Here is a 112,332-nt window from a genome sequence, read left to right as displayed (position 1 = left end):
TGCCGGTCTGGCGAATCAGACGCTGATTCTGGCCGTGCCGGGTTCGACCAGCGCCTGCCGTACCGCCTGGGAGCGCATCATTGCCGATCAGATCGATGCGCGCACCGCGCCCTGTAATTTTGTCTCACATCTGAAGAAACAATAAGCATGTCTCAACTTACACACATTAACGCCGCGGGCGAAGCGCACATGGTGGATGTCTCCGCCAAGGCTGAAACCGTGCGCGAAGCGCGGGCAGAAGTGCTGGTGCTGATGCAGCCGGAAACGCTGCAGATGATTATCGAGGGCAGCCACCATAAAGGGGATGTCTTTGCCACCGCCCGCATCGCCGGTATCCAGGCGGCGAAACGCACCTGGGAGCTGATTCCGCTCTGCCATCCACTGATGCTGAGCAAAGTGGAAGTGAGCCTCGAAGCAGAACCGGCACACAGCCGGGTCCGCATCACCTCGCTCTGCCGCCTGAGTGGCAAAACCGGCGTGGAGATGGAGGCGCTGACCGCGGCTTCGGTGGCCGCGCTGACTATCTACGACATGTGCAAAGCGGTGCAGAAAGATATCGTCATCGATCAGCTGCGTTTAATCAGCAAGAGCGGTGGCAAAAGCGGCGATTTTCAGGCGGTGGCCCATGATTAAGGTGCTGTTTTTTGCCCAGGTGCGCGAGCTGACCGGCACGGCCGCACTGGAGGTCAGCGCGGACTATCCGGACGTGGCGGCACTGCGCGCATCCCTCGCTGCACGGGACGACCGCTGGGCGCTGGCGCTGACGTCGGGTAAGCTGCTGGCGGCGGTCAATCAGACGCTGGTGCCGATGACGCATCCCCTGCGCGCCGGGGATGAAGTGGCCTTTTTCCCGCCCGTGACCGGAGGCTGAGATGGATACGCAGATTCGCGTCGGCCCCGCGCCGTTTGACATGGCGGAAGCGTATCGCTGGCTGGCCGCCTGTGATGAAGATGGCGCGGTTGTGACCTTTACCGGTAAAGTCCGCAACCACAATCTGGGGAGTGATGTGGCGGCGCTGACGCTGGAGCACTATCCCGGTATGACCGAGAAAGCGCTGCAGGAGATCGTGGCGGCGGCGCGTGAACGCTGGCCGCTGCAGCGCGTCACGGTGATCCATCGCGTCGGCGAGCTGTTTCCCGGCGATGAAATCGTGCTGGTCGGCGTGACCAGCGCCCATCGCGGCAGCGCCTTTTCCGCCGCCGAATTCATCATGGATTACCTGAAAACGCGCGCGCCCTTCTGGAAACGCGAAGCGACAGAGCAGGGTGACCGCTGGGTGGATGCCCGCGACAGCGATCACCAGGCCGCTCAGCGCTGGGAGTAGCGCGGAACTACGGCTGCTTCAGCTGCTCCGCCGGGCCAAAGCGGGTCTGGCCGTGACTGTGCTCACCACCGCCCGTCGTCCGCTTCAGCTGGATCACCTGGCCCTGCTGCCACGCGTTCGCACCCGCCGCCGCCGGGTGCGCCACGATATCGGCGCGCCGGGCGCGAATCGCTTTGCTGTCGACGTCGAAGCGGCGATCGCGGTCGGCCAGCAGCCGGGAATCCATCTGACCATCCGCCGTAAAGCCCATCATCAGTGCCGGAATGCCGAGCGGCAGCGTTTTATCGCGGTCGGTATGCCAGGTGTGCCAGGTTTTCCCGTAGGTATTCACGATGCGTTTCATCAGGGCCTGATCGGCGCTGGCGGGCAAGCCCGGCGCAATCAGCGTGCCCGACTTCACCTCATACTGGTGGCTGTGCCACAGCTTCTTCTCCTCCGGGGGCAGGGTGTTGAACAGCCGTTCGCTGATGATGTACTCCACCCCCATCAGCCGCGCGTCGCGGGTATTGCCGTCATAGATCACCGCCTGCATCACATCCTCGTTCAGCACGGTGACGTAGTGGTGTGCCTCCATCTGACCGTTCTGGTCACCATTGTAAAAATGGAAGCCATCCAGATAGGTGTTGATCGCCTCAATCGGCGGTCGTGACTGTATCACGCTGGCGCCGGTCTCCAGCAGCTTCAGCGAGGAGGAGGTGGGCGCGCCCGGTGACTGCACCTGAGCAGGCGTATTATTGGCGCCGCAGCCGGTTAAGAACAGGCTGAACGCCGCAACAGGCCAGAGTTTAAACATCGTAAGTTCCTTTAACTTTAAAAAAGGTAACCTTAGTTCAGTTCCCGCCTGCCTGTGAAACGCTGGCGATGATAGAGTAGGGTTTTGGTTCATTCTGAGGACAGGCATGTCATCCACCCCGATTCTGCAACGTCTGACACTGGTCGCCGCGCTGGTGCTGGCGGGCTGTAGCAGCAAGAAAACCCCCGAGGCGCCGGTCCGGCAGCCTGAGGATGTGAAAGCGCAAATCCAGCGGCTGCTGCCGTCGCATGTCAGCAACAAAGCGGCATGGAGCGACGATATCTACACCTCTTTCCGCACCCAGCAGATCGATCCCAGCGCCAGCAACCTCTGCGCGGTGATCGCCGTGGCGGATCAGGAGAGCAACTTCAGCGCCGAGGCGGCCGTGCCCGGCCTGCCTAAAATCGCCTGGGGTGAGATCAATCGCCGGGCGGCCAAAGTCCATGTGCCGGCTTTTCTGGTGCGCACGGCGCTGCTGATTAAATCTCCGACCGGCGAAAGTTACGCGGCGCGGCTCGACAAAGTGCGCAGTGAAAAAGAGCTGAGCGCCATCTTTGATGACCTGATCGACATGGTGCCGATGGGCCAGACGCTGTTTGGCAATCTCAATCCGATCCACACGGGCGGGCCGATGCAGGTCAGCATTGCCTTTGCCGAGGCGCATGCCAAAGGCTACCCGTGGCCGGTTGATGGCACGATCCGGCGTGAAGTCTTTACCCGTCACGGCGGGATCTACTTCGGCACGATGCACCTGCTCGGCTACCCGGCTGACTACAGCCAGCCGCTCTACCGCTTCGCGGACTTCAATGCGGGCTGGTACGCCAGTCGCAACGCGGCGTTCCAGGCGGCGGTGGCGAAGGCGACCGGGATGAAGCTGGCGCTGGATGGCGATCTGATCCTCTATGGCTCAGACGCGGCGGGCGGCACCGAACTGGCGGTGCGCACTTTGTCGAAGCAGATCGACATGAGCAACAGCGCCATCCGGCGCGATCTGGAGAAGGGGGAGAAAGCGTCGTTCAGCGACAGCGAACTCTGGAAGCAGGTCTTTACCCTGGCGGATAAAATGGCGGGCCGTAAGCTGCCGCGTGAAATGCTGCCGGGCATTAAGCTGGAGAGCCCGAAAATTACCCGCAATCTCACGACGGCGTGGTTTGCGCAGCGCGTCGACAGCCGTTATCAGCAGTGCCTGTCGCGGCGTTAAACGGCATGTTGTGGCACAGTTGAGCTGAGCTGTGCCACACTTAAATCTGACAGGGCTCCCTGTGGAGCGTCTTACTACTCATCCCTTTACCAAGAGGTGCATCATGGATCGATATCCACGACATGATTCTATCGTTCAACCCGCCTCGCGCGGGCTTCAGGCTTACATGGCCCAGGTGTATGGCTGGATGACCTGTGGTCTGCTGCTGACGGCGTTTGTCTCCTGGTTCGCTGCACGTACGCCTGCGGTCATGGAGCTGGTCTTCGCCAACCGGATCACCTTCTTCGGGCTGATTATCGCGCAGCTGGCGCTGGTGTTCTTCCTGTCAGGCATGGTGCATCGCCTGAGCGGGGCGGTGGCGACCGGGCTGTTTATGCTCTATTCGGCGCTGACCGGCGTCACGATGGCCAGCATCTTCCTGGTTTACACCTACTCTTCCATCGCCAGCACCTTCTTTGTCGCCGCCGGGATGTTTGGCGCGATGAGCTTCTACGGCTACACCACCAAACGCGATCTGAGCCGGTTTGGCAGTCTGCTCTTTATGGCGCTGATCGGCATCCTGCTGGCGTCGCTGGTGAACTTCTGGCTGAAGAGCCCGGCGCTGATGTGGGCGATTACCTACATCGGAGTGGTGGTGTTTGTCGGCCTGACCGCCTATGACACCCAGAAGCTGAAAAATATCGGTGAGCAGATTGATGCGCGCGATACGGAAAACCTGCGTCGCTACTCAATCATGGGGGCGTTAACGCTCTATCTGGACTTCATCAACCTCTTCCTGATGCTGCTGCGGATTATGGGCAACCGTCGCTGAGTCAGGCTACCCGTTTCGCGGCCAGCGCCGCGCTGAACGGCTGAGATGTAAAGGGGGAGGCGCACCGGTTGCGCCTCCCCCGTTTTATGATGACTTCTGAAGCTTCTGCTCGTTCTTCTGGCGCAGATGCTTTGCCCGGCTCTCCAGAACCAGATAGAGCACCAGCGCCAGCAGCAGCGGCAGGATGAAATAGAGGACGCGATAGGCGAGCAGCGCCGCGATAATGGTGCCATGCGACGCGTGCTGACCGCTGAGCAGTGCCAGGAAGACCGCCTCCAGCACGCCAATCCCCGCCGGAATATGAATGATCACTCCGGCAATACTGCTGATCAGCAGCACGCCCAGCACCATCGGATAGCCGACATCGCGCCCCAGCAGCAGCCAGATAATCGCCCCCATCACCATCCAGTTAGCGCAGGAGACGCCAAACTGCAGCAGCGCCATACGCAGCGAGGGGAGCTGCAGCGTCTGCCCTTTGACCGTCCAGCGTCGCTGTTTCGAGAAGGCACAGGCCCAGAGGTAGATCGCCACCAGCACCAGCAGCACCACGCCGATCAGCCGCAGGGTAGTCTCGCCGATAAACCAGCCGCTGGGGATGGAGACCATGCCTGCACTGAACACCACGCCAGCCAGCAGAATGTAGCCCAGCCAGTTGGTGGCGATGCTCAGGGAGAAGATGCGGGTGATGGTGGCGCTGTCGAGTCCCAGGCGGGAGTAGAGCCGGTAGCGCATCGCCACGCCGCCGACCCAGGTACTCAGCGTCAGGTTAAAGGCGTAACAGATAAATGACACCAGCATCACCTGCCGCTTCGCCAGCTTATGTCCGCAGTAGGCGCGCCCGATGAGGTCATAGCAGCCGTAGACCAGGTAACTCAGCACCACCAGTCCGGCGGCGGTCAGTACCACAAAGCGGTTATAGTTAACGATGACGTCATAAACATCTTCCCAGTTCACTTTGCGGGCATAAACCACCAGCAGCACCACCACTGCGATAAAGAACAGCACGGTGAGGATCTTTTTTGCCAGTTGCCAGCGTGGATGTTTTTTTGCCATCAGGATTTTGCTCCCGGGTTGTCGGCTTCTACGCGATCCTGTGTCTCCATCTCGGGCTGCACCGGGGCAGCCACCTGGGCCAGCCGCGGTGTGTGCGCCGGTAACCAGCCCGCAATAGCCGGGAAATGGCGCAGGAAGTGGAAGACCACCACGCTTTTGCTGAGCTGCCACCAGTTGCGCGGGGGCAGACGATCCTCCTGCACCCGCTGACAATCATTTGCCAGCAGCGCTTCAAGGTTGTCACGCAGCGTCTGGTTAAACGGCCGGTCGTGAATGATCAGGTTGGCTTCCAGGTTGAGTGACAGGCTGAGCGGGTCGAGATTGCTGGAGCCGACGGTGGCCCACTGATCGTCCTTCACCGCGATCTTGCCGTGTAGCGGACGACGGATATATTCATAGACTTCAACCCCGCCATCGACCAGATAGTTGTAGAGCAACTCCGCGCCCACTTTCACAATCGGCATATCCGGCTCGCCCTGCACAATCAGTCGCACCCTGACGCCGCGCTGCGCCGCGTTGCGCATCTCACGCAACAGCCGGTAGCCGGGAAAGAAGTAGGCGTTAGCGATAATCACATCCCGCTTCGCCTCGCGCAGCATCTCAAGGTAGTGCATTTCGATATCGTCGCGATGTTCGTCATTGTCGCGATAGACATAGAGCACCTGGGCATCGCCGGGCCTGGCATTGACCGCCGGACGGTGAGACCGCGACCCCCACCAGCGGCGGGTAGGCTGTTCACTGCCAATCGCCTGCTGCAGATAGCGGGCGATGTCGCCCACCACCGGCCCTTTGACCTGCACCGCATAATCCTGCTTGGCCTCGGGGCCGTAGTCGGTGTTGTGCTCGGCAGAGAAGTTGATGCCGCCCACAAAGGCCACCACATCATCTACCACCACGGTTTTGCGGTGCAGGCGGCGGAACACGTTAGTGCGCATGCCCATCACCAGCGGGCGCGGATCGTAGTAGATGAAGCGCACGCCTGCGCTGGTCAGGCTGTTCACAAAGTTGTCGGAGAGTTCGGCGGAGCCGTAGCCATCCACCATGATTTCAACCCGCACCCCGCGCTGGGCCGCCGCCAGCAGTTCGCGATGCAGGGCATTGCCGACCTCATCCTCAAACAGAATAAAGGTTTCAATCAGCACCGTGCGCTCGGCCCGCTGTATCGCACCAAAGACGCGCGGGAAAAACGCCTCACCATTTTCCAGCAACAGCAGCCGGTTGCCTTCCTGCCAGCTGAAATTCATAGGTGAATCTCCACGGCCAGCGGCGCATGGTCGGAGAGATGGGACCACGGCTTACGCGGCAGCGCCCACGGATGAGTGACGGTGGCATTGCGCACATAGATGCGGTCGAGCCGCAGAATCGGGAAGCGCGCCGGGAAGGTGCGCGCCGGGCGTCCGGTTTTCATGCTGAATACCTCTTTCAGGCCTGCGCCCTGTTTTAAGATCGCGTTAGCGCGTCGTTGCCAGTCGTTAAAATCACCCGCCACCACAACCGGCGCGTCGGGCGGCAGCGAGGTGACCATTTCACATATCATCTTCATCTGCGCGCGGCGGTGCGAGGCCTTCAGGCCAAGGTGCACGCAGATAACGTGCAGCGTGCCATGCGGCTCGGGCAGGGCGATCTGACAGTGCAGCATGCCACGATTTTCACTGCCCGCCACCGAGATATCCCGGTTCTCATACTCTGCAATCGGAAAGCGCGACAGCACGGCATTGCCGTGATGTCCTTCCGGGTAGACCGCATTGCGCCCGTAGGCGAAATCGTTCCACATGGTGTCGGCCAGAAACTCATAGTGTGGCGCCTCGGGCCACGCGTCATGGTTAAGCGGATGGATGGCATGCGTGCCCATCACCTCCTGCAGAAGGACCACATCCGCCGACGTTGCGCGAACGGCTTCGCGTAATTCCGGCAGGATGAAGCGGCGATTAAACGGGGCAAAACCCTTGTGTGTATTGATCGTCAGGACTTTTATTGAAAATCCTTGCGTGTTTTGTGGCATACTCGCGACGCACTCCTTTTCATCATCACCAGAATCAAAGTGTAGTCTTTGTCACAAATGGGTGGTGAGAGAGGGCGATAATTAAGGCGTTATCCGAAAATTGTTTTACATTGAGGAAACCGTTTCCGGCTTGTGCCGGTAGCACTTGGGCGACCTGTTGGGTCTGCCAGGAGAACTGAATGAAATGGTCTAATCGTATTCAAATCATCACGGGTCAGACGTACATGCATATCGCTATGCATCTGCTGGTGATCGCTGCGCTGATCTGGGGCTGGAAGCACAAGGCCCTGGTCGATGTCTGCAGCACGCTGGTGGCCGTCTACGCACTGGTTTTTGTTGCCATGCTGGCAACACAGCGCATCGCCCGTTTACGGACCCTTGGCGATTATCTTGAAGAAGCGACCACCACTTACTACTTTGGCGCTGCCATGATGACACTGTTCCTGGTGTCGCGGATCTACCACAACAACCTGCTGCTGGCGTGCCTCGGCGTGGTGATGTTGCTGGGTCCGGCGCTGGTGTCGCTGCTGGCGAAAGAACCGCCACGGCGCATCGAAAAAAAACGTAGCTAAGTTGAAGGCCACCGAAAGGTGGCCTTCCTGTTTATGGGGCGGGGAAGATGTGTGTGTAAATGTGAGCTATCTCGCACACTTGCTCTAAAGCTGCTACACTCGCCCGCTTACGCATCGTAGTTTGTGCCCTTTTCACGCGTCAGCCCCAGCTGCCGTCACTATCCCTCTGAAAACTACACCGTGAATCACGGACAGAGCGGACCGGAGTAAATCACGTAATGTCTTTTGACTCTCTCGGCCTGAGTGCCGATATTTTGCGCGCGGTCGCCGAACAAGGCTACAGCGAACCTACACCTATCCAGCGCCAGGCGATTCCTGTGGTGCTGGCAGGCCGCGATCTGCTGGCGAGTGCCCAGACCGGCACCGGCAAGACGGCCGGCTTTACCTTACCTCTGCTTGAAAAACTCTCTGCGACCACCACGCCGGTGCGCGGCCGTCGCCCGGTACGCGCCCTGATCCTGACCCCGACCCGTGAACTCGCGGCGCAGGTCGGCGAAAACGTCAGTGACTACAGCAAATATCTCCCGCTGCGGTCGATGGTGGTGTTTGGTGGCGTCAGCATCAATCCGCAGATGGTTAAACTGCGTGGCGGCGTCGACGTGCTGGTGGCGACACCGGGTCGTCTGCTGGATCTGGCGCATCAGAATGCGGTTGACCTCTCTAAGGTCGAAATTCTGGTGCTGGATGAAGCGGACCGGATGCTCGATATGGGCTTTATCCACGACATCCGTCGCGTGCTGGCGCGCCTGCCGGCTAAGCGTCAGAACCTGCTCTTCTCGGCCACCTTCTCTGATGAGATCAAAGGCCTGGCTGAAAAACTGCTGACCAACCCGGAAATGGTGGAAGTGGCGCGCCGCAACACCGCCTCTGAACAGGTTGCTCAGCAGGTGCATTTCGTGGATAAGAAGCGCAAGCGGGAACTGCTGTCGCAGCTGATTGGCGAAGGAAACTGGCAGCAGGTGCTGGTCTTTACCCGAACCAAGCATGGCGCTAACCACCTTGCCGAGCAGCTGGGCAAAGATGGCATCACCGCCGCCGCGATCCACGGCAACAAGAGCCAGGGTGCCCGTACCCGTGCGCTGGCTGACTTTAAATCCGGCGGGATCCGCGTGCTGGTAGCGACCGATATCGCGGCGCGTGGCCTGGATATCGAAGAGCTGCCACACGTGGTCAACTATGAGCTGCCCAACGTCGCCGAAGATTATGTTCACCGTATTGGCCGTACCGGCCGTGCGGCGGCCACCGGTGCGGCACTGTCACTGGTCTGCGTCGATGAGCATAAACTGCTGCGTGATATCGAACGCCTGCTGAAGCGTGAAATCCCGCGCCTGGCGATTCCGGGTTATGAACCCGATCCGAGCATCAAAGCAGAGCCTATCATCAACGGTCGCCAGCAGCAGTCGCGCGGCGGTGCAGGCGGCGGGCGCGGTCGTGGTCAGGGCGGACAGGGTGCAGGTGCACCACGTTCATCCGGTGACAAGCGTTCTCAGCCTCGTCGTCAGGGACAGCCTGCGCCTCAGGGCGACAAGCCCGCTTCCCGTCCGCGTCGTCCGGCACCGAAGCGCACCGGGAACGTCTGAGTATGAGGGTTTTACTGGCGCCGATGGAGGGCGTGCTTGATTCGCTGGTGCGCCAGCTGTTATCGGAAGTGAACGATTACGATCTCTGCATCACCGAGTTTTTGCGCGTGGTCGATCAGCTGCTGCCGGTAAAATCCTTTTATCGTCTCTGCCCCGAGCTGCATAACAACAGCCGCACGCCTTCCGGCACGCGGGTGCGGATGCAGCTGCTGGGGCAGCATCCCGAATGGTTAGCCGAGAACGCCGCCCGTGCGGTGGCGCTGGGCTCCTGGGGCGTGGATCTCAACTGCGGTTGTCCCTCTAAGCTGGTCAACGGCAGCGGGGGCGGGGCGACCCTGCTTAAAGATCCCGATCTGATCTATCGCGGCGCGAAAGCGATGCGTGAAGCGGTGCCAGCTGACTTACCGGTCACGGTGAAAGTGCGGCTCGGCTGGGATTCCAGCGCCCGCAGTCTGGAGATCGCCGATGCTGTACAGCAGGCGGGAGCCAGTGAGCTGGTGGTGCATGGACGAACCAAGGAAGAGGGCTATCGTGCCGAGGCGATCAACTGGCAGGCGATTGGCGAGATTCGTCAGCGGCTGCGCATTCCGGTGATTGCTAACGGTGAAATCTGGGACTGGCAGAGCGCGCAGAACTGTATGGCGGTCACCGGCTGCGATGCGGTGATGATTGGCCGCGGTGCGCTGAACATCCCTAACCTGAGCCGGGTGGTCAAATACAACGAGCCGCCAATGGCCTGGCCTGAGGTGGTGCGCCTGTTGCAGAAATATAGCCGGCTGGAAAAGCAGGGCGACACCGGACTCTATCACGTTGCGCGCATCAAACAGTGGCTTGGCTATCTGCGCAAAGCGTATGCAGAAGCGGATGGCCTGTTCAGCGAAGTCCGGGCGTTAAAATCGTCGGGCGACATTGCACAGGCGATCGATCGTCACGCGACGGTTCATGGTTTGTGATAAAAAATCAGGCGACCCCTTAGCGGCCTGACGGTATAGTGAGCCAAATTTCCTTCACCGCAACTCTGCTATGTCTGACACCGCCGTGTTGAGCAACAGCCAGCTCAACAAACGTATCCTTTCCGTTATCGTTTTCACCTTCTTCTGCTATCTCTCCGTCGGCTTGCCGCTGGCTGTGCTGCCTGGCTTTGTCAAAAATCACCTCGGCTTCAGCTCATTTATCGCCGGGCTGATTATCAGTATTCAGTATTTCGCGACGCTGCTCAGCCGTCCTCAGTCGGGCCGTCTGGCCGACCGGCTTGGCCCTAAACGCGTGGTGATGCTGGGGCTGCTCTGCTGCGGCATGAGCGGGGTGCTGACCATCGTCGCCGCCCTGCTGAGCAGTTGGCCGTGGCTGAGCCTGACGCTGCTGGCTGTCGGACGGCTGTTTCTTGGGGTGGGCGAAAGCTTCAGCAGCACCGGCTCTACCCTGTGGGGCATGAACATCGTCGGGCCGCTGCAGACCGCCCGCGTGATTTCCTGGAACGGCGTCGCCACCTATCTGGCGATGGCGGTGGGCGCACCGCTGGGCGTGATGCTCAACGGGCAGTTCGGCATGAGCGGCTTTGCTGGCCTGATTGCGGTGATGGGGATAGCAGGCTATCTGATGGCGAGCCGCAAACCCGCCGTCACCGTCAGCCTGGGCGAGCGCATTCCGTTTCATCGCGTCTTTTCCCGCGTCTGGCTCTACGGTCTGGCGCTGGGCTTCGGCACTATCGGCTTTGGCGTGATTGCCACCTTCATTACCCTCTACTTTGCCAGCCGCAACTGGCAGGGCGCGGCCTATGCGCTGACGCTGTTCAGCCTGGGCTTTGTGCTGGTGCGTCTCGGCTTCGGGCGCTTTATCACCCGCTTTGGCGGACTGCGCGTCTCGCTGTTCTCCTTTCTGCTGGAGTGTGTGGGACTGCTGCTGATCTGGCAGGCGGACAGCGCGTGGCTGGTGGGGGCGGGGGCGTTTCTGACCGGCAGCGGTTTTTCGCTGGTCTTTCCGGCCCTGGGGGTGGAAGCCGTTAAGCGGGTTGAGCGCCAGGATCAGGGATCGGCTCTCGGCACCTACTCCGCCTTTCTCGATCTGGGACTGGGCTTAACCGGCCCGGTGGCGGGACTCTTTATCGGACACTGGGGCATGCAGTCGGTCTACCTCGCGGCGGCGATCATGGTCCTGGGTGCGCTGCTGATTACCCTGCGGCTCTGCGCTCAGCAGCGGCTCACCAGCGGGTGAGCCGCCGGGTCATCAGAAACGGGTAAACAGCCAGTAGAGCAGGGCGGAGAGCAGAACGGAGACCGGCAGGGTTAAGACCCAGGCGACCGCCAGGTTGCGCAGCGTGGCAAGCTGCAGGCCGGAGCGATTGGCCGCCATGGTGCCCGCCACGCCCGAGGAGAGCACATGGGTGGTGGAAACCGGCAAACCGAAACCGTCTGCCGCGCCAATGGTCGCCATCGCCACCAGCTCGGCACTGGCGCCCTGCGCATAGCTGAGATGGGTTTTACCGATGCGTTCTCCCACCGTGACCACAATCCGGCGCCAGCCCACCATCGTGCCAAGCCCCAGCGCAATCGCCACCACCACTTTTACCCACATCGGAATAAAGCGGGTGGCGCTGTCGAGTTCGCTTTTCACGGCTTTCAGATTGCGTTCCGTCTCCTGCGGCAGCGTGACCTTTGCGGTCTGCAGATGCTTAATCGACTCTGATGCCAGATACATCTGGTTGCGGGTGTTGGTCACCGCCTGGGCGGGGATGTTATCCATCGAGCCATAGCGGCGAATCTCATCACCCACTTCATTGAGCGTCATCGCCAGCGCCGGTAACACCTCGCTGTTCATCCGGTTGCTGCCGACAAAGCCGGTCAGCACGTCGCGGGCCGCCGGAGGGTGTGCCGCCGCCGGTTGCAGCTGGCGCAGCTGATGCGCGGTGACTTCGGTCAGCGCCGCCACGCGCGGGATCTGGTCGGCGGGCAGCGATCGGTTCAGGGCGTAAGCGATCGGCATGGTGCCGACCAGGATCAGCATAATCAGTCCCATCCCTTTCTGCCCGTCGTTAGAGCCGTGTGCAAAGGAGACGCCGGTACAGGTCAGGATCAGCAGGCCGCGGATCCAGACCGGCGGCGGCTGATCGCTCTGTGGCGCACGGTAAAGCTGGCGATTGCGGATAAAGCGTTTCATGACCCACAGCAGCAGCCCGGCACAGACGAAACCCACCACCGGCGAGAGCAGCAGCGCATAGCCCACCTTCAGCGCCTGATCCCAGTCCACGCCGCTCAGGCCGTTGCGCCCGTGCAGCATCGCGTTGGCGACGCCAACGCCGATGATGGAGCCAATCAGGGTATGTGATGACGAGGAGGGCAGGCCAAAATACCAGGTGCCGAGATTCCAGATAATGGCGGAAAAAAGCAGTGCATAGACCATCGCGAAGCCGTTGCCGCTGCTGGCCTGCAGGATCAGCTCCACCGGCAGCAGCGAGATAATGCCAAACGCCACCACGCCGCTGGAGAGCAGCACGCCCATAAAATTACAGAAACCGGACCAGACTACGGCGGCACCGGGCGTCAGCGAATGGGTATAGATCACCGTGGCGACGGCATTGGCGGTGTCGTGAAAGCCATTGACGAACTCAAAGCCGAGCGCAATCAGCAGCGCCAGGCCCAGCAGAAAGAAGGGCAGGAGGCTGGTGACCGGCATGTTGGTCTCTTCAACGTCACTGACCAGATTGAGGCCGGCGAACGCGAGACCCGCGACCAGCAGAATAAAAAACAGCGGTTTACTGAAACGACTGCCTTTGCCACTGAAATCGGGGCGGCCCCGGACGGATGAGGGGAGACTGTTTTCGCTCATGGTGTACCTCATGTGGCGGATAGCGGATGCTGATTTGCACCGGGTTATCGCTGTGTGATACGCGCTTTCTATGACAGATTAATGATAGGCAGGCAGGAAAATTAGCCGGAGAGGGCGGTATAGCGCGGGCAATAAAAAAGCCAGCGACAGGCGCTGGCTTCTGAGAACAGGCGGTCCGTTACGAATTGTTATTCGTCGCGGCTGCCGGGGCGGCCGGGGTCACCGGGGCCGCTTCTGTCGCGGGCTGCTGAGGCTGCGCAGCATCACTGCTGGCACCCTGAGGCGTCACCGGAGTCATTGGCTGTTCCTGAGGGGCGGCCTGTGAGTTTTCCGGCACCTGAACAGGCGCAGTCTGAACGTTGTTCTCCACACCGTTCACTTTTACCGGCATACCGGTACGGCCCTGAATCGCGGCGTTAACCTGATCCTGATTGATGCTGCCATCAGCCAGCACTTTGGTCACGGCCTGAGTCAGCGTGATCGGCACCAGCTCACGGGAGTTGAACTGCTCTTCGGTGGTCGACAGCGGGTTGTGCACTTCCAGGTAACGTGAACCGTCTGGCTCAACCGAGGCTTTCACCGGCTGGTCAACGAACTGAACGCGGGTGCCGACCGGCACATTCTGATAGAGCCACTTGATGTCATCCGCACGCAGACGCACACAGCCGTGGCTCACGCGCAGGCCGATACCGAAGTTGGCGTTGGTGCCGTGAATCGCATAGAGACGACCGATGTAGAGCGCATAGAGGCCCATCGGGTTGTCCGGGCCAGCCGGGAAGACGGCAGGCAGCGTTTCACCGCGAGCGGCGTAGTCGGCGTGCATCCCTTTGGTTGGCGTCCAGGTCGGGCCATCTTTTTTGCGTTCAACCGCCGTGGTCCAGTTGATCGGGGTATCTTTACCCAGCTCACCGATACCAATCGGCAGGACAACCACGGTTTTGCTGCCTTTCGGATAGTAGTAAAGACGCATCTCGGCGCTGTTGATCACAATGCCTTCGCGCGGGGCGTCAGGCAGGATCAGCTGCTGTGGGATAATCATTTTGCTGCCGGCTTTCGGCAGATAAACGTCAACGCCCGGATTGGCTTCCAGCATGTTGCTGAGGCCCATCTGATACTGCGCCGCAAAAGCTTCCAGCGGCAATTTGCTGTCTTCAGGAACGGTAATTTCAATATTTTCCCCGATCAGACGGCTGTTAGCCGGCGGTAACGGGTAAACCACAGCAAAGGCTGACTGGCTGAACGCCGCCAGAGCCAGTGCGATTGAAGCGAAAGCGCGAATCATTTTCATATTTTACAAGTCTTTATCGCCCTGTTTCAGGCTGGTCAAAGTATCGAATTCATGCCGGCCAATGTGACCTGCTGCGCATTATATGTTCATTGATCTGATGTTGTGAATCAGGATTTTAACCTGACAGTAATACTTTACCTAAAACCGTGCAGAGATGAGCGCCTTTCGGGAAAAGAGGGCGCTGAAAACCGCGATGACTAAGGCTGCCACTGGGTCTGTTCGCCGCTGAGTTTCCGGTTCAGGAAAAAGGCGGCGCTGATTAACGCCAGGTGCGTCAGCGCCTGCGGCGTATTGCCCAGCGCATGGCCGTGGCTGTCAAACTCCTCGGCGTAAAGGCCCAGCGGATTGGCGTAGCTCAGCAGCTTCTCAAACTCAAAATGCGCCTCCTGTATCCGGCCTGCGCGCGCCAGGCACTCTACATACCAGAAGGAACAGGCACCGAAAGAGCCTTCCCCTCCCTGCAGGCCATCGGCCGGGGTTTCATGAATATTGTAACGCCGCACCATGCCATCGCTGACCAGGTCCTTTTTGATCGCGTCCAGCGTAGAGAGCCAGTCCGGATCCGTGGCACCGACAAAGCGCACCAGCGGCATCAGCAGCATGGAGGCGTCGAGATAGTCGCCGTGACGTGTGGAGGTGAAGTGCCCGCGCTCCTCGTTCCAGAAATTGGCCCAGATATCTTCGCGGATCTTACGCCGCGCCTCATCCCAGCGCTGATAGGGCATCGGCAGCGATCGCTTCATGCCCAGACGCAGCGCGCGATCCATCGCCACCCAGCACATCAGACGGGAATGCAGAAAATGTTCCGGTTCGCCGCGCATCTCCCAGATCCCGGCATCGGGCTGATCCCAGTTGTCGCACAGCCAGTCGATCATCTTCACTACGTGCTCCCAGCCGCGCTGAGAGATCGCCTCGCCATATTTATTGGCCAGATAGATCGCATCCATCAGCTCGCCATAGATGTCGAGCTGGGTCTGCTGCCAGGCATCATTGCCGATGCGCACCGGCCGGGAATCGCCGTAGCCGGAGAGGTTGAGCAGTTCCATCTCATGCAGTTCGGTGCCGCTGTCCAGCCGGTACATCACCTGCAGGCGCATCTCGTCGTGATGGCTGTTCTCGACGCAGCGACCCACCCACTCCGTAAAGTGTTTGGCTTCATCGGTATAGCCCAGCCGCATCAGGGCATACATGCTGAATGAGGCGTCGCGGATCCAGGAGGCGCGGTAGTCCCAGTTTCGTTCACCGCCCAGCTCTTCGGGCAGGCCAAAGGTTGCCGCCGCCGCAATGGAGCCATACTGATGTGAGGTGAGCAGCTTCAGCACCAGCGCGGAGCGCTGCACCATTTCACGCCAGCGTCCCTGATAGGTGCTCTTTGCGCTCCAGCGGCGCCAGTAGTTGAGGGTATCTTCAAAGCAGTGTTCGGTCGCCAGCGCTTCGATATGCGCATCGTCGACGCTGCCAAATTCAAACTGCGCATGTTCGCCCGGCTGCAGGGTAAAGACGGCGGTCGCGCTCTCATCCTCCAGCGTCATGACGACGCTGGCGGCGAGGCGCAGCGAGGGCTGACCTTCGGCATGAAAATCGATACAGCCGTGATGGGCCTCGGCGCGCGTCTGCGCCCGGGCGTAGTCGTGACGTGGTGAACAGCGCAGGGTAAAGGTCGCGCTGCCGCGTACCATTTTGACCCGCCGGATCAGGCGCGGCAGCTTCTCCCTGTCATCGCAAATCGGCATATAGTCGGTAATTTCTGCGACCCCCTGCTCATCCAGCCAGCGGGTCTGCAGAATATTGGTGTCGGGCAGGTAGAGCTGCTGACGGCGCGCATCGGGCCAGTCCGGCGAGAGGGAGAAGAGGCCGGCATCGTCGCTGTCGAGTAGGGCAGAGAAGACCGACGGGCTGTCGAGTTCAGGCCAGCAGAGATAATCAATCGTCCCGTCATTCGCCACCAGTGCACAGGTGCGGAGATCGCCAATGACGCCATGCTCTTCAATCTTACGTTTTACCTTACTCATGCTCATCTCCCTGTCAGTGTGCTGTTAACTATAGCTGAGCATGCCGATGCGGCTTCGTTTGGGCAGCTGTCAGCGCTTATTGATCGGCCCGACGGTTATGCCAGCGCCGGATCACCCAGCGCAGGACAAAGGCGAACACCACCGCACCCACCAGCCAGAGCAGATGTTTCAGATGCTGATCGAGTTTATGCAGCCACGGCGCGATAATGCCGCCCGCAAAATAGCCCAGCGTGACAAAGATCAGCGCCCAGATGGCCGCACCGATGATATTGAGGATAAAAAATTTCATCGGATTGAGGCGGCTGGCCCCGATGATGATGGGACCAATCAGGCGAAAGCCATACATAAAGCGCACGCCGATCACAAACAGGCTGGGACGGCGTTTGATCAGGCGGTTCGCCTTCACCACCTTATCCTGATGCTTTTTAAAGCGGCGCAGGATGCGCGTCCCCCAGCGGCGGCCAACCCAGTAGAGCAGCTGGTCGCCGATGATCCCGCCGCCCATCGCAGCCAGCACCACGCCCGCATAGTGCAGCAGTCCTTCATGGGCAGCCACGCCGCCCAGTAAGGTAAATGTCTCCCCCTCGGCAATACAGCCAATCAACAGTGCCAGATAACCGTACTGCGTAATTAATGCGTTGATATCCAGATGCAAAGTGACACTCCCTGTTCGGTGGCTGTTTCTTCAAGTCTATACGCGAATTGGCTTCGCTTCCGCCCGGGCCGCGCGGGTGCGTTTATTTCTGCTGTTTTTTTGTCCGGTCGCCACGAAAGTTTTGCTGCCGTTTATACTTGAGAAGACGCTGCCCCCAAAGACGCATGCTCATCGGGCGGCCCACTGCATCAGAGGAGTGACTGTATGAACCATGTCTGGGGACTTCTGGCGCATCCGAATCAGGAAATGCGTGATATTAAGCAAGAGAATGAGAGTGTATCGCACCACTATACCCACCATGTTCTGCTGATGGCGGCGATCCCGGTGATCTGCGCCTTCATCGGGACCACTCAGCTGGGGTGGAACCTGGGCGAGGGGCGATATGTGCAACTTAACTTGGCGACCGGGCTTGGGCTCGGCATCCTGTTCTATCTGATTATTCTCGGTGGCGTCGCGGTGATGGGGCGGGTGATCCACTGGATGGCACGTGATTATCCGCAGCGGCCCGGCGTGCAGCGCTGTACCGTCTTCGCGGGTTATGTGGCGACACCGCTGTTTCTCAGCGGGCTGGTGGCGCTCTATCCGCTGGTCTGGCTCTGCGTGCTGGCGGGTGCGCTGGCGCTGCTCTACACCGGCTATTTGCTCTATATCGGCATTCCGCTGTTTCTGAACATCGACCGTGAAGAGAGCCTGCGCTTCTCCGGCTCCACCCTGGCGATCGGCGTGCTGGTGTTTGAAGTGTTACTGGCCCTGACCGTGGTGCTGTGGGGATATGGTCCCCGCCTGTTCTAGACAACCGCTGCCGCCGGCCTGGCGGCAGTTTTCTTTTTACGCCCGGATACACTCTCCCCAGGAAATTTCTTAACCTTCCGCGTATGATGCTGCTGCCAGCCCGCGCGCCGACGTGACTGAGGCGGGCGGCCTGTGTCTCTCTGGCACAGTACATAACACCAACCGGGTTTTTCTACGATGTCTGCAAAAATTCGTTCCAGCCTGCTTTCGCTGGCACTGCTCGTTTCCGGGCAGATTGTTTCACTTCCGGCTCAGGCGACCACCTCCCTGTCGCAGCTTACGCCTATTGCTCAGCCGCAGATTGCCTCTGGCAGTGCGATGATTGTCGACCTCACCAATAATAAAGTGTTCTTCTCCAGTCACCCGGATCGGGTCAGGCCGATTGCCTCTATCACCAAGCTGATGACGGCGATGGTGGTACTGGATGCGCACCTGCCGATGAACGAGATGTTAACCGTCGATATCAGCCAGACGCCGGAAATGCGTGGCGTTTTCTCACGCGTGAAGCTCAACAGCCAGATTAGCCGCCGCAACATGCTGCTGCTGGCGCTGATGTCCTCAGAGAACCGCGCTGCCGCCAGCCTGGCTCATGCCTATCCGGGCGGATACAACGCCTTTATCCGGGCGATGAATGCCAAAGCGCGGTCGCTGGGTATGAAACAGACCCGCTACGTGGAGCCGACCGGCCTGTCGACGCAAAACGTCTCCAGCGCCCAGGATCTGGTCAAATTACTCAAGGCGACGCGCGAATATCCGCTGCTCGGCGCCCTCAGCACCACCAAAGAAGAGACGGCCGTGTTTGCCCATCCGAGCTATGCACTGCCGTTCCGCAACACCAACCATCTGGTCTACAAAAATGACTGGCATATCCAGCTGACCAAGACCGGTTACACGGACGAGGCGGGGCACTGCCTGGTGATGCGCACCATGATCAACAATCGTCCGGTGGCGCTGGTGGTGCTGGATGCCTTCGGCAAATATACCCATTTCGCGGATGCCAACCGTCTGCGTAGCTGGATCGAGACCGGCAAAGCCGCGCCGGTGCCTGCGGCTGCGCTGGCGTACAAAAAGCAGAAGTCGGGCCAGGTCGCCAGCAACGGGGACAGCAGTGCCGGCGTGGAGTAAAGAGAGCAGAGAACGTCTGCTGTGTTACCCGGCGTTGTCTGCTGTCTGAGCAGACGCGCCGGGCGAGCCGGGCAGCGGCGTAACGCGCGCGGTCTGCCCGGAATTAGCCCGAAAAATACCCGTTATTCCTATATTGCCATCCCTTGCAAAGTCCTACACTACGCGCGACTGGCGAGGGACGATCGCCTGATATAAGCTGCCGGAATTTTACTCATATGTTTATAAGATCCTTTTTTGCATGGTTAATGCTGACGCTGGTGGTGTTTGCCCCGGCGGTGACGCAGGCGGCGGATGATATCACCGCGGCGGCACAGGAACAGGAACAGGATACCCAGCCGAAGCTGAATGCTTCGGTTGAACTGCCGAAAATGCAGAAGATCCTCGATAAGATTAAGAGCCAGGTGTCAGGCGACGCGGGCGAAAACAAACTGAATCAGCTGAATGAGATGGCGCTGGAGCTTTCCGGCAATGCCGACACGCTGGGTCAGGCGCTGATCCCCGATCGCCAGCAGCTGGAAGCGCAGTTGCAGGTGCTGGGTCCGGCCCCCAAAGCTGACAGCGGGGTAAAAGAGACGCCGGAGGTGACGCGCAAGCGAAACGCGCTGGAGAGTCAGAAAAGCAAACTCGACGACCAGATCAAGCAGGCAGAGGGCATTAAAAATGGTGCCTTAACGCTGTCGTCGCAGATTGTTAACCTGCGCCGTGACCAGCTGAAAAGTCAGCTGGCGCTCAACTCCGGTACCATTCTCGGTGCGCGTTTCTGGTCTCCCCTGACCAACAGCCAGGACCTGGACGGTGAGAAGATCGGCGAGTTTCTGCAGGAGCTGCAGGACACCGCGGCGCTCTCCTGGGAGCCGGGCTGGCGGATAGGCAGTACGCTCTGGCTGCTGGCGGCGCTGCTGGTGATGACGGTAGGTCGTCGCTACAGCGAGGAGTTTCTCGCCTGGGTCAGCATTCATAAAATGCCGGAAGGCAAACTGCGCCGCAGCTTCCTGGCGGCCGCGATTGCCCTGACCACGCTGGTGGCGGTGGTGCTCACCTTTAACTTTATCGCTCTGGCGTTTACCCGCCGCGATGAGGTCTCGGAAAATGTGCAGGACTTTGTCGATCGGCTGGTTCAGCTCAGCGTCTTTTGTGGCCTGATAGCCGGACTGGGGCGTGCGTTTCTCTCTACGCGGCGGCCGAGCTGGCGTTTGCCCACCATCTCCAATGAAGTGGCGCTGGCGCTCAAACCGTTCCCGCCCATTACCGCGGTGCTGGTGTTTATCTTCCAGACGGTGGAGGCCTTTAACTACAGCGTCGGCACCAGTCTGAATACCACCATTTTCGCCAACGGCCTGACGGCGCTGCTGATAGGCAGTACCGCGCTGGCCATCAGCATGCGAACCAACCGCGTTCGTCGTCGCATGACGCTGGCAGGCACGCCGCCGGAAGCCCGCTCTACGCTGGTCGGGCTGATCCAGCTGGGGCTGACCCTGACCGCGCTCGCGATCCTGATCTCGCTGCTGGTCGGTTATGTCACGCTGGCACGCTTCCTGAGTTATGAGGTGATCTGGTGTGGCCTGCTGTTTGGCTCCTTCTACTTCCTGAGCCATCTGCTCAACGATGGCTGTGAGAGTCTCTTTTCGACCAGCAACGCAACCGGCCGCCGCATTCAGAGTTCGCTCAACATCAATGAGCGTCATCTGCAGCAAACCGCCACGCTGCTGACGGCGATTGGTAAGACCATCCTGGTGCTGTTTGTGGCGCTGGCGCTGGTCAACGGGACGTTTGCCTCATCAACGCCGATTGAGCTGCTGCAGAAGGTGATTGAGTTCTGGGGCGGGAAAGGGCTGGAGTCCCTGAATATCGTTCCGGCACACATGGTTAATGCGCTGATCTGCCTGATTGTCGGCATCTATGTGCTGCGCTCGGTGCGCCGCTGGCTCGACACCGACTTCCTGCCAAAAACCACCATGGACGTGGGGATGCGGGTGTCGCTGGTGACGCTGTTCAGCAACATCGGTTATGTGCTGATCATCCTGCTGACCCTGTCGATCATGGGGCTGCAGTGGAACAAGCTGGCCTGGATCGTCAGTGCGCTGTCGGTCGGTATCGGTTTCGGCCTGCAGGAGATCGTGAAGAACTTTATTTCGGGCCTGATTCTGCTAACCGAGCGGCCGGTGAAGGTGGGCGATCTGGTGACCATCAGCGGCATCGAAGGGGATATCCGCCGGATTAACGTGCGTGCCACCGAGATCCAGCTGGGTGACAAATCCACGGTCATCGTGCCGAACTCGCAATTTATCTCGCAGAACGTGCGCAACGCCACGATGGGCAATGCGCAGGGTGTGGTGACGATTACGCTGACCTTCCCGCTCAATATCGATCCGGTGAAAGTGCGCGATATTCTGCTCGATGTTTACAACGAAAACGAACGCATTCTGGAGACGCCAGAGCCGTCTGTTTCGTTTAAAGATCTGACCCAGCAGGGCATTGTGCTGAGCGTGACCGGTAACGTGGCCGGGCAGCGCCAGATTTCCGGCGCCAAAAGCGATCTGCTGTTCGATATTCTGACGCGCCTGCGTAAAGAGGGCATCCTGCTTTCCACGCCGCAGACCATGATTATCGAACGCCGTCAGCAGCCGGATGCGGAACCCGAAGAGAAGCTGGTTTAAGGCAAAAGGGCCGGGTTCTGCCGGCCCTGATCGTCGTTCCGCGAGCGCAGCGAGGCGAGGAGGCGATCCTCTGCTCTGTCCGGGCGTTTGTGCGCGAACGGCTGCCAGTATTCACGGACGACGGGAACCTGCACCGATTCGCCTGCGCCAAGGCCGGTGAACTTCTCTGTCGGCTCCAGCCGGGTTAAACCGCCGACAAGGTGGGTCATTCTGAACTGGTCATGTTCGACCCGCAGCCTCTGGTGGACGTTGCTCAGGTAGAGGGCCCAGTGCCGGTCCGTCAGGGCCGGGCCGTTGTTAGTCAGGGTAAGGGTGGCGCGATTGCAGGCGGCGAAGTCGCCACCCACTGCGGCACAGTCGGTGCCATGAAGGGCAGCCTGATTATCGTTGACCTGACAGGTGAGCCTGAAGTGACGGATTGGATTCACTCCCCGCTGAACTGAGACGCTGCCGTAAGCTGAGGCTGTAAGGCTCAGCAGCGTGAGCGCCATAAGGTATCGCTTTAACATCATGATTCATCCCTGCTGAAACGGATAGTGCGCTACCCGTGAGGGTTAGCGCTGCCTGAACAAGGCATTCTCTCTTTTTCTGTTATTTTTCAACGGCACTCTATTTTCCGGCTGACGGATGATCAATTGGCAGGGCAATCTTTTGTGAGATATTACGCAGAACAGAATCGCTTTATAAATAATCAGGGAGAATATCAGAAAGGAGGTTAACTGTTTTTAATGCGGATGTTATCTGAATAGCCTTAATCAGCCCGCCGCTTTGATGAGCAGGCGGGCCGGTGAGCCGATTACGGCTGCTTTACTGCCCAGCCTTTTTGCTTGCTGGTTTTGCCGATGCCGGGATTAAAGCTGTTGGTGGGATCGAGCTGGCGATAGAAGGCCACCAGCTGCGGTTTCGCCTGATAGAGATGGCCCACATTGTGCTCGGCGGGGTATTCCGCGCCGCGCGCCTGCAGAATCTCCAGCATCTGCGCTTTCAGGGCGTGCACGTCGACACCTTTTCTGACGATGTAATCCTGATGGAAGACGTGACAGAAGAAGTGACCATAGTAGAGGCGATGGCTCAGCGAAGCGCGGATCGCTTCAGGCAGCGTTTCAAACCAGTCAGCATCGTTGCGACGCAGGGCGATATCCAGCGCCAGGATATCCTCGACCTCGTCAGCGTGCACCGCGTGATAGCGCACGGCCGCCCCTGCAGCCGCGAACCGATGCAGAAAAGCGTGCGCCCCCTCTTTGCCTTCGCACTCAAAGAATTCGCCTCCGCCTTCACGGAAGTAGTCGCGCAGGTAGTTACGCGCTTCCGCAACGCCTTCACCAGACATCTTCAGCATCAGATGATGTTCATATCTGTCGCGATACTGCTTCATGCGTTTGGGCAGATGCGCCGGGAACAGCCGGCTCAGGCGCTGCATCAGGCGGTCGGTGAAGTGCGGTTTAACGAAGGCGAGTTTGTTCAGCCAGGCATCGACCCGCCCCTTCAGCGTGAAGAACAGCGGCATTTTGTCGGTGCCCAGCCTGTCGATCATCAGGAAGGTATCTTTGCCGTAGACCTCCGCAATGTCATAGATGTCGCGGTGCATATATTCACCCGCCACCGGCAGATGGGTGAAGTGCGCCAGAATGTGACGGCGGATATCGGTGAGGACGCCAGGCTCGTTGGTGCCGATATAGAACACCTGCTGCTGGGGTTCGCTGGCAAAGGTGTCCAGTCGCACGGCAAACACCGCCAGCTTGCCGGCACAGCCCGAGGCTTCGAACAGACGGCGCGCATCGGCGTTATAGCGGGCGGGCGTATCGGCATTCACGTCACGCACCCGGTCAGCATATTCGTGGTCAGAGGCGTGGCGGCCATCGTGCTGCACATCACCGGGCTGCCAGCGATCGTCATCCAGCCGGCCCAGAATCTCTTCCGGCGTGCTGCCTAACTCAATGCCCAGATGGTTCACCAGCCGCAGTTTGCCCTCCGCATCGATTCGGGCGAACAGGGCCATTTCACTGTAGGCCGGACCGCGTTTGATCAGCGATCCGCCGGAGTTATTGCAGATGCCGCCCAGGACCGACGCGCCGATGCAGGAGGAGCCGATCACCGAGTGCGGTTCGCGTCCCAGTGGCTTCAGCGCTTTTTCCAGCTGATAAAGGGTGCTGCCGGGGAAAGCCAGCACCTGCTGGCCGTTGTCGATCAGCTGCAGCTTATCCAGCCGCAGGGTGCTGACAATCACCAGCGGGCGGTCGTAGTCGTCGCCATGCGGCGTCGAGCCTTCTGTCAGGCCGGTATTCGCCGCCTGCATCAGAATGATGACATCCGCCCTGACCAGCGTTTGCAGAACCCGCCAGAGCTCCAGCAGCGTTCCGGGAAACGCCACGGCCAGCGCATCCCCTTCGCCGGAGCGAAAGCCTTTGCGATAGCGGGCGGTCTGTTCAGGTTCAGTCAGCAGATGAGAGGGGCCGACGAGGCGGCGCAGGTCAGAAAGCAGGGCAGAGGTTGGTATCATGAGCAATTCCCTTGTCTTATCAGTGCGCCTTAACTGTAGCACGTCCGCTCATCTCCTCGCAGTGTGACAGCGGCAGGCTACCTGCTATTCTCATCTTGTGGCACACTGCCGCCTGTTAATACGATATTGCGCAGTTACTTAAGAGAACCCAACCTGATGAAATGGATTTACTCTGTTAGTCTCGCTGTTTCCCTCGCGATGCAACCGGCACTGGCTGAGACCGTGCCAGGTCACCACCCGATGACCGAACAGGCGCGGGATGCCTTCGTTAACCAGCTGCTGAAAAAAATGACGCTGGACGAAAAGATCGGTCAGCTGCGTTTAATCAGCGTCGGACCGGATAATCCCAAAGAAGCGATTCGCGACATGATTCAGAAGAGTCAGGTTGGTGCGATCTTTAACACGGTGACCCGCCCGGATATCCGCGCCATGCAGGATCAGGCGATGCAGCTCAGCCGGCTGAAGATCCCGCTCTTTTTCGCGTTCGACGTCATCCACGGCCAGCGCACCATTTTTCCTATTCCCCTTGCGCTGGCGTCGAGCTGGGATCTGGATGCGGTGAAAGAGGTCGGGCGCGTGTCCGCCTATGAGGCAGCCGACGATGGCCTGAATATGACCTGGGCACCGATGGTGGATGTCACCCGTGAACCGCGCTGGGGGCGTGGCTCGGAAGGGTTTGGTGAAGATACTTATCTCACCAGCGAGATGGGCCGCAGCATGGTGCAGGCGATGCAGGGTAAAAGCGCCGCCGATCGCTACAGCGTGATGACCAGCGTCAAGCACTTCGCGCTCTATGGCGCGGTCGAAGGCGGCCGGGATTACAACACGGTGGATATGAGTCCGCAGCGCATGTTCCAGGACTATCTGCCGCCTTATAAAGCCTCTCTGGATGCGGGCAGCGGCGGCGTTATGGTAGCGCTGAACTCCATTAATGGCGTACCGGCGACGGCGGACAGCTGGCTGCTCAAGGATCTGCTGCGCGGTCAGTGGAAATTCAAAGGCATTACCATCAGCGACCACGGCGCCATTAAAGAGCTGATTAAGCATGGCGTCGCCAGCGATCCGCAGGACGCGGTGCGCATCGCCCTGAAGTCGGGCGTCGACATGAGCATGAGCGACGAGTATTACAGCAAATATCTGCCGGATCTGGTGAAGCGCGGCGAAGTCAGCATGGCCGAAATTGATGATGCGGCGCGTCATGTGCTTAACGTCAAATATGATATGGGGCTGTTCAACGATCCCTACAGCCATTTAGGGCCGAAAGAGAGCGACCCGCAGGACACCAACGCGGAGAGCCGTCTGCATCGCGCCGAAGCGCGCGACGTAGCGCGCAAGAGTATCGTGCTGCTGAAGAACCGGCTGGAGACGCTGCCACTGAAGAAATCGGGCACCATTGCGCTGATCGGGCCGCTGGCCGACAGCCAGCGCGACATTATGGGCAGCTGGTCCGCGGCGGGCGTGGCGAAACAATCCGTCTCGCTGCTGCAAGGGATGCGCAACGCCACCGAAGGCAAAGCGACGCTGCTCTATGAGAAGGGCGCCAACGTTTCCGATAATAAAGGCATTCAGGACTTCCTGAACCTCTATGAACCGGCGGTTTCCATCGACACGCGTTCACCGCAGCAGATGATCGACGACGCGGTCGCCAAAGCGAAGCAGGCGGATGTCATCGTTGCCGCCGTAGGTGAAGCGCAGGGTATGGCCCACGAAGCCTCCAGCCGCAGCGACCTGGTGATCCCGCCGAGCCAGCAGAAGCTGTTGGCCGCGCTGAAAGCCACCGGCAAACCGCTGGTGATTGTGCTGATGAACGGACGCGCACTATCGGTGGTGAATGAAGATCGTATGGCCGATGCGATGCTGGAGACCTGGTTCAGCGGGACGGAAGGCGGTAACGCCATCGCCGATGTCCTGTTTGGCGACTATAACCCGTCGGGCAAGCTGCCGGTCTCCTTCCCGCGTTCCGTGGGGCAGATTCCGATCTACTACAACCATCTGCCCACCGGCCGGCCTTACAACTTTGCTAAGCCGAACAAATATACGTCGCACTACTATGATGCGGTTAACGGCCCGCTCTATCCGTTTGGTTACGGCCTGAGCTACACCCGCTTTACCGTGTCTCCGGTGAAAATGTCGTCGCCGACCATGCCGCGTAACGGCAGCATCGAAGCCAGCGTGACGGTGACCAACAGCGGTCAGCGCGACGGTGCGACGGTGGTGCAGATGTATCTCAACGATCCGGTCGCCTCCATCAGCCGTCCGGTGCAGGAGCTGCGTGGTTTCAAACGCATCATGCTGAAAGCGGGCGAGTCTCAGACCGTGACCTTTAAGATCGACGTCGATGCGCTGAAGTTCTGGAACCAGCAGATGCAGCATGTGGCGGAGCCCGGCAAATTCAACGTGATGATTGGACTCGATTCCGTTCGTACTCAGGATGCGCAGTTCAACTATCTGTAACCGCCCGCCTTTCTCCTGAGAAAGGGGGTGCGGCGCGTCGTTAGCGTCCTGCTACGGCGCGCCGCGTCATTTCACTATCAGAGCCACCATGATAAATCTGCGAGACCGTATTCAGCAGCAGGTCTTTCGCCTTAACGGCCTGTCGATGAATGAGTTTGACCTCTCCCAACCGCCTGGCGATCCCGGCCTGTTTGGCCCGGACAGCGTGATCTGGCGCGTCCACGGCGACTTTACCTCCATGATGTGCGGCGGGATCAGCGCGCTGCTATTGCAGATGCTGCATCCGGCGGCGCTGGCGGGCGTCTGGGATCACTCCAATTTCCGCGAAGATATGATGGGCAGGCTGCGGCGTACCAGTCAGTTCATCGCCGTAACCACCTACGGTAATCAGCAGGATGCGCAGACGCTGATCGACCGGGTGAAACGCATTCACCTTAAAGTCAGCGGCGTCGACAGCGAAGGCAAACCCTATGCCGCCAGCGATCCGCATCTGCTGACCTGGGTACATGTGGCAGAGACCAGCCGTTTCCTGGCGGCCCATCTGCGCTACAAAAATCCTCACCTCACGCGTGCCGAACAGGATCGGTACTATCAGGAAGCGGCGCTGATTGCTGAGTCGCTGGGCGCGGAGCGGGTGCCGAAAAGCGTCGTGGATGTGGCGGATTATCTGCAGCAGATGCGTCCGGAATTACGCTTTGATGCGCGCACCGCTGAAGTGACGCGTCTGCTGATGAATGCGCCAGCCCCGAGCTGGCAGGCGAAACCGGTGATGAAAGTGATGCTGGCGTCGGGGTTCGGGCTGATGCCAGCATGGGCGCAGGCGATGTCCGGCCGTGAGACAGGGCGCTTTCAGCAGGCGATGATTGATCGGAAGATTAATGCGATTGCGGTCGGGTTGCGCTGGTCGATTCAGAGAGGAGCCTGGTATCGGGCGATGGTGAGGATGGGGAGGGAGGTAAGGTGAGAGGTTCACCAGAAAAAAGTGGGATATTGCCGTTTATAATAAGATCATCTAACCGTAGTCGTTAATAAAAGGTTTTAAGTAAAGGCTTTCGTTCAGACAGTCAATTAAATGGCGTTAGCCACCTCAGACTGATAGGGAAGATAGTAATGTCCGTTTGTGCCAACAGAGCAAGTTGCCGCATGAGAAGCAAACAAGTATATAATTGCGTTAGAATGACTGCACGTTTTAAAGATGAAAGGTAGTGCACTATGATAGTTAGTGAATCAGAGCTTTTGAAGTCGGGCTTTACTGATGCTGATTTGAAAAAAATCAAAAATAATCTTGAAAGCTACGGTGGTACGCTGGATGAGGCTGTAGTGGATTTAAAAAACAGATTCAGAGTGCTATTGTGGATTGTTTCCGCCTGCACGCTCGTATTTATATTTCTTCTCAGTTTCTCAACTAAGCCATACATCTTAGGCGGTGGCCTGTCACTGCTTATCGGGATAGTCTTAGTGACATTTATTCAACCGCCAGTCCTGGCCTGGAAGTCATGGCGCTACTGGCGGTTGAAAAAGGCTTAGCGTTATTGGTTACTTACGCTGAGTAAATCGAATGTCACCTTAGCTGTTACACCCCAGCCGATTATTTTCATGGTCAGCTTTGGGCGACTTATGGTGTCAATTTCACGAGTGTAATCACGGGCCATCCATCTGTATAGTCGCCATGCGCCGGGCTTTCTCGCCAGCCCCCAGACGCTGTAAATACTGGCTGAAAGCGTTGCCATATTGTAAAAAGCCAGTCCTGACTCTGCTTTAAATCCCATGAATTTCGCAGCCTGCATTACACCATCGGCAAACATACCTTCTGTTTGCACGTCAGACAGGCTGGTAATAAGTTCTTTGGACAGGCCATTAAGCCCGTCCACAACGAGAACGGCACCAGCCAGTACGCCGACAGGTGTCATTGTTGAGATCATCAAACCACCGCCGACAACAGCAAAACCTGAAATCACGACACGAACAGCGGAAATCATGTAACCCACAATTTTGTTGTTTTCACGCACAAATTCTACTTTGGCGTAGAGTTCTGCTGTCCTGGAACGCAATAATCGCCCCTGCTCTTCAAGGTTCTCTGTTTCAGATCTGAGGTTCCTGACGCACTCCAGGCATTCTTCATCAGACTTAGCCTGACGGGCAGCAGTGAACTGCTTGTCGATAACCGATTTTATTTCCTGAACAAATTGTATACGGGTAAGCCCATCCTTGAGATGGAAAGCAGACAGCCTATTAGCTGTGTTGATTAGCTTTCTGGCTTCAAGGTTGACCATTGTTTCAGCCCAGGCTTTATTCCTCCCACCCGAGCGCATCATTTCAAGCAAGACTGCGTCCATTTTTATCTCCCTATGCATCGCATCTTCGATAATACTCTTTGATTATTAGCTGTAAACAGCGGCAGGTTGCTCCGTCGGTCATCAGCAGGGGTAATAATAAGCAGCGTACCCTGACCGTCATTATTGAACAGGATGCGCGCAACGCCTGTTTTTACATCTGGCTCACCGACCTGTTCCTTAGTCAGTATGCGGTGTGTGTCTGCTGGCTACGAAATTAAAGGGTTACTGATAATGCGCTTTATTTTACCTGTTTTTACTTTTGTTTTTTGTGTCATCGCCATATCAAAAGCTATTGTTCTCATCGTGCCTGTAGAGTTCTTTTATGACATTGCAGATGTTTTTCCTATCAATGGCGATGAGGCAATCCCCGACTTTGTACTCACAGCCAATATCGTTGTTTCTGTCCTGATGTCTGTTGCGCTTTTATGGATGCTGAAACGTATTTTCAGAAAGCCTTGAGCAGGGTTGTACACGTACCTGCACGCGTTTTCATTGTGCTGATTCTATCACCCGACAGAATGTGGTTGAGTAAACAGCAGAAGCTCCCTCTCTGTTTCCCCCCGTTTTATCCTTAATAAAGGAGTCAAAAAAATGGAACATCACTACACATCGCGCATCTTCTGGACCGGCAATCTGGGTACGGGGACGTCGGGTTATAAAGCGTATGCAAGGACGTGGGATATCGCCATCAGCGGGAAAGAGGTCATCCATTGCTCCAATGATCCCCTGCTGGGTGGCAACGCCAGTAAAATGAATCCTGAAGACCTCCTGATATCCTCTCTTTCGGCATGCCATATGCTCTGGTATCTGCATCTGGCTTCCGATGCCGGGATTACGGTTCTCGGCTATGAAGATTCTCCCTTAGCGACAGGTGAAATATCAAAAGGCGGGGCGGGGCGCTTTATTTCGGCGGTGCTGAGACCGACGATCACGGTAGCAGAGGGGACAAATCTTGATGCAGCCACGGCTATTCACCATGAGATCCATAAAGTCTGTTTTATCGCCAGATCGGTGAATTTTCCTGTCTCCTGTGAACCAGAATTTATCATCCGTCAGGCGTAGAACACGCATCTGTGCCTGTTCTGAAACGTCGCGGTTTTTACTGATTTCACACCGCGACTTTTCTTCGTCGCTCTCTTTCCCGTCTCCCGAAACGGGGCGTCCCTGAACCGCATCCTCTCTCCCGTTCCCGGTCATCAGTGCACCGCCGCTGAGCAGCAGCTGGCTCTGAAGCGCGGCGTGTCCTTAAAGTAAAATATTTGTGATTAACATCGTATTTACATTAAGCGCCTCCTTTTTTTGCTGGCTGAATTTTATCCGCTGAGCCTATAGTGAATTTATTCAGTAAAACTGAGTTTTATCAGATAAAACAATGCGGTTCGGGTCTGTTCACCTGTCCGCCACGCGAAAAATGTCGGGATCTGATTTTAATCAGAAGGTTAAGAGGACGTTATGGAGATTGTTAATGCACCGCATCTGCCCGTTCGGGAAGCGTGGCTCGCGCGTCATCATGAAGAGGCGCTGATGCCCGAACTTCCGGTCGTGGATGCGCATCATCATTTGTGGGATCGCCAGTCAGGCCGCTACCTGGTACCGGAGCTCAGCCAGGATATCGAACAGTCCGGACACCGGATTCTCTCGACGGTGTATGTTCAGTGCCGCTCCATGCTGCGCCGTCACGGGCCTGAAGCGTTCAGACCCGTCGGAGAGGTCGAGTTTGCAGGCGGTTGTGCCGCGATGTTTGAAAGCGGTCACTATGGCGAAGCCGCAGGTTGTGAAGCCATCGTTGGCGGTGCCAGCCTGCTGGCTGGGGACGACCTGCTGCCCGTCGTGGAACTCATGCTGGCGCGATCGGGAGGACGACTGCGCGGGATGCGGAATCCGCTGGCCTGGCATCCTGATCCCCGCGTCAGCTCCAGTCCCGTCACGCCGCCCGCCGGTCTGGCGGCCAGTGACGCATTCCGGCGCGGGGCAGCCTGCCTTGCCCGCAACGGACTTTCGCTGGATGTCTGGGTTTATCACACTCAGCTCGATGAAATTGCCGGACTGGCCCGCGCGCAGCCCGATCTGCTGGTGATTGTGGATCACTGCGGCGGACCGATTGGAACGGGGCCTTATGCCGGTAAACAGGATGCCGTTTTTCAGGCGTGGAAAAAGGGGATTATCGCCCTGGCGGCGCTGCCCAACGTGCGCATCAAAATCAGCGGTTTTGGCATGACGGTCATGGGCTATCCCTTTGCACAATACGACACACCACCTGACTCCCTGACGCTCTCCCGGGCCTGGCAACCGCTGTTTGAAACGCTGGTTGAGGCATTTGGCGTGCAGCGCTGCATGTTTGCCAGCAACTTCCCGGTCGACAAAGGCATGTTCAATTACGGTGTGTTCTGGAATGCCTGCAAAAGGCTGGCGGAGCAGGCTTCTGCGGCCGAACAGGCGCATCTCTTCTGGCGCACCGCGGCATCAACCTATCGCTTATCCTCCCTGGAGAATATGGATGAATATGAAATCAAAAGTGCATGAGGCGCATCCTCTCGATGCGGACGCCTCCGGTTCAGTGCTCTCCTATTCATCGGCTGAAAAAAGGACCCTGGCGCTGGGCGGGTTAGGCTGGACATTTGAAAGCTACGACTCTTTTTTGCTCTCTCTGCTCTTACCCGTGCTGGGCGTGGTATTTGGCCTCGGCAAAACGGAACTTGGCGTGTTTATCAGCGCCACGGCTGGCGGGCAGATTATTGGCGGCATTCTCTTCGGGCTGGTGGCCGATAAAATCGGACGCGTAAGAACGGCCCTGATCTGCATCGCCATCTATTCGCTTTTCTCCGGTCTGCTGGCGTTTTCCCACAATCAGCAGGTCTTTACCTTGCTGCGATTCTGCGGTGCGCTCGGTATGGGCGGGATGTGGACATCAGGCGCGGCGCTCATCGCTGAAACCTGGCGTCCGGAGCGCCGTGCGCGCGGCGGCGCGCTGATGCAGATGGGGCTACCGGTGGGCGCAATCCTGGCGATTGGCCTGACGGCACTGGTCACGGCAATGACCGGTGGGCTGGAACACGGGGGATGGCGCTACCTGTTCATGATTGGCGCCTTGCCGGTTTTTATCATGATGGTTATTGCGTACATTACGCCCGAATCGCCGGTATGGCTGGCGCGCCAGCAGGAACGCGCACAGCGGCAGACTAAAAAGGCCAGCGCCGGCAAAACGAACATCAAAGGGTTGCTGCTGGCGTTTACCTTTATCTTCTTCATTCAGTATCTGTTCTGGGGCGTCTTCACCTGGACGCCCACTTACCTTCGTGAAGTGAAGCATCTCGATTTTCTTCACAGCCTGAAGTTTGTGCTGGCCCTGCAGACCGGTGCGATTGCTGGCTTCCTGGTGTTCTCACTCATGGCCGATAAATGGGGACGCCGGCCGATGTTTCTGCTCTATCTCCTGATCGGTGCGGTCGCGGTCGGATTATATCTGGTGACGACGCAGCCGCTGATTCTCATGGTGGCCATCTTTATGGCCGGTTTCGGGGTTAACGGTATTTTCGCCGGTTCCGGACCCTTCCTGGCCGAGATTATTGGCGACACCCAGTCACGCGGCTTTCTGATGGGCCTGGCTTACAACGGGGGGCGTCTGGGCGGCTTTATCGCGCCGCTGCTCATCGGCTATGTGGCCAGCATTGGCGGCTTCACCGCCGGGCTGGCCACCACCGTGCTGGCCTTCGTCGCCGCGATGATTGTGGTCTGGATGGCACCAGAAACAAAAGGCGTTAAGCTGAAGTAAATCAACGGGCAGAGTCGTTCCGGAAGCGACCTTTGACGGGGAGAACAGATGTTCAGCATTTCAGAAGTCGATAAAGGGGATAGCGACCTGGTGCGCCTGGTCGGCGAACTCGACGCTTTTCAGCGCGAACTCTATCCGGCAGAAAGCAATCACTGTCTGGATCTCTCAACCGTCGGTGATGAGCAGCTGAAGTGCATTATCGTTCGTGATGAGCAGGGCTTGCCGGCAGGGTGTGGGGCCTTACTCTTCCAGGAGGCGGGCTTTGCGGAGATCAAGCGGGTTTATATCCGGCCGGCCTACCGGGGCAGGAAGCTCGGCGAGCAGATCATCGCCGCCATCGAGACGATAGCTTCAGAAAACCGTTTACGCGAACTGCGGCTTGAAACCGGGATTCATCAGCAACCGGCTATCGCACTCTATCGCCGATGCGGGTACGCACTATGCGAGGCGTTCCCACCCTATATGCCCGACCCGTTAAGTCTGTTTATGCGCAAACGGCTTTCATAAGGCCATCGGTTTACTCTTTTTCGCTGAACCAGTTCTGAAAACCAGACAGGGCATCGGGCATCATGACGTGCGCGCGTTCCATAATCTTTTTTTCCGCACTGCGTAATCCGTCGAACGGTTCTGATGACGCGCAAATGGCCAGGGCGACATCAGTGGCATCAAGCATGGCAAGATTGACACCGACGCCGACCGGTGGCATCAGATGAGCAGCATCCCCAATGAGCGTGATGCCCGGACGCGGCGTCCAGCTAAAATCCGCAGGCAGGCTGTAGATGGGACGTCTGACATATTCAGCAGGGGCATTAACAACGGCCTGAAGGGCATCAGCCCACTCCCGGTAAGCGTCTCGCACATATGAAGTGATATCGCTGCACGCACTATCCCGCTCAATGCGTTCAATATCTCTTTTCATCGCCGCATAAACGCAGATCCTTCCGCCCCCGTTGCGCTGTGTGACCAAAGCCTCAGCCCCGCCAAAGCTGAAAGCGGTTCCTTTTCCAGCGATACCATCGATTCGTCGGGAGGGGCGATCTATCCAGCCTTCAAAAAAAGTGATGCCCGTGTATTCGGGACGCGTCTGCGTCAGGTAGTCTCTTACCCGTGACCAGGCCCCATCCGCACCGATGATAATATCTGCCTCAGAATCTCTTCCGTTTCCGAAAGTCAGCCTGTACCTGCCATTCAGGCCAGTATCGACGTGATGAAGTTTATGTCCCCACTGGAGGGACTCTGGCGCAAGGGCACTCAGCAGCAAATTGATTAACTCACCGCGGTCAATTTCGGGTTTATCGATTTCACCTTCCGGCATCAGGCTGTCATCCACCGCCTCTCCGGTGCGGTGATCCAGCATCCGGCTTTCCTGATCCTCATGTCTGGCTATTTTTATGAAGGGTTCCAGCAGGCCCGCTCTGCGTAAAGCTTCCTGACCGCTGTCAGGATGCAAATCCAGCGATCCTCCCTGGTTTCGTTCAGCATCCCCTGACTTATATTCAAACACCTGGACGTCAAAACCATTGCGCTGAAGTATGACGGCCGCAGTGAGTCCGGCTGGACCACCACCAACAATCGCGATATTCGGTTTGTTCGGCATAGGGATTTCTCTCAGCTGTGGAGTGTATACTCTATAATCACAAAGTTGACATATCAACCTGAAGGGGCAGACAGAGATGGATAGCACCGGGATTTCAGATAAAGAGTGGATGGCATGGCGGGGTTACCGCCGGCTTGCAGAAGTCATAACGGGCCGTATTGTCAAAAATATTACTGAGGCAACCGGTCTGTCCGGCGCGGATTTCATGATTCTGATGGAAATCAGTAAAAGTCCGCAGGGCGCACTGCTTCAGCGTGAGTTGCTGGAATACCTGGAGTGGGACAAGTCCCGGCTTTCACACCAGCTCTCACGTATGGCTTCCCGGCATCTTGTGCTGAAAAATCGTCATGACCCGGCTGGCATTTCGGTCAGCCTGACAGATACAGGGCGTCAGACGCTCGCAAAAGCGCGACCGGTGCATGCTGAGAGTGTCAGGCAACATTTTCTCGACAGGCTGACACCTGAAGATGTTGATTTGCTGATCGGGATCACGGGGCGATTGCGGCACTCTGGCAGTGGCTTCATCGAATAATCCTGTTATGACCCTGCTGAGCTGGGGGCCGGCATCAGGAAAGGTCGCCGACGCAGTGAAATTCGTGTCGTCTCCGTCCATCCTTCCCACTTTGAGACTATTACCCTTGTCTCCGCGTGCAGCAGTCACGATCCTGCTCTATTCTCGGGGAAAATGGATTCCTCCAGGCTTTGTCGAGGCACTATGACGTACAAATCCCTGATTGCTGAAGTCCACAATCAGCAGCGCACCCTCACCGCTATTGTCGAACAGGATGCGCGCACCGCCTATTTTTACATCTGGCCCACCGACCTGTTCCGCAGTCAGTATGCGGTGCGCGGCTGCTGGCTGCGAAACCTGCTGCCCGCACCGGCGCAGGAAGATCGCGAGGCGATGGAGCAGGGCATTGCGCCGCTGCTCAGCGCCGAATATTGCCGTAACCTGGAAGCGGAGCCTGCACTGAATCCCGCCGGGCTGCAGGTTCTCTGGGAGCCGAGCGATGATGGCGCGGCGCTCTGGTATTACGGTCAGCTGCTGGCGGTGATCCCCGGCTGGAGTCTTTACCAGGATAAGCAGGTCAGCTTCTCTGCGGGCTGCATCAAAAAGAACCGGCTGACGGCCCCGCTGGGTTCGGCCTCGACCAATGACTACTATGCCCGTGCAGAGCAGCAGCGTCAGTTCTGGCGCGAATGGCATGATGGCAGCGAGTGGGACAAGGTTCAGCAGGATCTCATGGCCTGCTATCAGAGCCGCTTTGGCGAGTCGGTGAAATATTACGCGATCGATCAGGGGAGCTGGCCGCCGATGGCGATCTCCCAGCACTGGCATCAGGGCGTCTGGTACTTCCTGACCATTGGCATGAGCATCCGGCCGATGCCGCAGGTCGACTACCTGTTTGATGAGCTGGCACCGCAGTATCGCCGTATCGAGCTGGGGATGGCGGTGGATGGCGAGGTCATGACCGAAGGCAATGCGGTGCAGATGGCGAGTGCTCTGGCGGAGTTTGTGCATCTGCCGTGGGCGCGCCTCACCTGGCTGGGGGAGGGGCATACGCTGGCATCGGAAGTCGCGCCGGTCGGCTTTGAGAGCTTCCTGCTGGCAAATGAGCTGGCCAGCGAACCGGCACAGTTTAAACTGCCCAAGCGCGATGGCGATCGTCCCACACTGCTCTGGACCACACCCATCACCGAAGCGGAGCGGCAGTTCGCCCAGGCGGATGAGCATGGCGGTCAGAAGTTACGGGAATTGTTAACTGCTGGCGGCAGTAACCACATCTTCCGTCCGCGTCAGGAGGTTGTCGATTCAGAAGGCTAGGCCAGGCAAAACAGGCCTCTCCGCCCCTTCCCCGGCTCGGGCCGGGGAGGTGATAATCCCTCAATGAAATTAAATTTTCACAAAAATTAAACATTTATTAATTCTGTGATCCCGCTCACCTCAAGTTCCCCGTAAGCGAGCCGTTAACCCGGATCAGGCAATCGCGCCATACCAGGTTCAGGGGAACAAAGATGTTTAAAACAACACAATCCCGCTTTACCGCAACAATGATCGCGTTCTTTGTTGCGCTTTTACTCGTTACAGTTTGGGTCATCAATCAGTTTGTCGCACCGCAGCTGGTCGACAGCGAAAGCCGTCTGGTGCGTTATCAGGTCGATTCGCTGGCCTCCGGTATCGTCGAGCAGATGAACCGCGTTCAGGCTCAGCAGCGTGCGATTACCGAAGCGGCCTCCGTCATGGACAGCGCCACCATCGACACCCTGTTACCGACGCTGGTTAACCAGTATCAGGACAGTAATGTCTTCGGCGGCGGTATCTGGCCGTTGCCAAATCGTCGCGATCCCGCCAAAGAGAAAAACAGCAGCTTCTTTGCCCGCAATGCCAGCAACGAACTGCAGGTCAACACCTACTGGAACTCCGATGCCGCCGACAAATACTGGGAGCAACCCTGGTACAAGGATGGCCTGGCCGCCCCAAAAGGGCAGTGCGCCTGGGCAAAAGCCTATCAGGATGCCGCCAGCCCACAGCCGCGAACCAACTGTGCCATGGCGATCTACCGCAACGGCACCGTCTGGGGCGTGGCAACCATCGACGTGACGCTGGGATTCTTTAACCAGCTGGCGAAGCAGATGGGCGAAACCATTCAGGGCAACGTGCTGATCGTCGAAGCGGATGGCAAAGTTGTCGGCAACGGTGCGCTGGTGAATGCCGCGCCGAAGCTGGAGAACCTGGCCGATGTGCAGACGCCGATGGCAGCGCCCCTGAAAGCGCTGCTGAGCGGGGCGGGCACCCAGCCGCTGGAAACCACCTATGACAGCAGCGAAGGCGAGCAGACGCTGTTTCTGCAGGCCATTCCCGGCAGTCCATGGTTTCTTGCCAGCAGCCTGCCGACCAGCCTGCTGAAAGCGCAGTCGCACAACATGCTGACGCGTCTGGGCCTGGTGCAGATTCCGCTGGCGGTGATCCTGCTGCTGGTGTCGCTGGGCTTTGTCCGCGCGATGATGAAGCGTCTCAGCGTGCTGAACAGCAACATCGAAGCGCTGTCGACCGGCGGCGCGGACCTGACCCAGCGTCTGCCCGCCAGCAACAGCCCGGAGTTCAATGCCGTTGCACAGAGCTTTAACCAGTTCATCAGCTATCTGCAGGGGTTAATCCAGCAGGTGGGCGACAGCGCGCTGGCGATCACCGCCGCGTCGCGCGAGATCGCCAGCGGCAACGCCAATCTCTCTTCGCGCACTGAAGATCAGGCCAGCTCGATTGTGGAAACGGCGGCATCGATGGAGCAGCTGACCGGCACCGTGCGTCAGAACGCCGATAACGCCACTCACGCCAACCAGCTGGCGGGCGATGCTTCGCAGGTTGCCGCACGCGGTTCAGAAGTGGTGCGTCAGGTCGTCACCACCATGGGCGAGATCCACCATTCGTCACGTAAAGTGGTCGACATCATCAGCGTGATCGACAGCATCGCGTTCCAGACCAATATCCTGGCGCTGAACGCCGCCGTCGAGGCAGCCCGTGCCGGTGAGCAGGGGCGCGGTTTTGCGGTGGTGGCGTCAGAAGTGCGTAACCTGGCGCAGCGCTCAGCCAATTCGGCGCGTGAGATTAAAAAGTTAATTGAAGAGTCCGTGGCGAACATTGATACCGGCAGCGCGCTGGTGGAGCAGGCGGGTCAGACGATGGATGAGCTGATGCAGGGCGTCAGCAGCGTAACGACGCTGATGAGCGAGATCATGTCAGCCAGCCGGGAACAAAGCATGGGGATCGAGCAGGTTAACGTGGCGATTACGCAGCTGGATGGCACTACCCAGCAGAACGCCGTGCTGGTCGAGCAGGTTTCCGCTGCGGCTCAGGCGATGGAGGCGCAGAGTACCCAGCTTGAGCAGGTGGTGCAGAGCTTCCGGCTGTAATTCTTCCTCAGGCCAGCGTTGCTGGCCTGATTTTCGTCTGGCGTCATCCGCTTACCGCCGCCCGATAAGGGTAAAAATTCCTTTCTGTTACGCCCAAACCGTGAATCTTGTGCCAGAATAGTTGAGAATAATCTCAAGGAAACGCCATGTCTGCTATTGAAGTTATCCTCGTTGACCACCTCGATCGTCCCACCGGCAAAATGGAAAAGCTGGAAGTGCATGAAAAAGGACTACTGCACCGCGCGGTGACGGTCTACGTCTTCAATTCCCGGCAGGAGCTGTTACTGCAGCGGCGCGCCAGCGATAAATATCACTGTGGTGGCTTGTGGAGTAATACCTGCTGCGGGCATCCGTATCCTCATGAATCGACCCGTGACGCCGCTGAACGCCGCCTGCGCGAAGAGATGGGCATGGTGGTGACGCTGACGCCGGTGTTTGAGCTGAGCTACAACCTGAAGCTGAGTAATGGCCTGACCGAACATGAATATGGTCACGTCTTTTTTGCCGTCTGCGACAGCCTGCCGCAGCTCAATCCGCAGGAAGCGGACGCCTTCGATTATCGCCCGATGGCGTTGATTGAAGAGCAGATGCAGCAGCAGCCAGAGCAGTTCACGCCGTGGTTTTTGCATACCTTCCCGCGTATCCCGGACTATCTGGAGCAGTTTCCTTTCCCGGCCGTTACGGCATAAAAAAAACCGCACTGAGGTGCGGTTTTCCTGCGCTCTGTCCACGCCCTCAGCGCGGATTATCGCGGCAGCTCAAAATCCTCTGCATCCACATCATAGCCCGATGGTTCCCAGCGGATGGCCAGCAGCGCCAGCAGTCCGGCCAGCGGGGCCAGGAAGATCACCCAGAACACGCCGGTGCCGAGCGCCGCAACCAGCACCGGGAACAGAAACAGTGAAACGGTCGAACTGCCGCGCATCAGCGTCTGATTGAAGCCGACGCCCACACCCCGCAGCGACGTGGGGTAGCTCAGTGACGCAAAGGTCATGGTGTGCGAGCCGGGCCCGAATCCCTGACCAAACAGGAACAGCGCCAGCATCCCGATCGCGACAGCCGCTTCCTGCCCCCCTTCCGGGCGGCCAATCAGCGCCAGTCCGAGCAGCGCCACACACTGACAACCGTAACCCGCCACCGACATCTTCCAGGCACCCAGACGTGGCACCAGACGCACCGCCAGCAGCCCGCCCACAAAAGCGAACAGCAGATTCAGCGCCAGCGACACCAGAATCGTGGTCAGCATCGACTGGGCAAAAAAGCTAGTGATGATCACCGGCAGGCCAAACGCGACGGCGTTATAAGCAAAGGATGAGGCGATAGAGGTAATGGTCGCCAGCAGCGTGCGGCGGCGATAGACGCCCTGCAGCAGCGCACCATAGTTGCGCCAGCTCGCCCTGCGCACCGGCGTAACCGGCGTCAGCGCGGCATCGGGTGCCACCTGCGCGTTGATATTCCATGCGCTGCGTAAGATCGCCGCCGCCCCTTTCAGGTCGCCCTGATTAGCCGCCCAGACCGGCGACTCACTCATGTAACGACTGCGGATAGCGATAATGACTATCGCCGGCACGGCTCCAAACCCCAGGATCAGCCGCCACAGCCAGTCGGTATGGCTCTCCGGCAATACCGCATAGAGCAGCAGCACCAGCAGCCAGGAGATACTGATCGCCGCGTACCAGGTCGGGCACCACATCGCCACGCTGGCGGCTTTATTCCCCTTACCGCGCAGCTTCGAAAACTCCGCCAGAAAGGCCATCGCCACCGGCAGATCGATGCCGACACCCAGGCCCATCACAAAGCGCGCTGCACCCAGCACATACTCATTGGGAGCAAAAGCACAGGCGATAGCCGCGACGACGAAAAAGAACATATCGGCCATAAAGACCCGATAGCGGCCAATCTTATCGGTGAGGTAGCCGCCGAGCAGCGCACCCACGATCGCCCCGAAGGTAATCGCGGAGGCGATCATGCCGGTGCCGGTCGGCGTAAGATGAAATTCGCGCGTCACATCTTTGATACCAAAAGCCAGCGCACCCAGATCGTAGGCGTCAAGAAACACGCCACCCAGCGCAATCGCCACCACGATGCGGGCATTATTGCGGGCGCTGTCGCCACTGTTCACTAAACGGGAGACGTCAGCGGCGCTGCGAATCCATTGCGTTTCCCCGGCGGGCGAACGCCCGGCAGTCGCCACATGGGCAGAAGAAGTCAGGTCGGACATGATGTTGTGCGTCTTTTATTATAAAAACAGATTTTCGAGAATAGCCGTTTAGACGCCCAGACGTAAATTCATTTGAGTTATATAAAATTATTTTATAATCTCAAATCGTTATCAGCTTGCGAGAAAGTCAGCGGCATCACCGCCGCGCCAGGCTACGCTTTTAAGGCAGAGAATTTACCGCTTCGCGCCCTGCCAGCATCGACTCACAAAGCAGGAGAGCAGTCTGATCGCTCAGGCGCACCATTGACGCCTCGCGAAAACATCACGCTATAACAACACGCGATAATGCGATAAGGAAAAGGTCATGGTCAGAATTCGGGGTTGGATCGGCGTCAGCGCCTTACTGCTCAGCATCGGGGTAGCACAGGCAGCCGATCCGGTGCGGGTCGGCTCAAAAATTGATACGGAAGGCTCGCTGCTGGGAAATGTGATTCTTCAGGTGCTGGAAAAGCATGGCGTGAAAACCGTGAATAAAATCCAGCTCGGCACTACTCAGGTGGTGCGTGGCGCGATCACGGCGGGCGAACTGGATATCTATCCGGAATACACCGGCAATGGCGCGTTTTTCTTTAACGATGAAAAAGACAGCGCCTGGAAGAATGCCGCCCAGGGCTATGAAAAAGTGAAAAAGCTCGATGCGGAGAAAAACCATCTGGTCTGGCTGACACCGGCACCGGCTAACAACACCTGGACCATCGCTGTGCGAAAAGATCTGGCCGAAAAGAATCAGCTTACCTCTCTGGCCGACCTCAGCGCCTTTCTGAAAAAAGGCGGGACCTTCAAACTGGCGGCGTCGGCAGAGTTTATTGAACGCAGCGACGCCTTGCCCGCCTTTGAAAAAGCCTACGGATTTAACCTCACGCAGGATCAGCTGCTGTCGCTGGCTGGCGGCGATACCGCGGTGACCATCAGCGCGGCGGCACAGCAGACCTCCGGGGTGAACGCGGCGATGGCGTATGGCACCGACGGGCCGGTGGCGGCGCTGGGTCTGCAGACGCTCAGCGATCCGAAAGGCGTTCAGCCGATTTACGCCCCGACACCGGTGATCCGCGAATCGGTTCTGAAAGCGTACCCACAGATTGCGGAATGGCTGAAGCCGGTATTCAGCGCGCTGGACGAGAAGACGCTGCAACAGCTCAACGCGAAAATCGCCGTGGATGGTCAGGATGCCAGCAGCGTCGCGACCGAATGGCTGCAGCAGAAGAAGTTGCTGTAACCGATGGTGTTGTCGCGGGAAGCGATACGTCGCCCGCTGCAGCAGCCGGTGGCCCTGCTGCTGCTGACGCTGCTGAGCCTGGCGCTGGCGGCGCTGCCGTTTCTTAACTTCGCCCCGAACCGGCTGGTGACCGGGGAACCGCTGATGGGATCGCACATCAGCCGGTTCGGGCTGCTGCTTGTGCCGCTGCTGACGCTCTGGCTGCTGTTATGGCGGCCGCCGACGCGGATAAACCTGGTGCTGGCGCTGCTGGCCGCGCAGCTGATGCTGGCCGCGATCCTCTGGCTCAGTGGTCATCAGGCCACGCTGCTCAGCCAGCAGGGCAGTCGTCTGGCACGCACCAGCTTTGCCAGCGGCCTGTGGTGCAGCGGCGCGCTGCTCCTGCTGCTGATAACCGATCGGGTGCGGCAGATCACCCGTCACCGACTGGCTCAGCTGCTGCTCAATCTGCAGGTCTGGCTGCTGCCTCTGCTGCTGCTCTTCAGCGGTCAGCTCAGCGACCTCTCCCTGCTGAAAGAGTATGCCAACCGCCATGCGGTGTTTGATGCCGCACTGGGACGCCATCTCACGCTGCTGGCCGGTACGGTGCTGCCGGCGTTGCTGATAGCCCTGCCGCTGGGGGTCCTGCTGTTCCGGCGGCCAGGCTGGCAGAGCGGCGTCTTTGGCGTGCTGAATGTGATCCAGACGGTGCCGTCGGTGGCGCTGTTTGGCCTGCTGATTGCGCCACTGGCCGGACTGGCAAATCACTTTCCGTGGCTCGGGGCCTGGGGCATCAGCGGCATCGGCATGGCCCCGGCGCTGATCGCCCTGGTGCTCTACGCCCTGCTGCCGCTGGTACGCAGCGTGGTGGTGGGGCTGCAGCAGGTGCCACATGAGGTGCGCGAAAGCGCGCGCGGCATGGGGATGAGCGGCTGGCAGCAGTTTGTCGCCGTCGATGTGCCGCTGGCGCTGCCGGTCTGGCTGGCGGGTCTGCGGGTAGTGGTGGTACAGACGCTGGGTATGGCGGTGGTCGCCGCGCTGATTGGGGCAGGCGGCTTTGGTGCGATTATTTTTCAGGGCCTGTTAAGCAGCGCGCTCGATCTGGTGCTGCTGGGGGTGATCCCGGTGATCGCGCTGGCGGTGGCGATCGATGCGCTGTTCCGCCTGCTGATCTCACTGCTGGAGAGAAAAGATGATTGAGTTCAGGGGCGTTTCCCGCGCCTTTAACGGCAAAACGGCGGTAAAAGATCTGTCGTTACAGGTGGCGGAAGGGGAGTTCTGCGTGCTGCTCGGCACCTCCGGCTCCGGTAAATCAACCACCCTTAAGATGATCAACCGGCTGGTGGAGTTCGACAGCGGTGACATCCGCTTTGCCGGTGAGTCAATTCGGCAGCTGAATGCCCGCACACTGCGGCGCCGCATGGGCTATGCCATCCAGTCGATCGGGCTGTTTCCGCACTGGACGGTGCAGAAGAATATCGCCACGGTGCCCGAACTGCTGGGCTGGCCCCGCGCGCAGATCAACGAACGCATCACGGCGCTGCTGGCGCTGCTGAATCTGGACGCACAGCTGCTGAAGCGCTATCCGCATCAGCTCTCCGGCGGGCAGCAGCAGCGGGTCGGCGTGGCGCGAGCGCTGGCCGCCGATCCGGAGGTGCTGCTGATGGATGAGCCGTTCGGGGCGCTCGATCCGGTAACGCGGGGCGCGCTGCAGCAGGAGATGCTGCGTATCCACCGGCTGTCGGGGCGTACCATCGTGCTGGTGACCCATGACATCGACGAGGCGCTGACCCTGGCGGACCGCATTGTACTGATGGATAACGGCGGGATTGTTCAGCAGGGCAGGCCGGTGGAGCTGCTGACCCGGCCAGAAAATGATTTTGTCCGCGACTTCTTTGGTCGCACGGAAATGGGGGTAAGACTGCTGTCGCTGGAGCACGCCGGGGATGCCGTCCGGCGCGGCGAGTGGCTGACGGGCGAACCCATCGCCGCGACGCTGACGCTGCGTGACGCCCTGTCGCAGTTTATCACCCGGCGCACCGATAAACTGCCGGTGATCGACGATCAGCAGCAGCCGCTGGGCGTGCTGCACTTTAGCGATCTGCTGCAACTGCGCGAGGGATTAGCATGCGCTGGCTGAAAGATCCGCTGCTGTGGCTGGTGCTGCTTTATGGCACGCTGCTGGCCCTGATGCCCTACAGCGGGCCGCTGTTTCACACATGGTTTCCCGACCTGGCGCGGCCACTCTATCAGCAGGAGAGCTTCTGGCAGCTGACGCTGGCGCATCTGCTGCTGGTGATCACGGCCAGCCTGCTGGCGATCGTTCTGGGCATCGGCAGCGGCGTGCTGGTCACGCGGCGCGCCGGTCGCGCCTTCCGGCCGCTGATGGAGACGATCGTGGCGGCGGGGCAGACGATTCCGCCGGTGGCCGTGCTGGCGATTGCCGTGCCGGTGATGGGCTTTGGGACCTGGCCCGCCGTCGTTGCGCTGCTGCTCTATGGGTTACTGCCGATTTTACAGGGCACGCTGGCCGGACTCGACAGCGTGCCCGCCAGCAGCCGGGAGATCGCCACCGGGCTGGGTATGAGCCCCTGGCAGCGGCTGTGGCAGATCGAACTGGCGCTGGCTGCGCCGGTGATCATCGCCGGGATACGCACCTCGGTGATCATTAATATCGGCACCGCCGCCATCGCCTCGACGGTCGGGGCGAAAAGTCTGGGGTCACCGGTGATTATCGGCTTAAGCGGTTTTAATACGGCGTATGTGATTCAGGGGGCGTTGCTGGTGGCGCTGCTGGCTATCGTCAGCGACCGCCTGTTTGAGCGCCTGCAACGCTGGCTTAGCGTGAGTGAACGATGAGAGAGTATCCGACCAGCATCAGTCCGCTGGTGCCGCCGACGGCCATGATAAAAAAGAGCGTGGCGAAAAAGGCTTTTTTGCAGTTCATGGAGAAAACCTGAGCGTGTTAACAGTGAGGCGGGGATAATAGCGCGCGCGAGGCAGCAGGCAAAGCGCCCGGCGTGCGTTTTTTGTTATCAGGCGGGTTCGTGCAACCGCACGGAATAGCCCTGTTCCTGCCAGTGTGACAGCTGTTCCTGCTGGCGACGGGTCAGTTTTTTACCGGTAAAGACAAACATGTTCATGCCGGGAAAGAGTTCAGGACGCGGCACGTCCAGCGGTTCGGCCAGTACATCAATCCGCCAGCCGTGCTGCGACAGACGCCAGCCCTCCAGCCAGATGCGGGTGCGATCCTCGATACCCCAGCCGATGATCAGCGCATCCTTGCCCGATTTTTTGCGGCTGCCCGTCAGGCAGAACGCGACATAGTCGATCAGCAGGCCATCCAGCAGGCTGCACATCGTGCGGGCGGTGTTCTGGTCCAGACTCAGCTTCTGGCGCACCGGCATAAAAACGTGGTCGATCAGCGCATCAATCGGATGCTCGCGGCCAATCGCGGCAATTTTGTTACGAAGTTTTGCCGGTCTGACGTGGCGCAGCACGCTGATCAGCTCATCCTGCAGGGTTGTCCAGCCATCATGGGCATCAACGTCGCCCCCTTCCAGCAGTGCCTTGACTTTACCGACCGGCACGCCGCTTTCAATCCAGCGCATGATCTCTTCGATGCGCTGTACATCTTCTTCATCAAACTGACGATGCCCGCCTTCAGTGCGCTGTGGCTTCAGCAAGCCATAACGACGCTGCCAGGCGCGCAGGGTGACTGGGTTTATGCCACAGCGCTCGGCGACGTCACCGATACTGTATAAGGTCATAAATGCCTCTTTCGATTGGTCTGAGTGCGATTACCATAACGAAGCCAGTTAAGTTGTACAATACATTTCGCAATGTACAACTTGACTGATACGCCTGTTTTCAGCTATATCTCATTTGAGAGAATGTTTCCCTTATATGAGAAAATACCATGCCGGAGCTGAATACGGAGCAACGACTGGCGGTAAGGCTGGCAGAATTACGCCTGCAACGCGGCTGGTCACTGGATGAACTTTCTGTCGCCACCGGCATCAGTCGCGCGTCATTATCGCGCATTGAGCGAAGCGAGACCAGCCCTACTGCCGCATTGCTTAACCGGCTGTGTGCCGCCTACGGATTAACCATGTCTCGCCTGCTGAGTGAGGTTGAGGAGTCGTCGAGTCTGCTGGTGCCTTATGATCAGCAACCGGTCTGGCATGACTCGTCCAGCGGTTTTATCCGCCGCAATGTTTCACCGCCCGCACTTCATTTTAGATGCGAACTGGTAGAGGGCAAATTACGGCCTGGTGCACGCATTGAATATGATGCGCCACCCATCCAGGGACTGGAGCAACATATCCTGCTTCAGGCAGGCGGCCTGACCGTATCGGTGGCCGAACAGCAGTGGACGCTGAAGCCCGGTGACTGTTTACGTTTTCACCTCACCGGAAAATCGGCTTTCGAGGCGCATCTGACCGAAGGCGCACACTATCTACTGGCGGTGGCAAAACCATGATCGATTATCAGAGGCTTTCACCTGAACAGGCACAACAGGAGATCGATGGGCTGACGGCAGTGCTTCAGGCCTGCGTGGCTGATGGCGCCAGTGTCGGATTCGTGGATGCCGCCGATGTGGCGGTGATGACGCGCTTCTGGCAGCAGCGGGTAACCAGTCTGACCAGCGGGGAGAGCGAACTGCTGGTGGCGCGTCAGCACAACCGGATTGTGGCGACGGTGATCCTCAGTCGCAGTGCGATGCCGAATGGCCGCCATCGGGCCGACGTCAGCAAGCTGCTGGTGCATCCGCAGGCGCGGCGTCAGGGGATTGCCCGCGAACTGATGCAGCGCGCTGAGCAGCTGGCCCGCGGGCAGGGCAAAACGCTGCTGGTGCTGGATACCCGGAGCGGTGACGTTGCCAGCGATCTCTATCGTTCGCTGGGCTGGCAGGTGGCAGGGTCGATCCCCTTTTATGCCGAGTCGACGGCGGGCGTGCTGGATGCCACTACCTATATGTATAAGGTGCTGGCGTAGGCTGCTTCCGCGCCGGACGACCCGGCGCTGAACGCCTCCACGCTATCCGCTGAAATTTCCGACGGCGCACGAAAAATTCAGCACGAAAGCTGACGCCGCCGGGATACTGTGTAAAAATACAGGCCATTTTTTCGGTGTGGTAACGCAACTCATGGCCCTGACAGCCGCAGTAAAAAGCCAGATAGCGCAGTGGTATAAAGCGCTTTCGCAGCAGGTGCCTGATTTCATTCCGCGTGCGCCGCAGCGTCAGATGATCGCCGAAGTGGCAAAATGTCTGGCTGGTGACGATGCGCGCCACCTGGCAGTGGAAGCGCCGACCGGCGTGGGCAAAACGCTCTCCTATCTTATTCCCGGCATCGCGGCCAGCCGCGCCCAGGAAAAACGGCTGGTGATCAGCACCGCCAACGTGGCGCTGCAGGATCAGATCTTCACCAAAGATCTGCCGCTGCTCAAAAAAATCATTCCCGACCTGACCTTTACTGCCGCCTTTGGACGCAGACGCTATGTCTGTCCGCGCAATCTGGCCGCGCTGGCAGCCGATGATGATCAGCAGGGCGATCTGCTGCTCTATCTGGACGACGACGCCGTCAGCAGCACCAAAGAGGAGCAGACGCAGTGTGGCCGCCTGCAGAAGTCGCTGGATCGCTATCAGTGGGATGGCCTGCGCGATCACAGCGAGGAGAACGTCAGCGACAGCCTGTGGCAGCGGCTCTCCACCGACAAGGCGAGCTGCCTGGGCGCGCACTGCCGCTGGTATCGTGAATGCCCCTTTTTTGTCGCGCGCCGTGAGATTGAGCAGGTGGATGTGGTGGTGGCGAACCATGCGCTGGTGATGGCCGCGATGGAGAATGAGTCGGTACTGCCGCCCGCTAAAAACCTGATGCTGGTGCTGGATGAAGGGCATCATCTGCCGGAAGTGGCCCGCGATGCGCTGGAGATGAGCGCCGACATCACGCCGGGCTGGAGCAGCCTGCAGCTCGATCTCTTTATCCGGCTGGTCGACGGCATCATGACCCAGATGCGGCCGAAGTCGCCGCCGCCGCTGGCAAACCCGGAAAGGCTGAAAGCGCACTGCGATGAGCTGCGCGAACTGCTTACGGTGACCGCCCAGGCGCTGAATCCGCTGCTGCCGCCCCATAACCAGCCTGGCGAATATCGCTTTGTGCTCGGGGCGCTGCCGCAGGAGTTACTCGACCTCTGCGCGCGGCTGTTTAAACTCAGTGACGCGCTGCGCGGGCTGAGTGAAGGCCTGATCAATGCGCTGAGCGAGCAGACGGGCAAGGTCGACGTCGTGCGGCTGCACCGTAATCTGCTGCAGCTCAATCGCCAGTTTGGCTGGTTCGAATCGATCAGCAAACTGTGGCGGCTGGCGGCAATGGAGAAAGCCTCCGGCGCGCCGGTTTCAAAATGGATTACCCGCGAGCTGCGCGAAGGACAGGCGCATCTGCTGTTTCACTGCGCCGGTATCCGCGTCAGCGATCAGCTGGAGAAGATGCTGTGGCGCAAAATCCCGCATGTGGTGGTCACCTCCGCCACGCTGCGTTCGCTCAACAGCTTCAACCGCCTGCAGGAGATGTCGGGACTGAGCGAAAAAGCGGGCGACCGCTTTGTGGCGCTCGACTCCCCGTTCAACCACGTCGAGCAGGGCAAGCTGGTCATCCCGCAGATGCGCTATGAACCCCTGATGTCGCATGAGGCGGAGCATATCGCCGAGATGGCCGGTTTCTTCCGCCAGCAGATGAAAGAGAAAAAGCACAAAGGGGTGCTGGTGCTGTTTGCCAGCAACCGGGCGATGCAGCAGTTTGTCACCTCGCTGCCCGATCTGCGGCTGTCGATGCTGGTGCAGGGCGATCAGCCGCGCAGCCGCCTGGTCGATCTGCACCGGCAGCGGGTTGCTAAAGGCGAAACCAGTATTCTGATTGGCCTGCAATCCTTCGCTGAAGGCCTGGATCTGAAAGGCGATCTGCTGAGTCAGGTGCATATTCACAAAATCGCTTTTCCCCCGGTAGACAGTCCGGTAATTTTGACCGAAGGCGAGTGGCTGAAAAGCCTGAAGCGCTATCCGTTTGAGGTGCAGAGTCTGCCCAGCGCCTCATTTACCCTGATTCAGCAGGTCGGACGCCTGATTCGCAGCCATCAATGCTATGGCGAGATCGTGATTTATGACCGCCGGCTGCTGAGCAAAGCTTACGGCAGCCGGCTGCTGGCGGCGCTGCCCGTTTTCCCGATTGAGCAGCCGGAAGCGCCTGAGCCGGAAGCGATACCGGCCGCCGTGGTGCCCAAAACCAGCGTGCGAAAACGACGTCCTACGCGGCGCTGAGCCGCGCACTTAACCGGAAGCGAGTGATGGAACTGAATAAAATTATTAAAGAGATTGGTCGCGGTAAAAATCATGCCCGCGATATCGATTTTGAGAGTGCCGTGGCGCTTTACAGCGCCATGCTGGCGGGCGAGGTGCCCGATCTGGAACTGGGCGGTATCCTGATTGCGCTGCGCATCAAAGGCGAAGGCGAAGCGGAGATGCGCGGCTTTTATCAGGCGATGCAGGCGCAGATGATGCCGCTGCGTGCGCCGGAAAACCGGCCCATGCCGATCGTCATCCCCAGCTACAACGGTGCCCGTCGTCAGGGCAACCTGACGCCTCTGCTGGCGCTGCTGCTGGTAAAATTCGGCTTTCCGGTGCTGGTGCATGGCGTCAGCGACGACGCGACGCGCATTACCAGCGAGGCGGTGTTTGCGGCGCTTGGCATCGCACCGGTCACCACGGCAGAGGCGGCGCAGGCCAGACTGGATCAGGGCGAGCTGGCTTTTATCACCATCGATCACCTCTGCCCGCCGATGGCGAAGCAGCTGTCTCTGCGCTGGCGAATGGGCGTGCGTAACAGTGCGCACACGCTGGCAAAACTGGCGACCCCGTTTGCGGAGCGGGCGGCGCTGCGTCTGTCGAGCGTCTCGCATCCGGAATATGTGCCGCGTGTGGCGAAATTCTTCAGCGACATCGATGCGCCAGCCCTGTTGCTTAATGGCACCGAAGGGGAAGTGTATGCGAATCCGCAGCGCTGCCCGGCGATCAGCATGATTCAGGGCGCGGGAGCCGAAACCGAAGTCTGGGTGGAGCGTCAGCCAGAAGTGGCCGTTGAACTGCCGACAGATAAAACGGCAGAGGTGACGGCGCGCTGGATTGAGGAGGTGCTGAATCAGCAGCGCCCGCTGCCCGCGTCGCTGCGGCTGCAGATCGCCTGCTGCCTGCGTGCCAGCGGTCAGTGCGATTCACTGGCGGCGGCGGAGGAGCAGATCCGCGCCGCCGGTTACTGACTCAGGATTGCGGCAGGGCCTGTTCCACCAGATCCTGCCAGAAACGGATGCCAATCGGCAGCAGCGCGTCGTTGAAATCATAGCGGGCGTTGTGCAGCGGCGCAGAGGGGGTTTCTCCATCTGCGCCCAGCCAGAAGTAAGCGCCAGGGCAGGCTTCCAGCATGCAGGCAAAATCTTCCGACGCCATCGACGGATTCACCTGCCAGTGAACCTGTCCGGCACCCAGCGTCGCCAGCGCCACCTTGTGCACCTGCTCAGCGGGCAGCGCATGGTTAGCGGTCACCGGATAGCCCGGCAACCAGTGCACTTCACCGCTGACGCCAAACGGACGCGGCAGAGTCGCCACAAACTCATCAATCAGTCCGCGCACCTTATCGCGCACGCTGGTCTGCAGACAGCGCACCGTGCCGCGCAGCACAATCTGCTCGGGGATAACGTTAATCGCCTCGCCGCCGTGGATCTGGGTCACGCTCACCACCGCCGAGGCGAGCGGTGACAGGCGACGCGACGGGATCGTCTGCAGCGCCAGAATCAGCTCGGCGGCGACTACCATCGGATCGGCTCCGCTTTCCGGCATCGCCGCGTGGCAGCTTTTGCCGTGCAGGGTGATTTCAAACGAGTCCAGCGACGCCATCATGGCACCGGGATTCACCGCCAGTGACCCCAGCGGCAGCCCCGGCCAGTTATGCATCGCGTAGATGGCATCCATCGGGAAGCGCTGGAACAGCCCCTCTTTCACCATTCTGCGTGCGCCACCGAGGTTCTCCTCGGCAGGCTGAAAGATGAAATGCACGGTGCCGCTGAACTGGCGCGTCGCAGCCAGCTGGCGGGCAGCGGCCAGCAGCGTGGCGCTGTGACCATCGTGGCCGCAGGCGTGCATCACGCCCGGTGTGGCAGAGCGCCACGCCGCTTCCCCTTTCTCCGTGATCGGCAGTGCATCCATGTCCGCCCGCAGGCCAATGACCGGGCCAGGACCATTCTCCAGCGTGCCGATGACCCCGGTGCCCGCCAGGCCACGAAACACCTGCAATCCCGCCCGGGCTAACTCCTCCGCGATAAACTGGCTGGTTTGCTGTTCCTGGTAACCTAATTCGGGGTGGCGATGAAACTCACGGCGCCAGCGCAGGGCATCTTCAAGCAGGGCAGGGGAAAGGGTCATGCAGAGTCGCGCTCCATACAGAATGAGAAGATTTCACTTTAGAGGTCGTCTGGCGCGGCGTCTATCGCCGTCAGGCTTAAATCGGGCTATAGGCTAAATCAAAATGGAATAAGTAATAAGGAAGTGATGTCAGCGGCCTGCCGCCAGGGGCGAAGCGTGAGGTTGAAAGCCGGGGCAGGCTGCGGCCTGCCCCGGTCAGGATGTTACTTCTGCATGGGCAGGTTCAGGTCGTGCTCTGCGGCGCACTGCTGCGCCAGCTCATACCCGGCGTCGGCATGACGCATCACCCCGGTCGCCGGATCGTTCCATAACACCCGACCCAGACGCGCATCCGCCTCTTTGCTGCCGTCACAGACAATCACCACACCCGAGTGCTGAGAGAAGCCCATACCCACGCCGCCGCCATGATGCAGGCTGACCCAGGTCGCGCCGCCTGCGGTGTTCAGCAGCGCGTTCAGTAGCGGCCAGTCAGAAACCGCATCAGAGCCATCTTTCATCGCCTCGGTTTCGCGGTTCGGTGAGGCGACTGAGCCACAGTCGAGATGGTCGCGGCCAATCACCACCGGCGCTTTCAGCTCGCCGTTGCGCACCATTTCGTTGAACGCCAGACCGGCCAGATGCCGTTCACCCAGCCCCAGCCAGCAGATTCGGGCAGGCAATCCCTGGAAGGCGATGCGCTCCTGCGCCATATCGAGCCAGCGATGCAGCGTTTTGTGATGCGGGAACAGCTCTTTGAGTCGGGCGTCGGTCTTATAGATATCTTCCGGGTCGCCTGACAGCGCCACCCAGCGGAAGGGGCCTTTGCCTTCACAGAACAGCGGACGGATATAGGCGGGCACAAAGCCGGGGAAATCGAAGGCGTTGCTGACACCCTCATCCAGCGCCACCTGGCGGATATTGTTGCCGTAATCCACGGTCGGAATGCCCATATGACAGAAGTCGAGCATCGCCTGGACGTGGACCGCCATTGAGGCGCGCGCCGCTTTCTCTACCGCTTTCGGCTGGGAAACACGCTCCTGCTCCCAGCGCGCCAGATCCCAGCCAATCGGCAGGTAGCCATTGATCGGGTCGTGCGCCGAGGTCTGATCGGTCACGATATCCGGCTTCGGCCCGCCCGCCCTGGCGCGTTTCACCAGCTCCGGCAGAATCTCAGCGGCATTGCCCAGCAGACCGACAGAAATCGCTTTTTTTGCGGCGGTGGCGTCGCTGATTAACGCCAGCGCCTCATCCAGCGTGGTGGCTTTGTAGTCGACGTAGCGGGTGCGCAGACGGAAATCGATGCGCGACTCCTGGCACTCAATCGCCAGCACACAGGCACCGGCCAGCACCCCGGCCAGCGGCTGCGCGCCGCCCATGCCGCCCAGTCCGGCGGTGAGGATCCAGCGTCCGCTCAGGTCGTTGTTGTAGTGCTGACGTCCCGCTTCGACAAAGGTTTCGTAGGTGCCCTGCACGATGCCCTGCGCACCGATATAGATCCAGGAGCCTGCCGTCATCTGGCCGTACATCATCAGGCCCGCTTTATCCAGCTCATGGAAGTGATCCCAGTTTGCCCAGTGCGGCACCAGGTTGGAGTTCGCCAGCAGCACGCGCGGCGCGTCGGCGTGGGTGCGGAAGACACCGACCGGCTTGCCGCTCTGGATCAGCAGGGTTTCGTCCGGCTGCAGAAGCTGCAGGGAACGCAGGATCTGCTCGAAGCATTCCCAGTTGCGTGCCGCCTTCCCGATGCCGCCGTAAACCACCAGATCCTCCGGCCGCTCGGCCACATCGGGGTCAAGGTTGTTCTGGATCATGCGGTAAGCCGCTTCAATCAGCCAGTTAGCGCAGTGCAGCGTAGTGCCGTGTGGCGCACGAATCTCACGTGCCACAGCCTGAGAAAGAGTTTCGCTCATTACAGATTCCTTAATTCAAGAAGTGGAGCGCATGCTCGGCAGCAGCGCAGTCAATGCCTGAGGCCAGTCAGCGCGACTCGCCCACTGACGCATGGCGTCGATATCGGGTGCCAGCAGGCGATCTTCCTCCAGGAAGGCCACCTGCTGACGGATCTCATCTAACGCCTGCTCAATCAGCGCAGAACTTTTCAGCGGCCGGTTAAACTCAATACCCTGCGCGGCAGCCATCGCCTCGATGCCCACCACGGCGGCGCTGTTAAAGCACATGCTGCCGAGACGACGCGCAGCGTAGGTCGCCATGGAGACGTGATCTTCCTGGTTTGCAGAGGTGGGGAGGCTGTCGACGCTGCCCGGATGGGCCAGCGACTTGTTCTCAGAGGCCAGCGCAGCGGCGGTGACCTGGGCGATCATGAAGCCGGAGTTCACGCCGCCGTCACGCACCAGGAAGGGCGGGAGACCAGATAAGCCGCTGTCCAGCAGCAGCGCCAGCCGCCGTTCAGAGATGGCGCCTACTTCGGCAATCGCCAGCGCCAGGATGTCAGCGGCAAAGGCCACCGGCTCGGCATGGAAGTTGCCGCCGGAGATCACCTCACCGCTGTCGCTGAACACCAGCGGATTGTCCGAGGCGGCGTTCGCTTCGATTTCCAGAATCCGCGCCGCGTGGCGGATATTGTCCAGGCAGGCACCCATCACCTGCGGTACGCAGCGGATGGAGTAGGGGTCCTGCACGCGGCCACAGTGGGTGTGGGACTGCAGGATTTCGCTCCCTTCGATCAGGCTGCTGACGGCGGCCGCGACCGCAATCTGGCCCTGCTGGCCACGCGCCTGATGAATACGAGCGTCGAACGGTTTCAGAGAGCCTTTAATCGCCTCCAGCGACAGCGCACCGGCCATCAGCCCGGCGGCAAACAGATTCTCCCCTTCAAACAGGCCGCGCAGCGCCAGCGCGGTCGAAACCTGGGTGCCGTTGAGCAGCGCCAGCCCCTCTTTCGGCCCGAGCACAAAGGGCGACAGGCCCACGCTTGCCAGTCCCTCTGTTGCCGGGATCAGCGCGCCATTGACCCGTACCTGGCCTTCGCCCAGCAGCATCAGCGACATGTGCGCCAGCGGCGCGAGATCGCCAGAGGCCCCGACCGATCCTTTTTCCGGAATGCAGGGCATCACACCGGCATTGAACAGCGCCAGCAGCGCCTCCACCAGTTCGATCCGCACGCCGGAGTGACCGCGGGCCAGGCTGACGATTTTAGTGGCGACCACCAGACGGGTGACATTGTCGGGCAGCAGATCCCCCAGCCCGACGCTGTGAGACAGCACCAGGTTGCGTTGCAGATCGGCCAGACGGCTGGCCGGAATTTGCGTCTGCGCCAGCTTGCCAAAGCCGGTGTTAATGCCATACACCACGTTGCCGGAGGCGACGATCGCCTCCACGGTCTGCTGCGCCGTTGCAATCGCCTGACGCGCGCTGTCATCGAGGCTCAGCGTCACGTGACCCTGATAGATGGCGCGTAAGGTGGCGAGGTCTACCTCGCCCGGCACCAGGCGCAATGCCTGAGACGAACCTGACATAGTCTACTCCTGTATATACAAGTGTGCTGGCACGGCTGAGCGGTTTTTCCTGCCCTGAACCAGCGGGATAAAGCGAGTGAAACATAAGTGTCTATTCTTGTCTATACAAGTAGCAAGGGACGTGCCAGGCCGATCACAAAAATGGAATGCCCGCCTGCTGCGGGTGGATGAGGAAACGAAGGCGGAGGCTGCACCATCAGGAGGCGGGCGCTGCACCAGCGGGGCACAGCGCGCCGGACTGGATGTATATACATTCACGCGGTGAGACAGTAAACTGAAGGCACTATCAGGAAAAGGAACAGCAAATGGTCGAGCATACGGCACTGGCACAACTGGCGGCGGCGATGAGCGATGAGCCCGCCCCGATTTATCAGCGGGTGAAGCAGGCGATCATCAGTCAGATCCGCGAAGGAATGTGGAAAGCGAATCAGCGTGTGCCGTCAGAAAGTGAACTGGTTAATGAGCTGGGCGTCAGCCGCATGACCATCAACCGGGCGCTGCGTGAACTGACCAGCGAAGGCTTTCTGGTCCGGATGCAGGGCGTCGGCACCTTCGTGGCCGAGATGAAAGGCTACACCGCCATGCTGGAGGTGCATAACATCGCCGATGAGATCGCCCAGCGCGGTCATCAGCACAGCTGTAAAATTCTCGCTATCGGCCAGAACAAAGCCGATCCTGAACAGGCGGCGGTGCTGGGACTGACCACCGGACAGACGCTCTATCATTCGCTGATTGTGCACTACGAGAACGATCTGCCGGTACAGCTGGAGGACAGGCTGGTCAATCCGCTGGTCGCCCCCGATTATCTGGCGCAGGATTATCAGCAGATGACCCCGTATACCTATCTGATGCGGGTTGCGCCGCTGACGGCGGGCGAGCACATTGTCGAGGCGGTGCTGCCCGATGTGCGTCAGCGCAAACATCTGTCGCTGGATGAGCACGAACCCTGCCTGCTGATCCGCCGTCAGACCTGGAGCGACAACAAAATCGTGACCTACGCGCGGCTGCTCTATCCCGGCTCACGTTACAAACTGCTGGGCCGCTTCAGGGGACACGGCTAAGCCGGGTAAACAGCAGCCGGGCGTCCCGGCTGTCGGGCATGAAACTGCACGCCTCATCGACCCACCATGCGCCCTGTCGGACGGTCAGCTGTTTCCCGTCGTCGCTCCGCCACGCGCCTGCCAGCACCCAGGCAACCCCGTGCAGGCTGCTGACGGGGGCGGTAACCACCTCAACCGTGGCCTGCCACTGCTCCCGCCGCGTCATAATGTTAAAGTCTTCACTGATGCTGCCCTGCAACTGCGCGGTCAGGGCCAGTTCGCCGGCAAATGACCAGGGCTGCTGCGGCATTAACCGATGCGCTGTGCCCGGCGCGGTAAGCAGGACCGGGTCGCCGTGCAGCAGGGTGATGATCCGATCGATGCCCGGAAAGGCTGAGAAGGGGCCATCCTGCGCCAGGGTGGCAATGCTGGCGCGCCAGCCAAAGGATTCCGCACCGGGCGGAAAGCTGACAATTTCGCGGGTTTCGCCTCCGCCATTACGCCAGCGGCTGACCGCCAGGTCAGCGTAAGAGAAGCGGGCGATCATTGCAGGGCCGCCATGGCCTGACGGAAGCGTCTGGCACACGCCGCCTGATGGGGATGCTCGCCATCGACGATCACCGCCTTACCCGCCACGTAGACATCCCGAATCTGATCGCGCTGACCGGCAAACAGCCAGCGGTTCAGCAGCGCCTGAGATTCCACGCTGCCGAGCCACGCCTCATCGCGCAGCACCAGCCAGTCGGCGCGCTGCCCCACCGCCAGCGTTCCCTGCTGAATGCCGCACGCCTGCGCACCGCCCGCCGCCGCCTGCTGCCACAGCAGATCGCCGACCGACGGCTGGCCGGGCAGGGTAATGCGGTTGCGGCGCTGATCGCGCAGTCGCTGCGCATACTCCAGCCAGCGCAGCTCTTCCTGGGCGCTGAGCGAGACATGGCTGTCGGAGCCGATGCCCCAGCGTCCCCCCTGCGCGATATACTCCACCGCCGGAAAAATGCCGTCACCGAGATTCGCTTCGGTGGTGGGGCAGAGACCGGCCACCGCACCGCTGCGGGCGAGGCGCGCCAGCTCGCTCTCATCCAGATGGGTGGCGTGGATCAGGCACCAGCGTGCATCCACGGCAAAACGGTTCAGCAGCCAGCTCACCGGGCGTTCGCCGCTCCACGCCAGCGAGTCATTCACCTCTTTCTGCTGCTCCGCCACATGGATATGCACCGGCAGCGTCGGATCGCTCTCCGCCAGCACCGTTTCCATCTGCCTTTCACTGACGGCCCGCAGCGAATGAAAACAGAGGCCGCGGTTCAGCAGGGGCCGCTGCTGCTGCCACGCATCCAGTCGCGCCTGCTGTTGCAGATAACGATCGGTCTGCTGAATAAAGCGTTTCTGCCCGGCAGCCGGAGGCTGGCTGCCAAAGCCACTGTAGCTGTAGAGCACCGGCAGCAGCGTCTGGCCGATACCGGCCAGTTCGGCGGCGTCGATCAGCTGCTGCAGCATGGCGTCATCTGCATAGGGCGCGCCGCTGGGATCGTGATGCAGATAGTGAAACTCCGCGACCTGGGTGTAACCCCCTTTCAGCATCTCAATGTAGAGCAGGGCGGCGATGTCGCCCGCCTGCTGCGGCGTCAGGCGCTGCACCATGCGGTACATCCGGTCACGCCACGTCCAGAAGCTGTCCTGCGGATCGCCCGCCACTTCCGCCAGACCGGCCATGGCGCGCTGAAAGGCGTGCGAATGCAGATTAGCGAGCGCCGGGATCACCTCGCCGTTGAGCAGCACCGCCTGGTCGGCGTGGCTCTCCGGGGTAAGAGCGTCGATAAAACCGGCCTGATTGACCGTGATACGTACCTGCTGCTGCCAGCCCTCCGCCAGCAGTGCGCGCGGGGCAAAAAAAGTCGCCATGGTTGATCCTCGTCGGATGTAGTTGTATATACATATACATACTTTAAGACACAGTGTAAACGGTGGAGGCACGAGGCAGCGATGGCGGAAGAGATGCAGGTAGAGACGGTCTGGACCGGGGCGGATCTGGTCACCATGCGGGACGGAAAGTACCACCTGATACCTGAGGGGGCGATGGCGGTGCGGGCGGGTAAGCTGGTGTGGGTCGGCCCGGCGGCTGAGATGCCCGCCTTCGTCGCCGCGCGGCATCATCATCTGCCGGGCGGTATCGTGACGCCGGGACTGGTGGACTGCCATACCCATCTGGTGTTTGGCGGTGACCGCAGTCAGGAATTTGAACAGCGCCTGAATGGCGTCAGCTATGCCGACATTGCCGCACAGGGCGGCGGCATCCTCTCGACGGTACGGGCGACCCGCGCCGCCACGGAGGAGGCGCTGGTGGCGTCGGCGCGCTGGCGGCTCGACCGCCTGCTGGCAGAGGGGGTCACCACGGTGGAAATCAAGTCCGGCTACGGGCTGGATGAGGAGAGCGAACTGCGGATGCTGCGGGCGATTCGCCAGCTGGGGCAGAGCGTGGCCGCCGATATCCGTGCCACCTGCCTGGCCGCCCACGCCTTTCCGCCAGAGTTTAAGCATGACCCGGAGGGCTGGGTCGACATCATCTGCGAACGGCTGCTGCCGCAGGTGCAGGCGCTGGGACTGGCGGATGCGGTAGACGCCTTCTGTGAACATCTCGCCTTTTCACCGCAGCAGGTCGCGCGGGTGTTTGATCGGGCGGTGGCGCTGGGTCTGCCGGTGAAGCTGCACGCGGAGCAGCTTTCGGCGCAGGGGGGAGCGGCCCTAGCGGCCCGTTACGGTGCACTTTCTGCCGACCACCTTGAATACGCCACCGAGGAGGATGCGAAAGCGATGGCGGCACACGGCACCGTGGCGGTGCTGCTGCCGGGCGCTTTCTATCTGCTGCGGGAAACCCGGCGTCCCCCGGTGGATCTCTTCCGGCAGCACGGGGTGCCGATGGCGCTGGCCAGCGATGCCAATCCCGGCACCTCACCGGCGCTGTCGCTGCGTCTGATGCTCAACATGGGCTGCACCCTGTTCGGCATGACCCCGGAAGAGGCGCTGGCGGGCGTGACCCTGTGGGGCGCAAAAGCGCTGGGGCTGGCGGACAGCCACGGCTCGCTGGAGGCGGGAAAAGTGGCGAACTTCGTTCACTGGCCGCTGGCCCGTCCGGCGGAACTGGTTTACTGGCTGGGCGGTGAGCTGCCCTGTACCGTTATCTATCGTGGAGAACCCCAATGAATCCCTTCATATTTACCCGGGGCAGCCTGCCGCTGCTGGTCAGTATTCCCCATGCCGGCACCGAACTGACGCCCGAGGTGGACGCCGGACTGAGCGACGCCGCGCGCGGTTTACCGGACACCGACTGGCACATCCCGCTGCTCTATGATTTCGTCCGTGACCTCGGAGCCAGTGTGTTAATCGGGCGTTACTCGCGGTTCGTGGTCGATCTGAATCGCCCGCCCGATAATCAGCCACTCTACACCACCGCCACCACCGGTCTGTTCCCGGAAACCCTGTTCAACGGCACCCCGACTTTCCTGCCAGGCAAAACGCCCGATGCGGCTCAGCGTCAGAGCTACATCGACCAGATCTGGCAGCCTTACCACCAGCAGATCCAGCAGGAGCTGGCGCGGCTTAAAGCAGAGCACGGCTATGCGCTGCTGTTTGATGCACACTCCATCGCCAGTAAAATTCCCCGCCTGTTCGAAGGCCGCCTGCCCGATATCAACCTTGGCACCAATGACGGCGCCAGCTGCAGCCCGGCGATGAGCGCGGCGCTGGAGGCAGTCTGCGCCGCGCAGCACGACTACAGCTGGGTGATTAACGGACGTTTTAAAGGCGGTTACATTACCCGTGCGTATGGTCAGCCGCAGCAGCAGACTCAGGCCGTCCAGCTGGAGCTGGCGCAGCTGAACTACATGGATGAAACCCCGCCTTACGCCTGGCAGCAGGCGCGCGCCGCGCAGTTGCAAAAAACGCTGAAAGCACTGATCCACGCCATGCTGGCGGAGGGCAAAACCCGATAATCCCACCACGGCGATGCGCCACTCCGGTGCATCGTCGCGCTGAACCGGTGCAGGCGGGTGCAGGCCGCCTGACTGCACGGCGCTCCCCGCCGCCTTTTTCCCTTTTGCAGAGCTGGCATAACCTTTGCTTGGTTGTATGTACAACTACTGCTGCGCATCCATCACATCATAAATTCTGTCTGGCTCACAAAACAGTAAAGCCGGGAATGAACTGCGCCGCGTTAGCTTGTATATACATGACATATCATCCTGTGAAATTTATGTTAAATCTCGTCAGGGCGATCACCAGGCCGCTACTTTCAGGAGAACCGTATGACGCACCCACTGACTCTTCGTCGTTTATGTCTCACGACCCTGGTTTCCTCTATGCTGCTCTGTGGCGTCAGCGCCCAGGCGAAAGAGTGGAAGTCGATCACCATTGCCACCGAAGGCAGTTATGAACCCTGGAACCTGACGCTGCCAGGCGGCAAGCTCGGCGGCTTTGAACCGGAACTGATGGCGAATCTCTGCCAGCGTATGGCGATTCAGTGCAGGCTGGTGGTGCAGAACTGGGATGGCATGATCGCCGGGCTTAATGCCGGAAAATATGACGTGATCATGGATGCGATCGTGATTACCCCGGAACGAAAAAAAGTGGTCAGCTTCACCCTGCCTTACGCCTCGACGCCTGCCACCTTCATCACCCTGAAAGGGAGCCTGCTGCCTGCCGACAGCCAGATTATCAAGCTGACCGATGACGCAAAAACCGTGGAGCCGGCCATTGCAGGTCTGAAAGCGGCGCTGAAGGGCAAAACGATCGGTATCGCCTCCGGCACGGTTTACACCCCCTTTATCGACAAATATTTCAAAGAGGTGGCGGATGTCCGTGAATACACCAGCTCGGCCGACGCCATCCTCGACCTGCAGGCGGGGCGGATTGATGCGGTGTTTGACGACGTGACCTTCGCGCAGTCGATGCTGGCGCGGCCCGAAAACCGCAATCTCAGCTTCAGCGGCCCGCAGCTGGGCGGCCCGATCTGGGGTGAGGGAGAGGCGCTGGGCGTGCGCATGGCGGATAACGATCTGAAAGCCCGGCTGGATGAGGCGATCAAAGCCGCACTGGCCGATGGCACAGTGAAAAAGCTGAGCGAGAAGTGGTTCAAAACGGATGTCACACCCTGAGTGAGGTAACTGATGATAAGCCTGCTGAGTTTTGGCCCGGACGGCTGGGGACGGCTGATTCTGAGTGCCGCGCTGACCACGCTGCTGCTGTCGTTTGCCGCGCTGGTGGTGGGGGCGGTGGTCGGATCGGGCGTTGCCGCCGCGAAGTTATCTCCCCACCGGCCGGTTCGCTGGCTGGGGGAGGGATACTCGGTGATCTTTCGCGGCATTCCTGAGCTGCTGGTGATCTACCTGTTCTACTTCGGGGGATCGGGGCTGATCACGCAGATCGGCCAGCTGTTTGGTGCCGACGGATTTATCGAAGCGCCGCCGTTTCTGATCGGGGCGCTGGCCATCGGGCTTATCTCCGGCTCTTATCAGGCGGAAGTCTATCGCGCCGCACGGCTGGCGCTGGCGAAAGGGGAGATCGAAGCGGCGGTCGCGATTGGCATGCCCCGCTGGCGCATCCGGCAACGCATCCTGCTGCCGCAGGTGGCGCGCTATGCGCTGCCGGGTTTATCAAACGTCTGGCAGATGAGCCTGAAAGATTCGGCGCTGGTGTCGGTCACCGGCATCGTCGAGCTGATGCGGGCGAGCCAGATTGCCGCCGGTTCGACCCGTGACTACTTCGCCTTTTATCTGGTGGGCGGAGGCTGCTATCTGCTGCTGACGCTGCTGTCCAACCGTGCCTTCCTGCGCGCTGAATCCCGTCTGGGGCGCGCCTGGCAAAGCCGCACCGCTGCACAGCATTAGGGGGATTGATGATCGATTTTGCGTTTCTCACAGACACCTTCCTGAAACTCAGCGCCGCGCTGCCGGTGACGCTCGGTCTGTTTATCAGCGCCTTTTTGTGCGGTGGCGTGCTGGCGACAGGGATTCTGGCGCTGCGCATGAGCCGCTGGCGGCTGCTCAGCGGCTTTGCCCGCGGCTACATTCTGGTGTTTCGCGGTTCGCCGCTGATGATCCAGCTGTTCCTGATCTACTACGGTCTGGGGCAGTTTGGGATGATCCGCCACAGCCTCCTCTGGCCTTTTCTGCGTGAGCCGTTCACCTGTGCGGTGCTCGCGCTGTCGCTCTGCACCGCCGCCTACACCGCAGAGATCCTGCGCGGGGCGTTGCTGGCGGTGCCGCCAGGCCAGGTCGAGGCGGGGCTGGCGTGTGGTATGTCACGCGGGCTGCTGCTGCGGCGCATTATCGCGCCGGTCATGCTGCGTTACGCGCTGCCTGCCTACTCTACCGAAGCGATTCTGCTGGTGAAATCGACCGCGCTCGCCAGTCTGGTGACAGTGTGGGATGTCACCGGGGTGGCGCAGCAGATCATCCAGCGCACCTACCGCACCATGGAGGTCTTTCTCTGTGCGGCGGCGATCTACCTGATCCTTAATTTCATCATTGTGCAACTCTATGCCCTGCTGGAGCGGCGTCTGACGCCGGTGCACAAACCGGAAAAAAAGCCGTTACCGTCCGCTAAGCCGATCCCCGGAGGAGAGTAATATGTCTGATTTGTCACCCGTCACGCTGTCGGCCAGCGATATCCACAAATCTTTTGGTGCCATGGAGGTGTTGAAAGGCATCTCACTGCAGGCGCACAAAGGCGATGTCATCTCGATTCTCGGTGCCAGCGGCTCGGGCAAAAGTACGCTGCTGCGCTGCATTAATCTGCTGGAGACGCCCGATTCGGGCGTGGTCAGCGTCGGTGGTGAGACCATTGAGATGAAGCGCCATGCCCGCGGGCATCAGCTGGCCGCTAATCCGCGCCAGATTGAACGGCTGCGTTCCCGGCTTGGCATGGTGTTCCAGAGTTTTAACCTCTGGTCGCATCTGACGGTGCTGCAGAATGTGATTGAAGGGCCGCACTATGTACTGAAGCGCGACAAAAAAGCCTGCATCGCTCAGGCGGAACAGCTGCTGGACCGGGTCGGCTTACTCAACCGCAAAGATTTCTATCCCGCTCAGCTTTCCGGCGGTCAGCAGCAGCGCGTGGCGATTGCCCGCGCGCTGGCGATGGACCCGGAGGTGATGCTGTTTGATGAGCCGACCTCGGCACTCGACCCCGAACTGGTCGGTGAGGTGCTGAAGGTGATGCGCAGCCTGGCGGAGGAGGGGCGCACCATGCTGGTGGTGACGCATGAGATGGGCTTTGCCCGCCACGTCTCTAACCGGGTGGTGTTTATGCATCAGGGCACGATTGATTGTCAGGGCACGCCGGAAGTGATGTTTGGCGACGGCGGCTCGGCGCGCTTCAGGCAGTTTATCTCCCGTCATCATCAGGTGGAGCCGGTGTTATGAGCAGCACGCTGAATCCTCCCCAGGTGTGGGGCGATGCCCCGCTGACCTGGCCGTCGCTGGTGCAGGTCGCCCGGCACGATGCCCCTCTGACCCTCAGCGACAGCGCCTGGCAGCGGATTGCGCAGAGCCGCGAGATCGTCGGCACCATCGTGGCGACGGGGCAGGTCGCTTATGGCATCAATACCGGGCTGGGTGCGCTGTGCAACATCACCCTCTCTGAGGATGAACTGAGCCAGCTGTCGCGTAATACCCTGCTGAGCCACGCCTGTGGTGTCGGCCCGAAACTGGCCAGAGCCGAGGTGCGCGCCATCCTGTGTGCCGCGATCGCCAACTACAGCCACGGTAAATCAGGCGTCTCGGTGGCGCTGGTGCAGCAGCTGCTGGCGCTGCTCAACCGGGGGATTACCCCGCAGGTGCCGTCACAGGGGTCGGTCGGTTATCTGACCCACATGGCGCATATCGGGCTGACGCTGATCGGCATCGGTGAGGTGGAGTGGCAGGGCAGAGTCGTCCCGGCAGAGCAGGCGCTGGCGGAGGCAGGGCTGACGCCCTACCGGCCTGGTGCGAAAGAGGGGCTGAGCCTGGTAAACGGCACGCCGTGCATGACCGGCTTGGCCTGCCTGGCGCTGGATGATGCGGCGCGTCTGCTGGACTGGGCGGATGTCACGGGCGCGATGAGCTTTGAAGCGCTGCGTGGCCAGCTGGTGGCGTTTGATCCTGAGGTGCTGGCGCTGAAAGCCAGTCCGGGGATTCAGCGCAGCGGCGAACGTCTGCGCCAGTTGTTAAGTGACAGCCCGCTGCTGAAAGCGAGCGTCGGTATCCGGACACAGGATGCGCTGAGCCTGCGATCGATGCCGCAGGTTCACGGTGCCTGCCGCGATCAGTTTACCCATGCGGTCCGTCAGGTGGAGACCGAACTCAACGCCTCTACCGACAATCCGCTGATTCTGGGCACCCCCGACGCCTGGCGCGTCGTGTCGCAGTCGAACCCGCACGGCGAGTCGGTGGCGATGGCCTGCGACCTGCTGGCGATTGCGCTGGCGGAGCTGGGCAGCATCGCGGAGCGACGGCTTGATCGGCTGGTGAATCCGCTGGTCAGCGGTCTGCCGCCGTTTCTGGTGGCCGAGCCGGGCGTCAACTCCGGCATGATGATTGCGCAATATGTGGCGGCGTCGCTCTGCGCGGAGAACCGCCAGCTCGCTCAGCCGGCGGTGCTCGACAACTTTGTCACGTCGGGATTACAGGAGGATCATCTGAGCCTCGGCACCGGTGCGGCACTGAAGCTGCTGAAGCTGGTCAGCAATGTCGGGCACATCCTCGCGATTGAGTATCTGCTGGCGGCGCAGGCGCTGGAGTTTCACGGTGAATCCCAGCTGGCCGCAGGAACGCGACGTGCCTGGCAGCAGTTACGACAGGTGGTGGCGTGCTGGCAGCAGGATCGCTGGCTGGCGCCTGATATCGCCCGCGCGGCAGAACAGATCAGAGCGCACCGGTGCGATGCGCTTGAAGGATAGGCGGGTTACGACCGGCGGGCGTCCGGACGGACCAGGTCGAAGCGCTGGGCTTCACTGATGCCGTAATAGGCGCTGGGTCCCCCGGCGCGCAGAATCGGCTCCGCTTTGGCCGTCTGATAAATACCCTCTTCCAGCAGCGTTTCACTGATGTGGATCGCCACCGCTTCACCCATGACCAGCCAGCTGTCGAGCGGGTTGCCATCGGCATCCTGCAGCTGTATCAGCTGTGTTAAGCGACACTCAAAGTTGACCGGGCTCTCCGCCACCAGACTGGCGCTGACCTGGGAACCGGCCTGCGGCGTTAAACCGGCGAAGGTGAACTCATCCTGATCGGCAGGCAGCGACGCTGAGCTTTCATTCATCGCTTCCGCCAGCGGGCGGGTCGCCAGGTTCCAGACAAACTCTCTGGTCTCAGCAATATTGCGGACGCTGTCTTTCCAGCCGCTGCTGGCAAAACCGATAATCGGCGGATGATAGCTGAAGCAGTTAAAGAAGCTGTAGGGTGCCAGATTGCGCTGGCCGCTGGCGCTGACTGAGCTAATCCAGCCGATCGGGCGCGGGCCGATAATGGCATTCAGCGGATCGTGCGGCAGACCGTGACCGGCACGGGGTTGATAAGAATAGCGTTTCTGGCTCATAACCTCTCCAACGGGGAATAATGATTAATCTTAGCGCGACAGCATGGCCTGTCGAATCGGAAAGCGGTAAGCGGATGGTGCGGGTTTATTTTCACTCGCCTACAGCGTATTGTACGCGCGCCTGAATAACTGAGAGAACGTATGAAAAAGTCAGCCAGCACCTCGCCTTTCCACGCCCGCAATCGCCATCAGGGCGAGTACGATTTTGCCGCGTTAACCGCCGCGCATCCGCCGCTGGCGGCCAAAGTCCGGCCCAATGGGTATGGCGTGCAGTCGGTGGATTTTGCGGACCCCGAGGCGGTGATGCTGCTGAATCAGGCGCTGATCAAACTGTTTTATGATATCGACTGGCAGCTGGCCCCCGGCTCACTCTGTCCGCCGGTGCCGGGACGAGCCGACTATCTGCACTACCTTGCGGATTTGCTGGCGCTGGATAACAACGGCGTAATCCCCGCAGCGGATGTCCTGGATGTGGGCTGCGGCGCAAACTGCATCTATCCCCTGATTGGCGCGGCGGAATATGGCTGGCGCTTTACCGGTACCGAAATCAACGAGGTTGCACTCAAAGCGGCCAACCGCATCCTGGCCGCGAATCCGCGCCTGACGCGCCAGATCCGTCTGCGTCGTCAGAAAAACAGCGACGCGGTGCTGGCGGGCGTGATCAGCAAAAACGAATTTTTCAGTGCTGTCATGTGTAACCCGCCTTTCCACGCATCGGCGGAGGAGGCCGCGGCGGGGTCGCAACGTAAATCACGCAATCTCGGACTCGACAAAGCGGCGCCGCTCAACTTTGGCGGTCAGCATAATGAGCTGTGGTATCCCGGCGGTGAAAAAGCCTTTATCGGCAGGATGATCGCCGAGAGCGTGGCCTTTGGTCGTCAGATTGGCTGGTTTACCTCACTGGTATCGCGCAAAGAGAATCTGCCCGCGCTGGAAAAACAGCTGCAGGCGCTCGACGTGGCCGAGGTGCGGGTGGTCAATATGGCGCAGGGTCAGAAGCAGAGCCGCTTCCTGGCGTGGAGTTTTATGCCTGCTGCCCAGCGCAGCAAACTGCTGAGTCGCCTGGGGAACTGAGGCATCTCATTACGCAGGTAGCAGGAATCTATCTGCTGAGAAAAAAGGACGTGCTGCGATGCGGCCGTTTCAGACTGCTGACAAACCCAATCGGGGTTGCTCTTGCAGCAACACATTAGCTAATAGCGCAGGGAACACGGGCAGAGGAGGAAAGCGTCCCGCGCCAGGGACGGCGCGGGCCGAGCGACCAGGGATGGTTTAAGCGACTTTCCGATCTGCCCGTGTTCCCTTCGCAGGGTCGGTCTCACAGCTGGGCAGGGCAGACTTTGCCAACAATAAAAACGGGCCGCTAAGCGGCCCGTTTTGATCAGGAGACGTGCTGCAGAAATTCGCGCAGACGCTCACTCGGGGGATTGCTGATCAGGCTGTCGGGATCGCCATCTTCCGCAATCCGGCCTTTGTCGATAAAGATCAGACGCGAGGCCACCTTCTGAGCGAAGCCGACTTCGTGGGTCACAATCACCATCGTCATGCCTTCTTCCGCCAGGTCCTGCATCACCTTCAGCACTTCGTGACGCAGCTCCGGGTCAAGCGCGGAGGTCGGCTCATCAAACAGCATCATCTTCGGCTTCACCGCCAGCGCACGGGCAATCGCGACACGCTGCTGCTGACCGCCGGAAAGCTCAGACGGGAAGTGATGCGCACGCTCGGCGAGGCCCACTTTGCCCAGCAGCTCGCGTGCCAGCTGGCGTGCCGACTCTTTGCTGGCACCGCGCACCCGGATTGGACCGAACGCCACGTTGTCCAGCGCGCTCATCTGCGGGAACAGATGAAACTGCTGAAACACCATGCCCGCTTCCTGACGAATCAGGCGGTCATCGACTTTCGGATCGTTGACGCGCAGACCATCCACAATCAGTTCGCCGCTGGTGATCTCTTCCAGCTTGTTAATGCAGCGCAGCAGGGTTGATTTACCGGAACCGGAAGGACCGATAATGACCACCACTTCGCCCTGGTTAATTTTCAGATCAATGTTGTGCAGCACCTGGGTCTGACCAAAATGCTTGGAGACATCTTTAAATTCAATCACAGGATTTTCACCCTTTTCTCAATGCGGCGCAGCACAAAGCTCAGCACCAGCGTAATCACCAGATAGATGATCGCGACGGCGCTCCAGATTTCCAGAGCGCGGAAGTTACCGGCAATAATCTCCTGACCCTGACGCGTCAGTTCAGCCACACCGATAACAATAAACAGCGACGTATCTTTAATGCTGACAATCCACTGGTTACCCAGCGGCGGCAGCATACGGCGCAGCGCCAGCGGCATAATCACGTAGCGCAGCGTTTCACGGCCCGACAGTCCCAGTGCCAGACCCGCTTCGCGGAAGCCTTTGTTGATTGACAGCACGGCACCACGGGTGATCTCGGCAATGTAAGCGCCGGAGTTAATCATGATGGTTACGACCGCCGCACTGAAGGGATCGATTCGCAGGTCGGGAAACGCCATTGGCAGGGCAAAGTAGATGAACATCACCTGCACCACGATAGGCGTACCGCGGATGATTTCGATAAACACCAGCGCGATGTTATTGGTGATCCAGCCGCCGTAAGCACGGGCAAAACCGGCCACCAGACCGATAAGCAGACCGCCACACAGGCCGATGATTGAGATAATTAAGGTCAGTTTAGCGCCTTCGAGCAGCGCTGGCATGGCGGGCCAGATGACGCTCCAGTCAAACTCCATGGTGTCACTCCAGATATGTTGCGATGGAAAAAAGCAGGGAAAAGTTTCCCTGCTCAAATTAATTCACGGACAAATTATTATTTTGGTTCAGTGCCGAACCATTTTTTATAAAGCTGATTGTAGGTGCCGTTCTCTTTCAGGGTTTTCAGCGCGCCGTTTACTTTCTCGCGTAAATCGTCACTGCCTTTCGGGAAGGCAATACCATACTGCTGCGCTTCGATTGAATCGCCCACCGCTTTAAAGCGGCCTTTACCGGCGGTGTGAATGAAGTAAAGGATGTTTGGCGTGTCATGCAGCACGGCGTCAGCACGGTTGGTGCCCAGCTCCATGTAGGCGCTGTCGATGTTCGGGAACTGACGCAGATCTTTCGATTTGATGTTGGCTTTCGCATACTCTACAGAGCCGGTGCCGCTTTTGACGGCGACCACTTTGCCATTCAGATCGCTGATGCCTTTGATATTGTTTTCATTGTTACGCACCATCACCTGCAGACCGCTTTTGTAGTAGCCGTCAGAAAACTCAATCGCCTTCTTACGCTCTTCAGTAATGGTGATACCCGCCAGCGCCAGATCGACATTACGTGTCTGCAGGGCAGGGATAATGCCGCTGAAATCCATCGGCTTCAGGGTGTAATCGAGCTTCAGTTCTTTGGCAATCGCATCCCACAGATCCACATCAAAGCCGACATATTTGTCACCCTGTTTGAATTCAAACGGAACAAAGGCGGTATCGGTCGCGACGACCAGCTTCTTTTCTGCTGCGGTGGAGGAGAGGGAGAAGGCCAGCGCCAGCGCGGCCACAGAAACTTTTAACAGTGACTTCATCATTTTTTCCTTTTTACACTCAGGCGGCAGGACCTGCGTTTTCGGCTTGTCATATGAAAAAATTATGCCAACTTTGCAAGATACGCGAAATCAGTGAGTTAAATATCACAGCTGAAGCGATTTTGCAGGTTATTCTGCATTTGCACCGTTTTGGTGCTCTATTGTGGTGCAGGTGGCGATTTTGGTGCAAGCGGTAGTGTGCCTCAGTTGTTGAAGCTTTGAAGCGAAGAAGAGAAGAACTGTTAACAGGGTCATAAAACGGGGTTATACAGACGTAAAAAAGGCGGGTTTCCCCGCCTGATTGACTGCACAGTCACTGCATTAAGTCTTATTCAATGTTGGCTTCGATGAACCACAGGAACTTGTCCAGGTCGCGAGAGGCCGCAGTGAAGATGTCAGCAGTATCTTCATCTTTCACTTCGGTAATCGCTTTACGGGTATCGTTAGCAACGATGGCATAACGATCGGCCAGTGCCTTCAGATGGTCCTGCACGCTATGGATGTTCAGCGGATAGCTTTTCAGCGGGGTTTTATCGTTCACGACCTGTGCGGTGCCCAGTGCCACGCCGCCCAGCTGCACAACACGTTCAGCAATCGTATCCTGATGATCGGTAATCGCGGTGCGGAAACCATCCAGCATCTCATGTACACCGATAAAGTTAGCACCGCGCATGTTCCAGTGCGCCTGCTTAGTGATCAATGACAGGTCAATAAACTCGACGACCAGACGATTCAGCACCTCAATGGTGGCTTTCTTTTCGTCTTCGGCTACGTCATTGCGGGTGTAAATCAGATCAGAAGATTTAGTTTTAACCAATTTAGCGGTACTCATCGTTTCAGTCCTCTCTTTGATGGTTGTCCTAATCAAGTACCGGATAAGTATAGCAGCGCTTTTTAACTTTGCAGAAACGACTTTATCAATGGATGAAATAGTGTCTCTCTTTGTCTGGTGCCGCGCGGGTTCAGGAAGGTTACTACTATGTTAAAATATAAAATAAAGAAAATTTTATTATGAATCAGTAAGTTAAATTATTTTGTAAATAACCGGTAAGTGACTGTTTCAAAATAGAAAGTGCAGAGGAATGAATCGGTTAAGAATAATTCTCATGTTGAGCATGATTGTTATTTAGCCCGCCATAACAGCGGGCAGGCCGCGCTTATTTCTGAGTGTCGGCGGATAATTCCACGTTGTTCAGCTGGCTCTTTTTCGGCCGCATCGTCAGCGTTGATCCTGCCGACGCGATGATGATAGCCAGCAGCGCCAGCCACTGGAGTGCACTCAGCGTTTCCCCCAGAAAGAGCATCCCTGAAAAGGCAGCCATCGCCGGCTCGAGACTCATCAAGGTGCCGAAGATGCGCGCCGGTAAGCGGGTCAGTGCAACCATCTCCAGCGAGTAGGGGATGGCGCTGGAGAGCAGGGCAACCAGCAGCGCGATGGGCATAACCGCCCAGTTCCAGATGCCACTTTCGGCAAAGGTCAGTCCCAGTGGCACAAAAATAACCGAGGCGATCAGCGAACCGATTGCCACGGTAGCAGGGCCATGCTCCGCGCCTGCCCGTTGTCCGGCCAGGATATAGATCGCCCAGCAGGCTCCGGCAGCGACAGCCAGCGCGGCCCCTACGGGATCAATGGCGGTCATGCCTGTGCCAAACGGCAGCAGGAACCACAGGCCAATCACGGCCAGCACCACCCAGACAAAATCGAGCAGCCGGCGCGAACCAAACAGCGCCAGCGCCAGCGGGCCGGTGAACTCCAGACCCACCGCCACACCCAGCGGCACCGTCCGGATGGCCAGATAGAACGTGAAATTCATTGTGCCCAGCGCCAGGCCATACATCAGAAGGGGAAGACGCTGCTCGCGGCTGAAGCGTAAACGCCACGGTTTGAAAATTATGCAGAGTATCAGTGTGCCAAATCCCAGGCGCAGGGCGGTGATGCCGGTCGCCCCAACGGCAGGAAACAGTGATTTCGCCAGGGATGCACCGCCCTGAAGCGACAGCATCGCAATCAGCAGTACGGCGACCGGCAATAAAATCGGGGCAAGGTTTTTAGCAGCGGGAGAGGCAGACATCCTGTTCACTTTTCCTGGTCATCAACAAAATCAGTCGACCAGTGTAAAGGAAAGAGCGGCTAAAAAATCACGAATTTGCGTTTTAAATGCGAACGGGTTGCGCAGTTTTTGCCCGAATTCAGTGCCATTTTGGTAAAGAAATGTCAGGATTTTTTAGGATTTAACTTAAAGAGGGAATTCAGCACAAAATGATTGTTGCAGGAAGATGACGGATTTTATAAGAAAAATGAATGACATAGGATGTCGCATTAACGTCCTGTTACACCAAACTTTCTGTTAGACAACAAAATCCGGGCAGAGTTTCTCGCTATTTTTTGTTATATTTTCAGCGTTGTCAGGAGAGAAGTATTTTCACATTTGAGGTGGTTATGAAAAAAATTGCATGTCTTTCAGCATTAGCCTGTGTACTGGCAGTATCTGCAGGTTCAGCAATGGCACAGAGCACCGTAACTGGTGGTTACGCGCAGAGCGACTATCAGGGCGTGGCTAACAAAGCTAACGGCTTCAACCTGAAATACCGCTATGAAGACGGTTCTAACCCACTGGGTTGGATCGGTTCATTCACCTACACCGAAAAAGACCGCACTGAAGCTGGCGTTTACAACAAAGGCCAGTACTACGGTGTGACCGGTGGTCCTGCTTACCGTCTGAACGACTGGGCGAGCATCTACGGTGTTGTAGGTATCGGCTACGGTAAATTCCAGCAGAACGATACTTCTTCACGCGCTAAAACTGATTCAAGCGACGTAGGTTTCTCTTACGGTGCTGGTCTGCAGTTTAACCCAATTCAGGACGTCGCGCTGGACGTTGGCTACGAGCAGAGCCGCATCCGCAATGTGGACGTGGGTACCTGGATCGCTGGCGTAGGTTACAGCTTCTAAGTTTAGCTTAGCTGACCCGCCAAAAAACGGCCCCTTATGGGGCCGTTTTTTATTGTGCCGATATTCTCCCCGCCATGCAGGCTCCCGCCTTTCTCTTCCCCAACTGACAATCTCTGTGCCCTCATAGCCGGCAGCGTGATGCCCCTTGAGCGTGCGATGTGTCAGGCGAAATAAGAGAAAAGAAAATAAGCAGAAGGGGAGAGCGCCTCCCGGGCTGAGAGGCGCTGAAAAGGGGTCAGCCGCGCCAGATGAGCTTCTGACAGCGACGATCGGCGGGTTTCTGGCCCAGCAGTTTCTCAATCAACATCAGACGCAGCGTGAAGGGGGAACGCGTCAGCAGGCACAGCCAGGATTTCATCTCCGTGGTTGTTCTCTTCTCAGCCTGGAAGCATTTGCTGCAATCTAAGCAACATTTCAGGGTGCTCATAGAATCACCTCCCAATCATTGTCGACGCGGTCGTCAGCAGCCTGGGGTGAGATACGTCATCACCGGATCCACCCAGGATCGCAAAGGATCCTCTGTGTGCTGCTTACATTATCAACAAATATAGCACTGGCTATATCCTTTAGCCAAGGCTAACGAGGAAAAATTTGAGCTTCTTTGCGGCTGGTTTACAATAAGCGCAGCTAAATCCGTACAGCAGTGCCCGTACGGGAAATAATAATGAGGAAGCTGAATGAGTCGTCGTGCTAAAAGCGTGGTTTCTGCGCCAAAAGGACCACTGAAAGATATTGAAGAGCATGTCGAAGGTTTTCGGCAGGTGCGTGAAGCGCATCGTCGGGAGTTAATTGATGACTACGTTGAGCTAATCTCTGATTTAATTGGTGAATTTGGCGAAGCACGTCAGGTCGATATGGCAGCCCGCCTGGGTGTGTCACAACCGACCGTGGCAAAAATGCTGAAACGACTGGGCAGTGCCGGACTGGTCGAGCAGGTCCCTTATCGCGGGGTCTTTCTGACCAGCGAAGGGGAGAAGCTGGCCGAAGAGAGTCGCGCCCGTCATCATATTGTTGAAAGTTTTCTGCTGGCGTTGGGCATCAGTCCTGAAACTGCCCGACGTGATTCAGAAGGGATTGAGCATCACGTCAGTGATGAAACTCTGGCTGTGTTTAAGAAGTTCTCCGAAACCCGTTAACGCTAAGGCGTACCCTCATCATGCCTCAACTGCTTCGATCTTTTTTGCACGACTCTATTTTGCATTTATTAATCGTGTTGGGTGTGGTTCTGGCTTTTCTGGCGGATTTCCGCTGGGGCGATCTGCCAGGTGCCGTAGACTGGCACACCATCATCACGCTGACCGGTTTGCTGATCCTGACCAAAGGGCTGGAAACCAGCGGCTATTTTGATGTGCTGGGGGGGCGGCTGATTGCGCGTTTCCGGCATGAACGCGCGCTGGCGCTGTTTATGGTGCTGGCTGCTGCGCTGCTCTCGACCTTTCTGACCAATGATGTGGCGCTGTTTATTCTGGTGCCGCTGACCCTGACGCTGCGCAAATTCTCTCATCTGCCCATCTCGCGGCTAATCATCTTTGAAGCGCTGGCGGTGAATGCCGGTTCGCTGCTGACGCCGGTCGGCAACCCGCAGAATATTCTGTTATGGAGTCACGGCAAGCTCAGCGTTGTCGCGTTTATTGTGCAGATGCTGCCGCTGGCGGCATGGCTGCTGCTGAGCCTGATGGTCCTGACCTGGTTCAGCTTTCCAAAGCGGTCGATTGATAAGCATGACAATCCTGAACAGCCTGAGTGGCAGAAACCGCTGTTTATTGTCAGTGTGGTGCTCTACCTGCTGTTTATCGCTGGCCTGGAGCTGGAAATCACCGGCTGGGTGCTGCTGCTGATTCTCGCCACTTTCCTGGTCATGGCGCGCCCGGTGCTGCTGCGCATTGACTGGAGCCTGCTGGCGGTGTTTATCGCCATGTTCATTGATGTCTTCCTGCTGACGCGTCTGCCGGTGATGCAGGCGCACTTTGATGCGGTTTCCCACTTCGGTCATGGACAGCTCTATCTGCTGGCTATCGGGCTGTCACAGGTCATCAGTAATGTGCCGGCAACGATTCTGCTGCTGCAAAAGGTACCACCCACGGATGTGCTCGCCTGGGCGGTGAACATCGGTGGATTTGGCCTGCTGCCGGGTTCCCTGGCCAACCTGATTGCGCTGCGTATGGCAAAAGATCGGGCCGTCTGGTGGCGTTTCCACCTGTTTTCACTCCCTCTGCTCGCCTGGTCGATGGCCAGCGGCTGGCTGCTGCTGCGGCTGCTCAATTAGTCCCACCCCGCCTGCCACCCTCATCAGGTGGCAGGACGTGCGCCATTTCTCAAGTTTCGTAAAGTTGCGCTGGATTTTGTCAGGTTCCGATATAAGGTTAACTAGACCTTTATGCCCGGAATCAGGGCCTTAGCCAGTGATGGGAACTATGAGCGAGAACAACCAACACGATCAACACCAGCAGGATGCCGATAACGCGACGGATAAAAACCGTCAGTCAGATGAAAACAAGGACAACGACCAGCAGCCAGAACGCAAACGCCCCGGTAAAAAGCCGCTGATTATTCTGGCGGTCGTGGTAGTGATCATGCTGATCGTTGGATTCTGGTTCTGGTTTACGACCCGCAATATTGAAACCACCGACGACGCCTTTACCGAAGGCGATGCGGTGACCATTGCGCCGAAAGCGTCCGGTTATGTGGTGAAGCTGCTGGTAAACGATAACCAGCGGGTGAAGAAGGGCGATCTGCTGGTGGAAATCGACCCCAGCGACAACCGCGCCCAGCGTGAACAGGCGCAGGCGCAGCTCGGTTTAGCTGTCGCGCAGCTTCATCAGGCGCAGGCGCAGCTGGCCCTGTCCCGGGTTCAGTATCCGGCTCAGCGCGATCAGGCGCTGGCGGACCAGGCGAAAGCGGAAGCTAACCTGCTGAACGCCCAGGCCGATTATCGTCGCCAGCGCGGCGTCGACCCGCGTGCCACCAGTCAGCGCAATATCGACAGCGCCTCGGCGCAGTTACGCTCGGCGCAGGCGCAGTTACAGAGCGCTAAAGCGCAGGTTGAAGTCGCATCACAGGTTGCCCTGCAGATTCGTCAGCAGGAAACCAATGTTGAAGCGCGTCAGCAGCAGGTTGAGCAGGCAAAAGCGCAGCTCAGCACGGCTGACCTTAATCTCTCCTATACCCAGGTTCGTGCGCCCTATGATGGCTTCATCACCAAGCGCAATGTTCAGCTGGGTACCCTGGTGCAGGCTGGTTCTTCGCTGTTCTCGCTGGTCTCACCGGACATCTGGATCACCGCAAACTTTAAAGAGTCTCAGCTTGAGCGCATGAATCCGGGCGATAAAGTTGAAATCAGCGTCGATGCCTGGCCGGATATGAAGCTGGAAGGGCATGTCGACAGCATTCAGATGGGCTCCGGTTCACGCTTTTCGACCTTCCCGTCAGAAAACGCCACCGGCAACTACGTGAAAATCGTGCAGCGCGTGCCGGTTAAAATCGTGATTGATAAAGGGCTCGATCCCAACCATCCATTGCCACTGGGTCTCTCTGTTGAACCCAAGGTGACGGTGGAATGAGTACGGCGCAGAGCTGGAAACCTGCCAGCAATCCGTGGTTAGTGGCGATCACGGTGACGCTGGCGGTGTTTATGGAGATCCTCGACACCACCATCGTCAACGTGGCGCTGCCGCATATCGCCGGTTCACTCTCCTCCAGTTACGATGAGTCAACCTGGGTACTGACCTCCTATCTGGTGGCAAACGGCATCGTGCTGCCTATCTCTGCATTCTTCAGCCGTCTGTTTGGTCGTAAACAGTTTTTCCTGATCTGCATTGTGATGTTTACCATCTGTTCGTTCCTGTGCGGTATCGCCACCGAACTGTGGCAGATCATTCTGTTCCGCGTCCTGCAGGGCTTTTTCGGCGGCGGCTTACAGCCGGTTCAGCAGTCTGTGCTGCTCGACTACTTTAAAGCGGAAGATCGCGGCAAAGCCTTTGGTCTATCCTCTATCGCCATCATCGTTGCGCCGGTGATTGGCCCGACGCTGGGTGGCTGGATCACGGATAACTACAGCTGGCGCTGGGTGTTCTTTATCAACATCCCGGTCGGGGTGCTGACCGTGCTGGCAATCTATCAGCTGCTGGAAGATCCACCGTGGGAGCGCAAATGGGCCAAAGGCAAACTTAAGATCGATTACATCGGTATCAGCCTGATTACCCTGGGGCTGGGTTGCCTGCAGGTGATGCTGGATCGCGGGGAAGATGAGGACTGGTTCGCCTCTCACTTTATCGTGCTGTTCGCTATTCTGGCGCTGGTCGGCATCGTCGGGGCCGTCTACTGGCTGATGTATGCCCGCAAACCGGTGGTCGATATCCTGGTGATGAAGGATCGCAACTTCTGGGTGGCGGGCTTGCTGATGGCGGGTATGGCGATGATCCTCTATGGCAGCTCTGTCGTACTGCCTCAGCTGGCGCAGCAGGACCTGGGTTACACCGCCACCTGGTCAGGTCTGGTGCTGTCGCCCGGTGCGGTGCTGATCGTGCTGACGATCCCGCTGGTGCTGAAGCTGATGCCGATTGTTCAGACGCGTTACATCATCGCCTTTGGCTTCAGCTGTCTGGCGGTAGCGTTTTTCTACTCCGCCACCCTGGCACCGAATGTCGATTTTGCCACGCTGGTGATGATGCGCAGCGCGCAGTCGATCGGGCTGGGCTTCCTGTTTGTTCCGCTGACCACCATCGCGTTTGTCACCATTCCGCAGCGACTTAATGCGGACGCCTCGGCGCTGTTTACCATGTTCCGCAACGTGGCCGGATCGATCGGGATTTCACTCTCGACCGCGGCCATTACCGAGCGCGAGCAGGTTCGCTCGGCGCACATGGTGCACAACATGACGCCGCTGAACGAGCAATTCAACATCACGCTGCAGCACTGGGCGCAGGCGATACGCGACTTTACTTCGGCGGTTGGCGATCCCGTTACGCTGGCAACCGGTCAGCTTTATCAGGAGATGATCGCGCAGGCGCGCATTCTCGCTTATATCGATGTCTTCTCAGGCCTGAGTATTGTCGCCCTGATTTTGATTCCATTTTGTTGGCTGCTGTCGCCGATTAAGAGCGAAGGCAGTGCAGGAGCACACTAACATGAAGGTTTTTTACTCTCATCGCCTGAAACCCGTGAGTTTACTGCTGGCTCTCGCTCTGGCGGGTTGCGCCGTCGGGCCTGACTATCAGGCGCCAAAACCGGCCTTGCCGGGCAGTTTTAACGCCATGGCGTCGCAGGAGGCGTCCGTACCCCAAAGCGCCGCGATTAATTCCCGCTGGTGGCGAAGCTTTAACGATCCGCAGCTCGACAGCCTGATTGAGCGGGCGATAGCGGGCAACCTGAGCCTGCAGCAGACGGTACTGCGTATTGCCGGGGCACGCGAACAGCTGACACAGGCCCAGGGTAGCCTGTTACCCAGCCTGAGCGGTTCGGCCAAAGTGACGCGTCAGCAGCTCGGTCTGGAAGGCTTGCTGAAAGCCAATGGGGCCACCGATCAGCTCGACAGTAACGTAGCCAGTCAGCTCAACGGCCTGACCCAGCCGGTCAATCTCTACCAGGGCAGCTTCGATGCGAGCTGGGAACTGGATCTGTGGGGCAAAGTGCGCCGTCAGGTTGAGGCCGCCACTGCCCAGCAGCAGGCGGCGATTGAGCAGCGCAATGATGCGCTGGTCTCACTGGAAGCGGAAGTGGCGCGCGCCTGGCTGCAGCTGCGCGGCGCGCAGAGCACCATCCAGACGCTGGAGCAGCAGATCAGCGTGGCGCAGCAGACGACCGAGCTGACACAGAGCCAGCAGCGTAATGGTCTGGCGCCGCTGACCGACGTGGAGAATGCCCGGGCCCAGCTGAGCACGCTGCAGGCGCAACTGCCGCAGTATCAGTCGCAGGCGCGGCAGGCGATGAACGGCCTGGCGGTGCTGCTCGGCAAGACGCCAGGCGCACTGGATGCGGAACTCAGTACACCGAAACCGTTGCCGCCGCTGCCTCAGTTTGTGCAGGTGGGTATCCCTTCAACGCTGGCGCGCCGTCGTCCTGATATTCGTCAGGCTGAAGCGACACTGCATGCGCAGACCGCGGAAATTGGCGTCTCTGTCGCGCAGCTTTTCCCGAGCCTGTCGCTGACCGGCCAGCTGGGCGTGCGTAACACGGACGTTAGCTATCTGGATAACTGGAGCAGCCATTTCTACAGCTTTGGCCCCTCGTTATCAATTCCGATTTTCCAGGGCGGACAGCTGGTGTCGAGCGTGAAGCTGGCGCGGGCACAGCAGGCGAGTGCCGCACTGGATTATCGCCAGACGGTGCTGACGGCGCTGCAGGATGTGGAGAATGCGCTGGTCAGCTATCGCGCCGATCAGCAGCGTGTCACCGCGCTGGATGAGACAACCGGTGCTCTTCAGCGTGCCTTTGATCTCGCCAGCGACAGCTACCGTCAGGGGCTCTCCACCTTCCTGGAGGTGCTGGATGCACAGCGCCAGCTGGCACAGGCACAGGAGCAGGCAACCCAGGCACGGATGCAGAGCGCGCTCGATCTGGTGGCGCTCTATAAAGCACTGGGCGGCGGCTGGGAAACATACCAGACTGTTGAGATGCCGCACTACTCCGTCTTCGGTCCGGCCACCCAGGCCAATTAGTTCTCAGGCGGTCGCGGCGCTGCTGCCGTGACCGCCTGCTTATCCCTCTCCACTGCGCGGTCAGCCCGCCATCTTCCGTTTACCGATAATCTAACTCATTGAATCAGCGGCAATCGTTGCCGGAATTCGTCAGGATAAAATGGCCGAAAATAAAACAGGCCTGACAGCAGGGCTATTATCTGCGCAGCGGTCAGGGCGTTATTATTTATGTGGCTGGCATCAGTTCAATTTAAGATTTTGAGCTGCATCACCTTTCTGCGTTTATTTCAGGATGCTTTTTTAATGCCACTCAGAACGCACATGGCAATTCGCCAGCGTCTGCAGAACGCGACCGCTGTTGTTCAACGGTCTCCTCTGCGAATAATCTGACGCTGCTGAAAAACGCAGCGGTAAAACATGCCGGGAACGTCGTTACTGTCATAATAAAATCGAATAGGGCGATAATTCTTTAACGTTATTGCCCGATGAGAAGGGCAATTTTTAATCATGAACTGTAAACTATTGTGACAGAGGTAGCCTTTCCGGCCTTTTTTTATCGCCAGAGCATGGGCGATAAACCGGAAATAACGGGCCTGAGCCTGCACGCTTTCGCAGATGCGATTATGCCTCTGCAGGCGGTATCGTCCGGCTGAAATCGTTTTCAATACAGGGACACAGGCCCGGTTTGTTGTTAATTCATCGTTAATAAACCTCAGGCGGGTCCGATTTTAAAAGCCATATTTCGGCATAATTAATACTTAAGAATTATCTGGGGCGTAAAAATAATTTATTTTTTTATTTGAATTAGGTAATCTTGCCGCTACAGTTTTATTAACCCCCCTTAATCAAGGACATTGTGATGAGTGACGCATTTAAGGTACTGAACAATATTCGCACATTACGTGCCCAGGCTCGTGAACTGCCACTGACCGATCTTGAAGAGATCCTGGAAAAATTAACTGTCGTTGTGACTGAGCGCCGCGAAGAAGCTGAAGCAGAAGAGACGCAGAATCGCGAAAAAGAAGAAAAGCTCTCTAAATATCGCGAAATGCTGCTGGCTGACGGCATCGATCCTAATGAATTATTAGGTGCCCTGGAAAGCGGAAAAAAACGCACCAAGCGTGCGCCGCGTCCGGCTAAATATACTTACACCGATGAAAACGGTGAGCAGAAATCCTGGACTGGCCAGGGCCGTACCCCGGCAGCGATTAAAAAAGCGCTGGATTCCGGTAAAAGCCTGGACAGCTTCCTGATTGATTGATCGACACAATCCTTGTAAGTGGGAGCCGGGGGCCATGATGGCCTGCCGGCTTTTTTATTTCTGTCGGGATATCAATCACCCGGCCAGCAATCCATCCCCGACGCTGGCGTGCGCTGCGTCACATCTGGCATAATAGCCGCCGTTTTTTCATCCACTCTCTTCACAAAGGTCAATGCCGTGTTAGTTAGCAGCAATATCACCATGCAGTTTGGCAGTAAGCCACTGTTCGAGAATATCTCCGTTAAATTTGGCGGCGGTAATCGTTACGGTTTAATCGGTGCGAACGGCAGCGGAAAATCCACCTTCATGAAGATTTTGGGTGGCGATCTGGTGCCTTCAGCCGGCAACGTCTCTTACGATCCCAACGAGCGTATCGGTAAGCTGCGTCAGGATCAGTTCGCCTTTGAACAATTCAGCGTGCTGGACACCGTGATCATGGGTCACCATGAATTATGGGAAGTTAAGCAGGAGCGCGACCGTATTTATTCTTTGCCAGAAATGAGCGAAGAAGAGGGGTATAAGGTCGGTGACCTTGAGGCGCTTTACGGTGAGATGGATGGCTATAGCGCCGAATCCCGCGCCGGTGAGTTATTACTCGGTGTCGGTATTCCGGTTGAACAGCATTATGGCCCGATGAGCGAAATTGCGCCGGGCTTTAAATTGCGTGTGCTGCTGGCGCAGGCGCTGTTTTCCAATCCCGATATTCTGTTACTCGATGAACCGACCAACAACCTGGACATCGATACCATTCGCTGGCTGGAGCAGGTGCTGAATGAACGTGACAGCACCATGATTATCATTTCGCATGACCGTCACTTCCTTAATATGGTCTGCACCCACATGGCGGATTTGGATTATGGCGAGCTGCGTGTCTATTCCGGTAATTATGACGAATATATGACCGCCGCAACCCAGGCGCGTGAACGTCTGTTATCTGACAACGCCAAGAAAAAAGCGCAGATTGCTGACCTGCAGTCGTTCGTCAGCCGTTTCAGCGCCAACGCCTCTAAATCGCGTCAGGCGACATCGCGCGCAAAACAGATGGATAAAATTAAACTGGAAGAAGTGAAAGCGTCCAGTCGTCAGAACCCGTTTATCCGTTTTGAGCAGGATAAGAAGCTGTTCCGAAATGCCCTGGAAGTGGAAGGATTAACCAAAGGGTTTGATAACGGTCCGCTGTTTAAGAATTTAAATCTGCTGATGGAAGTGGGCGAAAAGCTGGCGATCATCGGCGCCAACGGTATTGGTAAATCGACGCTGCTGAAGACGCTGGTAGGGCAACTTGAGCCCGATAATGGCAGCGTTAAATGGTCAGAGAATGCGCGCATTGGTTATTACGCGCAGGATCACGCCGAAGATTTTGCTAATGATCTGACCGTATTTGACTGGATGAGTCAGTGGAAACAGCCCGGTGATGATGAGCAGACGATTCGCGGTATTCTGGGTCGCCTGCTGTTTTCACAGGATGATATTAAGAAACCGGCGAAAGTGCTTTCCGGTGGTGAGAAAGGGCGCATGCTGTTCGGCAAGCTGATGATGCAGAAACCGAACATCCTGATTATGGATGAGCCGACTAACCACCTGGATATGGAGTCGATTGAATCGCTCAATATGGCGCTGGAGATGTATGAAGGCACACTGGTGTTTGTGTCGCATGACCGTGAATTTGTCAGCTCGCTGGCAACCCGCGTGATTGAGCTGAAAGCAGACAAGGTGGTGGACTTCACCGGCAACTATGAAGACTACCTGCGCAGTCAGGGAATCGTCTGATAAAAGGGGGTGGCGCAGGCCACCCCCTTTTTTTGGCCCGGAATGGGCCGCAACGTAATCACTCTGCGGCTGAAGCCCGCTTCAGGGAGCCTATGCTCCATCGCCACACACTTCACAGTGCGCATCCTGCGCCACTTTCATGCTGCGGAATTCTGCACTCATGGCATCGTACATCAGCAACCGGCTGGTGGCCGGCGTGCCAAAGGCCGTCAGGACCTTAATCGCTTCCATCGCCTGCATTGCACCAATCACCCCAACCAGCGGGGCCATGACGCCTGCTTCGACACAACTCAGGGTCTGTTCGCCAAACAGGCGGCTGATACAGCGATAGCAGGGCGTGCCGGGCTGCCAGTTGAATACGCTGATCTGGCCTTCCATGCGAATTGCCGCCCCGGAGACCAGCGGGACGCCCTGCTGGCGACAGAGCCGGTTGAGCTGCTCCCGCACCGCAACATTGTCGGTGCAGTCCAGCACCACCTGCTGGCGGGCTATCAGCGCCAGCAGCGCCGTATCATCCAGCTGGCCGTTGACCGGATGCAGGTGACAGTGAGGATTGATGGCCGCCAGGCTTTGTGCCGCCGATTCGACTTTGGCACAGCCAATATCGGCGTCATGATGCAGTATCTGCCGTTGCAGGTTAGAGTACGACACCGTGTCGAAGTCAAGCAGCGTCAGGCTGCCGATCCCGGCTGACGCCAGCCAGGGCGCGGCGGCACAGCCAAGTCCGCCCAGCCCGACGATCAGCGCATGGCTGGCTTTAAGTCGCTCCTGACCGTCAAAATCGAAACCGCGCAGGACAATCTGCCGGTTGTAGCGCAGCATCTCCTCGTCGCTTAATTCAGGCAGCATTTACGCCTCCAGCAGGGCGTTGAAGGGTTCCACCTCAACCCATTCGCCGGGCTCCACATTGCCGCGCTCCCGCTCCAGCACAATGAAGCAGTTTGCCTGCGCAAAAGAGCTGAAGACGTGGGAACCCTGCATGCCGGTGGTCTGCACCTCCAGCTCACCCTGCGCGTTCTGGCGCAGGATGCCACGCTGGAAGTCGAGCCGGCCCGGTGATTTTTTGAGCGCAGAGGCGCAGCGCACTCGCTGACGCGGCGGCAGAGCCGATTTCTGCAGGCCGGTAAGTTTCGCCAGCAGTGGCTGAACCAGCTGATAAAAGGTGACAGCCGCCGAGACCGGATTACCCGGTAAACCGCAGAACCAGCTGTGGCTGAGGCGGCCAAAAGCAAAGGGTTTGCCGGGTTTGATCGCCAGCTTCCAGAAGCTGATTGCCCCCAGCTCCTCCAGCATCGTTTTGGTAAAGTCCGCTTCCCCGACTGAGACACCGCCGGTGCTGATCACCACATCCGCCTGCCGATCCGCCTCTGCGAAAGCCGCCCGCAGGGCCGCCGGATCGTCTTTGATAATCCCCAGGTCGATGACGTCGCAGCCGAGCTTATTCAGCATCAGCGACACGGCGAAACGGTTGGTATCGTAAATTGCGCCTTCGGCCAGCGGTTCCCCCACCGGCTGCAGTTCATCACCGGTGGAGAAGATCGCCACCCGCACTTTTCGCACTACGCTGACCTGCGCGATCCCCAGCGAAGCCAGCAGCGGCAGTTCCGCCGCGCCCAGCCGCGTGCCCGCTTCCAGCACGACATGACCGGGCTGAATATCGTCGCCGGTCAGGCGGATATTCTGGCCGGGACGCACCGGTGCGGTGATCACAACGGCCCCCTCACGCGTTTCCGTCTGCTCCTGCATCACCACCGCGTCGCAGCCTGCGGGAACCGGCGCACCAGTCATAATGCGGATCACGCTGCCCTGCGGCCACTCACCACTGAAGGGTGCGCCAGCGAAGGCTTTACCGGCCACCGGCAGCGGCTCACCGCGGCTGATATCTGCCAGCCTGACGGCGTAACCATCCATCGCGGAGTTATCAAAGGGCGGTACGGCGATAGGGGAGGTCACCGCTTTTGCCGTGATGCGGCCAGCCGCCGCGGCCAGCGACACGTTCTCAGCGTCGGCGATGGGCGTCAGCTGCGCGAGCATTTTTTGTTGCGCCTCCTCAAGGGAGATCAAACCTGCAGTAAAACTTTCCATAAGGGTCCAGCCTGGTGAATTCAGATGCTGCCTATTATGGTGGCAATTGGCCGCTGAGTCACATCGGTGTCACCCCGGGCTTGCCCGCGACAAGGGCCAAAATGATATAGGGTGGTAAGAAAAGGTTATAACCACAGGAACAGTTTCCGCTTTACAACCCTTAGCAGGCTTTCTATAGTCAAAAATCATCAAAAATGGATGAAAACCATTTTAAATCAGTGTTTTTCATGCGGATGCAACAGGGCAGAGCGTTATGGTTAAAGCAGTGATTGCCATTCACGGCGGCGCGGGTGCCATTACGCGCTCAGCGATGAGCGCTGAAAAAGAACAGGCATATCGTCAGGCGCTGCACGAAATTGTTACTCAGGGCCAGCAGATCCTGGCGCAGGGTGGCAGCGCACTGGATGCGGTAACGGAGGCGGTGCGGCTGCTTGAAGAGTGTCCGCTGTTTAATGCCGGTAAGGGCGCGGTATTTACCCATCAGGGCACGCATGAACTCGATGCCTGCATCATGGATGGGCGCACGCTGGAGGCGGGCGCCGTCGCCGGCGTGACGCGGGTGCGCAATCCGGTTCTGGCGGCGCGTGCCGTGCTGGAAAAAAGCGAGCATGTGCTGTTCATCGGTGAAGGGGCTGAACAGTTCGCGGTGGCGAACGGGCTGGCGCCGGTGAGCCCTGACTACTTCTCGACGCCGGAACGGTGGGAACAGCTGCAGCGCGCGCTGAATAGCGAGTCGGCGGTGCTGGACCATGATGGCGCGGCTCACCACGACGACCCGCTCGACCCTGATCGCAAGTTTGGCACGGTGGGCGCGGTGGCGCTGGACCTGGAGGGCAATCTGGCTGCGGCGACCTCAACGGGCGGCATGACCAATAAACAGGCCGGACGGGTAGGCGACTCGCCGCTGCCGGGTGCGGGCTGCTATGCCAGCAACGACAGCGTGGCGGTCTCCTGTACCGGCACCGGTGAGGTCTTTATGCGCACGCTGGCCGCTTATGACGTGGCGGCACAGATGCGCTATGCCGGTCGTACGCTGCAGCAGGCCAGCGTCAATGTCATTCATGACAGCGTACTGGAGCTGGGCGGCAGCGGTGGCCTGATTGCTGTCGATCGTGCGGGCAATGTGGCCCTGCCGTTTAACAGCGAGGGAATGTACCGCGGCTTCGCCCGGGTGGGCGAGCCAGCGGAAGTCGCTATCTACCGCGAAAGTTAAGGAGCAGAGATGAGCGACAGGCACACGCATCCGACCCTGGCCCCTGAGCAGGTGCTGGCGGTGCGCGATCTCAGCGTAGAATTTCAGCATGAGGCGACCCTGACCCGCGCGGTGCGCCATTTGTCACTCGATCTGTTTCGCGGCGAGACGCTGGCGCTGGTGGGCGAGTCAGGTTCAGGCAAATCGGTCACGTCTCTGGCGCTGATGCGGCTCATCGAGCAGGCGGGAGGCCAGGTCAGTGGCGAAGCGCTGCTGCGCCGTCGCAATGGGGAGGTGCTGGATCTGATGCGTGCCTCAAAGCAGCAGATGCGCCGGGTGCGCGGCGCCGATATGGCGATGATCTTTCAGGAGCCGATGACCTCGCTGAATCCCGTCTTCTCCGTCGGCGAGCAGATCGCCGAATCGATTCGTCTGCATCAGGGACAGAGTCATGCCGCCGCGCTGGCGGAAGCGCGCCGGATGCTGGACCTGGTGCGGATCCCTGATGCGCAAAATGTCCTCTCCCGGTTTCCACATCAGCTGTCAGGCGGGATGCGCCAGCGGGTGATGATTGCAATGGCACTCTGCTGCAAACCCGCCCTGCTGATTGCCGATGAGCCAACCACGGCGCTCGATGTGACGATTCAGGCGCAGATTCTGCAGCTTATCCGCGTGCTGCAGAAAGAGATGCAGATGGGGGTGATTTTTATCACTCACGATATGGGCGTGGTGGCTGAAATGGCTGACCGGGTTCAGGTGATGTACCGCGGCGAGGTGGTGGAAAAAGCCCCGGTCGACCGGCTGTTCAGCGCACCGGAACAGCCCTACACTCAGGCGCTGCTGGCCGCCGTGCCAAAGCTCGGTGCCATGCAGGGCCAGCCGTTGCCAGCGAAATTTCCCCTGCTGCACAGCGACGCGGCCGACGACGTGCCGCAGGATACGGTACGCCGTCGGCAGCCCCCGATTTTACAGGTGCGCGATCTGGTGACCCGCTTCGATATTCGCGGCGGGCTGCTGAATCGGGTTAAAAGCCGGGTTCACGCCGTCGAAAAAGTCAGTTTCGACCTCTATGCCGGTGAGACACTGGCGCTGGTGGGCGAATCAGGCTGCGGTAAATCCACCACCGGACGTTCACTGCTCAGGCTGGTGGCGAGCCAGGGCGGCACGCTGACCTTCGACGGACAGCGGATAGATACGCTGTCCGGTGCCGCGCTGGCCCATCTGCGACGCGACATTCAGTTTATCTTTCAGGACCCTTATGCCTCACTCGATCCACGCCTGACGGTGGGTTTTTCAATCATGGAGCCGCTGCTGGTACATAAGGTGATGCCGCGACGCGAGGCTGAGCAGCGCGTCGCCTGGCTGCTGGATAAAGTGGGTCTGCTGCCGGAGCATGCTCAGCGCTATCCGCATGAATTTTCCGGCGGACAGCGTCAGCGAATCTGCATCGCCCGTGCGCTGGCGCTGAACCCTAAAGTGGTGATCGCCGACGAGTCCGTCTCTGCGCTGGATGTGTCAGTTCAGGCGCAGATTATCAATCTGATGCTCGATCTGCAGCGCGAGTTTGGCATTGCTTTTCTCTTTATTTCTCACGATATGGCGGTGGTCGAGCGGATCAGCCACCGCGTGGCGGTGATGTATCTCGGTCAGATTGTCGAGATAGGGCCGCGTCAGGCGGTCTTTGAGCAGCCGCAGCATCCCTATACCCGCAAACTTATGGCGGCGGTGCCGGTAGCCGATCCGGCTCACCGCCGTCGTGAACGAGCCTTACTGGTCGATGAGATCCCCAGCCCGATCCATGCCTTAGGGGATGAGCCTGAAGTGGCGCCGCTGATGGAGGTGGCTCCGGGCCATTTCGTCGCGCGTCACGTTATCAGTGCGACCTGAACAGTGACGATGTCGCCCCGGCGACCAACCCGACAGGGATTACAGGAGAACAAGATGCAGATGACGATGCGTAAAGGGTTACTGGCGGCTGGCGTGTTAAGCAGCGCAATGGCACTGCCCGCCTGGGCAGCACAGGATGCGGTGATTGCCGTCGCGTCCAATTTCACGACGCTCGACCCCTATGATGCCAACGACACGCTGTCGCAGGCGGTCGCCAAATCTTTCTATCAGGGCCTGTTCGGCTTTGATAAAGCGATGAAGCTGACCAACGTGCTGGCGGAAAGCTATCAGGCCAGTCCGGACGGACTGACCTACACCATTAAGCTGCGTTCCGGCATCAAATTCCAGGACGGCACGGACTTCAATGCCGAAGCTGTGAAGGTCAACCTCGATCGCGCCAGCAATCCCGATAATCACCTCAAGCGCTACAACCTGTTTAAACATATCGCCAGCACCGAAGTGGTGGATCCGACCACGGTTAAAGTGACGCTGAAGGAGCCGTTCTCCGCCTTTATCAACATCCTGGCGCACCCGGCGGCGGCGATGATTTCGCCCACTGCGCTGAAAAAATATGGCAAAGAGATCGGTTTCCATCCGGTCGGGACCGGTCCGTTTCTGTTTGAAACCTGGAATCAGACCGACTTTGTGAAGGTGAAAAAGTGGGATGGCTACTGGAAGCCGGGCTATCCGAAGCTGGACAGCATCACCTGGCGTCCGGTGGTGGATAACAACACCCGTGCGGCGATGCTGCAGACCGGTGAGGCGAACTTCGCTTTCCCGGTGCCTTATGAGCAGGCGAAGCGGCTGGAGCAGAACAGCAAGCTGGATGTGGTGACCACGCCATCCATCATGCAGCGCTACATCAGCCTCAACGTTACTCAGAAGCCGTTCGATAACCCGAAAGTGCGCGAGGCGCTGGAATACGCCATCAACCGTCAGGCGCTGGCGAAAGTGGCGTTCTCCGGATATGCGACGCCAGCGACCGGCGTTGTGCCGCCCTCCATCGACTTTGCACAGAGCTATCCGGCGATAAGCTACGACCCGGCTAAAGCCAGAGCGCTGCTGAAAGAGGCGGGCTATCCGAACGGTTTTGAGACCACGCTCTGGTCGTCGCACAACCACAGTACTGCGCAGAAGGTGCTGCAGTTCACCCAGCAGCAGCTGGCACAGGTGGGCGTGAAGGTTAAGGTCACGGCGATGGATGCCGGTCAGCGTGCGGCGGAAGTGGAGGGTAAAGGGCAGAAAGAGAGCGGCGTGCGGATGTTCTATACCGGCTGGTCCGCCTCAACCGGCGAAGCAGACTGGGCGCTGACGCCGCTGTTCGCCACTGCAGCCTGGCCACCGGCCATCTTCAACACCGCGTTTTACAGCAATCCAAAGGTCGATAAAGATCTGGCCGATGCGCTGAAAACCACCGACCGTACTGAGAAAGCGCGCCTCTACAAAGATGCGCAGGATACCATCTGGCAGGATCACCCGTGGATCCCGCTGGTGGTTGAGCAGCTGGTCTCTGCTAACAGCAAAAACCTCAGCGGTTTTTATGTGATGCCCGATACCTCATTCAATTTTGATGAGGCGACTCTGAAGTAACGGAGCCGGCCAGCCCGCGGGCTGGCCGCAGCTGCAGGATGTTGCATGTTTAACTATTTCATTAAACGACTTTTCGGGCTGATCCCGACGCTGCTGATTGTGGCGGTGCTGGTGTTCCTGTTTGTGCACCTGCTGCCGGGCGATCCCGCACGCCTGATCGCCGGGCCGGAAGCGGATGCCTCCGTGGTGGCGCTGGTGCGCCAGGAGCTGGGGCTGGATCTGCCGCTGCCGCAGCAGTTCTGGCACTTTTTACTGAATGCGCTGCAGGGCGATTTTGGCCAGTCGATGGTGTCGAAACGGCCGGTCGCTGAAGAGATCGCCACGCGCTTTATGCCGACCCTCTGGCTGACGCTGGTCAGCATGGTCTGGGCGGTGATTTTTGGCATGGCGATTGGCCTTGTCTCTGCCGTCTGGCGCAACCGCTGGCCCGATCGGCTGGGAATGACGCTGGCGGTGTCGGGCATTTCGTTCCCCGCCTTTGCACTCGGCATGCTGCTGATGCAGGTCTTCTCGGTTGAGCTGGGATGGCTCCCGACGGTAGGTGCAGAGAGCTGGAAACACTACATCCTGCCTTCGATCACCTTAGGTGCCGCGGTCGCGGCGGTGATGGCCCGTTTTACCCGCGCCTCCTTTGTCGAGGTCATGCAGGAAGACTACATGCGGACGGCGCGGGCCAAAGGGGTGCGCGAGTCGCTGGTGGTGGTCAAACATGGCCTGCGCAATGCCATGATCCCGGTCGTGACCATGATGGGCCTGCAGTTCGGTTTTCTGCTGGGTGGCTCGATTGTGGTTGAAGTGGTTTTCAACTGGCCTGGCCTGGGACGTCTGCTGGTCGATTCTGTGACAATGCGCGACTACCCGGTGATTCAGGCAGAGGTCCTGCTGTTTTCACTGGAGTTTATTCTGATCAATCTGTTTACCGACATGCTCTATGCGGTCATCAATCCCGCTATTCGCTTTAAGGAGTCGCGATGAAAAACTGGCGACGCGAAGCGGCACTGAAAAGCATGCCGCTGCTCGCGGAGAATCGGGTGCGGACACCGTGGCGTGAGTTCTGGCGGCGTTTCAGACGGCAGCCGGTGGCGCTGCTGGCGGGCCTGTTTGTGCTGATGCTGATCGTACTGGCATTTATCGCACCGTGGGTTGCGCCGTTCGATGCGGAGAACTATTTCGATTATGACCGGCTCAACGAGGGGCCGTCACTGATGCACCTGTTTGGTGTGGACTCGCTGGGGCGCGACATCTTCAGCCGGGTGCTGGTCGGCACGCGTATTTCCCTGATTGCGGGCTTCTTCTCTGTGTTGATCGGCGCGCTGATAGGCACCCTCTCTGGCCTGCTGGCGGGATACTATGAAGGGTGGTGGGACCGCATCATCATGCGCATCTGTGATGTGCTGTTTGCCTTTCCCGGCATTCTGCTGGCGATAGCGGTTGTCGCCATTATGGGCAGCGGCATGAGCAATGTGATTGTGGCGGTAGCCATCTTCAGCATCCCGGCTTTTGCCCGCCTGGTGCGCGGCAATACGCTGGTACTCAAGCATCAGACCTTTATTGAGTCAGCGCGCAGCATCGGCGCCTCTGACTGGACCATTCTGATGCGACATATCCTGCCGGGGACGGTCTCACCGATTGTGGTCTATTTCACCATGCGCGTAGGCACCTCCATCATCACCGCTGCCAGTCTCTCCTTTCTGGGATTAGGGGCACAACCGCCCACGCCGGAGTGGGGCGCCATGCTGAACGAGGCGCGCGCCGACATGGTTATCGCGCCGCACGTGGCGATTTTCCCCAGTCTGGCGATCTTCTTCACTGTTCTGGCATTTAATTTACTCGGAGACGGGCTGCGCGACGCACTTGATCCTAAACTAAAGACATGAAACCTTTCGATTATGATCAGGACTTCAGCACTATCGACTTCCGTAAGCACCCTGAGCGATATCAGGTCGGCCGCGGGGAGCAGGGTGTGCTGATGGTCGAGCCTTATAAGAGCGAAATACTGCCTCACTGGCGATTTCGAACCGTTCCCATTGCTGAAGAGTCGGCAGAAAAGATCATGGCGCTGTTTGAAGATTACCGGCGTCAGGATGATTTTGTCGGCATGGATATGGCGCGCAAGTTTATCCAGATGGGCTATACCCGTGCCCGCCGCTACAGCAATCACAAGGGCGGACGAAAATATGACGCGGAAGGCAAGGAGCTGCCGCGTGGCGTCAACGAAGAAAAAGCCGCGGCGGCGGCCATTTTCAAAGCTTACTGGGACCGTCTCCGGGCCGATGAGGACTATCTGCAACGGAAAAAGGCGCATCAGCAACTTTATGGCTAAGCGCTGAACCAGCATGACCGCTTTTCTGCCCGGCGCGTCTACAGCGCCGGGGAGGCGAAATTCATTTCACGCCGTTTCGCCGCAGTGCCTCCGCTTTCCGCGCTATTTCATCTTTCCTGCTTCTTCCCGTCAAAACCCTGCTGGCTGACTGCACCCGGCAGATGACGCTCACGGCGCAGCAATCTGCCGGATGCGATGCGTCCGCTGAGCATGAATGACTGAAAACGATTTCAGCCTGGCGCACGACGTAAAGTAGTGAAAAAACGCGTAAAAGCCTGTTCGCTTTGCAGACCCGCATCAGGTTCAGAGAAAAACGGGCGCATCGTGGTAACTCACCGTGCTATAAAAAGAAATCGCCGCCTTGACCGCTGTCTGGCGGATAAGCGAAGCGCTGTCCGTAACCCCGGCTGAACAGTGAATGAAAAACGCGGGTTGATATTCACTTGTTTTCATTAATAATAAACCCGCTAACCCCACTGAGGGGGCTATGCCCCTCAGGTAATGAAATGGATAATGTGAGAGCTAAATAATGAAAGAGATCATCAAAGGATTTCTGAATTTCCAGCAGAATGTGTTTCCTGAAAGGAAGGATCTTTTCAAAAGCCTGGCGTCAAATCAAAATCCGAAAGCCCTGTTCATCTCCTGTTCAGACAGCCGTCTGGTGCCTGAGCTGGTAACGCAGCAGGAGCCAGGAGAGCTGTTCGTTATCCGCAACGCGGGCAACATCGTTCCCTCATTTGGCCCGGAGCCTGGCGGTGTGTCCGCGACTATCGAATATGCCGTGGTCGCACTGGGCGTCTCCGACATCATCATCTGCGGTCACTCCAACTGTGGTGCTATGAACGCTATTGCTTCCTGCGCCTGCATGGACACCATGCCCGCAGTAGAGCACTGGCTGCGCTATGCCGATGCGGCAAAAGCGGTGGTCGAGCAGCGTGAGTATGACTCACCGGAGAAGAAGCTGAATGAGATGGTCAAAGAGAACGTGATCGCGCAGCTGAATAACATGAAAACCCACCCTTCGGTTTCCGTCGCGCTGCGTAACGGCAAACTGCGTCTGCATGGCTGGGTTTACGATATCGAAAGCGGCACCATTATGGCGCTGACCCAGGGTGGCAAGCAGTTCATCACCCTGTCTGAGAATCCGGACACCTGCTTCGAGTAATGCCTCTCACCCGCTGCGTCCTGCGGCGGGTTTTCAGTTTAATCTTTTGTAAATCCTCAGGTTCACTGTGCGCGGGCTGACTACGCTTAAGGGCACGCTATCCCATGAGGGGAACTCTATGTCCCGTTTTTCAACCGTTCTGCTGCTGACCGGTTCGCTGCTCTCAGTCCCGCCGCTGTTTGCCGCTGACCTGCAGGTTGAGGTGTTACAGGATAAGTTACAACATCCATGGTCGGTTGCCTTTCTGCCCGACAACAAAACGCTGCTGATAACCGAACGGAGCGGGCAGCTGCGCAGCTGGAACCCGGAGAGCGGCCTTTCGCAGCCGATTCAGGGCGTGCCAGAGGTCTGGGCACAGCGGCAGAGCGGCCTGCTCGATGTGGTGCTGGCTCCCGACTTCGCCAGCAGCCGTCGTGTCTGGCTCAGTTACACCGAGGCTGACAGCAAGGGCAAAGCGGGGGCGGTGGTCGGTGTCGGGACACTGAGCAGGGATAATCGCCAGCTCAGCGATTTCCGCGAGGTGATCCGGCAGACGCCGATGCTCTCCAGCGGTAATAACATCGGCACCCGGCTGGCGTTTGATACTCAGGGCTATCTCTGGATCGCCTTCGGCGATAATTTTGTCAGCAGCGCCGCGCAGGACCTCGATAAACTGCAGGGCAAACTGCTGCGGTTGAATGCCGACGGCAGCGTGCCGGATGATAACCCGTTTGTGAAACAGCCCGGCGCGCGGCCGGAGATCTGGGCGCTTGGCCTGCGAAATCCGCAGGGGCTGGCGCTGAATCCCTGGACCGGGATGATATGGGAAAATGAGCATGGCCCGCGCGGCGGCGATGAAGTGAATATCATGAGTCGTGGCAAAAACTATGGCTGGCCGCTGGCGACCTACGGTATCGACTACAGCGGCGATAAAGTGCCGGAGTCAAAGGGCACCCATGTTGCAGGCACCGAGCAGCCGATCTGGCACTGGAAAGTCTCTCCGGCCATCAGTGGCATGGCGTTTTACAACAGCGCCCGTTTTCCGCAGTGGAAGAATTCGCTGTTTATCGGCGCGCTGAAAGAGAAGAACCTGATTCGGCTGAGTGTGAACGGTGAAAAGGTGGTGGAAGAGCAGCGTCTGCTGGGCGACCAGAATGCGCGGATTCGCGATGTGCGGCAGGGACCGGATGGCTGGCTCTATGTGCTGACCGATGAGGCCAATGGCAAACTGCTGAAAGTGGGATTAGCGCAGGACGCTGGCGCGTCCCGCGGCTGATTCAGCGTGCCCAGTGATAAACCTGCCATCCCCGGCTGACCGCTTCCTGATGCAGTCTTTCGTCCGGGTTGATGACATGGGCGTGATCGGCCTGCTCCAGCAGGGGCAGGTCATTCATCGAATCGCTGTAGGCCCAGGTGCGGTCAAACGTCTCCTCCGCCTGCAGCGCTTTCCAGTCACCCAGCCGGGTCACTTTGCCCTCTTTATAGGTCATGGTGCCGTAGGTATTGCCGCTGTAACGCTGGTCCACGATTTCAACGCCAATCGCCAGCGCACCGCAGGCCCCCAGTTGCTGAGCAATCGGCACCACCAGATGCTCACCGCTGGCAGAGATAATCATGACGCGGTCGCCGCGTGCCCGGTGCCACTCAATGCGTTCCCGCGCCGCGGGAAAAACGCGGGGCATGATGTCGCGATGAATAAAGCGACGCACCCAGCCTTCCACCGTGAGGGTAGCCATACCCGACAGCGGTGAGAGGGTTTTACTCATATACTCTTCAATTGAGAGCGTGCCGGCATAATACTGGGCCATCAGTGCCTGTTCCTGATCGATCAGTTCGCTGGGGGCGAACCCCTGTGATACCAGCCAGCGCAGCCACAGGCTGGTGCTGTCTTCACAAATAAGTGTTTCATCCAGATCAAAAAGGGCTAAGTCCATGGTCGGTCTCCTCGGCTGACTGGCTTTCAGGTTAGCGGATAATTGTGACCGACTTAACTCTTCTGCGAAAAATCGGAATTTCACGCAGTTTTGGGAATGACAGAAGCGAGGCGAAAGGACACGCGCGCGGCCGTTGTGCCAGGGTAAATCGACTAAACTCTAAAAAACTTTACGATTCGGCGGTTTTTTTCGCTGCCGTCAACGGTTAGCGTTTGAGTGAGAATTTTCTGCCCCTGGAATTTCGCGTTAACAAGGACAATCCGGCCACGCCCATGACAAACACTCGCTTCCCATCACGCCTGCGGCTTCTCGCTGCCACCTCATTACTGATTATCGCCCCGATCAGCGCCTATGCTGAACAGGCTCCCGCCGCGCCAGGCATTGACGCAAAAGCGTGGATCCTGATGGATTACGCCAGCGGTAAAGTCTTAACTGAATCCAGCGCCGATCAGCGTCTCGATCCCGCCAGTCTGACCAAAATGATGACCAGCTACGTGGTGGGTCAGGCGATTAAAGCGGGCAAAATTAAACCGGATGATATGGTTACCGTGGGACAGGATGCCTGGGCGACCGGCAATCCTAAGCTGCGCGGTTCATCCCTGATGTTTCTCAAGCCGGGTGACCGCATCCCGGTGCATGAGCTGAATAAAGGCATCGTGATCCAGTCCGGCAACGATGCCTGTATTGCGCTGGCGGATTACGTGGCGGGCAGTCAGGATTCGTTTATCGGCCTGATGAATAATTATGTGAAGGCGCTGGGCCTGCAGAACACCCACTTTATGACGGTTCACGGCCTGGATGCAGAAGGGCAGTACAGTACCGCACGGGATATGGCCCTGATTGCGCAGGCGCTGATCCGCGATGTCCCCGATGAGTATGCGCTGAACAAAGAGAAAGAGTTCACCTTCAATAATATCCGCCAGATCAACCGTAACCGTCTGTTGTGGAGCACCAATCTCAAGGTCGATGGCGTTAAAACCGGCCACACATCCGGGGCGGGCAACAATCTGGTTGCCTCTGCGACCGAAGGTGACATGCGCCTGATCTCCGTGGTGCTGGGCACCACCAGCGATGCGATCCGCTTCCGCGAAAGTGAAAAGCTGCTGACGTGGGGCTTCCGCTTCTTTGAAACGGTAACCCCCATTAAAGCCGATGCACCTTTTGCTCAGCAGCGGGTCTGGTTCGGCGATCGCAGCCAGGTCAATCTTGGCGTCGCAAAAGATGCGGCGCTGACCATCCCTAAAGGGCAGATGAAGAACCTGAAGGCGAGTTTTAAACTGACCACACCTCAGCTGGAAGCACCGCTGAAGAAGAATCAGGTGGTGGGCACGATCGATTTTCAGCTGGACGGCAAAACCATTGAACAGCGCCCGCTGGTGGTGATGCAGGATGTGCAGGAAGGCGGATTCTTCAGCCGGATGATTGACTTCGTGATGATGAAATTTAACGGCTGGTTTGGGAAATGGTTTTCATAAGTTATCCGGGACGCTGACGCGTTCCTGAAGCGGTTAATGCATCCAGACCAGGGGATAACCGCTACGCATCAACGTAAGGCGCAGGGAACAGGGTCAGAAGAGGAAAGCGTCCCGCGCCAGGGAAGGCGCGGGCCGAGCAGTCAGGGATGACGGCTTTGCGTCTTTCCGATCTAACCCTGTTCCCTGAGCAGGCTCGATCCTGCCGCGAGCATCGCAGACCTGCACGGCAATTTTCAGGAGGCTGTCGCCTATTTTTTCAATCCTGCGTCCAGCCTTTGCGAATCGGCACCGCAAACAGCGCCCGATAGAGGGGATGGATAACAGCCAGCATCCGCTCGCCATAGAACTGCCATGCCAGATGCGAAGCCAGACAGCTCAGCAGCCCGACAAGGAATCCACCCAGCATATCCAGCGGCCAGTGAACGCCAAGATAGACCCGTGACCAGGCGATAGCGCAACCCACACCCATCAGAACCATCCCCGACCAGAGGCGATGCCAGAAAATAAAGGCCAGAGCAAAAGTGAAAATCGTGGTGCCGTGATCGCTGGGGTAGGAGTCATCCGCCGCATGATGCAGGAACTGATAACCGAAACCAATGGCGAACGGACGCGGATGGGGCAGCAGCTGGCCCACACACCAGGAGATCGTCAGCGCATAGATCAGCGCCATGCCGGTTTTCAGCACCAGTGCCCGCTGCGAAGAGAGCTGATCGCGTGGCCCCCACAACCACATCACCACGATGAGCAGCGGCACGATGGCAATCAGATCTTTGGCAATAAAGGTCGCCAGTTGCAGTAACCAGGCAGGTGACGCTGGTGTGGCATTAATGGCAGTAAACAGTGAGTGGTTCAGTTCTTCCATTCCGGGATAGATTCCTCAGCAGACAGCCCGGCTAACAGTGGCTGACGCTACCCGGTCAGCCTTCTGATAACAGCGGCAATAAAAACAGTCAGCACCAGCGCGCTCGCCCAGTTAATCAGCACAAATAGCTAATTTCACAGCACTCTATCCTGCTGATTGCGATGCGTTTCGTCCATCATCGCGCTCTTAATCTGTTACTGAGTTGTGCAACGGTTTAAGTTCGGCAGGGGATTGGCGGGATTCGGACGCGGCAGCGCGGCGCGCAAGAAAAAAGGGCATAAAAAAACCCGCCAGGAAAAAGACCAGCGGGCTCCACAATCTGGGGATTTCAAAGAAAAGCAGTGGCACTTATTAGGACTGCCCGCTGACAAAAAAGTTCTGGACGTAGCCAAAAAATTTTTATAGGGGCAATATCGGCCAGACAATCACAATCAGCGTCCCCGCCAGCGTCAGTAACACGTTGGCGATGGCGTAGGTCCCGGCATAGCCCAGCGCCGGAATATTACTGCGAGCCGTATCGCTGATAATCTCCATAGCAGGGGCGCAGGTGCGTGCGCCCATGATGGCACCAAACAGCAGGGCGCGGTTCATCCGCAGCACATAGGCACCAAACAGAAAACAGATGATGACCGGAAGCAGGCTGACCAGCAGGCCGCACAGCAGCATCAGCGCACCATCGCTGCTCAGGCTGTGATTAATGCCGCTGCCGGCACTCAACCCCACTCCCGCCATAAACACCATCAGACCGAACTCTTTCACCATCGTCAGCGCGCCCTGCGGAATATAGCCAAAGGTCGGGTGGTTGGCGCGCAGGAATCCCAGCATGATCCCGGCGAACAGCAGGCCGGCGGCGTTACCGATACCGAAACTGAAATTGCTGAACTGGAAGGTAATCAGACCAATCATCAGCCCCACGATAAAGAAGGCGCAGAACGCCAGCAGATCGGTCATCTGACTGTGAATGGCGATAAAGCCAATGCGGTCCGCGACGCTTTTCACCCGGCGTGCCTCGCCGCTGACCTGCAGCACATCGCCTTTGTTCAGCATAATGCTGTCGTCGATCGGCATCTCAATCTGGCTGCGGATGACCCGGTTCAGGAAGCAGCCGTGATCGGTCAGGTTGAGCTTACTGAGGCGTTTGTTCACCGCGTTGTGGTTTTTCACCACGATCTCTTCGGTGACAATGCGCATATCCAGCAGGTCGCGGTCAAACACCTCTTTGCCGTTACGGAAGCTGGGATCGAGCCGGGCATGCGCGTCGGGATAGCCGACCAGCGAGATATCATCACCCAGTTGTAACACCGCATCGCCATCGGGACTGGCGAGAATACCGTTGCGGCGGATGCGCTCGATGTAGCAGCCGGTCTGACGATAGATGCCGAGCTCACGCAGATTTTTGCCGCCGCTCCACGCCACCAGCTCCGGGCCAACGCGATAGGCGCGGATCACCGGCAGGAAAACTTTGCGCTGACTGTCTGCATCCAGACCGCGCTCGCGGGCGATCTGCTGGGCGCAGGTAGGCAGATCCTGATGTTGCAGGCGGGGCAGGTAACGGGCACCAAAAATCAGGCTGACCAGGCCAATCAGATAGGTTACGGCATAGCCCAGGCTCAGCTGATCCTGCATCAGTCCAAGCTGTTTAGGATCGCTGATGCTTTGCCGCAGCGTATCGCCTGCGCCCACCAGCACTGGCGTTGAGGTCATGGAACCGGCCAGCATCCCGGCGGTGAGGCCAATATCCCAGCCGAAGAGCTTGCCGAGTCCCAGTGCCAGCAGCAGCGCGCTGACCACCATGACGATGGCGAGCATGAAATAGTTTTTGCCGTCGCGAAAGAAAATAGAGAAGAAGTTAGGGCCGGCTTCGACGCCGACACAAAAAATAAACAGCATAAAGCCCAGGCTTAATGCATCGGTATTGATGGTGAAATGCTGCTGCCCTAATAAGAGCGAAACCACTAATACGCCAATCGAATTTCCCAGCTGAACTGAGCCAAGACGCAACTTACCCAGACAGAGGCCGAGCGCTAAAACGACAAATAATAACAAAATGTCATTTCCGCTTAACAATCCTGCGACGTTAATATTCACTGTTTAACTTCTTGTTTACTTGTAACCTGTTGAAGAGAGGCCTGTTTTTCGCTATCTTGAGCAGGCCGTTGAGGTGCTGTTGTATCAGTACTGCAAATGGAACCTTTTCCGCGGCGCTATTCTAATCACAAATATCTTCTACAGCCATTGGCTGTTTTCATTCGTTGTCACAACGAACTGTTTCTTTTTATTTCCATCTGAACGCAGCAGGGTTATCAGCAGGTTATTGTCGGGATTACTTTTAATCAGTGGGGTGGTATGCCGCAGCGCTCTTATCTCTGGACGACCCGCCTGTGCGGCGTGGTGTTGTACAGTCTGGTGTTTGTTTTTACCTGTCACACCTGGCAGGTTGGGCCAGGCCCGCTTCGCGGTCAGCCTGAATTACTGCTCTTTATGCTTCCCGGCATTCTGATGGCGCTGCTGCAGGTGGAGAGCCCGTTGAAAAGCACGCTGCTGATGGGGCTGTGGGGGACGTTACTGGCCGCGCTACTGCTGAACAGCAGCCTCTTTATCCACGACAACGGATTTTTTGTGCTCGCCTGGAGCCTCAGTGCGCTGTTCTGGGCAGGCTGCGGCGCCTTGCTGGTGCGACTGATGCAGATCGTGATGGCGTCACTTAACTAACTCAGCCGTGCTGCTGGCATTCGAAAATAAAAAGGCGAGACATTAGTGTCTCGCCTTTTTTATCGAGGCTTTCCGCCTTATGCGGCAAATCCCAGATTCTCTTTGGTCCAGGCCGCAAACTCGGTGTAACCACCGATATGTTTTTCATCCACAAAGATCTGCGGCACGGTAGAAACCGGTTTGCCCGCACTCGCTTCCAGATCGGCTTTGGTGATGCCTTCCGCCTGAATATCGACATACTGATAGCTAAAATCATCCCGCTCGGCAGTCAGCTTATCAGCCAGTTCATGAGCACGAACACAGTAGGGACAGCCTGGACGACCAAAAATAACAGCAATCATAGAAAACTCCTTGCAGCGACTGTTGTGTGATGTACGTCACACAACTAAACAGAGAATGGCAACCATGATGCCCGCTCGTATCGCTTAAAGAAAGCAGGATTTGCCTGTTAGTCTGATGCCCGCACGCTATGTTAAGCGTCAGGAAGCGTCTGAAACAGAGGCTTTTTTGCCCGTGCGGCGGCCACAGCCCGCGCAAATTTTGGGTTGTTGACCATAATTGACCCTCAGTAGCCCGTGAAGGCAGGAGAGTGTGATGCAGAGTGTAGCCAGATTACCGCGGTTTGTGGTGGTGATGGAGGCGGCTGGCGGCCTGTTAATTCTGGGGGCGCTGCTGCTGATAAACCACTGGCTGCCTGTGCCAGGTCTGGCTGAGCCAAAAACGCTGGCCACGCTGCTGTTTATCGCCGGGGTCGTGCTGATGCTGCCCGCCGCCTGGCTGTTGATGTGGCGCACCGCAAAAGCGATAGCCCCACAGCTGTTTAACCAAACCGATAAAAGAAAATGATGTTGCTGGAGACTTTATGACACCGACCATTGATTTACTGTGCAGCCACCGTTCAATCCGCGCCTTTACCGACCAGCCGGTCAGTGAAGCGCAGCGCGAAGCGATTATTACTGCGGCGCAATCGGCGTCCACATCCAGTTTTCTGCAATGCTCCTCCATTGTCCGCATCACCGACAAAGCGCTGCGCGACAAGCTGGTCACGCTGACGGGCGGACAAACCTGGGTCGGAGAGGCTGCCGAATTCTGGGTCTTCTGCGCTGACTTCAATCGTCATCTGCAGATTTGCCCGGATGCCCAGCTGGGTCGTGCCGAGCAGCTGCTGCTGGGCTGCGTCGACACCGCGCTGATGGCGCAGAATGCGATGGTGGCCGCAGAGTCGCTGGAGCTGGGCGGCGTCTTTATTGGCGGGATCCGTAACAACATCGCCGAGGTGACCGAGCTGCTGGGCCTGCCGAAATTTGTGCTGCCGCTCTTTGGTTTCTGCCTGGGTCATCCGGAGTCAAAACCGGACGTGAAACCGCGCATGCCACACGCCATGCTGGTGCATGAAAACCGCTATCAGCCACTGGATAAAAACGTGCTGGCCGAATACGATAGCCGCACTGAACTCTATTATCAGCAGCGAGACAGCAACCAGCGTAGCGAAACCTGGAGTGAGCTGATTCAGCGTCTGATCATCAAAGAGACACGCCCGTTTATGCTGGATTATCTGCATCAGCAGGGCTGGGCAACACGCTAAGCCAGGAGCGGAGAGCAGAGATGAAAATCGCCATTTTGTCCCGTGATGCCACGCTTTACTCCAGTCGCCGGCTGCAGGATGAAGCGATAGCTCGCGGTCATGAGGTGCAAATCATCGATCCGCTCTCCTGCTATATGAACATCAATCCGGCCTCTCCGGCGGTTCACTATTGCGGTGAACCGCTGGGCCATTTTGATGCGGTGATCCCGCGCATCGGCAACGCCATCACCTTTTACGGAACGGCGGTGCTGCGACAGTTTGAGATGTGCGGCAGTTACACGCTGAATGCCTCCGCCGCGATTACCCGCACCCGCGACAAATTACGCTCGCTGCAGCTGCTGGCGCAGGAGGGCATCGACATGCCGGTTACCGGCTTTGCCTCCTCACCCGATGACACCGACGATCTGATCGCCATGGTGGGCGGCGCGCCGCTGGTGGTAAAGCTGGTGGAGGGCACGCAGGGTATCGGCGTGGTGCTGGCGGAAACGCGGCAGGCGGCAGAAAGCGTTATCGATGCCTTTCGCGGCCTCAATGCCCATATCCTGGTGCAGGAGTTTATCAAAGAGGCCCGGGGGCGCGATGTGCGCTGTCTGGTCATCGGTAATCAGGTGGTGGCGGCGATTGAGCGGGTGGCGAAAGAGGGCGATTTTCGCTCCAATCTGCATCGCGGCGGCAAAGCCTGTCCGGTGGAGATTACTCCTCAGGAGCGGGAAATTGCGGTGAAAGCCGCCGCTACGCTTGGGCTGGAGGTTGCGGGTGTCGATATTCTGCGCGCGCATCGCGGTCCGCTGGTGATGGAGGTTAACGCTTCCCCCGGTCTGGAAGGCATTGAAACCTGCAGTGAACTGAACCTCGCCGCGCTGATGATCGCGCGGATTGAACAGCAAACCATCCCCGGGCTCCGTCCTAAAACCGCAGGCTGAAACGCGCTTTTCAGCAGTTTTCGTGGCATCGTCGCCCGTTTTTCCGTAAGCTAAGTCGCCTGTTTATCACCCCACTGGGATTTTACGATGGATTCTCTTGTCGTTCCGGATATCGACCTGTTGCGTCGCTGGCTGGATCAGCAAAATATCACCTGGTTCGAATGCGATGCCTGTCAGGCACTTCATCTGCCGCACATGCAAAACTTTGATGGGGTGTTTGACGCCAAAATCGATCTGGTCGACAACGTCATCCTGTTCTCGGCGCTGGCTGAAGTAAAGCCCACGGCGCTGATTCCGCTGGTCGGCGATCTGTCGCAGATCAACGCCAGTTCGCTGACGGTAAAAGCGTTTATCGACATTCAGGATGACAATCTGCCGAAGCTGATTGTCTGCCAGTCAATGACGACCACCGCCGGATTAACCTTTGGTCAGTTCTCGCACTTTATGAAACAGAGCGAAGAGCAGATCTCGATGGTGATCCTGGAAGCCTTTGCCAACAATCTGCTGATTGTCGGCGAGGAAGAAGAGCACGTTGCGGTCTCCAGCGTGCATTCGGTGCTGCACTAGCCCGACCCCTCCAGACTAAGCCGTCCCTGAGACGGCTTTTTTATACCCGCCGCCTGCCGCCACCTTTTTTTATTCTGCATTTTGCCCTTTAATGCCAGATATCTGTCGTCGTTTATGCCATCAAAGCCGAACCTCATAGCTCAAACATGCATAAAATATCGGTTTCAGGCGTTTTTTACGCTGGGGTCTGGTGCAGCATGAGCAGGGGGGCTATGCTTGCGGGGCTGTAACAGGCGCGTAACTGCGCTTCAGATATAGGATTTTGCTATTAAACTCCCGCTGAATAATGATTCATTGTGTCACTGACGTCCTGTACAGAACGCAATGCAGGGATCTCAGGTTTGCAGCGTTGTTATGACCCGCTCAGGAGGATGGAAAACATGTTCAACTCACGTCAGAAATGGCTGTCAGCTGTGGTAGCGGCTTCGCTGATGGTCGCGTCGGCCAGCAGCATGGCGGAAGATAAAACGCTGCACGTCTACAACTGGTCCGATTATATTTCGCCAGATACCGTGCCGAACTTTGAAAAGCAGTCCGGCATCAAGGTTGTCTACGATGTCTTTGACTCCAACGAAGTGCTGGAAGGCAAACTGATGGCGGGCAGTACCGGCTACGATGTCGTGGTGCCATCCTCCAGCTTCCTGGCGCGTCAGCTTCAGTCCGGGGTCTTCCAGCCGCTGGATAAGAGCAAGCTGCCAAACTACAAAAACCTCGATCCGGCGCTGATGGAAAAAGTGGCGCAGCACGATCCGGGTAACAAATATGCGATTCCTTACCTGTGGGGCACCACCGGCATCGGCTATAACGTCGACAAGGTGAAGGCCGCGCTGGGAACCGATGCGCCACTCAACAGCTGGGATCTGGTGATGAAGCCGGAAAACCTTGAGAAGCTGAAAAGCTGTGGTGTCTCATTCCTGGATGCGCCGGAAGAGATTTTCGCTACCGTGCTGAACTATCTGGGCAAGGATCCTAACTCTTCGGATGCCAAAGACTATTCCGGTGCGGCGACAGATCTGCTGCTGAAGCTGCGTCCGAATATCCGCTATTTCCACTCGTCTCAGTACATCAACGATCTGGCCAACGGCAATATCTGCGTGGCGATCGGCTGGTCAGGTGACATCCTGCAGGCGAAAAACCGTGCGGATGCAGCGAAAAATGGTGTGCACCTGGGCTACAGCGTGCCGAAAGAGGGGGCACTGGCCTTCTTCGACATGATGGCGATTCCGAAAGATGCGAAAAACATCGACGGCGCCTATGCCTGGCTGAACTACATCATGGATCCGAAAGTGATCGCTGATGTCTCCAATAAAATGAACTATGCCAACGGCAACAAAGCGTCACTGCCGCTGATCAATGCCGACATCCGTAACAACCCGGGTATCTTCCCGACGCCGGAAGCGATGTCGAAATTGTTTGTGCTGAAAGTCCAGGATCCGAAACTGGATCGTGTGCGTACGCGTGCATGGACTAAAGTAAAAAGTGGTAAGTAGTTCGTCCCGAACGGATTGACCTGTCACGTAACAGCAACAGAGGCGCAGTGTCGGCCTCTGTTGTGCCATTTTAGCGGCGGATTTTGCCGCGATGTTCCGCCTGGCTCCGGAGAGAGATAGTAGTGAACGATGCCATTCCCCGTCCTCAAAATAAAACCGCAAAGGCGTTAACGCCGCTGCTGGAGATTCGCAATCTGACCAAATCCTTTGACGGCCAGCACGCCGTGGATGATGTCAGTCTGACCATTTACAAAGGTGAAATTTTCGCGCTGCTGGGCGCGTCAGGCTGCGGCAAATCAACGCTGCTGCGGATGCTGGCCGGATTTGAGCCACCGACCAGCGGCCAGATTGTGCTGGATGGTCAGGATCTGTCGCACGTGGCCCCCTATCAGCGTCCGATCAATATGATGTTCCAGTCCTATGCGCTGTTCCCGCACATGACGGTGGAGCAGAACATCGCCTTTGGCCTGAAGCAGGATCGCCTGCCGAAAGGGGAGATCGCCAGCCGGGTCGCCGAGATGCTGTCGCTGGTGCACATGCAGGAGTTTGCCAGACGCAAACCGCACCAGCTCTCCGGCGGGCAGCGTCAGCGTGTTGCGCTGGCACGCAGCCTGGCGAAGCGGCCTAAACTGCTGCTGCTGGATGAGCCGATGGGCGCGCTGGATAAGAAGCTGCGTGACAGGATGCAGCTGGAGGTGGTCGATATTCTGGAGCGGGTTGGTGCGACCTGCGTGATGGTGACGCACGACCAGGAAGAGGCGATGACCATGGCCGGCCGTATCGCGATCATGAATCGCGGCAAGTTCGTGCAGATCGGTGAGCCGGAAGAGATCTATGAGCATCCAACCAGCCGCTACAGCGCCGAGTTTATCGGTTCGGTTAACGTCTTCGAAGGCTTGCTGCGTGAACGTCAGGCGGACGGCCTGGTGATCGACAGCCCCGGCCTGATGCATCCGTTAAAAGTCGACTCCGATGTCTCGGTGGTGGATAACGTCCCGGTTCATGTCGCGCTGCGTCCGGAAAAAGTGATGCTGTGCGATGAGGTGCCTGCCGATGGCTGCAACTTTGCGGTGGGTGAGGTGGTTCACATCGCCTATCTTGGCGACCTCTCTATCTTCCACGTCCGTCTGCATAGCGGACAGATGATCAGTGCACAGTTGCAGAACGCGCATCGCTACCGCAAAGGGCTGCCCACCTGGGGTGACGAAGTCCGCCTCTGCTGGGAAAGCGACAGTTGCGTGGTGTTGACGGTTTAAGGAGCGGCTATGAGCCAGATTTTCCAACGCGCCAAAGCGCCCGCCCGGCTGGTCGGCACGCCGCTGCAACGCTGGGCCACCCGGGTCAAAATGCAGCATGGCCGCAAGCTGGTCATTGCGCTGCCTTACCTGTGGCTGGTGCTGCTGTTTCTGCTGCCCTTTCTGACGGTGCTGAAGATCAGCTTCGCGGACATCGCGCGGGCGATCCCCCCTTACACCGAGCTGGTGAGCTGGGCGGACGATCAGTTCAGCATTGTACTCAACTTTGGCAACTACCTGACGCTGACCGACGACCCGCTCTACATCGACGCCTATCTGCAGTCCCTGAAGGTAGCGGCGATTTCGACGGTCATCTGTCTGCTGATTGGTTATCCGCTCGCCTGGGCTGTTGCACACAGCAAGCCGTCGATGCGCACGATTCTGCTGTTGCTGGTGATCCTGCCGTCGTGGACCTCGTTTCTGGTGCGCGTTTACGCCTGGATGGGGCTGCTGAACAATAACGGGATTCTCAATCGCTTCCTGATGTGGCTCGGCGTGATCGATCATCCGCTGGTGATCCTCTATACCAACACCGCCGTCTATATCGGCATCGTCTACTGCTATCTGCCGTTTATGGTGCTGCCGATCTACACCGCGCTGACCCGTATCGACTACTCGCTGGTGGAAGCGTCGCTGGACCTCGGGGCGCGTCCGCTCAAAACCTTTTTCAGCGTCATCGTGCCGCTGACTAAAGGCGGCATTATCGCCGGATCGATGCTGGTCTTTATCCCGGCGGTCGGGGAGTATGTGATTCCTGAACTGCTGGGCGGGCCGGACAGCATCATGATTGGCCGTATTCTGTGGCAGGAGTTCTTCAATAACCGTGACTGGCCGGTGGCCTCTGCGCTGGCGGTGATTATCCTGCTGATCCTGATTCTGCCGATCATCTGGTTCCATAAGCATCAAAACCGTGAAATGGGAGAGAAGGCATGAATAATCTGCCCACCATTCGCTCACCCTGGCGAACCGGTATTCTGGTCTGCTGTTTCCTGTTCCTCTATGCGCCGATGCTGCTGCTGGTGGTTTACTCCTTTAACAGCTCACCGCTGGTGACGGTGTGGGAGAATTTCTCTTTCCACTGGTACAGGGTGCTCTTCCAGGACAGCGCGATGATTGATGCGGTGCTGCTGAGTCTGAGCATTGCCGGGCTTTCCGCCACCATGGCTGTGGTGCTGGGCACGCTGGCGGCGGTCATCATCGTGCGCTTCGGGCGGTTCCGCGGGCATAACGGGTTTGCCTTTATGCTCACCGCGCCGCTGGTAATGCCCGACGTGATCACCGGACTGTCGCTGCTGCTGCTGTTTGTGGCGATGGGCAACGCCTTTGGCTGGCCCAGCGAACGCGGCATGCTCACCATCTGGCTGGCACACGTGACCTTCTGTACCGCCTATGTGGCGGTGGTGATCAACTCGCGTCTGCGTGAACTGGACCGCTCGATTGAAGAGGCGGCGATGGACTTAGGCGCCACGCCGCTGAAGGTCTTCTTCGTGATTACCGTGCCGATGATTGCGCCGGCTATCGTGACCGGCTGGCTGCTGGCGTTTACCCTGTCACTCGACGATCTGGTGATCGCCAGCTTTGTCACCGGGCCCGGTGCCACCACGCTGCCCATGGCGATCTTTGCCACCGTGCGGCGCGGCGTGAATCCGGAAATCAACGCGCTGGCGTCGCTGATTCTGTTTGTGGTCGGTTTAGTGGGTTTTATCGCCTGGCGGGTAATGGCGAACGAAGAAAAACAGCGTTTAAGCGATATTCAGAAAGCTAAACGTGGCTGAAATCGTTAACCTTTGCCACTATATGAACGGGCCGGTTTAACCGGCCCGTTTTTCGATCGGGTGGAGCCACGGACTATGTCAGAAATCTTTAAAAGCAGTGCCACGCTTTCCGATGCGCCAGTGCCGGTTAGTGTGGCGGGCATTGCCATCATTGCCACCCGCTGCCTGAGCGTCCTGATGCTGGCCAATGAGCTGGGCTACAGCGAAATCGCCAACTTTGTTCACCGCAGCGCCCAGTCCTGGGACTCTACGCTTATCTTTATCGCCAGCCAGCTGATCTTTCTGTTTGAGCTGCGCTGCGCCTTTACCCTGATGCGCGGCAGTAATGCCGGACGCTGGGGCTATGTGGCAACCCAGGTGCTCGTGCTGGGCTACATGCTGGTGGCCTCGCTGGGCTGGATCTACCCTGAGATTTTCAGTATCGACGGCGACAACAACGTCCAGATTATTCACCACACCCTGACGCAGAAAATCCCCGATCTGCTGGTGCTGATGCTGCTGTTTCTGCCTGCCAGCAGCCGCGCTTTTTTCAGAAAGCGGTGATACAATCGCGCTCCGCCCGACCCGATCGTTAAGGCTTTACCATGCACTGCGCGCTTTATGACGCCAACCGTTGCCGCTCCTGTCAGTGGCTCGACAAACCCTATTCCACTCAGCTCAGCGACAAACAGTCACTGCTGGAACAGCTGCTGGCTGAACAGCCGGTCGCGGCCTGGTTGCCGCCGGTGGTATCACCGCAGCAGGCGTTCCGTAATAAAGCAAAAATGGTCGTCAGCGGCAGCGTTGAGCGTCCGGTGCTGGGCCTGTTGTCCCGGGAGGGGGAGGCGGTCGATCTGTGTGCGTGCCCGCTCTATCCGGACAGTTTTCAGCCCGTCTTTGCCGCACTGAAACCTTTTATCGCGCGTGCCGGGCTGACGCCCTATAACGTGGCGCGCAAGCGTGGAGAACTGAAGTTTCTGCTGATTACCGAAAGTCAGCAGGGCGGTATGATGCTGCGCTTTGTCCTGCGATCGACGGCGAAGCTGGAACAGCTGCGCGCGGCGTTGCCGTGGCTGCAACAGCAGCTGCCACAGTTGAGGGTCATCTCTGCCAACATTCAGCCGGTACATATGGCGATTCTGGAGGGCGATGAGGAGATAGCGCTGACGCCGGATCAGTCGCTGGCGGAGAACTTCAATGGCGTGCCGCTCTGGATCCGTCCGCAGAGTTTCTTTCAGACCAACCCGCAGGTTGCCAGCACGCTTTATGCCACTGCCCGCGACTGGGTCCGCGCACTGCCGGTCAACAGCATGTGGGATCTCTTCTGCGGCGTGGGCGGTTTCGGTCTGCACTGCGCGACACCGGCGATGCAGCTGACCGGGATTGAGATCAGCGCCGAGGCGATTGCCTGCGCTCAGCGCTCCGCCGCGATGCTGGGGCTGGAGAAGGTGCAGTTTGCGGCGCTGGATTCGACGGCGTTTGCCACCGGGCGGGACGCGGTACCGCAGCTGGTGCTGGTCAATCCGCCCCGTCGCGGGATTGGCGAGGCGCTGTGTGACTATCTGAGCCAGATGGCACCCGATTATCTGCTCTACTCAAGCTGTAATCCGCAGACTATGGCGCAGGATATCGCCCGACTGAGCGCGTATGAGATCACGAAGGTGCAGCTCTTCGATATGTTTCCTCATACCGCCCATTTTGAGGTGCTGACGCTGTTAACCCGCCGCCAGCAGCCGTAGAGCGCGGAGGCGGGCGCTGCGATCGGGGACTTACTCCGGGAACCACTTCTGATTGAGCTGCTGCCAGCTGCCGTTAGCTTTCAGCGCGGCGAGCGCCTGGTTAAACTCATCGCGCAGCGCCGTATTGCCCTTACGTACGGCAATGCCAAGGCCGGTGCCAAAGTAGTCCGTGTCGGTCACATGCTCACCGACGGTAGCCAGCTCCGGATTGCTCTTCAGCCACTGATTCACCACCGCGCTGTCGCCAAATACCCCATCCAGCCGGCCACTCTTCATGTCGAGAATCGCATTCTGGTAGCTGTCATAGGCCACCACTTTCACTTCCGGATGTTTTTCCTGCAGGTACTTCTGGTGCGTGGTGCCGTTTTCCACGCCGATGCGCTTGCCTTTCAGGTCGCTGAAGTGACTGAACTGGCCTTTACGGGCGATCACAATCGCTGAGTTCGCATAGTAAGGCTGGGTAAAATCGACCTGTTTGCTGCGCTCTGCGGTGATATCCATGCCGGAGATGACCGCGTCATAGCGGCGGAACTTCAGGGAAGGGATCAGGCTGTCGAAGGCGTTATTGGTAAACGTACACTCCGCTTTCATCTGCTGACAGAGCGCTTTAGCCAGATCGATATCAAAACCGACCAGGTTATTTTCCCCGTCGAGAGATTCAAACGGCGGATAGGTGGCGGAAGCGGCGAAGCGAATTTTTTCCGCTGCCTGAGCGGTGATCGCCAGTGACGCCAGCGCCGCGGCAATAATCCATTTTTTCATTGTAAAAATCCTGTGTTGTGGTCAGCCAGAGAAGGCGATACCCTGCCACAGATTGAATGATTATGCAATTATTGTGATTTTCCAGGCGGGAAGGGCGAGCGAGCTCGCCCGGGGATCAGTTGCGCCTTTCAAAGGCCAGCGCACGCCTTTCGATCAGTCGCATCATCAGCGTCAGCAGACCGTTCACGCAGAGATAAATCAGGCCGGCTGCGGCATAGACGGTGATGTCATAGGTCCGGCCATAGAGCAGCTGACCGTGGCCCATCACTTCCATCAGGGTGATGGTGTAGGCCAGTGAGGTGCCTTTGAAGACCAGCACCACCTCATTAGAGTAGGAGGAGAGGGCGCGTTTAAATGCATAAGGCAGAAGAATACGCAGAGTATCTTTTCGGCGCATGCCGAGCGCCGCACACGACTGCCACTGCCCGGCAGGGATCGCTCGCACGGCACCGTAGAAGAGCTGGGTGGTATAGGCTGCGCTGTTCAGCGACAGGGCCAGCATCGCGCAGAGCCAGGGCTGTGAGAGTAAATGCCACAGCCAGGGGATCTGCTGAAGCGAGGGAAACTGTCCCGGCCCGTAGTAGATCAGGAAGATCTGCACCAGCAGCGGGGTGCCGGTAAACAGCGTAATAAATCCTTTTACCAGCGGCGAAAACAGCGGGGTTTTCAGTGACAGCACCACGGTGAAGAGCAGCGCAAGCAGCAGGGCCAGGATCAGCGAGGCTGCGGTGAGCGTCAGACTGGTGTGCAGCCCTTTCAGGAGTTCAGGCAGGTAAGCCAGCATTAGCTGTTCCCCCGTTCAAAGCGGGTAGTGCGCAGTTCGATGCGGCGCAGTACCGCCTGGCTGAACAGCGTAATCACTAAATAGATTGCCGCCGCCACAAGGAACCAGGTAAAGGGCTCCTGGGTGCGGGTAGCGATACTTTTGGTCTGCAGCATCAGATCGTTAACGCTGATCAGCGAAACCAGGGCGGTATCTTTCAGCAGAACCAGCCACTGATTGCCCAGACCGGGCAGGGCGTGACGCCACATCTGCGGCATAATCAGCCGCAAAAAAATGGCCGATTTTTTCATGCCCAGCGCCTGGCCCGACTCCCACTGGCCGACCGGAACCGCTTTCAGCGCGCCGCGCAGCGTTTGTGAGGCGTAGGCGGCATAGAGCATCGCCAGCGCAATCACGCCACACAGGAACGGACTGACATCGAAGTTCTCAATCTGCATCTGCACCGGCAGCTGAAACAGGCCGAAGTTAAGCGTGAAGCCGTCGGACAGGGTCAGGAGCAGCTGAGAGGCACCGAAATAGATAAACAGCACCACCAGAATTTCCGGCAGGCCGCGAATCAGGGTCACCAGGCCGGTGCCGATCCACGCCAGCGGTCTGAGGCGCAGTGACTCCCAGCCAGCAAACAGCATCGCCAGCACGAGGCCAGCGATGAGAGCACAAACGGCAAGGCCGACGGTCATACCGGCGGCGCTTGCAAGGGTCATCATTTCATTCATCAGAGATTACTGCTGGAACCATTTGCTGTAGATGGTTTTGTACGTCCCGTCAGCTTTGATCTTATCCAGTGCGCCGTTGAATTTGCTCTGCAGCTCGGTGTTACCGGTGCGCACCGCGATGCCCAGGCCGGTACCAAAGTAGGCTTTGTCCGTTACTTTGTCACCGACAGCCGCCAGCGCAGGGTTCTGCTTCAGCCATTCGTTGACCACGGCGGTATCACCGAACACGGCATCAATACGGCCATTTTTCAGATCCAGAACGGCATTCTGATAGCTGTCGTAAGGCACAGTGGTAATTTCGCTGTGTTTTTCCGTCAGGTACTTCTGATGGGTGGTGCCGTTCTGAACGCCTACACGCTTGCCTTTCAGCGCCTCAACGCTGGCCACTTTGCCTTTCTGGGCAACAAACAGCGCTGAGTTGTCATAGTAAGGCTTGGTGAACAGGACCTGCTTTTCACGCTCCGGAGTAATATCCATGCCGGCCATCACCGCATCAAAGCGGCGGAACTTCAGGCTTGGGATCAGGCTGTCGAACGCCTGATTGGTAAAGGTGCAGGTTGCGTCGATCTCTTTACAGAGCGCATTGGCCAGATCGACATCAAAGCCCTGAATCTTATTGTCCGCATCCACAAACTCAAACGGAGGATAGGAGGCTTCGGTCGCAAAACGAATCGTCTGCGCCGCCGTAGCGGTCAGGCTAAAACCAGCGAGCAGTGCAGCAAGTACCATTTTTTTCATTTTTAGCATCCTGACTTAGTGCGAAAGATAGTGAGCAAACGCCTCGGTTTGCGGCTGTGTAAAGCGGCTGGCATCGCCCTGTTCCACAATATGACCGTTCTCCATGTAAACCACGCGGCTGGCGGTTTTACGTGCCACTTCCACTTCATGGGTCACGATCACCTGCGTGATACGGGTCTGCGCCAGTTCGCGAATAATTGAGACAATCTGTGCGGTAATTTCGGGATCCAGCGCGGCGGTTGGCTCATCGAACAGCAGTACCTGCGGCTCCATCATCAGCGCACGGGCAATCGCCACGCGCTGCTGCTGACCGCCGGAAAGGTGGAGCGGAAAGCGGTCGCTGTAAGGGGTCAGACGCAGCCGGTCAAGCAGCCGGTCGGCGCGGGCGCGGGCATCGCTCTTGCTGAGCCCCAGCACCCGGCAGGGCGCTTCCATCAGATTCTGCAGCACGGTGAGATGCGGCCAGAGATTATATTGCTGAAAGACCATACCCACGTTCTGACGCAGCTCCCGAATCGCGGCATCGGAAGGCTTCTGACTGAAGTCGAACTGATTACCGGCAATCTGCAACTGACCTGAACGCGGCTGCTCCAGCAGGTTGAGGACCCGCAGCAGGGAACTTTTGCCCGCGCCGCTGGGGCCCAGCAGCACCAGGGTCTCGCCCTGAGGGCACTCAAGGTTGATGTCGAACAGCGCCTGATGAGCACCGTAGAAGCAGTTTATTGCGTTTAGTTGAATACTCATGCGCCAGATTTGAATAGCTATTAGTGCCGCGGATTTTAACGTCACCAGAATAGTTATGCAATTCAGGCGGGTTAAAATTTGTAAAACAGGGGGTAAACAGCAAAAGCTTAGCAGAAAATCATGCCCTGTCCGGGGGCTGACGGGGGGGCTGGCAGGGTGCAGAGATAAAAAAACGCGGCAGTGAGGCTGGCCGCGCTTCTCATGACTGTCTGATCTATTTTCGCGTTTTTTCCAGCATCTGGCTCAGGCTGCCACCGTCGGCATGCGCAGGATTTCCCATGTAGCGCACGTCATCCACCACCCAGCAGCTGCCCTGATGGATCATCAGCACTTCATCCTGCCACTGACGGTTGTCACGGCTCAGGTCAACCCGCAACGGAATGTTTCGCGCATCGCGGTTCGGAATCGTTGAGGCATCGGCCACGCTGGCGGCCGTCGGACCCTGCGAGAGGCTGGAGAAGATATCGCCATTGCGCCACTGCGCACCGGCGTTGCTGCCGCTGGCCGCCTGTAACGCGCGATAAAGCGCGTCGCTCAGGTAGGGACGGTATTTCGCCAGCGTGTTGCTGTCGGGCAGTCCCGGCACCGGCTGTTCGATCCGCAGGTCATAAAACTG

General features: G+C 58.4%; 110 protein-coding genes (2 of these 110 cut by a window edge). 71 read left to right on the top strand and 39 right to left on the bottom strand.

What is annotated here, in order from left to right; all coding sequences use genetic code 11:
• The 4 genes in view from moaB to moaE are tightly spaced (at most 2 nt apart) and all read left to right on the top strand, a layout consistent with a single transcriptional unit that may run on beyond the window.
• Positions 1-145, top strand: the final stretch of a protein-coding gene (moaB, locus tag OXR04_RS07850; RefSeq protein WP_009091329.1) for a molybdenum cofactor biosynthesis protein B. The gene continues 371 nt to the left of window position 1, outside the view; 145 of the gene's 516 nt are visible here — the last part of the coding sequence; its start codon lies off the left edge, out of view; the stop codon is at positions 143-145.
• A 2-nt stretch (positions 146-147) separates the two neighbouring features.
• Complete coding sequence (gene moaC, locus OXR04_RS07845; protein ID WP_267372541.1) at positions 148-633, top strand: cyclic pyranopterin monophosphate synthase MoaC; 486 nt, start codon at positions 148-150, stop codon at positions 631-633.
• Entirely contained in the window at positions 626-871 is a 246-nt protein-coding gene (moaD, locus tag OXR04_RS07840; RefSeq protein ID WP_267372540.1) for a molybdopterin synthase sulfur carrier subunit, read from the top strand. The genes moaC and moaD overlap by 8 nt, the downstream gene beginning before the upstream one ends.
• Position 872: 1 nt before the next feature.
• Positions 873-1,325, top strand: coding sequence for a molybdopterin synthase catalytic subunit MoaE (gene moaE, locus OXR04_RS07835; RefSeq protein ID WP_009091326.1), 453 nt, complete (start codon positions 873-875; stop codon positions 1,323-1,325).
• Positions 1,326-1,332: 7 nt separating this feature from the next.
• Here moaE and OXR04_RS07830 read toward each other — a convergent pair whose 3' ends face one another.
• Positions 1,333-2,118 (bottom strand): OBAP family protein, encoded by a 786-nt coding sequence (locus OXR04_RS07830; RefSeq protein ID WP_267372539.1) that lies wholly within the window; start codon positions 2,116-2,118, stop codon positions 1,333-1,335.
• A 106-nt stretch (positions 2,119-2,224) separates the two neighbouring features.
• Here OXR04_RS07830 and OXR04_RS07825 point away from each other — a divergent pair, with 106 nt between their 5' ends.
• Together OXR04_RS07825 and OXR04_RS07820 are read left to right on the top strand one after the other, a co-directional pair.
• A complete protein-coding gene (locus OXR04_RS07825; RefSeq protein WP_058958322.1) occupies positions 2,225-3,319 on the top strand; it encodes a DUF1615 domain-containing protein in 1,095 nt (364 codons plus the stop codon).
• 103 nt (positions 3,320-3,422) lie between these two features.
• Positions 3,423-4,130: a Bax inhibitor-1/YccA family protein gene (locus OXR04_RS07820; RefSeq protein ID WP_046101458.1), complete on the top strand. Its 708-nt coding sequence runs from the start codon at positions 3,423-3,425 to the stop codon at positions 4,128-4,130.
• A gap of 84 nt (positions 4,131-4,214) precedes the next feature.
• Here OXR04_RS07820 and OXR04_RS07815 read toward each other — a convergent pair whose 3' ends face one another.
• Genes OXR04_RS07815 through OXR04_RS07805 form a run of 3 tightly spaced genes read right to left on the bottom strand, consistent with a single transcriptional unit; the run spans position 4,215 to position 7,185 of the window.
• Positions 4,215-5,183 carry a lysylphosphatidylglycerol synthase domain-containing protein gene (locus tag OXR04_RS07815; protein ID WP_009091322.1) on the bottom strand — a complete coding sequence of 323 codons (969 nt, stop codon included), beginning with the start codon at positions 5,181-5,183 and terminating at the stop codon, positions 4,215-4,217.
• Positions 5,183-6,427: a cardiolipin synthase ClsB gene (gene clsB, locus OXR04_RS07810; RefSeq protein WP_267372538.1), complete on the bottom strand. Its 1,245-nt coding sequence runs from the start codon at positions 6,425-6,427 to the stop codon at positions 5,183-5,185. The genes OXR04_RS07815 and clsB overlap by 1 nt, the downstream gene beginning before the upstream one ends.
• Positions 6,424-7,185 (bottom strand): endonuclease/exonuclease/phosphatase family protein, encoded by a 762-nt coding sequence (locus tag OXR04_RS07805; RefSeq protein WP_009091319.1) that lies wholly within the window; start codon positions 7,183-7,185, stop codon positions 6,424-6,426. The genes clsB and OXR04_RS07805 overlap by 4 nt, the downstream gene beginning before the upstream one ends.
• Before the next feature lie 179 nt (positions 7,186-7,364).
• Between OXR04_RS07805 and OXR04_RS07800 the strand changes: the two genes are divergently transcribed.
• From OXR04_RS07800 to OXR04_RS07785, 4 genes are all read left to right on the top strand, one after another.
• A complete protein-coding gene (locus OXR04_RS07800; RefSeq protein WP_009091318.1) occupies positions 7,365-7,757 on the top strand; it encodes a YbhQ family protein in 393 nt (130 codons plus the stop codon).
• Positions 7,758-7,975: 218 nt separating this feature from the next.
• Positions 7,976-9,337: an ATP-dependent RNA helicase RhlE gene (gene rhlE, locus OXR04_RS07795; RefSeq protein WP_009091317.1), complete on the top strand. Its 1,362-nt coding sequence runs from the start codon at positions 7,976-7,978 to the stop codon at positions 9,335-9,337.
• Between the two features lie 2 nt (positions 9,338-9,339).
• Positions 9,340-10,290, top strand: coding sequence for a tRNA dihydrouridine(16) synthase DusC (gene dusC / locus OXR04_RS07790; protein ID WP_267372537.1), 951 nt, complete (start codon positions 9,340-9,342; stop codon positions 10,288-10,290).
• Between the two features lie 70 nt (positions 10,291-10,360).
• Complete coding sequence (locus OXR04_RS07785) at positions 10,361-11,551, top strand: MFS transporter (RefSeq protein WP_150029438.1); 1,191 nt, start codon at positions 10,361-10,363, stop codon at positions 11,549-11,551.
• Positions 11,552-11,563: 12 nt separating this feature from the next.
• On the opposite strand, the gene OXR04_RS07780 is transcribed toward OXR04_RS07785, so the two are convergent.
• The 4 genes from OXR04_RS07780 to OXR04_RS07765 form a co-directional block, all read right to left on the bottom strand.
• Complete coding sequence (locus OXR04_RS07780; protein ID WP_267372536.1) at positions 11,564-13,162, bottom strand: inorganic phosphate transporter; 1,599 nt, start codon at positions 13,160-13,162, stop codon at positions 11,564-11,566.
• Positions 13,163-13,340: 178 nt separating this feature from the next.
• Positions 13,341-14,450 carry a L,D-transpeptidase family protein gene (locus OXR04_RS07775; RefSeq protein ID WP_009091312.1) on the bottom strand — a complete coding sequence of 370 codons (1,110 nt, stop codon included), beginning with the start codon at positions 14,448-14,450 and terminating at the stop codon, positions 13,341-13,343.
• Between the two features lie 197 nt (positions 14,451-14,647).
• On the bottom strand, positions 14,648-16,462 hold the full coding sequence (locus OXR04_RS07770; RefSeq protein ID WP_267372535.1) for a glycoside hydrolase family 15 protein: 1,815 nt from the start codon (positions 16,460-16,462) through the stop codon (positions 14,648-14,650).
• Positions 16,463-16,538: 76 nt separating this feature from the next.
• Positions 16,539-17,117, bottom strand: a complete 579-nt coding sequence (locus OXR04_RS07765) for a DedA family protein (protein WP_009091308.1) — start codon at positions 17,115-17,117, stop codon at positions 16,539-16,541.
• Between the two features lie 204 nt (positions 17,118-17,321).
• Here OXR04_RS07765 and OXR04_RS07760 point away from each other — a divergent pair, with 204 nt between their 5' ends.
• From OXR04_RS07760 to OXR04_RS07750, 3 genes are all read left to right on the top strand, one after another.
• Positions 17,322-17,909, top strand: a complete 588-nt coding sequence (locus OXR04_RS07760) for a Yip1 family protein (protein ID WP_009091306.1) — start codon at positions 17,322-17,324, stop codon at positions 17,907-17,909.
• A gap of 177 nt (positions 17,910-18,086) precedes the next feature.
• Complete coding sequence (gene pbpG / locus OXR04_RS07755; protein ID WP_267372534.1) at positions 18,087-19,034, top strand: D-alanyl-D-alanine endopeptidase; 948 nt, start codon at positions 18,087-18,089, stop codon at positions 19,032-19,034.
• Positions 19,035-19,249: 215 nt separating this feature from the next.
• Positions 19,250-21,691: a DUF3772 domain-containing protein gene (locus tag OXR04_RS07750; RefSeq protein WP_267372533.1), complete on the top strand. Its 2,442-nt coding sequence runs from the start codon at positions 19,250-19,252 to the stop codon at positions 21,689-21,691.
• On the opposite strand, the gene OXR04_RS07745 is transcribed toward OXR04_RS07750, so the two are convergent.
• Together OXR04_RS07745 and dld are read right to left on the bottom strand one after the other, a co-directional pair.
• Positions 21,688-22,203, bottom strand: coding sequence for a carbohydate-binding domain-containing protein (locus OXR04_RS07745; protein ID WP_267372532.1), 516 nt, complete (start codon positions 22,201-22,203; stop codon positions 21,688-21,690). The genes OXR04_RS07750 and OXR04_RS07745 overlap by 4 nt on opposite strands.
• Positions 22,204-22,487: 284 nt before the next feature.
• Positions 22,488-24,191 (bottom strand): D-lactate dehydrogenase, encoded by a 1,704-nt coding sequence (dld, locus tag OXR04_RS07740; RefSeq protein ID WP_267372531.1) that lies wholly within the window; start codon positions 24,189-24,191, stop codon positions 22,488-22,490.
• Positions 24,192-24,347: 156 nt separating this feature from the next.
• On the opposite strand from dld, the gene bglX reads away from it, so the two are divergent.
• The 3 genes from bglX to OXR04_RS07725 all read left to right on the top strand — a co-directional run bounded on the left by bglX (position 24,348) and on the right by OXR04_RS07725 (position 28,172).
• Positions 24,348-26,645, top strand: coding sequence for a beta-glucosidase BglX (gene bglX, locus OXR04_RS07735; RefSeq protein WP_009091300.1), 2,298 nt, complete (start codon positions 24,348-24,350; stop codon positions 26,643-26,645).
• Positions 26,646-26,733: 88 nt separating this feature from the next.
• Complete coding sequence (locus OXR04_RS07730) at positions 26,734-27,609, top strand: oxygenase MpaB family protein (protein WP_267372530.1); 876 nt, start codon at positions 26,734-26,736, stop codon at positions 27,607-27,609.
• A gap of 248 nt (positions 27,610-27,857) precedes the next feature.
• On the top strand, positions 27,858-28,172 hold the full coding sequence (locus OXR04_RS07725; protein WP_267372529.1) for a hypothetical protein: 315 nt from the start codon (positions 27,858-27,860) through the stop codon (positions 28,170-28,172).
• Positions 28,173-28,174: 2 nt separating this feature from the next.
• Here the strand turns inward: OXR04_RS07725 and OXR04_RS07720 are convergent, their stop codons facing one another.
• On the bottom strand, positions 28,175-28,981 hold the full coding sequence (locus tag OXR04_RS07720; RefSeq protein WP_267372528.1) for a DUF4225 domain-containing protein: 807 nt from the start codon (positions 28,979-28,981) through the stop codon (positions 28,175-28,177).
• A gap of 231 nt (positions 28,982-29,212) precedes the next feature.
• Between OXR04_RS07720 and OXR04_RS07715 the strand changes: the two genes are divergently transcribed.
• From OXR04_RS07715 to OXR04_RS07695, 5 genes are all read left to right on the top strand, one after another.
• The gene (locus OXR04_RS07715) at positions 29,213-29,440 is read left to right on the top strand and encodes a hypothetical protein (protein ID WP_267372527.1); all 228 of its coding nucleotides are present in this window, start codon (positions 29,213-29,215) and stop codon (positions 29,438-29,440) included.
• 132 nt (positions 29,441-29,572) lie between these two features.
• Complete coding sequence (locus tag OXR04_RS07710) at positions 29,573-30,043, top strand: OsmC family protein (RefSeq protein WP_267372526.1); 471 nt, start codon at positions 29,573-29,575, stop codon at positions 30,041-30,043.
• 390 nt (positions 30,044-30,433) lie between these two features.
• A complete protein-coding gene (locus OXR04_RS07705; RefSeq protein WP_267372524.1) occupies positions 30,434-31,504 on the top strand; it encodes an amidohydrolase family protein in 1,071 nt (356 codons plus the stop codon).
• The gene (locus tag OXR04_RS07700) at positions 31,479-32,753 is read left to right on the top strand and encodes an MFS transporter (RefSeq protein WP_058957726.1); all 1,275 of its coding nucleotides are present in this window, start codon (positions 31,479-31,481) and stop codon (positions 32,751-32,753) included. Before OXR04_RS07705 ends, OXR04_RS07700 begins: the two co-directional genes overlap by 26 nt.
• Positions 32,754-32,801: 48 nt before the next feature.
• On the top strand, positions 32,802-33,260 hold the full coding sequence (locus OXR04_RS07695; RefSeq protein ID WP_140028256.1) for a GNAT family N-acetyltransferase: 459 nt from the start codon (positions 32,802-32,804) through the stop codon (positions 33,258-33,260).
• Positions 33,261-33,270: 10 nt separating this feature from the next.
• Here OXR04_RS07695 and OXR04_RS07690 read toward each other — a convergent pair whose 3' ends face one another.
• A complete protein-coding gene (locus tag OXR04_RS07690; protein ID WP_140028257.1) occupies positions 33,271-34,350 on the bottom strand; it encodes an NAD(P)/FAD-dependent oxidoreductase in 1,080 nt (359 codons plus the stop codon).
• A 76-nt stretch (positions 34,351-34,426) separates the two neighbouring features.
• On the opposite strand from OXR04_RS07690, the gene OXR04_RS07685 reads away from it, so the two are divergent.
• The 4 genes from OXR04_RS07685 to idi all read left to right on the top strand — a co-directional run bounded on the left by OXR04_RS07685 (position 34,427) and on the right by idi (position 38,951).
• The gene (locus tag OXR04_RS07685; protein ID WP_140028258.1) at positions 34,427-34,882 is read left to right on the top strand and encodes a MarR family winged helix-turn-helix transcriptional regulator; all 456 of its coding nucleotides are present in this window, start codon (positions 34,427-34,429) and stop codon (positions 34,880-34,882) included.
• A 183-nt stretch (positions 34,883-35,065) separates the two neighbouring features.
• The gene (locus tag OXR04_RS07680) at positions 35,066-36,175 is read left to right on the top strand and encodes a suppressor of fused domain protein (protein WP_009091285.1); all 1,110 of its coding nucleotides are present in this window, start codon (positions 35,066-35,068) and stop codon (positions 36,173-36,175) included.
• A gap of 191 nt (positions 36,176-36,366) precedes the next feature.
• A complete protein-coding gene (locus OXR04_RS07675; protein ID WP_046101475.1) occupies positions 36,367-38,262 on the top strand; it encodes a methyl-accepting chemotaxis protein in 1,896 nt (631 codons plus the stop codon).
• 146 nt (positions 38,263-38,408) lie between these two features.
• Complete coding sequence (gene idi / locus OXR04_RS07670) at positions 38,409-38,951, top strand: isopentenyl-diphosphate Delta-isomerase (protein ID WP_009091282.1); 543 nt, start codon at positions 38,409-38,411, stop codon at positions 38,949-38,951.
• A 56-nt stretch (positions 38,952-39,007) separates the two neighbouring features.
• On the opposite strand, the gene OXR04_RS07665 is transcribed toward idi, so the two are convergent.
• The gene (locus OXR04_RS07665) at positions 39,008-40,483 is read right to left on the bottom strand and encodes an MFS transporter (protein ID WP_267372519.1); all 1,476 of its coding nucleotides are present in this window, start codon (positions 40,481-40,483) and stop codon (positions 39,008-39,010) included.
• A gap of 304 nt (positions 40,484-40,787) precedes the next feature.
• On the opposite strand from OXR04_RS07665, the gene OXR04_RS07660 reads away from it, so the two are divergent.
• From OXR04_RS07660 to OXR04_RS07645, 4 genes are read left to right on the top strand one after another with little or no spacing between them, the layout of a single operon-like run.
• A complete protein-coding gene (locus OXR04_RS07660) occupies positions 40,788-41,699 on the top strand; it encodes an ABC transporter substrate-binding protein (protein WP_046101477.1) in 912 nt (303 codons plus the stop codon).
• A 3-nt stretch (positions 41,700-41,702) separates the two neighbouring features.
• Positions 41,703-42,878 carry an ABC transporter permease gene (locus OXR04_RS07655; protein ID WP_267372517.1) on the top strand — a complete coding sequence of 392 codons (1,176 nt, stop codon included), beginning with the start codon at positions 41,703-41,705 and terminating at the stop codon, positions 42,876-42,878.
• On the top strand, positions 42,871-43,818 hold the full coding sequence (locus OXR04_RS07650) for an ABC transporter ATP-binding protein (protein ID WP_009091274.1): 948 nt from the start codon (positions 42,871-42,873) through the stop codon (positions 43,816-43,818). The genes OXR04_RS07655 and OXR04_RS07650 overlap by 8 nt, the downstream gene beginning before the upstream one ends.
• Positions 43,806-44,537: an ABC transporter permease gene (locus tag OXR04_RS07645; protein ID WP_009091272.1), complete on the top strand. Its 732-nt coding sequence runs from the start codon at positions 43,806-43,808 to the stop codon at positions 44,535-44,537. The genes OXR04_RS07650 and OXR04_RS07645 overlap by 13 nt, the downstream gene beginning before the upstream one ends.
• Here the strand turns inward: OXR04_RS07645 and OXR04_RS07640 are convergent.
• Both OXR04_RS07640 and OXR04_RS07635 read right to left on the bottom strand, forming a co-directional pair.
• The gene (locus OXR04_RS07640; RefSeq protein WP_009091270.1) at positions 44,518-44,625 is read right to left on the bottom strand and encodes a hypothetical protein; all 108 of its coding nucleotides are present in this window, start codon (positions 44,623-44,625) and stop codon (positions 44,518-44,520) included. The genes OXR04_RS07645 and OXR04_RS07640 overlap by 20 nt on opposite strands.
• An 88-nt stretch (positions 44,626-44,713) precedes the next feature.
• A complete protein-coding gene (locus OXR04_RS07635) occupies positions 44,714-45,448 on the bottom strand; it encodes a MerR family transcriptional regulator (RefSeq protein WP_009091268.1) in 735 nt (244 codons plus the stop codon).
• Between the two features lie 149 nt (positions 45,449-45,597).
• On the opposite strand from OXR04_RS07635, the gene OXR04_RS07630 reads away from it, so the two are divergent.
• From OXR04_RS07630 to ybiB, 4 genes are all read left to right on the top strand, one after another.
• Positions 45,598-46,161, top strand: a complete 564-nt coding sequence (locus tag OXR04_RS07630; protein WP_111208963.1) for a helix-turn-helix transcriptional regulator — start codon at positions 45,598-45,600, stop codon at positions 46,159-46,161.
• On the top strand, positions 46,158-46,676 hold the full coding sequence (locus tag OXR04_RS07625; RefSeq protein ID WP_058957718.1) for a GNAT family N-acetyltransferase: 519 nt from the start codon (positions 46,158-46,160) through the stop codon (positions 46,674-46,676). Before OXR04_RS07630 ends, OXR04_RS07625 begins: the two co-directional genes overlap by 4 nt.
• A gap of 151 nt (positions 46,677-46,827) precedes the next feature.
• A complete protein-coding gene (gene dinG / locus OXR04_RS07620; protein WP_267372513.1) occupies positions 46,828-48,996 on the top strand; it encodes an ATP-dependent DNA helicase DinG in 2,169 nt (722 codons plus the stop codon).
• A gap of 26 nt (positions 48,997-49,022) precedes the next feature.
• On the top strand, positions 49,023-49,991 hold the full coding sequence (gene ybiB / locus OXR04_RS07615) for a DNA-binding protein YbiB (protein ID WP_140924499.1): 969 nt from the start codon (positions 49,023-49,025) through the stop codon (positions 49,989-49,991).
• A 1-nt stretch (position 49,992) separates the two neighbouring features.
• On the opposite strand, the gene OXR04_RS07610 is transcribed toward ybiB, so the two are convergent.
• From OXR04_RS07610 to hutH (OXR04_RS07600), 3 genes are all read right to left on the bottom strand, one after another.
• Positions 49,993-51,150, bottom strand: a complete 1,158-nt coding sequence (locus tag OXR04_RS07610; protein ID WP_140924497.1) for a M20 aminoacylase family protein — start codon at positions 51,148-51,150, stop codon at positions 49,993-49,995.
• Positions 51,151-51,353: 203 nt separating this feature from the next.
• Positions 51,354-53,039 (bottom strand): urocanate hydratase, encoded by a 1,686-nt coding sequence (gene hutU / locus OXR04_RS07605; protein ID WP_150029455.1) that lies wholly within the window; start codon positions 53,037-53,039, stop codon positions 51,354-51,356.
• A 15-nt stretch (positions 53,040-53,054) separates the two neighbouring features.
• A complete protein-coding gene (gene hutH, locus OXR04_RS07600; RefSeq protein ID WP_046101485.1) occupies positions 53,055-54,605 on the bottom strand; it encodes a histidine ammonia-lyase in 1,551 nt (516 codons plus the stop codon).
• Between the two features lie 305 nt (positions 54,606-54,910).
• Between hutH (OXR04_RS07600) and hutC the strand changes: the two genes are divergently transcribed.
• Complete coding sequence (gene hutC / locus OXR04_RS07595; RefSeq protein ID WP_009091253.1) at positions 54,911-55,666, top strand: histidine utilization repressor; 756 nt, start codon at positions 54,911-54,913, stop codon at positions 55,664-55,666.
• Here the strand turns inward: hutC and OXR04_RS07590 are convergent.
• Positions 55,650-56,192: a HutD family protein gene (locus tag OXR04_RS07590; RefSeq protein WP_267372509.1), complete on the bottom strand. Its 543-nt coding sequence runs from the start codon at positions 56,190-56,192 to the stop codon at positions 55,650-55,652. The genes hutC and OXR04_RS07590 overlap by 17 nt on opposite strands.
• Entirely contained in the window at positions 56,189-57,544 is a 1,356-nt protein-coding gene (locus OXR04_RS07585; RefSeq protein ID WP_140028269.1) for a formimidoylglutamate deiminase, read from the bottom strand. The genes OXR04_RS07590 and OXR04_RS07585 overlap by 4 nt, the downstream gene beginning before the upstream one ends.
• A gap of 81 nt (positions 57,545-57,625) precedes the next feature.
• Between OXR04_RS07585 and hutI the strand changes: the two genes are divergently transcribed.
• The 7 genes from hutI to hutH (OXR04_RS07550) all read left to right on the top strand — a co-directional run bounded on the left by hutI (position 57,626) and on the right by hutH (OXR04_RS07550) (position 64,574).
• Positions 57,626-58,843 carry an imidazolonepropionase gene (hutI, locus tag OXR04_RS07580; RefSeq protein WP_150029457.1) on the top strand — a complete coding sequence of 406 codons (1,218 nt, stop codon included), beginning with the start codon at positions 57,626-57,628 and terminating at the stop codon, positions 58,841-58,843.
• Positions 58,840-59,631 carry an N-formylglutamate deformylase gene (gene hutG, locus OXR04_RS07575; protein ID WP_267372507.1) on the top strand — a complete coding sequence of 264 codons (792 nt, stop codon included), beginning with the start codon at positions 58,840-58,842 and terminating at the stop codon, positions 59,629-59,631. The genes hutI and hutG overlap by 4 nt, the downstream gene beginning before the upstream one ends.
• Before the next feature lie 312 nt (positions 59,632-59,943).
• Complete coding sequence (locus OXR04_RS07570; protein WP_267372505.1) at positions 59,944-60,792, top strand: transporter substrate-binding domain-containing protein; 849 nt, start codon at positions 59,944-59,946, stop codon at positions 60,790-60,792.
• 12 nt (positions 60,793-60,804) lie between these two features.
• A complete protein-coding gene (locus OXR04_RS07565) occupies positions 60,805-61,524 on the top strand; it encodes an ABC transporter permease subunit (protein ID WP_046101490.1) in 720 nt (239 codons plus the stop codon).
• An 8-nt stretch (positions 61,525-61,532) separates the two neighbouring features.
• Positions 61,533-62,264, top strand: a complete 732-nt coding sequence (locus OXR04_RS07560; protein ID WP_267372504.1) for an ABC transporter permease subunit — start codon at positions 61,533-61,535, stop codon at positions 62,262-62,264.
• Position 62,265: 1 nt separating this feature from the next.
• Complete coding sequence (locus OXR04_RS07555) at positions 62,266-63,060, top strand: ATP-binding cassette domain-containing protein (RefSeq protein WP_111208975.1); 795 nt, start codon at positions 62,266-62,268, stop codon at positions 63,058-63,060.
• Positions 63,057-64,574, top strand: a complete 1,518-nt coding sequence (gene hutH, locus OXR04_RS07550; protein ID WP_267372501.1) for a histidine ammonia-lyase — start codon at positions 63,057-63,059, stop codon at positions 64,572-64,574. Before OXR04_RS07555 ends, hutH (OXR04_RS07550) begins: the two co-directional genes overlap by 4 nt.
• Positions 64,575-64,579: 5 nt before the next feature.
• Here hutH (OXR04_RS07550) and OXR04_RS07545 read toward each other — a convergent pair whose 3' ends face one another.
• Positions 64,580-65,212: a flavin reductase family protein gene (locus tag OXR04_RS07545; protein ID WP_009091235.1), complete on the bottom strand. Its 633-nt coding sequence runs from the start codon at positions 65,210-65,212 to the stop codon at positions 64,580-64,582.
• 141 nt (positions 65,213-65,353) lie between these two features.
• On the opposite strand from OXR04_RS07545, the gene rlmF reads away from it, so the two are divergent.
• Positions 65,354-66,286 carry a 23S rRNA (adenine(1618)-N(6))-methyltransferase RlmF gene (gene rlmF / locus OXR04_RS07540; RefSeq protein ID WP_058957707.1) on the top strand — a complete coding sequence of 311 codons (933 nt, stop codon included), beginning with the start codon at positions 65,354-65,356 and terminating at the stop codon, positions 66,284-66,286.
• Positions 66,287-66,593: 307 nt separating this feature from the next.
• On the opposite strand, the gene glnQ is transcribed toward rlmF, so the two are convergent.
• The 5 genes from glnQ to rhtA all read right to left on the bottom strand — a co-directional run bounded on the left by glnQ (position 66,594) and on the right by rhtA (position 70,868).
• Positions 66,594-67,316, bottom strand: a complete 723-nt coding sequence (glnQ, locus tag OXR04_RS07535; RefSeq protein WP_009091231.1) for a glutamine ABC transporter ATP-binding protein GlnQ — start codon at positions 67,314-67,316, stop codon at positions 66,594-66,596.
• Positions 67,313-67,972 (bottom strand): glutamine ABC transporter permease GlnP, encoded by a 660-nt coding sequence (gene glnP, locus OXR04_RS07530; protein WP_009091229.1) that lies wholly within the window; start codon positions 67,970-67,972, stop codon positions 67,313-67,315. Before glnP ends, glnQ begins: the two co-directional genes overlap by 4 nt.
• 77 nt (positions 67,973-68,049) lie before the next feature.
• Positions 68,050-68,796: a glutamine ABC transporter substrate-binding protein GlnH gene (gene glnH, locus OXR04_RS07525; RefSeq protein WP_009091226.1), complete on the bottom strand. Its 747-nt coding sequence runs from the start codon at positions 68,794-68,796 to the stop codon at positions 68,050-68,052.
• A gap of 328 nt (positions 68,797-69,124) precedes the next feature.
• On the bottom strand, positions 69,125-69,628 hold the full coding sequence (dps, locus tag OXR04_RS07520) for a DNA starvation/stationary phase protection protein Dps (RefSeq protein WP_009091225.1): 504 nt from the start codon (positions 69,626-69,628) through the stop codon (positions 69,125-69,127).
• A 325-nt stretch (positions 69,629-69,953) separates the two neighbouring features.
• The gene (gene rhtA, locus OXR04_RS07515) at positions 69,954-70,868 is read right to left on the bottom strand and encodes a threonine/homoserine exporter RhtA (protein ID WP_267372498.1); all 915 of its coding nucleotides are present in this window, start codon (positions 70,866-70,868) and stop codon (positions 69,954-69,956) included.
• A 368-nt stretch (positions 70,869-71,236) separates the two neighbouring features.
• On the opposite strand from rhtA, the gene ompX reads away from it, so the two are divergent.
• Positions 71,237-71,749, top strand: coding sequence for an outer membrane protein OmpX (gene ompX, locus OXR04_RS07510; RefSeq protein WP_009091221.1), 513 nt, complete (start codon positions 71,237-71,239; stop codon positions 71,747-71,749).
• A gap of 235 nt (positions 71,750-71,984) precedes the next feature.
• Here ompX and OXR04_RS07505 read toward each other — a convergent pair whose 3' ends face one another.
• A complete protein-coding gene (locus tag OXR04_RS07505) occupies positions 71,985-72,176 on the bottom strand; it encodes a hypothetical protein (protein WP_265136744.1) in 192 nt (63 codons plus the stop codon).
• A 250-nt stretch (positions 72,177-72,426) separates the two neighbouring features.
• Between OXR04_RS07505 and mntR the strand changes: the two genes are divergently transcribed.
• From mntR to OXR04_RS07470, 7 genes are all read left to right on the top strand, one after another.
• Positions 72,427-72,885, top strand: a complete 459-nt coding sequence (mntR, locus tag OXR04_RS07500) for a manganese-binding transcriptional regulator MntR (protein ID WP_003850512.1) — start codon at positions 72,427-72,429, stop codon at positions 72,883-72,885.
• Between the two features lie 20 nt (positions 72,886-72,905).
• On the top strand, positions 72,906-74,015 hold the full coding sequence (locus OXR04_RS07495) for an SLC13 family permease (protein WP_033736361.1): 1,110 nt from the start codon (positions 72,906-72,908) through the stop codon (positions 74,013-74,015).
• A 148-nt stretch (positions 74,016-74,163) separates the two neighbouring features.
• A complete protein-coding gene (locus OXR04_RS07490) occupies positions 74,164-75,309 on the top strand; it encodes an HlyD family secretion protein (protein ID WP_009091215.1) in 1,146 nt (381 codons plus the stop codon).
• On the top strand, positions 75,306-76,874 hold the full coding sequence (locus OXR04_RS07485) for a DHA2 family efflux MFS transporter permease subunit (protein WP_058957704.1): 1,569 nt from the start codon (positions 75,306-75,308) through the stop codon (positions 76,872-76,874). The genes OXR04_RS07490 and OXR04_RS07485 overlap by 4 nt, the downstream gene beginning before the upstream one ends.
• A 1-nt stretch (position 76,875) precedes the next feature.
• Entirely contained in the window at positions 76,876-78,405 is a 1,530-nt protein-coding gene (locus OXR04_RS07480) for an efflux transporter outer membrane subunit (RefSeq protein WP_267372493.1), read from the top strand.
• 838 nt (positions 78,406-79,243) lie between these two features.
• Positions 79,244-79,645, top strand: coding sequence for an H-NS family nucleoid-associated regulatory protein (locus tag OXR04_RS07475; RefSeq protein WP_009091208.1), 402 nt, complete (start codon positions 79,244-79,246; stop codon positions 79,643-79,645).
• Positions 79,646-79,822: 177 nt separating this feature from the next.
• Positions 79,823-81,415 carry an ABC-F family ATPase gene (locus OXR04_RS07470; RefSeq protein WP_009091206.1) on the top strand — a complete coding sequence of 531 codons (1,593 nt, stop codon included), beginning with the start codon at positions 79,823-79,825 and terminating at the stop codon, positions 81,413-81,415.
• 90 nt (positions 81,416-81,505) lie between these two features.
• Here OXR04_RS07470 and moeB read toward each other — a convergent pair whose 3' ends face one another.
• Together moeB and moeA are read right to left on the bottom strand one after the other, a co-directional pair.
• Complete coding sequence (moeB, locus tag OXR04_RS07465; RefSeq protein WP_140028272.1) at positions 81,506-82,264, bottom strand: molybdopterin-synthase adenylyltransferase MoeB; 759 nt, start codon at positions 82,262-82,264, stop codon at positions 81,506-81,508.
• On the bottom strand, positions 82,265-83,500 hold the full coding sequence (gene moeA, locus OXR04_RS07460; protein WP_267372489.1) for a molybdopterin molybdotransferase MoeA: 1,236 nt from the start codon (positions 83,498-83,500) through the stop codon (positions 82,265-82,267).
• 253 nt (positions 83,501-83,753) lie between these two features.
• Between moeA and OXR04_RS07455 the strand changes: the two genes are divergently transcribed.
• The 8 genes from OXR04_RS07455 (at position 83,754) to OXR04_RS07420 (ending at position 92,912) form a co-directional block, all read left to right on the top strand.
• Positions 83,754-84,713: an isoaspartyl peptidase/L-asparaginase gene (locus tag OXR04_RS07455; protein ID WP_267372487.1), complete on the top strand. Its 960-nt coding sequence runs from the start codon at positions 83,754-83,756 to the stop codon at positions 84,711-84,713.
• A 9-nt stretch (positions 84,714-84,722) separates the two neighbouring features.
• Positions 84,723-86,579, top strand: coding sequence for a glutathione ABC transporter ATP-binding protein GsiA (gene gsiA, locus OXR04_RS07450; protein WP_267372485.1), 1,857 nt, complete (start codon positions 84,723-84,725; stop codon positions 86,577-86,579).
• 54 nt (positions 86,580-86,633) lie between these two features.
• Positions 86,634-88,169: a glutathione ABC transporter substrate-binding protein GsiB gene (gene gsiB / locus OXR04_RS07445; RefSeq protein WP_009091201.1), complete on the top strand. Its 1,536-nt coding sequence runs from the start codon at positions 86,634-86,636 to the stop codon at positions 88,167-88,169.
• Positions 88,170-88,214: 45 nt separating this feature from the next.
• Entirely contained in the window at positions 88,215-89,144 is a 930-nt protein-coding gene (gene gsiC, locus OXR04_RS07440; RefSeq protein ID WP_009091200.1) for a glutathione ABC transporter permease GsiC, read from the top strand.
• On the top strand, positions 89,141-90,046 hold the full coding sequence (gsiD, locus tag OXR04_RS07435; protein ID WP_009091199.1) for a glutathione ABC transporter permease GsiD: 906 nt from the start codon (positions 89,141-89,143) through the stop codon (positions 90,044-90,046). Before gsiC ends, gsiD begins: the two co-directional genes overlap by 4 nt.
• Positions 90,043-90,492, top strand: a complete 450-nt coding sequence (locus OXR04_RS07430) for a DUF4385 domain-containing protein (protein WP_009091198.1) — start codon at positions 90,043-90,045, stop codon at positions 90,490-90,492. The genes gsiD and OXR04_RS07430 overlap by 4 nt, the downstream gene beginning before the upstream one ends.
• Positions 90,493-91,021: 529 nt before the next feature.
• Positions 91,022-91,657, top strand: coding sequence for a carbonic anhydrase (locus OXR04_RS07425; RefSeq protein WP_009091197.1), 636 nt, complete (start codon positions 91,022-91,024; stop codon positions 91,655-91,657).
• 118 nt (positions 91,658-91,775) lie between these two features.
• Complete coding sequence (locus tag OXR04_RS07420) at positions 91,776-92,912, top strand: PQQ-dependent sugar dehydrogenase (protein WP_140924465.1); 1,137 nt, start codon at positions 91,776-91,778, stop codon at positions 92,910-92,912.
• A gap of 1 nt (position 92,913) precedes the next feature.
• On the opposite strand, the gene OXR04_RS07415 is transcribed toward OXR04_RS07420, so the two are convergent.
• Positions 92,914-93,570, bottom strand: a complete 657-nt coding sequence (locus tag OXR04_RS07415) for an HAD family hydrolase (RefSeq protein WP_058957694.1) — start codon at positions 93,568-93,570, stop codon at positions 92,914-92,916.
• 272 nt (positions 93,571-93,842) lie between these two features.
• Between OXR04_RS07415 and OXR04_RS07410 the strand changes: the two genes are divergently transcribed.
• Positions 93,843-95,045: a serine hydrolase gene (locus tag OXR04_RS07410; protein WP_072052704.1), complete on the top strand. Its 1,203-nt coding sequence runs from the start codon at positions 93,843-93,845 to the stop codon at positions 95,043-95,045.
• A gap of 256 nt (positions 95,046-95,301) precedes the next feature.
• Here the strand turns inward: OXR04_RS07410 and ybjG are convergent, their stop codons facing one another.
• The gene (ybjG, locus tag OXR04_RS07405) at positions 95,302-95,907 is read right to left on the bottom strand and encodes an undecaprenyl-diphosphate phosphatase (RefSeq protein WP_009091193.1); all 606 of its coding nucleotides are present in this window, start codon (positions 95,905-95,907) and stop codon (positions 95,302-95,304) included.
• A 204-nt stretch (positions 95,908-96,111) separates the two neighbouring features.
• On the opposite strand from ybjG, the gene OXR04_RS07400 reads away from it, so the two are divergent.
• The gene (locus OXR04_RS07400) at positions 96,112-96,312 is read left to right on the top strand and encodes a hypothetical protein (protein WP_140028280.1); all 201 of its coding nucleotides are present in this window, start codon (positions 96,112-96,114) and stop codon (positions 96,310-96,312) included.
• Here the strand turns inward: OXR04_RS07400 and OXR04_RS07395 are convergent.
• Positions 96,307-97,995: an aspartate:alanine antiporter gene (locus tag OXR04_RS07395; RefSeq protein WP_009091191.1), complete on the bottom strand. Its 1,689-nt coding sequence runs from the start codon at positions 97,993-97,995 to the stop codon at positions 96,307-96,309. The genes OXR04_RS07400 and OXR04_RS07395 overlap by 6 nt on opposite strands.
• Positions 97,996-98,253: 258 nt before the next feature.
• Here OXR04_RS07395 and ybjM point away from each other — a divergent pair, with 258 nt between their 5' ends.
• Positions 98,254-98,619, top strand: coding sequence for an inner membrane protein YbjM (gene ybjM, locus OXR04_RS07390; protein ID WP_267372478.1), 366 nt, complete (start codon positions 98,254-98,256; stop codon positions 98,617-98,619).
• 77 nt (positions 98,620-98,696) lie between these two features.
• Here ybjM and OXR04_RS07385 read toward each other — a convergent pair whose 3' ends face one another.
• Entirely contained in the window at positions 98,697-98,960 is a 264-nt protein-coding gene (locus tag OXR04_RS07385; protein ID WP_046101502.1) for a GrxA family glutaredoxin, read from the bottom strand.
• Positions 98,961-99,213: 253 nt separating this feature from the next.
• Between OXR04_RS07385 and OXR04_RS07380 the strand changes: the two genes are divergently transcribed.
• The 10 genes from OXR04_RS07380 to rlmC all read left to right on the top strand — a co-directional run bounded on the left by OXR04_RS07380 (position 99,214) and on the right by rlmC (position 107,972).
• Positions 99,214-99,465, top strand: a complete 252-nt coding sequence (locus OXR04_RS07380) for a DUF1418 family protein (RefSeq protein WP_046101503.1) — start codon at positions 99,214-99,216, stop codon at positions 99,463-99,465.
• Between the two features lie 16 nt (positions 99,466-99,481).
• Entirely contained in the window at positions 99,482-100,204 is a 723-nt protein-coding gene (nfsA, locus tag OXR04_RS07375) for an oxygen-insensitive NADPH nitroreductase (RefSeq protein WP_009091183.1), read from the top strand.
• A gap of 20 nt (positions 100,205-100,224) precedes the next feature.
• Complete coding sequence (gene rimK / locus OXR04_RS07370) at positions 100,225-101,127, top strand: 30S ribosomal protein S6--L-glutamate ligase (RefSeq protein ID WP_046101504.1); 903 nt, start codon at positions 100,225-100,227, stop codon at positions 101,125-101,127.
• Positions 101,128-101,214: 87 nt separating this feature from the next.
• Positions 101,215-101,694: a YbjN domain-containing protein gene (locus tag OXR04_RS07365; RefSeq protein WP_009091179.1), complete on the top strand. Its 480-nt coding sequence runs from the start codon at positions 101,215-101,217 to the stop codon at positions 101,692-101,694.
• 380 nt (positions 101,695-102,074) lie between these two features.
• Complete coding sequence (potF, locus tag OXR04_RS07360; RefSeq protein WP_009091178.1) at positions 102,075-103,184, top strand: spermidine/putrescine ABC transporter substrate-binding protein PotF; 1,110 nt, start codon at positions 102,075-102,077, stop codon at positions 103,182-103,184.
• A gap of 122 nt (positions 103,185-103,306) precedes the next feature.
• Positions 103,307-104,440, top strand: a complete 1,134-nt coding sequence (gene potG, locus OXR04_RS07355) for a putrescine ABC transporter ATP-binding subunit PotG (protein WP_009091176.1) — start codon at positions 103,307-103,309, stop codon at positions 104,438-104,440.
• Between the two features lie 9 nt (positions 104,441-104,449).
• Positions 104,450-105,412, top strand: coding sequence for a putrescine ABC transporter permease PotH (potH, locus tag OXR04_RS07350; protein WP_009091174.1), 963 nt, complete (start codon positions 104,450-104,452; stop codon positions 105,410-105,412).
• Complete coding sequence (potI, locus tag OXR04_RS07345) at positions 105,409-106,254, top strand: putrescine ABC transporter permease PotI (protein WP_046101505.1); 846 nt, start codon at positions 105,409-105,411, stop codon at positions 106,252-106,254. The genes potH and potI overlap by 4 nt, the downstream gene beginning before the upstream one ends.
• 75 nt (positions 106,255-106,329) lie before the next feature.
• The gene (locus OXR04_RS07340; protein ID WP_009091170.1) at positions 106,330-106,797 is read left to right on the top strand and encodes a YbjO family protein; all 468 of its coding nucleotides are present in this window, start codon (positions 106,330-106,332) and stop codon (positions 106,795-106,797) included.
• Positions 106,798-106,838: 41 nt separating this feature from the next.
• The gene (rlmC, locus tag OXR04_RS07335) at positions 106,839-107,972 is read left to right on the top strand and encodes a 23S rRNA (uracil(747)-C(5))-methyltransferase RlmC (protein ID WP_267372471.1); all 1,134 of its coding nucleotides are present in this window, start codon (positions 106,839-106,841) and stop codon (positions 107,970-107,972) included.
• Between the two features lie 30 nt (positions 107,973-108,002).
• Here rlmC and OXR04_RS07330 read toward each other — a convergent pair whose 3' ends face one another.
• The 6 genes from OXR04_RS07330 to OXR04_RS07305 form a co-directional block, all read right to left on the bottom strand.
• Positions 108,003-108,734, bottom strand: a complete 732-nt coding sequence (locus OXR04_RS07330; protein ID WP_046101507.1) for an arginine ABC transporter substrate-binding protein — start codon at positions 108,732-108,734, stop codon at positions 108,003-108,005.
• A 115-nt stretch (positions 108,735-108,849) separates the two neighbouring features.
• A complete protein-coding gene (gene artM, locus OXR04_RS07325) occupies positions 108,850-109,518 on the bottom strand; it encodes an arginine ABC transporter permease ArtM (protein ID WP_267372470.1) in 669 nt (222 codons plus the stop codon).
• Positions 109,518-110,234 carry an arginine ABC transporter permease ArtQ gene (gene artQ, locus OXR04_RS07320; RefSeq protein ID WP_009091162.1) on the bottom strand — a complete coding sequence of 239 codons (717 nt, stop codon included), beginning with the start codon at positions 110,232-110,234 and terminating at the stop codon, positions 109,518-109,520. Before artQ ends, artM begins: the two co-directional genes overlap by 1 nt.
• A 6-nt stretch (positions 110,235-110,240) precedes the next feature.
• Positions 110,241-110,972, bottom strand: coding sequence for an arginine ABC transporter substrate-binding protein (artJ, locus tag OXR04_RS07315; protein WP_009091160.1), 732 nt, complete (start codon positions 110,970-110,972; stop codon positions 110,241-110,243).
• A gap of 15 nt (positions 110,973-110,987) precedes the next feature.
• Positions 110,988-111,716: an arginine ABC transporter ATP-binding protein ArtP gene (gene artP, locus OXR04_RS07310; protein WP_009091158.1), complete on the bottom strand. Its 729-nt coding sequence runs from the start codon at positions 111,714-111,716 to the stop codon at positions 110,988-110,990.
• 214 nt (positions 111,717-111,930) lie between these two features.
• Positions 111,931-112,332, bottom strand: partial view of a lipoprotein gene (locus OXR04_RS07305; protein ID WP_009091156.1) — the 3' portion only. 138 nt of this gene lie beyond the right edge of the window; only the last 402 of its 540 coding nucleotides appear in the window; the start codon falls outside the window, past its right edge; it ends in the stop codon at positions 111,931-111,933.

This window comes from Pantoea sp. GM_Pan_3 (assembly GCF_026541045.1).
GTDB classification, from domain to species: Bacteria; Pseudomonadota; Gammaproteobacteria; order Enterobacterales; family Enterobacteriaceae; genus Pantoea; species Pantoea anthophila.
This window is presented reverse-complemented; position numbering and strand designations above follow the sequence as displayed.

Excerpts from the sequence above, each read along its gene's own strand:
- moaC (WP_267372541.1), top strand. The coding sequence starts at position 148 with ATGTCTCAACTTACACACATTAACGCCGCGGGCGAAGCGCACATGGTG.
- moaD (WP_267372540.1), top strand. The coding sequence starts at position 626 with ATGATTAAGGTGCTGTTTTTTGCCCAGGTGCGCGAGCTGACCGGCACG.
- moaE (WP_009091326.1), top strand. The coding sequence starts at position 873 with ATGGATACGCAGATTCGCGTCGGCCCCGCGCCGTTTGACATGGCGGAA.
- OXR04_RS07830 (WP_267372539.1), bottom strand. The coding sequence starts at position 2,118 with ATGTTTAAACTCTGGCCTGTTGCGGCGTTCAGCCTGTTCTTAACCGGC.
- OXR04_RS07825 (WP_058958322.1), top strand. The coding sequence starts at position 2,225 with ATGTCATCCACCCCGATTCTGCAACGTCTGACACTGGTCGCCGCGCTG.
- OXR04_RS07820 (WP_046101458.1), top strand. The coding sequence starts at position 3,423 with ATGGATCGATATCCACGACATGATTCTATCGTTCAACCCGCCTCGCGC.
- OXR04_RS07815 (WP_009091322.1), bottom strand. The coding sequence starts at position 5,183 with ATGGCAAAAAAACATCCACGCTGGCAACTGGCAAAAAAGATCCTCACC.
- clsB (WP_267372538.1), bottom strand. The coding sequence starts at position 6,427 with ATGAATTTCAGCTGGCAGGAAGGCAACCGGCTGCTGTTGCTGGAAAAT.
- OXR04_RS07805 (WP_009091319.1), bottom strand. The coding sequence starts at position 7,185 with ATGCCACAAAACACGCAAGGATTTTCAATAAAAGTCCTGACGATCAAT.
- OXR04_RS07800 (WP_009091318.1), top strand. The coding sequence starts at position 7,365 with ATGAAATGGTCTAATCGTATTCAAATCATCACGGGTCAGACGTACATG.
- rhlE (WP_009091317.1), top strand. The coding sequence starts at position 7,976 with ATGTCTTTTGACTCTCTCGGCCTGAGTGCCGATATTTTGCGCGCGGTC.
- dusC (WP_267372537.1), top strand. The coding sequence starts at position 9,340 with ATGAGGGTTTTACTGGCGCCGATGGAGGGCGTGCTTGATTCGCTGGTG.
- OXR04_RS07785 (WP_150029438.1), top strand. The coding sequence starts at position 10,361 with ATGTCTGACACCGCCGTGTTGAGCAACAGCCAGCTCAACAAACGTATC.
- OXR04_RS07780 (WP_267372536.1), bottom strand. The coding sequence starts at position 13,162 with ATGAGCGAAAACAGTCTCCCCTCATCCGTCCGGGGCCGCCCCGATTTC.
- OXR04_RS07775 (WP_009091312.1), bottom strand. The coding sequence starts at position 14,450 with ATGAAAATGATTCGCGCTTTCGCTTCAATCGCACTGGCTCTGGCGGCG.
- OXR04_RS07770 (WP_267372535.1), bottom strand. The coding sequence starts at position 16,462 with ATGAGTAAGGTAAAACGTAAGATTGAAGAGCATGGCGTCATTGGCGAT.
- OXR04_RS07760 (WP_009091306.1), top strand. The coding sequence starts at position 17,322 with ATGAACCATGTCTGGGGACTTCTGGCGCATCCGAATCAGGAAATGCGT.
- pbpG (WP_267372534.1), top strand. The coding sequence starts at position 18,087 with ATGTCTGCAAAAATTCGTTCCAGCCTGCTTTCGCTGGCACTGCTCGTT.
- OXR04_RS07750 (WP_267372533.1), top strand. The coding sequence starts at position 19,250 with ATGTTTATAAGATCCTTTTTTGCATGGTTAATGCTGACGCTGGTGGTG.
- OXR04_RS07745 (WP_267372532.1), bottom strand. The coding sequence starts at position 22,203 with ATGATGTTAAAGCGATACCTTATGGCGCTCACGCTGCTGAGCCTTACA.
- dld (WP_267372531.1), bottom strand. The coding sequence starts at position 24,191 with ATGATACCAACCTCTGCCCTGCTTTCTGACCTGCGCCGCCTCGTCGGC.
- bglX (WP_009091300.1), top strand. The coding sequence starts at position 24,348 with ATGAAATGGATTTACTCTGTTAGTCTCGCTGTTTCCCTCGCGATGCAA.
- OXR04_RS07730 (WP_267372530.1), top strand. The coding sequence starts at position 26,734 with ATGATAAATCTGCGAGACCGTATTCAGCAGCAGGTCTTTCGCCTTAAC.
- OXR04_RS07725 (WP_267372529.1), top strand. The coding sequence starts at position 27,858 with ATGATAGTTAGTGAATCAGAGCTTTTGAAGTCGGGCTTTACTGATGCT.
- OXR04_RS07720 (WP_267372528.1), bottom strand. The coding sequence starts at position 28,981 with ATGGACGCAGTCTTGCTTGAAATGATGCGCTCGGGTGGGAGGAATAAA.
- OXR04_RS07715 (WP_267372527.1), top strand. The coding sequence starts at position 29,213 with ATGCGCTTTATTTTACCTGTTTTTACTTTTGTTTTTTGTGTCATCGCC.
- OXR04_RS07710 (WP_267372526.1), top strand. The coding sequence starts at position 29,573 with ATGGAACATCACTACACATCGCGCATCTTCTGGACCGGCAATCTGGGT.
- OXR04_RS07705 (WP_267372524.1), top strand. The coding sequence starts at position 30,434 with ATGGAGATTGTTAATGCACCGCATCTGCCCGTTCGGGAAGCGTGGCTC.
- OXR04_RS07700 (WP_058957726.1), top strand. The coding sequence starts at position 31,479 with ATGAATATGAAATCAAAAGTGCATGAGGCGCATCCTCTCGATGCGGAC.
- OXR04_RS07695 (WP_140028256.1), top strand. The coding sequence starts at position 32,802 with ATGTTCAGCATTTCAGAAGTCGATAAAGGGGATAGCGACCTGGTGCGC.
- OXR04_RS07690 (WP_140028257.1), bottom strand. The coding sequence starts at position 34,350 with ATGCCGAACAAACCGAATATCGCGATTGTTGGTGGTGGTCCAGCCGGA.
- OXR04_RS07685 (WP_140028258.1), top strand. The coding sequence starts at position 34,427 with ATGGATAGCACCGGGATTTCAGATAAAGAGTGGATGGCATGGCGGGGT.
- OXR04_RS07680 (WP_009091285.1), top strand. The coding sequence starts at position 35,066 with ATGACGTACAAATCCCTGATTGCTGAAGTCCACAATCAGCAGCGCACC.
- OXR04_RS07675 (WP_046101475.1), top strand. The coding sequence starts at position 36,367 with ATGTTTAAAACAACACAATCCCGCTTTACCGCAACAATGATCGCGTTC.
- idi (WP_009091282.1), top strand. The coding sequence starts at position 38,409 with ATGTCTGCTATTGAAGTTATCCTCGTTGACCACCTCGATCGTCCCACC.
- OXR04_RS07665 (WP_267372519.1), bottom strand. The coding sequence starts at position 40,483 with ATGTCCGACCTGACTTCTTCTGCCCATGTGGCGACTGCCGGGCGTTCG.
- OXR04_RS07660 (WP_046101477.1), top strand. The coding sequence starts at position 40,788 with ATGGTCAGAATTCGGGGTTGGATCGGCGTCAGCGCCTTACTGCTCAGC.
- OXR04_RS07655 (WP_267372517.1), top strand. The coding sequence starts at position 41,703 with ATGGTGTTGTCGCGGGAAGCGATACGTCGCCCGCTGCAGCAGCCGGTG.
- OXR04_RS07650 (WP_009091274.1), top strand. The coding sequence starts at position 42,871 with ATGATTGAGTTCAGGGGCGTTTCCCGCGCCTTTAACGGCAAAACGGCG.
- OXR04_RS07645 (WP_009091272.1), top strand. The coding sequence starts at position 43,806 with ATGCGCTGGCTGAAAGATCCGCTGCTGTGGCTGGTGCTGCTTTATGGC.
- OXR04_RS07640 (WP_009091270.1), bottom strand. The coding sequence starts at position 44,625 with ATGAACTGCAAAAAAGCCTTTTTCGCCACGCTCTTTTTTATCATGGCC.
- OXR04_RS07635 (WP_009091268.1), bottom strand. The coding sequence starts at position 45,448 with ATGACCTTATACAGTATCGGTGACGTCGCCGAGCGCTGTGGCATAAAC.
- OXR04_RS07630 (WP_111208963.1), top strand. The coding sequence starts at position 45,598 with ATGCCGGAGCTGAATACGGAGCAACGACTGGCGGTAAGGCTGGCAGAA.
- OXR04_RS07625 (WP_058957718.1), top strand. The coding sequence starts at position 46,158 with ATGATCGATTATCAGAGGCTTTCACCTGAACAGGCACAACAGGAGATC.
- dinG (WP_267372513.1), top strand. The coding sequence starts at position 46,828 with ATGGCCCTGACAGCCGCAGTAAAAAGCCAGATAGCGCAGTGGTATAAA.
- ybiB (WP_140924499.1), top strand. The coding sequence starts at position 49,023 with ATGGAACTGAATAAAATTATTAAAGAGATTGGTCGCGGTAAAAATCAT.
- OXR04_RS07610 (WP_140924497.1), bottom strand. The coding sequence starts at position 51,150 with ATGACCCTTTCCCCTGCCCTGCTTGAAGATGCCCTGCGCTGGCGCCGT.
- hutU (WP_150029455.1), bottom strand. The coding sequence starts at position 53,039 with ATGAGCGAAACTCTTTCTCAGGCTGTGGCACGTGAGATTCGTGCGCCA.
- hutH (WP_046101485.1), bottom strand. The coding sequence starts at position 54,605 with ATGTCAGGTTCGTCTCAGGCATTGCGCCTGGTGCCGGGCGAGGTAGAC.
- hutC (WP_009091253.1), top strand. The coding sequence starts at position 54,911 with ATGGTCGAGCATACGGCACTGGCACAACTGGCGGCGGCGATGAGCGAT.
- OXR04_RS07590 (WP_267372509.1), bottom strand. The coding sequence starts at position 56,192 with ATGATCGCCCGCTTCTCTTACGCTGACCTGGCGGTCAGCCGCTGGCGT.
- OXR04_RS07585 (WP_140028269.1), bottom strand. The coding sequence starts at position 57,544 with ATGGCGACTTTTTTTGCCCCGCGCGCACTGCTGGCGGAGGGCTGGCAG.
- hutI (WP_150029457.1), top strand. The coding sequence starts at position 57,626 with ATGGCGGAAGAGATGCAGGTAGAGACGGTCTGGACCGGGGCGGATCTG.
- hutG (WP_267372507.1), top strand. The coding sequence starts at position 58,840 with ATGAATCCCTTCATATTTACCCGGGGCAGCCTGCCGCTGCTGGTCAGT.
- OXR04_RS07570 (WP_267372505.1), top strand. The coding sequence starts at position 59,944 with ATGACGCACCCACTGACTCTTCGTCGTTTATGTCTCACGACCCTGGTT.
- OXR04_RS07565 (WP_046101490.1), top strand. The coding sequence starts at position 60,805 with ATGATAAGCCTGCTGAGTTTTGGCCCGGACGGCTGGGGACGGCTGATT.
- OXR04_RS07560 (WP_267372504.1), top strand. The coding sequence starts at position 61,533 with ATGATCGATTTTGCGTTTCTCACAGACACCTTCCTGAAACTCAGCGCC.
- OXR04_RS07555 (WP_111208975.1), top strand. The coding sequence starts at position 62,266 with ATGTCTGATTTGTCACCCGTCACGCTGTCGGCCAGCGATATCCACAAA.
- hutH (WP_267372501.1), top strand. The coding sequence starts at position 63,057 with ATGAGCAGCACGCTGAATCCTCCCCAGGTGTGGGGCGATGCCCCGCTG.
- OXR04_RS07545 (WP_009091235.1), bottom strand. The coding sequence starts at position 65,212 with ATGAGCCAGAAACGCTATTCTTATCAACCCCGTGCCGGTCACGGTCTG.
- rlmF (WP_058957707.1), top strand. The coding sequence starts at position 65,354 with ATGAAAAAGTCAGCCAGCACCTCGCCTTTCCACGCCCGCAATCGCCAT.
- glnP (WP_009091229.1), bottom strand. The coding sequence starts at position 67,972 with ATGGAGTTTGACTGGAGCGTCATCTGGCCCGCCATGCCAGCGCTGCTC.
- glnH (WP_009091226.1), bottom strand. The coding sequence starts at position 68,796 with ATGAAGTCACTGTTAAAAGTTTCTGTGGCCGCGCTGGCGCTGGCCTTC.
- dps (WP_009091225.1), bottom strand. The coding sequence starts at position 69,628 with ATGAGTACCGCTAAATTGGTTAAAACTAAATCTTCTGATCTGATTTAC.
- rhtA (WP_267372498.1), bottom strand. The coding sequence starts at position 70,868 with ATGTCTGCCTCTCCCGCTGCTAAAAACCTTGCCCCGATTTTATTGCCG.
- ompX (WP_009091221.1), top strand. The coding sequence starts at position 71,237 with ATGAAAAAAATTGCATGTCTTTCAGCATTAGCCTGTGTACTGGCAGTA.
- OXR04_RS07505 (WP_265136744.1), bottom strand. The coding sequence starts at position 72,176 with ATGAGCACCCTGAAATGTTGCTTAGATTGCAGCAAATGCTTCCAGGCT.
- mntR (WP_003850512.1), top strand. The coding sequence starts at position 72,427 with ATGAGTCGTCGTGCTAAAAGCGTGGTTTCTGCGCCAAAAGGACCACTG.
- OXR04_RS07495 (WP_033736361.1), top strand. The coding sequence starts at position 72,906 with ATGCCTCAACTGCTTCGATCTTTTTTGCACGACTCTATTTTGCATTTA.
- OXR04_RS07490 (WP_009091215.1), top strand. The coding sequence starts at position 74,164 with ATGAGCGAGAACAACCAACACGATCAACACCAGCAGGATGCCGATAAC.
- OXR04_RS07485 (WP_058957704.1), top strand. The coding sequence starts at position 75,306 with ATGAGTACGGCGCAGAGCTGGAAACCTGCCAGCAATCCGTGGTTAGTG.
- OXR04_RS07480 (WP_267372493.1), top strand. The coding sequence starts at position 76,876 with ATGAAGGTTTTTTACTCTCATCGCCTGAAACCCGTGAGTTTACTGCTG.
- OXR04_RS07475 (WP_009091208.1), top strand. The coding sequence starts at position 79,244 with ATGAGTGACGCATTTAAGGTACTGAACAATATTCGCACATTACGTGCC.
- moeB (WP_140028272.1), bottom strand. The coding sequence starts at position 82,264 with ATGCTGCCTGAATTAAGCGACGAGGAGATGCTGCGCTACAACCGGCAG.
- moeA (WP_267372489.1), bottom strand. The coding sequence starts at position 83,500 with ATGGAAAGTTTTACTGCAGGTTTGATCTCCCTTGAGGAGGCGCAACAA.
- OXR04_RS07455 (WP_267372487.1), top strand. The coding sequence starts at position 83,754 with ATGGTTAAAGCAGTGATTGCCATTCACGGCGGCGCGGGTGCCATTACG.
- gsiA (WP_267372485.1), top strand. The coding sequence starts at position 84,723 with ATGAGCGACAGGCACACGCATCCGACCCTGGCCCCTGAGCAGGTGCTG.
- gsiB (WP_009091201.1), top strand. The coding sequence starts at position 86,634 with ATGCAGATGACGATGCGTAAAGGGTTACTGGCGGCTGGCGTGTTAAGC.
- gsiC (WP_009091200.1), top strand. The coding sequence starts at position 88,215 with ATGTTTAACTATTTCATTAAACGACTTTTCGGGCTGATCCCGACGCTG.
- gsiD (WP_009091199.1), top strand. The coding sequence starts at position 89,141 with ATGAAAAACTGGCGACGCGAAGCGGCACTGAAAAGCATGCCGCTGCTC.
- OXR04_RS07430 (WP_009091198.1), top strand. The coding sequence starts at position 90,043 with ATGAAACCTTTCGATTATGATCAGGACTTCAGCACTATCGACTTCCGT.
- OXR04_RS07425 (WP_009091197.1), top strand. The coding sequence starts at position 91,022 with ATGAAAGAGATCATCAAAGGATTTCTGAATTTCCAGCAGAATGTGTTT.
- OXR04_RS07420 (WP_140924465.1), top strand. The coding sequence starts at position 91,776 with ATGTCCCGTTTTTCAACCGTTCTGCTGCTGACCGGTTCGCTGCTCTCA.
- OXR04_RS07415 (WP_058957694.1), bottom strand. The coding sequence starts at position 93,570 with ATGGACTTAGCCCTTTTTGATCTGGATGAAACACTTATTTGTGAAGAC.
- OXR04_RS07410 (WP_072052704.1), top strand. The coding sequence starts at position 93,843 with ATGACAAACACTCGCTTCCCATCACGCCTGCGGCTTCTCGCTGCCACC.
- ybjG (WP_009091193.1), bottom strand. The coding sequence starts at position 95,907 with ATGGAAGAACTGAACCACTCACTGTTTACTGCCATTAATGCCACACCA.
- ybjM (WP_267372478.1), top strand. The coding sequence starts at position 98,254 with ATGCCGCAGCGCTCTTATCTCTGGACGACCCGCCTGTGCGGCGTGGTG.
- OXR04_RS07385 (WP_046101502.1), bottom strand. The coding sequence starts at position 98,960 with ATGATTGCTGTTATTTTTGGTCGTCCAGGCTGTCCCTACTGTGTTCGT.
- OXR04_RS07380 (WP_046101503.1), top strand. The coding sequence starts at position 99,214 with ATGCAGAGTGTAGCCAGATTACCGCGGTTTGTGGTGGTGATGGAGGCG.
- nfsA (WP_009091183.1), top strand. The coding sequence starts at position 99,482 with ATGACACCGACCATTGATTTACTGTGCAGCCACCGTTCAATCCGCGCC.
- rimK (WP_046101504.1), top strand. The coding sequence starts at position 100,225 with ATGAAAATCGCCATTTTGTCCCGTGATGCCACGCTTTACTCCAGTCGC.
- OXR04_RS07365 (WP_009091179.1), top strand. The coding sequence starts at position 101,215 with ATGGATTCTCTTGTCGTTCCGGATATCGACCTGTTGCGTCGCTGGCTG.
- potF (WP_009091178.1), top strand. The coding sequence starts at position 102,075 with ATGTTCAACTCACGTCAGAAATGGCTGTCAGCTGTGGTAGCGGCTTCG.
- potH (WP_009091174.1), top strand. The coding sequence starts at position 104,450 with ATGAGCCAGATTTTCCAACGCGCCAAAGCGCCCGCCCGGCTGGTCGGC.
- potI (WP_046101505.1), top strand. The coding sequence starts at position 105,409 with ATGAATAATCTGCCCACCATTCGCTCACCCTGGCGAACCGGTATTCTG.
- OXR04_RS07340 (WP_009091170.1), top strand. The coding sequence starts at position 106,330 with ATGTCAGAAATCTTTAAAAGCAGTGCCACGCTTTCCGATGCGCCAGTG.
- rlmC (WP_267372471.1), top strand. The coding sequence starts at position 106,839 with ATGCACTGCGCGCTTTATGACGCCAACCGTTGCCGCTCCTGTCAGTGG.
- OXR04_RS07330 (WP_046101507.1), bottom strand. The coding sequence starts at position 108,734 with ATGAAAAAATGGATTATTGCCGCGGCGCTGGCGTCACTGGCGATCACC.
- artM (WP_267372470.1), bottom strand. The coding sequence starts at position 109,518 with ATGCTGGCTTACCTGCCTGAACTCCTGAAAGGGCTGCACACCAGTCTG.
- artQ (WP_009091162.1), bottom strand. The coding sequence starts at position 110,234 with ATGAATGAAATGATGACCCTTGCAAGCGCCGCCGGTATGACCGTCGGC.
- artJ (WP_009091160.1), bottom strand. The coding sequence starts at position 110,972 with ATGAAAAAAATGGTACTTGCTGCACTGCTCGCTGGTTTTAGCCTGACC.
- artP (WP_009091158.1), bottom strand. The coding sequence starts at position 111,716 with ATGAGTATTCAACTAAACGCAATAAACTGCTTCTACGGTGCTCATCAG.